This is a genomic window from Nocardia sp. NPDC058058 (assembly GCF_042885355.1).
GTDB lineage: Bacteria > Actinomycetota > Actinomycetes > Mycobacteriales > Mycobacteriaceae > Nocardia.
This window is the reverse complement of the sequence record NZ_JBHVSA010000004.1, coordinates 1511217-1614013: the sequence shown is the minus strand read 5'-3', so window position 1 is coordinate 1614013 and position 102797 is coordinate 1511217. Positions and strand designations below refer to the sequence as shown.

The 102797-nt window shown below is 66.7% G+C and carries 96 protein-coding genes and 1 other RNA gene; 45 read left to right on the top strand and 52 right to left on the bottom strand.

The genetic code is table 11. The features are described 5' to 3' along the window. Positions 1 to 442: 442 nt before the first annotated feature. The 4 genes from ACFVUS_RS38425 to ACFVUS_RS38410 form a co-directional block, all read right to left on the bottom strand. Complete coding sequence (locus tag ACFVUS_RS38425) at positions 443 to 1033, bottom strand: hypothetical protein (RefSeq protein ID WP_387778380.1); 591 nt, start codon at positions 1031 to 1033, stop codon at positions 443 to 445. A gap of 44 nt (positions 1034 to 1077) precedes the next feature. After that, positions 1078 to 1920 (bottom strand): ParA family protein, encoded by an 843-nt coding sequence (locus tag ACFVUS_RS38420; protein WP_387778618.1) that lies wholly within the window; start codon positions 1918 to 1920, stop codon positions 1078 to 1080. 292 nt (positions 1921 to 2212) lie between these two features. Continuing rightward, on the bottom strand, positions 2213 to 3160 hold the full coding sequence (locus ACFVUS_RS38415) for a hypothetical protein (protein ID WP_387778377.1): 948 nt from the start codon (positions 3158 to 3160) through the stop codon (positions 2213 to 2215). A gap of 115 nt (positions 3161 to 3275) precedes the next feature. Next, on the bottom strand, positions 3276 to 4148 hold the full coding sequence (locus tag ACFVUS_RS38410) for an alpha/beta fold hydrolase (protein WP_387778374.1): 873 nt from the start codon (positions 4146 to 4148) through the stop codon (positions 3276 to 3278). 210 nt (positions 4149 to 4358) lie between these two features. On the opposite strand from ACFVUS_RS38410, the gene ACFVUS_RS38405 reads away from it, so the two are divergent. Next, positions 4359 to 4982 carry a hypothetical protein gene (locus ACFVUS_RS38405; RefSeq protein ID WP_387778371.1) on the top strand — a complete coding sequence of 208 codons (624 nt, stop codon included), beginning with the start codon at positions 4359 to 4361 and terminating at the stop codon, positions 4980 to 4982. A gap of 16 nt (positions 4983 to 4998) precedes the next feature. Here ACFVUS_RS38405 and tuf read toward each other — a convergent pair whose 3' ends face one another. The 3 genes from tuf to ACFVUS_RS38390 form a co-directional block, all read right to left on the bottom strand. Further along, complete coding sequence (tuf, locus tag ACFVUS_RS38400; protein ID WP_387778368.1) at positions 4999 to 6195, bottom strand: elongation factor Tu; 1197 nt, start codon at positions 6193 to 6195, stop codon at positions 4999 to 5001. A 163-nt stretch (positions 6196 to 6358) separates the two neighbouring features. After that, positions 6359 to 6916 carry an RNA 2'-phosphotransferase gene (locus ACFVUS_RS38395; RefSeq protein ID WP_387778365.1) on the bottom strand — a complete coding sequence of 186 codons (558 nt, stop codon included), beginning with the start codon at positions 6914 to 6916 and terminating at the stop codon, positions 6359 to 6361. A gap of 44 nt (positions 6917 to 6960) precedes the next feature. Then, a complete protein-coding gene (locus ACFVUS_RS38390; protein ID WP_387778362.1) occupies positions 6961 to 7566 on the bottom strand; it encodes a GNAT family N-acetyltransferase in 606 nt (201 codons plus the stop codon). A 91-nt stretch (positions 7567 to 7657) separates the two neighbouring features. Here ACFVUS_RS38390 and ACFVUS_RS38385 point away from each other — a divergent pair, with 91 nt between their 5' ends. The 6 genes from ACFVUS_RS38385 to ACFVUS_RS38360 all read left to right on the top strand — a co-directional run bounded on the left by ACFVUS_RS38385 (position 7658) and on the right by ACFVUS_RS38360 (position 12584). Next, positions 7658 to 8437 (top strand): TetR/AcrR family transcriptional regulator, encoded by a 780-nt coding sequence (locus tag ACFVUS_RS38385; RefSeq protein WP_387778615.1) that lies wholly within the window; start codon positions 7658 to 7660, stop codon positions 8435 to 8437. A 189-nt stretch (positions 8438 to 8626) separates the two neighbouring features. Beyond that, on the top strand, positions 8627 to 10132 hold the full coding sequence (locus tag ACFVUS_RS38380) for a leucyl aminopeptidase (RefSeq protein WP_387778359.1): 1506 nt from the start codon (positions 8627 to 8629) through the stop codon (positions 10130 to 10132). A 123-nt stretch (positions 10133 to 10255) separates the two neighbouring features. Next, positions 10256 to 10594, top strand: coding sequence for a WXG100 family type VII secretion target (locus ACFVUS_RS38375; protein WP_387778356.1), 339 nt, complete (start codon positions 10256 to 10258; stop codon positions 10592 to 10594). After that, on the top strand, positions 10587 to 10874 hold the full coding sequence (locus ACFVUS_RS38370; RefSeq protein WP_387778353.1) for a WXG100 family type VII secretion target: 288 nt from the start codon (positions 10587 to 10589) through the stop codon (positions 10872 to 10874). Before ACFVUS_RS38375 ends, ACFVUS_RS38370 begins: the two co-directional genes overlap by 8 nt. A gap of 61 nt (positions 10875 to 10935) precedes the next feature. Continuing rightward, positions 10936 to 12330: a toxin glutamine deamidase domain-containing protein gene (locus ACFVUS_RS38365; protein WP_387778351.1), complete on the top strand. Its 1395-nt coding sequence runs from the start codon at positions 10936 to 10938 to the stop codon at positions 12328 to 12330. Beyond that, positions 12330 to 12584 (top strand): YrhB domain-containing protein, encoded by a 255-nt coding sequence (locus ACFVUS_RS38360; RefSeq protein ID WP_387778349.1) that lies wholly within the window; start codon positions 12330 to 12332, stop codon positions 12582 to 12584. Before ACFVUS_RS38365 ends, ACFVUS_RS38360 begins: the two co-directional genes overlap by 1 nt. Positions 12585 to 12618: 34 nt before the next feature. Here the strand turns inward: ACFVUS_RS38360 and ACFVUS_RS38355 are convergent, their stop codons facing one another. Then, positions 12619 to 12945 (bottom strand): oxidoreductase, encoded by a 327-nt coding sequence (locus tag ACFVUS_RS38355; RefSeq protein ID WP_387778347.1) that lies wholly within the window; start codon positions 12943 to 12945, stop codon positions 12619 to 12621. 391 nt (positions 12946 to 13336) lie between these two features. On the opposite strand from ACFVUS_RS38355, the gene sucB reads away from it, so the two are divergent. The 6 genes from sucB (at position 13337) to ACFVUS_RS38325 (ending at position 20850) form a co-directional block, all read left to right on the top strand. Continuing rightward, a complete protein-coding gene (gene sucB / locus ACFVUS_RS38350; protein WP_387778345.1) occupies positions 13337 to 15082 on the top strand; it encodes a 2-oxoglutarate dehydrogenase, E2 component, dihydrolipoamide succinyltransferase in 1746 nt (581 codons plus the stop codon). An 8-nt stretch (positions 15083 to 15090) separates the two neighbouring features. After that, entirely contained in the window at positions 15091 to 15990 is a 900-nt protein-coding gene (locus ACFVUS_RS38345) for a TIGR01777 family oxidoreductase (RefSeq protein WP_387778343.1), read from the top strand. Between the two features lie 98 nt (positions 15991 to 16088). Continuing rightward, positions 16089 to 16601 (top strand): GNAT family N-acetyltransferase, encoded by a 513-nt coding sequence (locus ACFVUS_RS38340; protein WP_387778612.1) that lies wholly within the window; start codon positions 16089 to 16091, stop codon positions 16599 to 16601. Beyond that, complete coding sequence (lipB, locus tag ACFVUS_RS38335) at positions 16598 to 17359, top strand: lipoyl(octanoyl) transferase LipB (RefSeq protein ID WP_387778340.1); 762 nt, start codon at positions 16598 to 16600, stop codon at positions 17357 to 17359. The genes ACFVUS_RS38340 and lipB overlap by 4 nt, the downstream gene beginning before the upstream one ends. A gap of 22 nt (positions 17360 to 17381) precedes the next feature. Then, positions 17382 to 18458, top strand: coding sequence for a lipoyl synthase (gene lipA, locus ACFVUS_RS38330; protein WP_387778337.1), 1077 nt, complete (start codon positions 17382 to 17384; stop codon positions 18456 to 18458). 199 nt (positions 18459 to 18657) lie between these two features. Further along, complete coding sequence (locus ACFVUS_RS38325; RefSeq protein WP_387778334.1) at positions 18658 to 20850, top strand: elongation factor G-like protein EF-G2; 2193 nt, start codon at positions 18658 to 18660, stop codon at positions 20848 to 20850. Here the strand turns inward: ACFVUS_RS38325 and ACFVUS_RS38320 are convergent. Continuing rightward, positions 20847 to 22673, bottom strand: a complete 1827-nt coding sequence (locus tag ACFVUS_RS38320) for a TerD family protein (protein WP_387778609.1) — start codon at positions 22671 to 22673, stop codon at positions 20847 to 20849. The two genes, ACFVUS_RS38325 and ACFVUS_RS38320, sit on opposite strands and share 4 nt — an antisense overlap. 445 nt (positions 22674 to 23118) lie before the next feature. On the opposite strand from ACFVUS_RS38320, the gene ACFVUS_RS38315 reads away from it, so the two are divergent. Both ACFVUS_RS38315 and ACFVUS_RS38310 read left to right on the top strand, forming a co-directional pair. After that, positions 23119 to 23865, top strand: coding sequence for a DUF4191 domain-containing protein (locus tag ACFVUS_RS38315; RefSeq protein WP_364650561.1), 747 nt, complete (start codon positions 23119 to 23121; stop codon positions 23863 to 23865). Positions 23866 to 24084: 219 nt separating this feature from the next. After that, a complete protein-coding gene (locus tag ACFVUS_RS38310; protein WP_387778330.1) occupies positions 24085 to 24951 on the top strand; it encodes an alpha/beta fold hydrolase in 867 nt (288 codons plus the stop codon). Between the two features lie 127 nt (positions 24952 to 25078). On the opposite strand, the gene ACFVUS_RS38305 is transcribed toward ACFVUS_RS38310, so the two are convergent. The 5 genes from ACFVUS_RS38305 to ACFVUS_RS38285 form a co-directional block, all read right to left on the bottom strand. After that, on the bottom strand, positions 25079 to 25366 hold the full coding sequence (locus tag ACFVUS_RS38305; protein ID WP_387778327.1) for a DUF6510 family protein: 288 nt from the start codon (positions 25364 to 25366) through the stop codon (positions 25079 to 25081). Positions 25367 to 25368: 2 nt separating this feature from the next. After that, a complete protein-coding gene (locus ACFVUS_RS38300) occupies positions 25369 to 26148 on the bottom strand; it encodes a ferredoxin reductase (protein ID WP_387778324.1) in 780 nt (259 codons plus the stop codon). A 14-nt stretch (positions 26149 to 26162) separates the two neighbouring features. Further along, positions 26163 to 26762: a sulfite oxidase-like oxidoreductase gene (locus ACFVUS_RS38295; protein ID WP_387778322.1), complete on the bottom strand. Its 600-nt coding sequence runs from the start codon at positions 26760 to 26762 to the stop codon at positions 26163 to 26165. Between the two features lie 101 nt (positions 26763 to 26863). Further along, complete coding sequence (locus ACFVUS_RS38290) at positions 26864 to 27763, bottom strand: alpha/beta hydrolase (protein ID WP_387778320.1); 900 nt, start codon at positions 27761 to 27763, stop codon at positions 26864 to 26866. 215 nt (positions 27764 to 27978) lie between these two features. Beyond that, positions 27979 to 28512: an RDD family protein gene (locus ACFVUS_RS38285; protein WP_387778317.1), complete on the bottom strand. Its 534-nt coding sequence runs from the start codon at positions 28510 to 28512 to the stop codon at positions 27979 to 27981. Between the two features lie 436 nt (positions 28513 to 28948). Here ACFVUS_RS38285 and glnA point away from each other — a divergent pair, with 436 nt between their 5' ends. From glnA to ACFVUS_RS38270, 3 genes are all read left to right on the top strand, one after another. Continuing rightward, positions 28949 to 30385: a type I glutamate--ammonia ligase gene (gene glnA, locus ACFVUS_RS38280; RefSeq protein WP_387778314.1), complete on the top strand. Its 1437-nt coding sequence runs from the start codon at positions 28949 to 28951 to the stop codon at positions 30383 to 30385. A 224-nt stretch (positions 30386 to 30609) separates the two neighbouring features. Beyond that, positions 30610 to 31077, top strand: coding sequence for an SRPBCC family protein (locus tag ACFVUS_RS38275; protein ID WP_387778311.1), 468 nt, complete (start codon positions 30610 to 30612; stop codon positions 31075 to 31077). 210 nt (positions 31078 to 31287) lie between these two features. Next, a complete protein-coding gene (locus ACFVUS_RS38270) occupies positions 31288 to 32199 on the top strand; it encodes a tyrosine-protein phosphatase (RefSeq protein ID WP_387778308.1) in 912 nt (303 codons plus the stop codon). Here the strand turns inward: ACFVUS_RS38270 and kstD are convergent. The 9 genes from kstD to ACFVUS_RS38225 all read right to left on the bottom strand — a co-directional run bounded on the left by kstD (position 32192) and on the right by ACFVUS_RS38225 (position 43304). Beyond that, entirely contained in the window at positions 32192 to 33859 is a 1668-nt protein-coding gene (gene kstD, locus ACFVUS_RS38265) for a 3-oxosteroid 1-dehydrogenase (protein WP_387778305.1), read from the bottom strand. The two genes, ACFVUS_RS38270 and kstD, sit on opposite strands and share 8 nt — an antisense overlap. An 81-nt stretch (positions 33860 to 33940) precedes the next feature. Next, positions 33941 to 34534 carry a TetR/AcrR family transcriptional regulator gene (locus tag ACFVUS_RS38260; RefSeq protein WP_387778302.1) on the bottom strand — a complete coding sequence of 198 codons (594 nt, stop codon included), beginning with the start codon at positions 34532 to 34534 and terminating at the stop codon, positions 33941 to 33943. Positions 34535 to 34637: 103 nt separating this feature from the next. After that, on the bottom strand, positions 34638 to 35519 hold the full coding sequence (locus ACFVUS_RS38255; RefSeq protein WP_387778299.1) for a LysR family transcriptional regulator: 882 nt from the start codon (positions 35517 to 35519) through the stop codon (positions 34638 to 34640). Further along, positions 35516 to 36286 carry a TetR/AcrR family transcriptional regulator gene (locus ACFVUS_RS38250; protein WP_387778296.1) on the bottom strand — a complete coding sequence of 257 codons (771 nt, stop codon included), beginning with the start codon at positions 36284 to 36286 and terminating at the stop codon, positions 35516 to 35518. Before ACFVUS_RS38250 ends, ACFVUS_RS38255 begins: the two co-directional genes overlap by 4 nt. 196 nt (positions 36287 to 36482) lie before the next feature. After that, positions 36483 to 36950 (bottom strand): hypothetical protein, encoded by a 468-nt coding sequence (locus ACFVUS_RS38245; RefSeq protein ID WP_387778293.1) that lies wholly within the window; start codon positions 36948 to 36950, stop codon positions 36483 to 36485. Positions 36951 to 37305: 355 nt separating this feature from the next. Further along, positions 37306 to 39189 carry a hypothetical protein gene (locus ACFVUS_RS38240; RefSeq protein ID WP_387778290.1) on the bottom strand — a complete coding sequence of 628 codons (1884 nt, stop codon included), beginning with the start codon at positions 39187 to 39189 and terminating at the stop codon, positions 37306 to 37308. Next, positions 39186 to 40955, bottom strand: coding sequence for a hypothetical protein (locus tag ACFVUS_RS38235; protein WP_387778287.1), 1770 nt, complete (start codon positions 40953 to 40955; stop codon positions 39186 to 39188). Before ACFVUS_RS38235 ends, ACFVUS_RS38240 begins: the two co-directional genes overlap by 4 nt. A 148-nt stretch (positions 40956 to 41103) precedes the next feature. Beyond that, positions 41104 to 42666: a flavin-containing monooxygenase gene (locus tag ACFVUS_RS38230; protein WP_387778284.1), complete on the bottom strand. Its 1563-nt coding sequence runs from the start codon at positions 42664 to 42666 to the stop codon at positions 41104 to 41106. Continuing rightward, a complete protein-coding gene (locus ACFVUS_RS38225; RefSeq protein WP_387778281.1) occupies positions 42663 to 43304 on the bottom strand; it encodes an SRPBCC family protein in 642 nt (213 codons plus the stop codon). Before ACFVUS_RS38225 ends, ACFVUS_RS38230 begins: the two co-directional genes overlap by 4 nt. Before the next feature lie 175 nt (positions 43305 to 43479). On the opposite strand from ACFVUS_RS38225, the gene ACFVUS_RS38220 reads away from it, so the two are divergent. The 3 genes from ACFVUS_RS38220 (at position 43480) to ACFVUS_RS38210 (ending at position 46609) form a co-directional block, all read left to right on the top strand. After that, the gene (locus ACFVUS_RS38220; RefSeq protein WP_387778278.1) at positions 43480 to 44148 is read left to right on the top strand and encodes a TetR/AcrR family transcriptional regulator; all 669 of its coding nucleotides are present in this window, start codon (positions 43480 to 43482) and stop codon (positions 44146 to 44148) included. Between the two features lie 51 nt (positions 44149 to 44199). Further along, positions 44200 to 45594 (top strand): ABC1 kinase family protein, encoded by a 1395-nt coding sequence (locus tag ACFVUS_RS38215; protein ID WP_387778276.1) that lies wholly within the window; start codon positions 44200 to 44202, stop codon positions 45592 to 45594. A 100-nt stretch (positions 45595 to 45694) separates the two neighbouring features. Continuing rightward, a complete protein-coding gene (locus ACFVUS_RS38210) occupies positions 45695 to 46609 on the top strand; it encodes an oxygenase MpaB family protein (protein WP_387778273.1) in 915 nt (304 codons plus the stop codon). Here the strand turns inward: ACFVUS_RS38210 and ACFVUS_RS38205 are convergent, their stop codons facing one another. Beyond that, positions 46610 to 48571: a WD40 repeat domain-containing serine/threonine protein kinase gene (locus ACFVUS_RS38205; protein WP_387778270.1), complete on the bottom strand. Its 1962-nt coding sequence runs from the start codon at positions 48569 to 48571 to the stop codon at positions 46610 to 46612. It abuts the gene before it with no gap. Between the two features lie 163 nt (positions 48572 to 48734). Here ACFVUS_RS38205 and ACFVUS_RS38200 point away from each other — a divergent pair, with 163 nt between their 5' ends. The 3 genes from ACFVUS_RS38200 (at position 48735) to ACFVUS_RS38190 (ending at position 52779) form a co-directional block, all read left to right on the top strand. Next, a complete protein-coding gene (locus tag ACFVUS_RS38200; protein WP_387778267.1) occupies positions 48735 to 50387 on the top strand; it encodes a CocE/NonD family hydrolase in 1653 nt (550 codons plus the stop codon). Further along, a complete protein-coding gene (locus tag ACFVUS_RS38195) occupies positions 50384 to 51790 on the top strand; it encodes a M20/M25/M40 family metallo-hydrolase (protein ID WP_387778264.1) in 1407 nt (468 codons plus the stop codon). Before ACFVUS_RS38200 ends, ACFVUS_RS38195 begins: the two co-directional genes overlap by 4 nt. A gap of 149 nt (positions 51791 to 51939) precedes the next feature. After that, positions 51940 to 52779 (top strand): alpha/beta hydrolase, encoded by an 840-nt coding sequence (locus ACFVUS_RS38190; protein WP_387778261.1) that lies wholly within the window; start codon positions 51940 to 51942, stop codon positions 52777 to 52779. A 4-nt stretch (positions 52780 to 52783) separates the two neighbouring features. Here the strand turns inward: ACFVUS_RS38190 and ACFVUS_RS38185 are convergent, their stop codons facing one another. Continuing rightward, positions 52784 to 54229 (bottom strand): metallopeptidase, encoded by a 1446-nt coding sequence (locus tag ACFVUS_RS38185; protein WP_387778258.1) that lies wholly within the window; start codon positions 54227 to 54229, stop codon positions 52784 to 52786. A gap of 102 nt (positions 54230 to 54331) precedes the next feature. Continuing rightward, on the bottom strand, positions 54332 to 55387 hold the full coding sequence (locus tag ACFVUS_RS38180; RefSeq protein WP_387778256.1) for an endonuclease/exonuclease/phosphatase family protein: 1056 nt from the start codon (positions 55385 to 55387) through the stop codon (positions 54332 to 54334). Between the two features lie 147 nt (positions 55388 to 55534). Here ACFVUS_RS38180 and ACFVUS_RS38175 point away from each other — a divergent pair, with 147 nt between their 5' ends. From ACFVUS_RS38175 to ACFVUS_RS38165, 3 genes are read left to right on the top strand one after another with little or no spacing between them, the layout of a single operon-like run. Then, positions 55535 to 56359 (top strand): class I SAM-dependent methyltransferase, encoded by an 825-nt coding sequence (locus ACFVUS_RS38175; protein ID WP_387778253.1) that lies wholly within the window; start codon positions 55535 to 55537, stop codon positions 56357 to 56359. A 4-nt stretch (positions 56360 to 56363) separates the two neighbouring features. Next, the gene (locus tag ACFVUS_RS38170; protein WP_387778250.1) at positions 56364 to 56696 is read left to right on the top strand and encodes a glyoxalase superfamily protein; all 333 of its coding nucleotides are present in this window, start codon (positions 56364 to 56366) and stop codon (positions 56694 to 56696) included. 58 nt (positions 56697 to 56754) lie between these two features. After that, entirely contained in the window at positions 56755 to 58134 is a 1380-nt protein-coding gene (locus ACFVUS_RS38165) for a hypothetical protein (RefSeq protein ID WP_387778248.1), read from the top strand. Positions 58135 to 58184: 50 nt separating this feature from the next. Here the strand turns inward: ACFVUS_RS38165 and ACFVUS_RS38160 are convergent, their stop codons facing one another. The 5 genes from ACFVUS_RS38160 to ACFVUS_RS38140 form a co-directional block, all read right to left on the bottom strand. Next, positions 58185 to 58532, bottom strand: coding sequence for a hypothetical protein (locus ACFVUS_RS38160; RefSeq protein WP_387778245.1), 348 nt, complete (start codon positions 58530 to 58532; stop codon positions 58185 to 58187). 117 nt (positions 58533 to 58649) lie between these two features. After that, positions 58650 to 59138 (bottom strand): hypothetical protein, encoded by a 489-nt coding sequence (locus ACFVUS_RS38155; protein WP_387778242.1) that lies wholly within the window; start codon positions 59136 to 59138, stop codon positions 58650 to 58652. 82 nt (positions 59139 to 59220) lie between these two features. Next, positions 59221 to 62217, bottom strand: coding sequence for a bifunctional [glutamine synthetase] adenylyltransferase/[glutamine synthetase]-adenylyl-L-tyrosine phosphorylase (locus ACFVUS_RS38150; protein ID WP_387778239.1), 2997 nt, complete (start codon positions 62215 to 62217; stop codon positions 59221 to 59223). A gap of 294 nt (positions 62218 to 62511) precedes the next feature. After that, positions 62512 to 63852, bottom strand: a complete 1341-nt coding sequence (locus ACFVUS_RS38145; protein ID WP_375968301.1) for a glutamine synthetase family protein — start codon at positions 63850 to 63852, stop codon at positions 62512 to 62514. A 54-nt stretch (positions 63853 to 63906) separates the two neighbouring features. Continuing rightward, positions 63907 to 65418, bottom strand: a complete 1512-nt coding sequence (locus ACFVUS_RS38140) for an alpha/beta hydrolase (protein WP_387778606.1) — start codon at positions 65416 to 65418, stop codon at positions 63907 to 63909. 260 nt (positions 65419 to 65678) lie between these two features. Here ACFVUS_RS38140 and panB point away from each other — a divergent pair, with 260 nt between their 5' ends. The 7 genes from panB (at position 65679) to ACFVUS_RS38105 (ending at position 71542) form a co-directional block, all read left to right on the top strand. Next, positions 65679 to 66530, top strand: coding sequence for a 3-methyl-2-oxobutanoate hydroxymethyltransferase (panB, locus tag ACFVUS_RS38135; protein WP_387778236.1), 852 nt, complete (start codon positions 65679 to 65681; stop codon positions 66528 to 66530). Positions 66531 to 66753: 223 nt separating this feature from the next. Further along, entirely contained in the window at positions 66754 to 67233 is a 480-nt protein-coding gene (locus ACFVUS_RS38130; RefSeq protein ID WP_387778233.1) for a hypothetical protein, read from the top strand. Next, complete coding sequence (gene pip, locus ACFVUS_RS38125; RefSeq protein ID WP_387778230.1) at positions 67233 to 68189, top strand: prolyl aminopeptidase; 957 nt, start codon at positions 67233 to 67235, stop codon at positions 68187 to 68189. Before ACFVUS_RS38130 ends, pip begins: the two co-directional genes overlap by 1 nt. Further along, on the top strand, positions 68190 to 69140 hold the full coding sequence (locus tag ACFVUS_RS38120; protein ID WP_387778227.1) for a CHAD domain-containing protein: 951 nt from the start codon (positions 68190 to 68192) through the stop codon (positions 69138 to 69140). 302 nt (positions 69141 to 69442) lie between these two features. After that, entirely contained in the window at positions 69443 to 69940 is a 498-nt protein-coding gene (locus tag ACFVUS_RS38115; protein WP_387778224.1) for a pyridoxamine 5'-phosphate oxidase family protein, read from the top strand. 52 nt (positions 69941 to 69992) lie between these two features. After that, positions 69993 to 70400 carry a YciI family protein gene (locus ACFVUS_RS38110; RefSeq protein ID WP_387778221.1) on the top strand — a complete coding sequence of 136 codons (408 nt, stop codon included), beginning with the start codon at positions 69993 to 69995 and terminating at the stop codon, positions 70398 to 70400. Next, on the top strand, positions 70397 to 71542 hold the full coding sequence (locus ACFVUS_RS38105) for an RNA polymerase sigma factor (RefSeq protein WP_387778218.1): 1146 nt from the start codon (positions 70397 to 70399) through the stop codon (positions 71540 to 71542). The genes ACFVUS_RS38110 and ACFVUS_RS38105 overlap by 4 nt, the downstream gene beginning before the upstream one ends. A 102-nt stretch (positions 71543 to 71644) precedes the next feature. Here ACFVUS_RS38105 and ACFVUS_RS38100 read toward each other — a convergent pair whose 3' ends face one another. The 4 genes from ACFVUS_RS38100 to rnpB form a co-directional block, all read right to left on the bottom strand. Then, complete coding sequence (locus tag ACFVUS_RS38100; RefSeq protein ID WP_387778215.1) at positions 71645 to 73114, bottom strand: RNB domain-containing ribonuclease; 1470 nt, start codon at positions 73112 to 73114, stop codon at positions 71645 to 71647. Between the two features lie 15 nt (positions 73115 to 73129). Beyond that, the gene (locus tag ACFVUS_RS38095; RefSeq protein WP_375968311.1) at positions 73130 to 73339 is read right to left on the bottom strand and encodes a hypothetical protein; all 210 of its coding nucleotides are present in this window, start codon (positions 73337 to 73339) and stop codon (positions 73130 to 73132) included. A gap of 523 nt (positions 73340 to 73862) precedes the next feature. Further along, the gene (locus ACFVUS_RS38090; RefSeq protein ID WP_387778211.1) at positions 73863 to 74654 is read right to left on the bottom strand and encodes a slipin family protein; all 792 of its coding nucleotides are present in this window, start codon (positions 74652 to 74654) and stop codon (positions 73863 to 73865) included. 93 nt (positions 74655 to 74747) lie between these two features. Next, positions 74748 to 75171, bottom strand: an RNA gene (rnpB, locus tag ACFVUS_RS38085) — RNase P RNA component class A. A 30-nt stretch (positions 75172 to 75201) separates the two neighbouring features. Here rnpB and ACFVUS_RS38080 point away from each other — a divergent pair. After that, on the top strand, positions 75202 to 76089 hold the full coding sequence (locus ACFVUS_RS38080) for an alpha/beta hydrolase (protein ID WP_387778208.1): 888 nt from the start codon (positions 75202 to 75204) through the stop codon (positions 76087 to 76089). Between the two features lie 13 nt (positions 76090 to 76102). Here ACFVUS_RS38080 and ACFVUS_RS38075 read toward each other — a convergent pair whose 3' ends face one another. Both ACFVUS_RS38075 and ACFVUS_RS38070 read right to left on the bottom strand, forming a co-directional pair. Beyond that, positions 76103 to 77275 (bottom strand): bifunctional RNase H/acid phosphatase, encoded by a 1173-nt coding sequence (locus tag ACFVUS_RS38075; protein ID WP_387778205.1) that lies wholly within the window; start codon positions 77273 to 77275, stop codon positions 76103 to 76105. Between the two features lie 340 nt (positions 77276 to 77615). Beyond that, entirely contained in the window at positions 77616 to 78353 is a 738-nt protein-coding gene (locus tag ACFVUS_RS38070) for a zinc ribbon domain-containing protein (RefSeq protein ID WP_387778202.1), read from the bottom strand. Positions 78354 to 78520: 167 nt separating this feature from the next. Here ACFVUS_RS38070 and ACFVUS_RS38065 point away from each other — a divergent pair, with 167 nt between their 5' ends. Then, on the top strand, positions 78521 to 78964 hold the full coding sequence (locus tag ACFVUS_RS38065) for an OsmC family protein (RefSeq protein WP_387778199.1): 444 nt from the start codon (positions 78521 to 78523) through the stop codon (positions 78962 to 78964). Between the two features lie 78 nt (positions 78965 to 79042). Here the strand turns inward: ACFVUS_RS38065 and ACFVUS_RS38060 are convergent, their stop codons facing one another. Both ACFVUS_RS38060 and cobC read right to left on the bottom strand, forming a co-directional pair. Then, the gene (locus tag ACFVUS_RS38060; protein ID WP_387778196.1) at positions 79043 to 80173 is read right to left on the bottom strand and encodes a Nif3-like dinuclear metal center hexameric protein; all 1131 of its coding nucleotides are present in this window, start codon (positions 80171 to 80173) and stop codon (positions 79043 to 79045) included. A 31-nt stretch (positions 80174 to 80204) separates the two neighbouring features. Continuing rightward, a complete protein-coding gene (cobC, locus tag ACFVUS_RS38055; RefSeq protein WP_387778603.1) occupies positions 80205 to 81260 on the bottom strand; it encodes an Rv2231c family pyridoxal phosphate-dependent protein CobC in 1056 nt (351 codons plus the stop codon). Positions 81261 to 81848: 588 nt separating this feature from the next. On the opposite strand from cobC, the gene ACFVUS_RS38050 reads away from it, so the two are divergent. From ACFVUS_RS38050 to sigJ, 4 genes are all read left to right on the top strand, one after another. Beyond that, positions 81849 to 82340 (top strand): low molecular weight protein-tyrosine-phosphatase, encoded by a 492-nt coding sequence (locus tag ACFVUS_RS38050; RefSeq protein ID WP_387778193.1) that lies wholly within the window; start codon positions 81849 to 81851, stop codon positions 82338 to 82340. After that, positions 82337 to 83281, top strand: coding sequence for an SURF1 family protein (locus ACFVUS_RS38045; RefSeq protein ID WP_387778190.1), 945 nt, complete (start codon positions 82337 to 82339; stop codon positions 83279 to 83281). Before ACFVUS_RS38050 ends, ACFVUS_RS38045 begins: the two co-directional genes overlap by 4 nt. A 114-nt stretch (positions 83282 to 83395) precedes the next feature. Next, the gene (locus tag ACFVUS_RS38040) at positions 83396 to 84334 is read left to right on the top strand and encodes a cobalamin biosynthesis protein (protein ID WP_387778187.1); all 939 of its coding nucleotides are present in this window, start codon (positions 83396 to 83398) and stop codon (positions 84332 to 84334) included. 368 nt (positions 84335 to 84702) lie between these two features. Continuing rightward, positions 84703 to 85656 (top strand): RNA polymerase sigma factor SigJ, encoded by a 954-nt coding sequence (gene sigJ, locus ACFVUS_RS38035; RefSeq protein ID WP_387778184.1) that lies wholly within the window; start codon positions 84703 to 84705, stop codon positions 85654 to 85656. A gap of 50 nt (positions 85657 to 85706) precedes the next feature. Here the strand turns inward: sigJ and ald are convergent, their stop codons facing one another. Further along, positions 85707 to 86807 (bottom strand): alanine dehydrogenase, encoded by a 1101-nt coding sequence (gene ald, locus ACFVUS_RS38030; RefSeq protein ID WP_387778182.1) that lies wholly within the window; start codon positions 86805 to 86807, stop codon positions 85707 to 85709. A gap of 57 nt (positions 86808 to 86864) precedes the next feature. After that, positions 86865 to 87644: an MBL fold metallo-hydrolase gene (locus ACFVUS_RS38025; protein ID WP_387778179.1), complete on the bottom strand. Its 780-nt coding sequence runs from the start codon at positions 87642 to 87644 to the stop codon at positions 86865 to 86867. 71 nt (positions 87645 to 87715) lie between these two features. Between ACFVUS_RS38025 and ACFVUS_RS38020 the strand changes: the two genes are divergently transcribed. The 4 genes from ACFVUS_RS38020 (at position 87716) to ACFVUS_RS38005 (ending at position 90266) form a co-directional block, all read left to right on the top strand. Further along, entirely contained in the window at positions 87716 to 88678 is a 963-nt protein-coding gene (locus ACFVUS_RS38020; RefSeq protein WP_387778176.1) for a GlxA family transcriptional regulator, read from the top strand. Beyond that, the gene (locus tag ACFVUS_RS38015; protein WP_364638095.1) at positions 88675 to 89190 is read left to right on the top strand and encodes a gamma carbonic anhydrase family protein; all 516 of its coding nucleotides are present in this window, start codon (positions 88675 to 88677) and stop codon (positions 89188 to 89190) included. The genes ACFVUS_RS38020 and ACFVUS_RS38015 overlap by 4 nt, the downstream gene beginning before the upstream one ends. A gap of 142 nt (positions 89191 to 89332) precedes the next feature. Then, on the top strand, positions 89333 to 89506 hold the full coding sequence (locus tag ACFVUS_RS38010) for a hypothetical protein (protein ID WP_364638098.1): 174 nt from the start codon (positions 89333 to 89335) through the stop codon (positions 89504 to 89506). Positions 89507 to 89633: 127 nt separating this feature from the next. Next, positions 89634 to 90266, top strand: a complete 633-nt coding sequence (locus ACFVUS_RS38005) for a TetR/AcrR family transcriptional regulator (protein ID WP_387778172.1) — start codon at positions 89634 to 89636, stop codon at positions 90264 to 90266. A 2-nt stretch (positions 90267 to 90268) separates the two neighbouring features. Here ACFVUS_RS38005 and ACFVUS_RS38000 read toward each other — a convergent pair whose 3' ends face one another. Genes ACFVUS_RS38000 through ACFVUS_RS37990 form a run of 3 tightly spaced genes read right to left on the bottom strand, consistent with a single transcriptional unit; the run spans position 90269 to position 92912 of the window. Next, positions 90269 to 91609 (bottom strand): acyltransferase family protein, encoded by a 1341-nt coding sequence (locus ACFVUS_RS38000; RefSeq protein WP_387778169.1) that lies wholly within the window; start codon positions 91607 to 91609, stop codon positions 90269 to 90271. Next, on the bottom strand, positions 91606 to 92505 hold the full coding sequence (locus tag ACFVUS_RS37995) for an SGNH/GDSL hydrolase family protein (RefSeq protein WP_387778166.1): 900 nt from the start codon (positions 92503 to 92505) through the stop codon (positions 91606 to 91608). Before ACFVUS_RS37995 ends, ACFVUS_RS38000 begins: the two co-directional genes overlap by 4 nt. An 11-nt stretch (positions 92506 to 92516) precedes the next feature. Next, complete coding sequence (locus ACFVUS_RS37990) at positions 92517 to 92912, bottom strand: hypothetical protein (protein WP_387778163.1); 396 nt, start codon at positions 92910 to 92912, stop codon at positions 92517 to 92519. A 186-nt stretch (positions 92913 to 93098) separates the two neighbouring features. Between ACFVUS_RS37990 and ACFVUS_RS37985 the strand changes: the two genes are divergently transcribed. Next, entirely contained in the window at positions 93099 to 93806 is a 708-nt protein-coding gene (locus ACFVUS_RS37985) for a vancomycin high temperature exclusion protein (protein ID WP_387778160.1), read from the top strand. On the opposite strand, the gene ACFVUS_RS37980 is transcribed toward ACFVUS_RS37985, so the two are convergent. The 8 genes from ACFVUS_RS37980 to ACFVUS_RS37945 all read right to left on the bottom strand — a co-directional run bounded on the left by ACFVUS_RS37980 (position 93803) and on the right by ACFVUS_RS37945 (position 102616). After that, positions 93803 to 94453: a DedA family protein gene (locus ACFVUS_RS37980; RefSeq protein ID WP_387778157.1), complete on the bottom strand. Its 651-nt coding sequence runs from the start codon at positions 94451 to 94453 to the stop codon at positions 93803 to 93805. The genes ACFVUS_RS37985 and ACFVUS_RS37980 overlap by 4 nt on opposite strands. 382 nt (positions 94454 to 94835) lie before the next feature. Beyond that, positions 94836 to 96335 (bottom strand): MFS transporter, encoded by a 1500-nt coding sequence (locus ACFVUS_RS37975; protein WP_387778154.1) that lies wholly within the window; start codon positions 96333 to 96335, stop codon positions 94836 to 94838. A 165-nt stretch (positions 96336 to 96500) separates the two neighbouring features. After that, entirely contained in the window at positions 96501 to 97310 is an 810-nt protein-coding gene (locus ACFVUS_RS37970) for a thioesterase family protein (protein ID WP_387778600.1), read from the bottom strand. Between the two features lie 120 nt (positions 97311 to 97430). Further along, complete coding sequence (locus tag ACFVUS_RS37965; protein ID WP_387778151.1) at positions 97431 to 98246, bottom strand: MerR family transcriptional regulator; 816 nt, start codon at positions 98244 to 98246, stop codon at positions 97431 to 97433. A gap of 12 nt (positions 98247 to 98258) precedes the next feature. After that, positions 98259 to 99812, bottom strand: a complete 1554-nt coding sequence (locus tag ACFVUS_RS37960; protein WP_387778148.1) for a flavin-containing monooxygenase — start codon at positions 99810 to 99812, stop codon at positions 98259 to 98261. Then, the gene (locus tag ACFVUS_RS37955; RefSeq protein WP_387778145.1) at positions 99809 to 100729 is read right to left on the bottom strand and encodes a ferritin-like domain-containing protein; all 921 of its coding nucleotides are present in this window, start codon (positions 100727 to 100729) and stop codon (positions 99809 to 99811) included. Before ACFVUS_RS37955 ends, ACFVUS_RS37960 begins: the two co-directional genes overlap by 4 nt. Before the next feature lies 1 nt (position 100730). After that, positions 100731 to 101618: an SDR family NAD(P)-dependent oxidoreductase gene (locus tag ACFVUS_RS37950; protein WP_387778142.1), complete on the bottom strand. Its 888-nt coding sequence runs from the start codon at positions 101616 to 101618 to the stop codon at positions 100731 to 100733. 2 nt (positions 101619 to 101620) lie between these two features. Then, positions 101621 to 102616 carry an alpha/beta hydrolase gene (locus ACFVUS_RS37945; RefSeq protein WP_387778139.1) on the bottom strand — a complete coding sequence of 332 codons (996 nt, stop codon included), beginning with the start codon at positions 102614 to 102616 and terminating at the stop codon, positions 101621 to 101623. Between the last annotated feature and the right edge of the window lie 181 nt (positions 102617 to 102797).

Genomic DNA, 102797 nt, shown 5'->3' with positions numbered 1-102797 from the left:
CCCATCCTTGCGGATGTAATTGGAAGAATTAACCAGAGTCCGAAAACCTTGGCAAAATCAAACGCCAGCAAAAGTATTTGCTGACTAAATGTCCGGCCCACTCACACGGGGGTGTGGAAGGCCGGAACCAATAAAATATTGGCACTGACATTCATCGACACACTATTGAGTTCTCAAAGAACACACGCACACAAGATCTCACCACTCGGTAGAGCAGGGATTTCATTGAGGCAACTTTTACAGCTTAGCCCACCCGCCGCAGCAGAACCAAATCCGCTGGTCGGACCGAACTAGTGTGATTGTCAGGCGCTCCTCGTACAACCTCGTTTCCCAGGCCCTTGGGGCTCCGGGTCGGTGTCCGTGTCGCTCTGACTCGAATAAAGTTACGTATCGCTACGAACAAAGTCAAATCGGCTTCTGACCTGCAGGTTTCCCGAAGTGTTCATGATGCGGGGGGTTGTTCGTTCGCTTCCTCCTCGCGGATCTCCTCGACTTCGGCGAGCAGATCGTTCGCGAGCGCCACGCAGTGATAGCGGGTGTAGGGGGATTGGCGGCGCATGAGGGTCTCGGTCAACTGCGCGGCGAGCTGATCGAAGTCGTGGTCCCGGAGAAGAGCGTCGAAATCGATGTCGTCTTCCAGGAGCGCGGCCAGGTCGAGGTTCCAGGACCAGACGCGGGCGGTGCGGTAGTCCGGGCAACGGGTCCACACACCCGCGGACTCCAGGGTCAGGCGCTCATCGGACCAGCCGTCGGGGGCATCGATATTGATGGTGATCTCCACGGCGATGCCACCCACCTGTTGAAGCTCGGTGACATAGAGGGTCTCCAGTCCCCCGCAGTTCAGGGTGAGCAGACGGCGGCGGCCTTTGGCCTTCTCGGTCGTCGGGAGCGCGGAGACATTCCAGAGCTCGGGCTGGGTGGCGGCCGGATTCGCGATCGACGCGTGGATGTACGAGGCGACCACGCCGCGGATCTCGGGATAGACCGGATGGCTGCTCAGCTCCACGAAGCGCGGATCCTGTTCTTGCGACACCGGATAGGAATACCAGCAGGGGCGACGCCGGCGGATACCTATGGTCAGCGACCCCAGGCGAGTTTGATTCTGGTGGTGGCCAGGAAGTCGGCGGTCAGTTCGCGCAGGGCAAGGAACTGGCCGCCCTGGCCGTACTTCTGACGCAGGGTGCCGAAGTCGGTGAACTCGGCGGCCGCGGCGATCTGGTTGGACTCGGGGATGCGGGTGGGGAAAAGGCGCGGGAGGGTTGGGTTCTCGCGCAGGGTCTCCAGGATGCGCTGATGGACCGTGGACGAGCGGCGGTATTTGGTGATCACCACCCCCAGTTCCGTGATCGGGGCGGACCACGCCGTGGAGAGATGACGCAGGTGCGATTGCAGCGGCGGAATGCTGTAGGTCGACATGACGTCGGGGATGGTGGGGATGAGATAGCCGTCGGCGATGCGCAGGCCGTTCTGGGTGATCGGGCCCAGGTTGGGCGGGCAGTCGATCAGGACGAAGTCGTAGCCGGAGAGCACGCCGGTCAGGGCCGCGGCCAGGACGGTGGTCGGGTCCACCGTGGTGAGGCGGGCCATATCGTCTTGCAGGGCGATCAGCTTCGGAGAGGACGCGAGCAGGTCCACCGAGGTGACGGCCTGCATGGGTGATACCTCGTGCTGGACCAGGTCGGCGGCGTCGCGCGGGCGGCGGCCGGCCAGTGCGTCGGTGAAGACGGCGGCGAGGGTGTGGTCGCCGGAATCCAGTTCGGCGGAGCGTTTTTCACCGACCATCATGGTGGTCAGGTTGCGTTGCGGGTCCAGGTCGATGAGCAGTACGCGCTTGCCGAACTCGGCGGACAGGATCTCGGCCAGGGCAGCGGTGGTGGTGGTTTTGCCAACCCCGCCTTTGAGATTGAAGGTGGCGACCACGTACGGGCGGGCCTGGCCGGGGACGGCCTTGGTCTCCCAAATACGTTGCGGGCGATCGAAGTGCAGTGAACGGTTCGGGGATTTGAGCCAGTCCCAGCCGAAACCCTCGGCCGCGAACGACTGCGGACGCGCAGCATCGTCCGGAACCACATCGCCACGCAACTCCACCAAACCAGCACCCTTCATCACAGCGACCGCCGGGGCGGTCGGGCATCACACTAGTTACTCGAGGTGCGCCGAGGGGGCGCGACACGAGAAGCGGTGTGCGGACGAACTCGCCCGGGGCGCTGGTTCATATGCCGATGAGCTCCGGGTGCAGACCCGGCAGCGGCGGTAGCGGTGTGCCGCGCCGTCGCAGGGTGATGATCAGCTCTTCGATGCGGCGGGCGGCGCGGAACCAATTGTCCAGGCGGTTACGGGATTCCGTGCCCGGCACCGCGGTCGGGTCACAGCAGTAGGGCAGGAAGGCCAGGTCGGAGGGGTCGGTGAGCGCGGTCGGCTGGGAATTCGTAGCGGCCGGACCGACCGAGGCGCGCCAGGCCTGTGTGGCCGCCTCGACGGTGTCGAAGGCGTCGGCGCGCAGCAGTTCGGCGGGTTCGGCGGCGTACTGGTCGGGCCACGCCGTGAAGTTCGAAATGCCCTGTTGGAGGCCTTCGTTGGGGTTGGTGACGGCCAGGTCAAAGAGGTAGACGTGCCGATCGGCGCCACCCGGATACTCGTAGCCCGCGATGAATCCGGTTCGGGTTCCGTCGGTGATGCTGAGCCGCTGGATATCGCCGGTTGCCTGCACCCGGCAGGTGAGCGGGAGCCAGGGCGGCTCGCAGTGGCCGGTGGTGGCGTCCAGCAGATCTTGAACCGGATCGATCAGGAAGCCGACGGGAGCTATCGCGAGCAGGCCGTGCAGCAACCACCAGGTGGATTGCTGGTCCGGATCGGTTTGTGCCGCAGGATCGCTCGCGCAGGCGACGACCGTCGTGACCAGTTCGGTGAACCACGAGTCGAAGTGCGGTGCGGCCGTGTGGGTGTTGCACACTCGGTGCAGTTGTTCGCCGAGTAGAGCGGCGGTCGCCTGCTCCAGCTCACGGGGGCGTTTGGCGAACAGCAGGGTGCGGCGCTGCCGGAGCACATTCCGAATCGACGGATCGAACCAGGACGGGTACGCCGCCGCGCGTTCGCGGCGGCGGGCGCGGGCCGCTATCTTCGCTCGGCGCTTGGACTTTCGAGTTCTCGAAGTGGGCATGCTTCGAGCTAAACAGGCAGGTGGGCGCGGGTCACGCGCGATGAAAGCTTCGCGCACCAACACGCCGAAATCAGTGGCGTGTTGGATGACGCGCGGGAGCCAATCGGACAAATCTCTACTCAGACAATGACTTCCGCAGGGCGGCGGCGAAGCCGTCCGGATCACCCTGCTGGCCGTACTCGCCACCGAGGAATCCGGCGTGATTGCTGGGATAGACCGTCGGCTCCACACCGATGAGCTCGGCCACACCGAGACCGCCGCGGTAGGCGAACTCGCCCTCGGATTCGATGCCGACCGCGATCACGATGCGAGTGGACGCCGCGCGCAGGGCATCGAAATCATGCTCGTAGTGGGTGCAGGAGATCAGGTTCTGGCCGAGCAGCGCGTCATTGCGGGTGCCGTCATCCTCGGTGGGAAGCCCGAACGTGGCGGGATCGACGGGCTGATCGCCGAAATCGGCCGGAATCTCGCCCTTCAGGCCGACGATGGCGATGAACTGCGCCATCGCGGGGCCGAAACCCTTCTCCTGGTACGTCTTCGAGATGGCCGTCGTGGCGGCGAGCGCCTGCTCGCGCTCCGGCAGCACCTGGGCGGCCGGGGGCTCATGCGCCACGAGTACGCGGACCTGCTCCGGATGCTTGGCCACCAGCGCAAGGGAATTCACCGCGCCGCCGCTGCTGCCGAACAGATCGACCGGTGCGCCGCCGAGGGCGTCGATCACCCGGTGCAGATCGTCGGCATGCTGATCGGGGGTGGATTCGCTGCTCGGATCGGTCTTGGTGCTGCGGCCGGTGCCACGCGGGTCGTAGGTGACGACGGTGCGATCGGGGAAACGGGCTGCGAGGCTGCCGAATCCGGAGGCGTCCATGGGCGACCCGACCACCATCAGCACGGGCTGATCCCCGGCGGAACCGGTCTCCGGCTGCCGCACGTCATAGGTGATCACGGCGCCGGGGGCTTCCACCGTGTAGGTCTTGGTCTCGGACATCGGATGCTCCTTCTAGGTCGGTTGCTTGGTAGACGGGGCAGGCGAGCAGAACTAATCGGTCGGCCGAGATGGACTCGCGACGCATGGTTGGTCCGCGGCCGCCGATCACCTGGCAAACTTCCGGCGAGTCCGTGGTGGCGAATCGGCGGCGTGGTGCTTTCATGGGGCGGTTTAGGTAAGCGGTACAGCACAATCCGAGGAGATCCGATTATGCGTGGAAGCCGTTCTACTCGTCGTATTGCCGCCACGGCCGTGGCGGCTGCGGCATTTGTCGGAATCGCGAGTGCGCCCGCCACGGGTGCGCCCGCGTTTGACTGGACCGTGGCCATTCAGGGGTTGCAGGCCACCGCGGTCGGGAATCCGGTTGCCGAGCAAGCTGTCAGCAGGCTGATCGCTTCGGGGCAGCGGGCCGGGGACGTGGCGTTGCCCGCGCAGCCGTTCCAGATTCCGGCGCAGTCCGATATCGGGCGCGGGGACGGGCCGGGGGTGTGCGGGTCCGGGATCGCGCTGGGCACCGACGGGTTCCGGTTCGGGTTCTTCGGCGGGCCGGGGACGATCTCGCCGGATCAGACCGGGGCCAAGCTCGAGGTGATGTGGTTCAACCTGTCCAACGGGCGCAGCGGCACCAATCTGCTCATCGAACATCAGGATGTGCCGGTGGACACCACGATTCGCTCCGCGGTCCTGGATCCCGGACCGGGCATGGTGGTGGCCGCGGTGTACGGCAGCGTGTGGCATCGCTGGTCGGTACCGGTCAGCGATGGCAATCCCGATGGGTTCGCGTATCAGAAGGCCACGATCTCGGTGCCCTCGTTCGGAGCCGTCTACAACTGAGGCGCGCGGGTGCGGGTTATTTGATGATCTTGGTGATTTGGCCCGCACCCACCGTCCGGCCGCCCTCGCGGATGGCGAATTTCAGGCCCAGTTCCATGGCGATGGGCTGGATGAGCACCACCGCCATGGCGACGTTGTCACCGGGCAGCACCATCTCGACATCCTTGGGCAACGTCACCACGCCCGTGACATCCGTTGTGCGGAAATAGAATTGGGGACGATAGTTGTCGAAGAACGGGGTGTGACGACCGCCCTCCTCCTTCGACAGAATGTAGGCCTGACCCTCGAATTCGGTATGGGGAGTGACCGATCCGGGCTTGATGACGCATTGCCCGCGCTCCACATCCTCGCGCTTGATACCGCGCAGCAGCAGGCCGACGTTCTCCCCCGCGCGGCCCTCGTCGAGCAGCTTGCGGAACATCTCGATGCCGGTGACCGTGGTTTTCGTTGTCCTGGGCCGGATTCCGACGATCTCCACATCGGAGTTCACCTTCAGCACCCCGCGTTCGATGCGGCCGGTGCACACCGTGCCGCGACCGGTGATGGTGAAGACGTCCTCGATCGGCATCAGGAACGGCTTGTCCACCTCGCGGACGGGGGTGTCGATCCAGCTGTCCACCGCGTCGAGCAGATCGGTGATGCCGCTCCCCCATTCACCGTCCGGATGCTCCAGCGCCTGATACGCCGAGATGCGCACCACCGGGGTGCTGTCACCATCGAAGTCGTATTCGCTGAGAAGTTCACCGACCTCCAACTCGACCAGTTCGAGAATCTCCTCATCCTCGACCATGTCGCACTTGTTCAGTGCCACAACCATTTTCGGCACGCCAACCTGGCGGGCGAGAATGACGTGCTCCTTGGTCTGGGGCATCGGGCCGTCGGTCGCGGCGACCACCAGGATCGCACCGTCCATCTGCGCGGCGCCGGTGATCATGTTCTTCACATAGTCGGCGTGGCCGGGGCAGTCCACATGCGCGTAGTGCCGGTTCTCGGTCTGATACTCCACGTGCGCAATGGAAATCGTGATCCCGCGCTGACGTTCCTCCGGAGCCTTGTCGATGGCGTCGAACGGGGTGAACGGATTCAGATCCGGATATCTGCTGTGCAGCACTTTGGTTATCGCGGCGGTGAGCGTCGTCTTGCCATGGTCGATATGGCCGATGGTGCCGACATTCACATGCGGCTTGGTGCGCTGGAACTTCGCCTTCGCCACGGAGACCTCCTGTGCGATCCGAGGCGGGCACTCCAGGTCGTGGACACCGCGCGGTATGCCCGACTGCGGTGTCATATCCAGGGTATTTGCCGCGACGAGGCGGCGGGTTCGGATCCGGGTCAATCGGACGTCGATGCCGATTGACGGCTCTCGACCTGTCCGATTACCGAGGTGTGGGCAGCAATTCGAGATACTGCGGCGGCACCGCGTCCACCAGCCACACGCCATTGCCAGTGACGAAGAATTCGTGACCGGCGGCCCGCATGGCGACGGTATCGACCCGCAGCACCGCCGGACGGCCATGTCTGCCACCGACATTCACCGCGGTGGCGATATCGGCGGACAGGTGCACGGCATGCCGCCGCATGGGCAGCAGACCCTCGGCCATGATCAGGCCGAGGGTGCGTTCGGCGGTGCCGTGATAGAGGATTTCCGGCGGATCGGCGGGCGTGTACCCGAGATCGACCTCGATCGAATGGCCCTGGCGGGCGCGAATCGAGGTGCCGGAAGCGTCGAATTCGAAGCGCTTCTTATTGTTCTGCTCGACCACCAGATCGAGCTGGGCGCGGGTGAAACCGCGACTGTGGGCGGCGGCCTGGCTCAGCAGGTCCTGAACCCGCACCCACCCTGCCTCGTCCGGTCGCAAGCCGATGGCATCCGGGTTATGCCGGAGCCAGCTCGACAGGCGCTTGGACAGGCGGACCATTTCTTTCTCGTTCATGTTCGGCCCACCGTCGCGCATCGGCGGGCCGGACGCAACCGAATTCAGCTCTGAAACCACATGGGACGCAAGGTCGGGCCGTTATCGGGCAGCTCGATCCGATCACCGATGCGAGCGAAACCGCAGCGCTCGTACAGGCGCTGCGAACGCTCCGTGCTCGCTTCCAGATAGGCCGGGGTGGTGGCCGATTTCACGCGGTCGGTGATGATGGCCGCGCCCGCGCCCTTACCCCGGAACTCCGGGAGGGTCACGATGACCTGGAGATACTGATGCGGGAACTCGCGGGGATGCCGGGCGGCCAGGGCCGTGGTGACCGCGGTGATGCGCTCGAACGGACGGCCCGGCACCTGCCCGGCCAGGGCGCGCAGTTCCGCGGCCTCGGTTTCGAAGCGGTCCGCGGAGGTGACCGTCTGCCAGATCGACACCGCCCAGATATCCGAACCCGAACCCGCGAGCCAGACCTGGTCCTCCTGCAGGGCATTGGTGATCATCTCCGGAGCGCGTTCATTGCGGAAGTACTCGACGGCCTCGGGGCTGTCCTCCAGCACCCAGGCGGTGACCGCCTCATCGAGGGCGGCGCGGGCGAAGACGCGTGCCACCTCGGTCGCCTCGGACAGTTCGGCGCGACGGACCTGCGGCTGGTTCTGCATGCTTTTCCTCCTCGGTGTGAACGGTGTTCCGATTTCCAAAGTAGGGGTCGATGCGTGGTGTTACGACCAATTCGTCACACTTGGTGGTGTGATGAAATGCGCGGTGTGCGGTGACGAGGTTCCGCAGCGGGAGCGCGGACGGCGGCGGCAGTACTGCTCGCGGTCCTGTCAGGCGCGCGCGTATCGGGGGCGCAAGTTCGCCGCACCGGCACCGCGCAAGGTTCGGCCGGAGCGGCTCACGAATGTCGGAATCGTGCGGGCCGCAATCGAATTGGCGGACCGGGACGGGATCGACGGACTGACCATGCGGCGGCTGGCGACCGAGCTCGGGGTGGCTACGACCGGGCTGTATCGGCACTTCGCCGATCGGGACGCGTTGCTCGCCGAAATGGCCGAATACGTGATCGGAGCGCGGCCCGCACCCGCCGCCGCACCGGGATGGCGGGCTCGGCTCACCGCCGAGGCGGTCGCGGAATGGCAGCTCTACCGGCTGCATCCGTGGATGCTGCCGGTACTCGCGCAGACTCGGCCGCCACTCGGGCTCGCACTGCTGGACACCCTGGAGCGGTCGTTCGCGGCGCTGGATCTGCCGGGGATGAATCGGGACATCATGCTGTCGATCTATCTGTCGCTGTCGGGGCTGGTGCAGGGATTGGCGCTGCTGCCCGGATCGGAGCGAACGCCCGTGGGGGTGAGTGCGGAGCATCCGATGCAACTCGTCACGCCCGAGACGCATCCGACGCTGGTGCGCTATCTCGCCGACGACGCGGACGGGCTCGATACGGACTTCGATCGGTTGCTCGCGGACGGCATCGAATTGCTGCTCGACGGTGTCGAGGCGCGGTATTTCCGAGGCACGGCAGCGGTATGACACGAGCGACTGGGAAGTTCGCGCACGCAATCTCGGCCGGCGGGCGTGTTCCGGCACACGATCCGCTCGAGCCGAAGCGTCCGATGCCGCGCGCATAAGCGCTCGACCGGGGCGTATCACGTTCACCGGGAGCGAATACGGGGCGCGCCGGGCGGGTGAGCGCGACAGTCGCGCAGTAGCCTGGGGCGCATGACAGCTGTTGCAGATCGTTCGCTCGGGCCGGAATTGGTGCGCACCGAGAGCATCGGCGCGGCCGATGCTCTGGTCATCGGACTGACGTCGTCGGAGGACGGGCCGGTCATCGCGCCCGCGGACGCGTTCGAGGATGTACTGGATGCCGATACGCGTGCGGCGCTGCTGAGTTCGCTGCGGGCGGTCGGGGCCAAGGGCAAATCCGAGGAGATCACCCGGGTGCCCGCGCCGAGTGGGCTGGACGTGGATTTCGTGCTCGCGGTCGGGCTGGGCGCGGCGGAGAAGATCGATGCCGAACAGGTGCGCAAGTCCGCGGGTGCGGCGGCGCGGGCCTTGACCGGGGTCGGGACCGCGGTCACCGTGCTGTCCGGCGTGGATTTGGGTGCGGCTGCCGAGGGGTTCTATCTCGGGGCGTACCAGTTCACCGCGTTCCGGTCGGCCAAGAGCGCGCCGAAGGCCGATGACCAGCCGGTGCGGCGGATCGAATTGCTGGTGCCCGACGCGGGATTCGGGGAAGAGGAGCTGTTCCGGTCGCAGGCGATCGCCGAAGCCGTTGCCACCGCACGGGATTTCGTGAATACGCCGCCGAACGAGTTGTTCCCGGCCGAATTCGCCAATCGCGCAGCGGAATTGGCTACCGCAGCGGGGTTGCAGGTGGAGATTCTCGATGAGAACGAGCTGGCGGCCAAGGGGTACGGCGGGATCATCGGGGTCGGCAAGGGGTCGTCGCGGCCGCCTCGGTTGATTCGAATCACCTATGCGGGTGGCGATCAGCGGGTCGCGTTGATCGGCAAGGGGATCACCTTCGATACCGGCGGCATTTCGATCAAGCCCGCGCAGAGCATGGAGAATATGACCTCCGATATGGGCGGGGCGGCGGCGGTCATCGCCACCACACTGCTCGCGGCTCGGCTGAGTCTGCCGATCACGGTTACCGCGACGGTGCCGATGGCGGAGAATATGCCGTCGGCCACGGCGCAGCGGCCCGGTGATGTGCTGGTGCAGTACGGCGGGACCACCGTCGAGGTGATCAATACCGATGCCGAGGGGCGGCTCATTCTCGCCGACGCGATTGTGCGTGCGGGAGAGGATGATCCGGATTACATCATCGATGTCGCGACCTTGACGGGGGCGCAGATGGTGGCGCTGGGCACCCGGACGCCGGGTGTCATGGGGACCGATGAGTTCCGGGATCGGGTGGCTCGGATCTCTCAGTCGGTGGGTGAAAACGGTTGGGCCATGCCGCTTCCCGCCGAGCTGCGCGGAGATATCAACTCCAAGATCGCGGATCTGGCGAATGTCGCTCCGCATCGGTGGGGTGGAATGCTTTCCGCCGCACTGTTTCTCAAGGAATTCGTACCCGAGGGTGTGCAGTGGGCGCATCTCGATGTCGCGGGGCCCGCGTACAACACCGGTGGGGTGTTCGGGTACACGGGTAAGGGCGGAACGGGTGTGCCGGTGCGCACGCTGATCGCCACGCTCGAGGCGATTGCTTCCGAGTAACTGAAGTTCGGCAGGGCTGCTATCCGCAGCCCTGCCGCGGAGTGAAAACTCCGACAATCTGGCTATTCACATGCGCGGCGGAATATTGCCCACTTGTCGCCCGCAACAGCTAATCTCGTGTGCGTGGGCATTGGGGTGGATGTCGATCCGGTCGAACTGCGTGCTGCGGCCGATGCGTTGGAGGGGTCCGCGCGGGAGCTGAGCGAGCGCGTCGACGCGCATATGCGTGCGGTGCGGGAGTTCATCGGCGGGGAATGGGTTGGGGCGGCGGCCGGGTCGCATGAAGGACCGTGGGCCGAATGGGAGCGTGGCGCTCGGCGGATCATCGATTCGTTCCAGGCGGATGCGGGGCTGCTACGACAAGCGGCCGGGGAGTTCGAGGCACACGATCGGGCGTGGGCATCGGCGGTCGACTCGGCAGGGGCGAGTCTGGATCTGCCCGCGGCGGTGAGCCGTGGGTGACTATCGAGTGGATCTCGATGGGCTGCAACGGCTCATAGACGCTACGACCGCGCTGGAAACATCGATCGAACAGCAGGTCCGGGCGATCGAAGAGCGTGTCGACGCGCTGCATGTGACCTGGGTCGGTGAGGCGGCCGCCGGGCATCGTGCGGCACATGACGCGCGGTTGGCCGGGGTCGCTGAAATGCGAACGGCCCTGGGCGAATTGCGCAGCAGGCTGAATAGCGCCCGGAACACTTATCGCGCGGTCGGTGAAACCAACCTCGGAATGTGGCCGTGAACGCGACGCGCGTCGAGCTCGGCGGCGAAGCGTCTCATGAGCAGCAGGTCGCGAGGTTGCCATGAGCGCGCCTACGGTCCCACTGATCCTCTGCCGAGTCACCGAATACCATTCCGCGGCAGAGGTGTTCGGCACGATCGCGCAAGACGCGGCCACCACTCACATGGCACTGCTCGGCGTTCTCAATGCGGGCGCGGGTATGGCCGGCAGTGACAGCATCGGCCAATCGTGGGCCGCAGCGTACGACGAAGCCGCAGGACTCGCCCTCGCCACCTCCGAACGCCTGATCACCGCATCGTCGACCACCGCCGACCTCATAACCACCGGCGCGTACAACCACGAAACAGGCGAAGCCGCCGCGAATTTCAACGACCTGACTCCCCCACCCGCTCCCCCGGCTTGGCCGATCCCCTGCGTAGTTCCCCAAGCCCTGCCGGCCGCAGGCGACGGCATCCCCGAACCCTTCGGCTGGTCCTTCATCAAAGACCTCGTAGGAGCGGCCTGGCCCAACGGCCACCAGGACAAACTCCGGGCCGCCCAAACCGCCTGGTTCACAACAGCCGCCGACCTCCGCACCCTCGCCCTCCGCATCCCCGACGCGATAGCCCTCCTGAACAACCAACAATCCCCTGAAATCCCCATCACCATCGCCACCTGCGCCACCCATCAATCCGACCTGCACACCCTCGCCGACATCTGCCAAACCCTCGCCGAAGCCTGCGGCTCCTACGCCCAGCACCTCGACGAAGCCCACCACCAAATCCTCGAAGAACTAAAAGAATTCGCCGTCGAAACCGCCTTCGCCGAAACCCTCTTCGCTGCGGCCGTCCCCGTAACCGCAGGTCTCTCCGAATTCGGCAACATCGCCGTGGCCGCCCGCCTCGCCTTCAAGGCTCGCCGCGTCGCGTCAATTATCAGCGAACTGGCAACTCGCGCAGCGGCAATCACCGCGAAGACGATGAGGCCCCTCGTCGGCCGGATACGCCCGCTACTCGCGAAAATAGCGAAGTGGGTCGATGAGGCGAAAGTTACGCTGCTGAGGTTTCCGCCCGCAGGCAGCAGCGCACCGGCAGACGAACTACTGGCACTGATTCGCACCGTGAACCCGGGCAGCGGCACGATGAATTGCGTGAACTGTGTGATCACGACCGATCGTGTGCTGGATGGACTCGAACTGTCCGCACCGGTACACGGTCCGGCGGCAATCTCGGTGCTGGAGGAACATTTCGGCGCGAAATTCGCGGCGACCACCGGTCGCGCCGAGATCGAGCAAATTCTGTCCGATGCAGGTGGCGGCGCGCGCGGCGTGGTGTTTGCATCGAGGGGCCCGGGCCAGGTAGGTCATGTCTTCAATGTCATCAACGAGCAGGGAACCGTGCGGTTCCTCGACGGGCAGAGCGGAGCCGAAGCCGTTTTCGACGGCTTTCAGTCCTTCTACGTATTGAGGTACAGGTGATGAACGTGACGCTGGAAGCCGCAAGGGCGCTGGCCGAGCGAAAGCTCGCGGAATTGGCAGCCGGCAATGCGCTGGGAGAGGTTCGAATCGTCGACAACGCGATCGTCGAAACCGATTCCGATTGGTATTTCCCCTACGACGCGGTCGCATTCCTCGATCGCGGCGAGATTTCCGCCGCCCTGGCTGGCAATGTCCCCGTTCGAGTCGAAAAGAGCAGTGGGGAAGTCAGTCTCGCGTCGCCGCCGAATTGGTAGCGCCTATCGCCTCGGGCGACTCGGAGACCGCGGATCAGTAGTCGCGCCGGGCGCGTTGTTGTTCTATGCGGCGGCGGGCGTCGTGGTCTCGCATGCGTTGGGGGTAGCCGGTTTTGCGGACGTCGTAGACGGGGATCTTCAGGGTGGTGGAGAGGCGGTGGGCGCCTCGTTCGCCTACTACTCGGCGGGTCCATTCGCCGTCGTGGGCTACCAGGACGGCGGTTACGTCGGTGACCGTGGTGCGGGGTTCTATGAAGGCTTCTACGCCGTGGTGTGACCGGGTCCAGGTGATGAGGTGGGTCAGGTCGGACGGGGTTGTGGTCTTCGAGGAGCTTCGGGATAGGAAATCCAGGAAACTCATGGCGTTGCCTCCTTCCCGGACGGGTGGGGCACCGCCGGTAATTCGATATTGCCAGCGGTGGGAATGGGTGGACAGGGGGTGGCGGGGGTTCGAAGGCGCTGCTCAGGGACTTCTTGGGTGGCGTTCAGGAGCGGGCGGCTATTACCCCTGCTGGAATGGCGTTCGGGGGCCTCACCATCGGGTTTGCGACGCCGCGAGGTTCGGGGAAGGGCCGCCCTGTGACACGTTGCACGCGGCGGAGTGCAAGGATGGCAGCTGGAACAAGAACCAACATGGATCTCCGGATGCCACAGAATGATCGGTGGCGGTTGGACCTACATCGCGACCCGCGATGAAAGCCCGCCGGAGACAAACTGTTTAACCCGACGAGCAGTCAGAGGAGTCAACGGACATGGCCTTCTCCGTCCAGATGCCAGCTCTTGGTGAGAGCGTCACCGAGGGCACTGTGACCAGGTGGCTGAAGCAGGAAGGGGACACGGTCGAGGTCGACGAGCCGTTGCTCGAGGTATCGACCGACAAGGTCGACACCGAGATCCCGTCTCCCACCGCCGGCGTACTGGTCAAGATCGTGGCGCAGGAAGACGATGTGGTCGAGGTCGGTGGCGAACTCGGCGTGATCGGTGACGCGGGCGAGGCTCCGGCCCCCGCCGCCGCCCCGGCTCCGGCCGAAGCACCTGCCCCGGCCCCCGCACCGGAACCCACCCCGCAGCCCGTGGCCGCCGCACCGGCGCCCGCTGCCGCAGCCCCCGCACCCGCCGCCGAAGCCGCTTCCGGCACGCCGGTGAAGATGCCCGAACTCGGCGAGTCCGTGACCGAGGGCACCGTCACCCGCTGGCTCAAGCAGGTCGGCGATTCGGTCGCGGTCGATGAGCCTTTGCTCGAGGTCTCCACCGATAAGGTCGACACCGAGATCCCTTCGCCCGTCGCCGGCACGCTGCTGGAGATCACCGCGCAGGAAGACGATGTCGTCAATGTCGGCGGTCAGCTCGGCGTAATCGGAAGTGGCGCACCGGCTGCCGCTCCCGCACCCGCCCCGGCGGCACCCGCTCCGGCGCCTGCCCCGGCCGCTCCGGCCCCGGCTCCCGCGGCCGCCGCACCGGCTCCCGCGCCCGCCCCGGCTCCGGCGGCTCCGGCCCCGAAGCCCGCCCCGGTTCCGGCCGCGGCGACCCCGGCGGACGAGCCCTCCACCAATGGCGGCGGCCCCTACGTGACCCCGCTGGTCCGTAAGCTCGCCACCGAGAACGGCGTCGACCTCGCCACCCTCACCGGTTCCGGTGTCGGCGGCCGCATCCGCAAGCAGGATGTGCTCGCCGCCGCCGAGGCCAAGAAGGCTCCGGCTCCCGCCGCTGCCGCACCGGCCGCGGCTGCTCCGGCCGCCGCGCCCGCCGCCGCTGCCCCGAAGCCGAACCTGTCGCACCTGCCCGGCACGGTCCAGAAGGCCAGCCGCATCCGCAAGATCACCGCGGCCAAGACCCGTGAGTCGCTGCAAACCACAGCGCAGCTCACCCAGGTGCACGAGGTCGACCTCACCAAGGTCGTCGCGCTGCGCACCAAGGCCAAGGAAGCGTTCAAGGCGCGCGAGGGCGTGAACATCACGTTCCTGCCGTTCTTCGCGAAGGCGGCGATCGAGGCGCTCGGGGTGCACCCGAACGTCAACGCCTCCTACAACGAGGAGACCAACGAGATCACCTACCACTCGGTGGTCAACCTGGGTATCGCCGTGGACACCGAACAGGGCCTGCTGTCCCCGGTCATCCACAACGCCAACGACCTGTCGCTGGCGGGCCTGGCTCGCGCCATCGCCGATATCGCCAACCGGGCGCGCAATGGCGGCCTCAAGCCGGACGAGCTCGCGGGCGGCACCTTCACCGTCACGAATATCGGTTCGCAGGGCGCGCTGTTCGACACCCCGATCCTGCTCCCGCCGCAGGCGGCGATGCTGGGCACGGGTGCGATCGTCAAGCGCCCCATGGTGATCAGCGATAGCGGTAGCGAATTCATCGGCATCCGCTCGATGGCCTACCTGCCGCTGACCTACGATCACCGGCTCATCGACGGCGCCGACGCGGGCCGCTTCCTCACCACCATCCGGCACCGGCTGGAAGAGGCGGCCTTCGAGGGCGACCTCGGCCTGTAAGGGTTGGTATGAAAGTCGTGGTCGCCGGTTCCTCCGGATTGATCGGGACGGCGCTCGTCGCGGCTCTGCGCCGCGACGGGCACCAGGTGGTTCGCCTGGTGCGCCGTCCCGCCCACGCTCGCGATGAATTCCAGTGGGATCCAACGCGAGCCGACCTCGACGATCGTGCGCTGCGCGATGCCGACGCCGTGGTGAATCTCTGCGGCGCGGGCATCGGGCGGCGTCGCTGGAACGGCAGTTACAAGCAGGAACTGCGGGACAGTCGCATCGTCCCGACCGACGTGCTGGCCTCCGCTGCCGCCGCCGCGGGGGTGCCGACGCTCGTGAACGCGAGCGGGGTGCACTACTACGGCGGCAGCAGCGGCGACCGCGTCATGACCGAAAGTTCGCCCGCCGGAACGGGATTCCTGGCCGGACTGTGTCGGGACTGGGAAGCCGCCACCACACCCGCCGTCGACGCGGGGGTGCGCACCGTATTGCTGCGCAGTGCGGTCGTGCTCGCCAAACAGGGCGGCATGTTCGCAATGCTCTATCCCCTTTACTCTTTGGGGCTGGGCGGACGGTTGGGCAGTGGGCGGCAATACGTTCCGTGGATCTCGCTGGACGATGAGATCGGCGCGATCATGTTCGCGCTCACCAACGATTCACTCCACGGTCCCGTGAATATGGTCGGACCCGGCCCGGTGACCAATGCGGAATTCACCCGCGCGATCGGGCGCGCGCTGCATCGGCCCACGCCATTGATGGTGCCCGCCTTCGCATTACGGGCGGTGGTCGGTGAACTCGCCGATGAGGGAATCCTGCACGGTCCCAGGGCGATTCCCACCGCGTTGGAAGAAGCGGGATATCCCTTTCAGCATCACACCATCGGCGCGGCGCTGGCCGCCACCGTCGGCCACCGCTCCTGATTCGAGCGCGCTGCGACGGGCGCGATACAGATCACACGGGGTGCGCGGATAGCGTGTTCCGGGTGAGCAATGAGACCTCTCAGCCGGTAGCCACCGAACTGCTGGTGCGGGATGCGCGGGAAAGCGATCTGCCGGAGATCCTGGCGATCCACAACAACGCCATCGCCGAGACCACCGCCATCTGGGATACCGAACCGGCCGACCTCGCCGAGCGGCAGGCCTGGTTCGACGCTCGGACCGCCGCCGGATGCCCGATCCTGGTCGCCGAGATCGACGGCGCGGTGGCCGGGTACGCCAGCTACGGGCAGTTCCGGCCCAAGTCGGGTTACCGCTTCTCCGTGGAGAATTCGGTGTATGTCGCCGATCGTTTCCACCGGCGGGGAGTCGCGAGAACTCTCATGACCGAACTGCTGGAGCGGGCGCGGCGCGGTGACGTGCACGTCATGATCGCCGCCATCGAGACCTCCAACCAGGTCTCCATCACGCTGCACGAGAAGTTCGGCTTCGCGATCGTCGGGCAGATGCCTCAGGTCGGCCAGAAGTTCGGCCGCTGGATGGACCTGACGCTGATGCAGATCATCCTCGACGATGGCGTAGCGTCGCAGAGGTGAGCGACAGCAAGACGGTCACCGCCCCGGCACACCGTGGGGCATCCGCCCGGTTCGACAGCACACCCCTGCTGGTCCAGGAACTGGGTCTGATCGAGTACACGCGGGCGTGGGAGTTGCAGCGCGGCATTGCCGCCGAGCGCGCCGACGGCATCGGCCAGGATCGGCTGCTGCTGCTCGAGCATCCCTTCGTCTTCACCGCCGGACGGCGCACCGAAGCCCAGGATCTGCCCATGGACGGCAGCCCGGTGGTGGAGGTCGATCGCGGCGGGAAAATCACCTGGCACGGGCCGGGGCAATTGGTCGGCTATCCGATCATCCGGCTCGCCGAACCGGTCGACGTGGTCAAGTACGTGCGCCGGCTGGAGGAAGCCCTCATCCATGTCTGCGCGCAGCTCGGGCTGGAAACCGGTCGGGTGGAAGGACGTTCGGGCGTCTGGCTGCCCGCCTCGGAGTTCCTGCCCGAACGCAAGGTCGCGGCCATCGGCGTGCGGGTGCAGCGCGGGGTGACCCTGCACGGGGTCTCGCTCAACTGCAATTCCAGCCTGGACGGCTTCAATGCCATCGTGCCGTGCGGTATCCGCGATGCCGGGGTCACCACGCTGACCCGCGAGCTCGGCCGCGAGGTCACCGTCGCCGAGGTGAGCCCGCTGGTCGCCGAGGCCATCGCACGCGCCCTGAACGGCGATCTGCCCATCACCGAACACCATCTGCCCAGGACCGCCGCCGTCACCGCACCGGTGGCCGCCAAGGCCGAATGATCACGAGCGTAGGGTGAGTTGAGTGACCTCCGTCGATACCCCGACATCGAACACCCCCGATCCCGCCGCACCCCGGCCGGGCTCGACCGCCGCCTCCGCACCCGCCGGACGCAAACTGCTGCGCATCGAGGCGCGTAACGCCGAGACCCCGATCGAGCGCAAACCCAAGTGGATTCGCACCAAGGCGACCATGGGCCCGGAGTACACCGAGCTCAAGGGTCTGGTGAAACGCGAAGGGCTGCACACGGTTTGCGAGGAAGCGGGCTGCCCCAACATCTTCGAATGCTGGGAGGACCGCGAGGCCACCTTCCTCATCGGCGGTGAACAGTGCACGCGGCGCTGCGACTTCTGCCAGATCGACACCGGCAAACCCGCCGCACTCGATCGCGACGAGCCCCGGCGCGTGGCCGAATCGGTGCAGGCCATGGGACTGCGGTACTCGACCATCACGGGCGTGGCCCGCGATGATCTGGAGGACGGCGGGGCGTGGCTGTACGCCGAGACCGTGCGCGCGATCAAGAAGCTGAATCCGCATACCGGTGTCGAACTGCTGATCCCGGATTTCAACGCGGTGCCCGAACAGCTGGCGGAGGTCTTCTCCACCCGGCCCGAGGTGCTCGCGCACAATCTCGAGACGGTGCCACGCATCTTCAAGCGGATTCGCCCGGCGTTCCGGTACGAGCGCTCGCTCGCGGTGCTGACCGCCGCTCGCGAGGCCGGGCTCGTCACCAAGTCGAATCTGATCCTCGGTATGGGCGAGACGCCCGAAGAGGTCACCCAGGCCATGCGCGATCTGCATGAGGCCGGGTGCGACATTCTGACCATCACCCAGTACCTGCGGCCGTCGCCGCGGCATCATCCGGTCGATCGCTGGGTGAAGCCCGAGGAGTTCGTACAGCACTCCGATATGGCCAATGAGATCGGTTTCGCCGGTGTGATGGCGGGTCCGCTGGTGCGGTCCTCGTACCGCGCGGGTCGGCTCTACGCGCAGGCGATGGAGCATCACGGGCGCGAAATCGCCCCGGAGATGGCGCATCTCGCGCAAGGCGGCGCGGCCTCGCAGGAGGCCACCAGCGTGCTCGCGCGCTTCGGTTCCTAATAGCTCCTCGTCATAGTTCCCCCGTCATCCCGGCATGCTTTTGGCCGGGATCCACACGCCGCAGTGCATGCTCCGATGGTGTGGATCCCGGCCAAAAACGCGCCGGGATGACGGGGCGATTCCGCCGGAATCGTGGACGCGGGCGGGCTGCCGGTGGGAAGCTCGAAGTACCGCAGCAATCGACCCCGGAGCGAGCCTTATGGTCGAGCGAACCGCGTCGGCAGGCGCGAATGGCAAGGTAGTCACGGCCGAACGGCCCGACGATATCCGCAATGTGGTGCTGGTCGGCCACAGCGGATCGGGCAAAACGACGCTGGTGGAGGCCCTCGCGGTCGCCACGGGCGCGGTGCCCCGAGCCGGGCGGGTGGAGGACGGCACCTGCGTCTCGGACTACGACGATATCGAGCAGCGACAACATCGCTCGGTGCAATTGTCGGTGGTGCCGATGGGCTGGGACGGGACGAAGATCAACCTACTCGACACCCCCGGCTACCAGGATTTCGTCGGGGAACTCAGGGCCGGTCTGCGAGCAGCGGACGCGGCCCTTTTCGTGCTCTCGGCCGCCGCCGGGGTGGAGGGCGTGAGCGGAACGACGCTGGCGCTGTGGGAGGAATGCGCGAGCGTCGGCATGCCGCGCGCCATCGTGCTCACCCACTTGGATACCGCGCGAGCCGATTTCGAGGATATGACCGCGACCTGCGGGCAGATACTCGGCGGCGGGCGGGCGGAATCGATACTGCCGCTGCATCTTCCGGTGTACGGGGCCAAGGGTGCGGATGGGCATCGGCCGGTGACCGGGTTGATCGATCTGCTGACGCAGCATGTGTACGACTACTCCGCGGGCGCGCACACCGAAACACCCGCCTCCGATGAGCAACTGGAGTTGCTGGAGCAGGCGCGCAATCGGCTCATCGAGGGCATCATCGCCGAGTCCGAGGACGAGACGCTCATGGAGCGGTATATCGGTGGCGAGGAGATTGACCTGGCCACGCTGGTGCCGGATCTCGAAAAGGCGGTCGCGCGAGGCAGTTTCCATCCGGTGCTGATCGCCGCGCCACCGCCGGAGGGCGCGAAGCAGGGGCTGGGGACGGTGGAGATCCTGGATCTCATCACGCGTGGATTCCCCACTCCCGCAGAGCATCCCGTGTCCGCGCTGTGCGGTGGCAAGCCCACGCCGCTGGTGTGCGATCCCAAAGCGCCGCTGGCCGCCGAGGTGATTCGCACCGCCTCGGATCCCTATGTGGGGCGAATGTCGTTGGTGCGGGTGTTCTCCGGGACGCTGCGGGCCGATGACACCGTGCACGTGTGGGGTCATCGGATCGGCGCGGAAGCCGAGGATCACGATTCCGATGAGCGCATCGGCGCGGTGTCGATTCCGTTCGGGAAGCAGCAGCGGCCGCTGGGTCAGGGCATCGCGGGCGACATCGTCTGCGTGACCAAGCTGTCCCGCGCCGAGACCGGGGATACCCTGTCCGCCAAGGATTCCCCGCTGCTCATCGAACCGTGGTCGATGCCGGATCCGCTGCTGCCGGTGGCGGTGAACGCGCACAGCAAGGCCGATGAGGACAAGCTCTCGATCGGGCTGTCGCGGCTGGTGGCCGAGGATCCGACGGTGCGGCTGGAACAGAATCCGCATACCCATCAGCTGGTGCTGTGGTGTCTCGGTGAGGCGCATCGGGATGTGGCGCTGGAACGGTTGCGTGCCCGGTTCGGGGTCAATGTCGATGTCATCGAGCATCGGGTGGCATTGCGGGAAACGTTCGCCAGCACCGCTTCCGGTAAGGGCAGGCATGTCAAACAGTCGGGCGGGCATGGGCAGTACGCCATCTGCGAGATCGAGGTTGCTCCCCTGCCCGGCGGCTCGGGTATCGAATTCGTCGACAAGGTGGTGGGCGGCGTGGTGCCGCGCCAGTTCATCCCCTCGGTGGAGAAGGGCGTTCGCGCTCAAGCCGCCCGCGGCGTCGCGGCGGGATATCCGCTGATCGATGTGCGAATCACGCTGTACGACGGCAAAGCCCATTCGGTCGACTCCTCCGACGCGGCCTTCCAAATGGCAGGCGGCCTGGCCCTGCGCGAAGCCGCGAGCGCGGCTCGGATGAATCTGCTCGAACCCATCGCCGAAGTCCGGGTGATCGTCGCCGACGAATACGTCGGCCCCATCCTCGTCGACCTCTCCGGACGCCGCGGCCGAGTTCTCGGCACCGAACCGGTCACTTTGGGCCGCACCGAGATTCGAGCCGAAGTCCCCGAACTCGAACTCTCCCGCTACGCGGTCGACCTACGGTCCCTGGCACATGGAGCGGCGAGTTTCACCCGCAACTACGCCCGGCACGAACCGATGCCCAGCCAACTGGCCGACACGATTCGCGATAAGGCCAAATCGGCGGGTTAGGCGACCGTGATGCCGTAGCGGGTCGCCAACGCCGCGAGGTCGGTGGCGTACCCCTGCCCCACCGCCCGCAATCGCCAGGTCTCGCCGCGCTGATACACCTCGGCGAGTAGCAGGGTTCGCTCCTCGGTGGCGGCGTCGAGGGTGGCGCGGGCGATCACGGCCTGGTCGCCGCCCGGCGCGGCCTCGATCTCGATGGCTCCCACATCGCCGAAGGTGATGCCCGCGCCGTCGATGGCAGCGGCGATGGCGATCCGGCGGCAGTGCTCGGGGAGATGATCCAGTGAGATGGTCAGCGATTGCTCGCTGGGTCCCTCCACCGCCAACTCCGCGCCCGGGGCGGATCGCTGGTTGTAGAACACGAAATCCGCGTCACCGGTGACCATTTCGTCATCGGTGAGCAGGAAGGCGACCAGATCCACCTCCCAGCCGCCATTCTGTTTCCACGACGCGCGCAGGGTCCATTCGCCGCCGCATTCGTCGACCGGAAGATCCATCACCTGGCCCCGGGCCAGGGACAGCGCCTCGACCGCTGGCGGTTCGGACGCGATCGGTTCGGATCGGGCGGGCAGGCCGGGTTCGGCGTCCGGCCGGGGTTGATTCGGGTGCACTGCGGATTCCTGTTGGGCGGCTGTGGATTCCCCGGCGGTCAGCCATTCGGGGCCGTGGATCGGCAGGCCAACACCCACCGCTCTGCCGTATCGGCGGTCGGATGCGGCGTCGGACAATGCCAGCACATCGGTGACACTCGCCGAGAGATTCACCGCGACGGAGGCTCCTCGTGCGGTGAGATCGGCCGTCGCGGCGGCGCGCTGAGCGTGGGTGCCGCCGAGCACGAGAAACCGGCGGCCCGATAGCGGTCCCGAAGAGCGTTGCCGGGCCGCCGATTTCGCGGTCCCGGCGGATGCGCCCTCGGCGGAACCCGACGTGCCCTCAGTTGTGCCGGTCGCACCTTTGGCCGTGCCGGGTGCGATATCGGTGAGCAGTGCAAGAAACGCCGATTCGGTGAGCAGGGCGGTGCCGAATTCGACGGCATCGCGCACCTTGCGGCTCTCCGATCGCGACTCGTTTGTCACCAGCACGCTGGTGCGGCGGCTGAGCGAAGTGGTGACATCCAGACCGGCGGCTTCTGCGCGGGCGGCCAAAGCCGAACGCTCCATGCGGGTTTCGCCGGTGATGGCGATCTTCATGCCCTGCACCAGGCGGCCGTGTTCCTGGAACCGGCCGGGATAGGCGAAGGGGCACAGTGCCTTCGGGCCGGTGCGGGTTTTCGGCCAGCGCTGCGAGGATCGACGCTGATCGAGTTGCGGCGGCATGAGCGGGGGCGAGACACCGAATCGCCGGGCGTCGGACATCAATCCGTGCAGGACGCCCGCCAATACCCGGGTGTCGTCGAGCGCGTCGTGCGCGCGGGTTTGCCGCACACCGTAGTGCGCGGCGAGCGTGCCGAGTTTGAAATTCGCGGTGGGCGGCGCGAGTCGGCGTGCGAAGGCGAGCGTGCACAACTGCCGTTCGACCGGCAGTGTCGCTCCGGCGCGGGTGAATTCCTCGCTCAGGAAGCCGTAATCGAACGAGGCGTTGTGCGCGACCATGACGCGGCCGGTGAGCAATTCCGCGAGTCTCGGCCGGATTGCCTCGAATGTCGGTGCGCCGTGCAGCTTTTCCCGGGTCAACCCGTGAATCTCCACCGGGCCGGGATCGCAGCCCGGGTTCACCAGGGTGTGGAATTCATGTTCCACCCGGCCGTCGTCGCCGAGCGTCAGCGCCGCCACCGACAGCACCCGATGCTCGGCCGCGCGCAACCCGGAGGTTTCGACATCGACCAGGGTGAACGAACCGAATCCAGGATTGGCATGCAGTGTGATCGGACTGCCCTCTCGGCTCGAATTGAACTCTCGCAGTGTGGAATCCGACGCGCACCCGCAGCTGTTACGGCCGATACGGCGCGTCGCGGAATCAGACCGTGCAGTCGGGCTCAATCAGGCGCGGCCGCGCCGTGGCTCGGCACCGGCTCCTCGGCGACGGCGTGCGACTGCTCCCGCTCATCGGAGCCCAGCCGGGGGAGGGCCGCGCACCGGTGACTCGGTTCGACCAGCGATCGACGCAAAGCAGTTCCGCGAGAGCCCCGATCGGGACGAGTGGCCGGGGAGACCACGGAATCGCCGGAATTTCGGCTCCCCCGGCACTGCGAATACTGAGACTCAGGTCACATGGCCGCGCCCGAATGGTCCCGTCGCGAACCGGGCGGTACCGGGACACTATCCTGGACGCATGGCAGCAGGTAAGGGCGGCAATAACCCGTCGAAGGAAGCGAAGGCCGCGGCTAAGGCGGCGCGCAAGCAGGCGTCGAAGGAACGCCGCCAGCAGCTGTGGCAGGCGTTCCAGATGCAGCGCAAGGAAGACAAACTGCTGCTGCCGCTGATGATCGGCGCGTTCGTCGGCGTGACGGTGCTGTTCCTGGTGGTCGGGTTGATCTTCGGTTTGCAGTGGTTCCTGCTGCCGATCGGATTGCTGCTCGGTGCGCTGGCCGCGTTCATCCTGTTCGGTCGGCGGGTGCAGAAGAACGTGTACGCCAAGGCCGAGGGACAGGCCGGAGCGGCGGCATGGGTGCTCGACAATCTGCAGGGCAAGTGGCGGGTGACGCCGGGCGTCGCGGCGACCACTCAGCTCGACGCGGTGCACCGTGTGGTCGGACTGCCGGGCGTGGTGCTGGTCGCCGAGGGCTCACCGCAGCGGGTGAAGTCGCTGCTCGCGCAGGAGAAGAAGAAGGTTTCGCGACTGGTCGGCGATACGCCGATCTACGACGTGGTCATCGGCAACGAGGGTGATCAGGTGCCGCTCAAGGAATTGCAGCGGTATCTCACCAAGCTGCCGCGCAATATCGACGCCAAGCGCATGGACCTCATCGAGGGCCGACTGTCGGCGCTCGCCACCCGTGGCGGACCGGCGCTGCCGAAGGGTCCGCTGCCCGCGGGCGCGAAGATGCGTGGCGTGCAGCGCAGTATTCGCCGCCGCTAAGGTCGACCGAACTTCGAGGCCCCACATCCTTCGGGATGTGGGGCCTCGCTCATTTTCCGGCGAAGAGTCCCCCGGCGACGAGACTTCCGGCGACGAAGTCCCCCGGCGAGGGAAGCTCCGGCGAAAAAGTTTGGGCGCGTGGGAATGATCCGTGGATCACTAACCTTCTAACTATCGATAGCCGGTTATACAGATCGGCGCGAGCGTTAGGACACAGCGATGACCACGGTGCGACACCACACCCGCGAGATCCAGGGCCAGCAGGTCTTCTACCGGGAAGCGGGCGATCCAGCGAACCCGACACTGGTACTGCTGCACGGGTTTCCCACCAGCTCCGCCATGTTCGGGACGCTGCTGCGTGAGCTGAGCGACCGGTACCACCTGATCGCGCCCGATCACATCGGATTCGGGCAGTCGTCGATGCCACAGGTGGACGAATTCGAGTACAGCTTCGAGAAGCTCACCGAGATCACCCTGGAACTGCTCGATACGCTCGGCGTCGAGCGGTTCGCGCTGTACATCCAGGATTACGGCGCGCCCATCGGGCTGCGCATCGCCTCGCGCAATCCGGAGCGGGTCACCGCGTTGATCGCACAGAGCGGCAACGCGTATCTCGAAGGCTTCACCCCGTTCTGGGAGCTGCTGTTCGCGCACGCCGAGGACCGGGTCACGCATGAGGCGGCCGCGCGCGAGCTGCTCACGGCCGAGGCCACCAAATGGCAGTACACGCATGGAGTTCCGGCCGACCGGCTGGCATCGATCAGCCCCGATACCTGGACCCTGGATCAGTCCTATCTGGATCGCCCGGGCAACAAGGAGATTCAGCTCCAGCTCTTCGTCGACTACAAGGTCAATCTGGACAGCTACCCGGCCTTCCAGAAGTATTTCGCCGAGCACCGCCCGCCCACCCTGATCACCTGGGGTGCGAACGATGAGATCTTCGGAGCCGACGGCGCTCGCGCCTACCTGCGCGATCTCCCCGACGCCGAACTCCACCTCCTCGACGCCGGACACTTCGCCCTGGAATCCCACGGCCCCGAAATCACCTCGCTCATCCGCGATTTCCTGGGCCGCACCCTGTCCTGACCAAGATCACGGGTTCTGGTGGCGGCATGTCGCGAGGGTGCCTCGCCACCACTCCCCCCTCACCGAGTGGGCGGTGCGTCGCGATCGACCTTTGCCCGCGGACGGGCGGCCCCTCGGGAGTTGGGAGCTATTGCTCGGGGATCGGGAGGCAGAGGGCCGCGCCCTCCCCCAGGTCGAGCCAGCGGCCGGCGGGGGTGGTGGTGATGCGCAGGACCACCGCCGAGCAGTGCGAGCAGCGGGCGACGGTGCCGGGGCAGCAGAAGTAGACCAGGGCTCTGGCCACCGGCTCCACCACTCCGCATGCGCCGCAGCGGCATCCGCAGGAGGTGAGGTCGGCGGCGAAGATCTCCGAGAGCAGTCCGGCGAGGACGTTGCCGTCGAGATAACCGTTCGGGGAGGTGAACTGGGGCGACATGGCTACCTTCCCGTCGGTCCGAAGCGTTCGGTTCTGATCAGCGCCGGATCGTGACCGGCGGAAACCAGTGCGGCGGCGGCGAATTCGACGAATGGAGTCGGGCCGCAGACATAGCAGGTGACATCCGGCGCGGGCGGCAGCGAATGCTTCGCGATCTCCTCCGCCGTCAACCGTCCCGGTGCGCGTGGGTCGCCCGGCGGCGCACTGCGGCTATAGGCGAGGAAGACATCGATATCGCCCAGCGCCTCGAATCCCATTGCAGAGGTGGATAATTCGGCCGGGTTGAGACGTATTCCACTGGAATCCAGGCCGAAAAGCTCATCGCGGTAGTAGACATCTTCCGGGGTACGCAGGGCATAGATCAGCCGGAAAGGGTTGGGCGAGATTGCCTTTCGGCGAGCCCGGAGTATTGCTGCCAGGGGAACGATGCCGGAGCCGCCCGCGATGAGCGTGGCCGGGCCACCGGTACCGGGGTTCCAGGTGAACCAGCCGCCGACAGGACCGCGGGTTTCGATCTGCGCGCCGATCGGGAAATCGTCGACGAGGTAGGTGGAGACTTCACCGTCGGGGACGCGCTGGATGGTCAGCTCGATATCGTCGCCGTCAGCCGGTGCGGCGAGCGAGTACGTGCGCTCGGCGTGGTAGCCGTCGGGAGCCGTGAGACGGACGTCCACATGCTGGCCGGGGAGGTGACCGGGCCAGCCGGGGATGCGCAGGGCGAGGGTGCGGGCGGACGGGGTTTCGAAGCGGGATGCGGTGAGTTCCGCTGGCTGCCAGCGCATTTCGGCGCGGACCCTCAGTCGCCCTGGTAGCGCTGTTCGCGCCACGGGTCGCCGTAGCTGTGATAACCCGCGGTTTCCCAGAAGCCGGGCTCGTCGTAGTCGAGCAGGCGGATCGACTTGACCCATTTCGCGGATTTCCAGAAATACAGGTGCGGGACCAGCAGCCGCGCGGGGCCGCCGTGTTCGGGGTCGAGGTCCTGACCGCCGAAGCTGTGCACGATCCAGGCCTTGCCGTCCAGCAGATCCTCCAGCGGGAGGTTGGTGGTGTAGCCGCCGTAGCTGGTGATGGCCGCGAATTCCGCTTGGGTTTCGACATTTTCGAGCAGGGTGTCGAGGGAGACGCCCTGCCAGGTGGTGTCGAGTTTGGACCACCGTGTCACGCAATGGATGTCGACGTGCGGCTTGGTCTGCGGCAGTGACATGAATTGCGGCCAGCTCCAGGCGTATTGGCGGCCGGTCTCATTGGTGACGGTGAATTGCCAGCGGTTCAGGTCGACGCGCGGGGTGGGGCCCGCGGACAGCACCGGGAAATCCTCGGTCAGGTATTGGCCGGGCGGCAGCCGGTCGGTCTTGGGCCGGGGGCGGCCCTGGAAGCCTGGCGAAAAGACATTCATGTGATCCCTCCGGCGGTACGGGGTACATGGCCGCGTCTGCCTCGCGGCATCTGAAAAGAGTACGCCCACCCAACCGGCAACCCGACGTTTCGGGCGCGAGATCAGCGCACGTGCGACCCCAGGAACCGCACGACATCGGGAGTGATGGTGCTCCAGTATTCGTCGTTGTGCGCGCCCGGCGTCACCAGCGCGACCTCCAGGCGCGCCCGGCCCATGAACTGGCGGCAGCCGTCGATGAAGCGGTCGCGGTCCCCCACCCACACGCCTGTGGGCGACGGGCCGAGTTTGGCGATGTTCTGCAACGGGTCCAGCGCGGACCATTCCTCGGCGGTGGCGAACGCGTTGCGCTTGCTCATCTCGTTCCAGGAGGTGATCAGCCCCGGGGAGATTGCGGCAATGGCATTGGCGGGCCGACCGCGTTCGGCGCGACGGCGACCGTAGACCAGAGCGCCGAACCCACCCATCGACGTGCCCGTGCAGGCGAACGGTTCGGTATTGAGCCCGCGCGCGCCCAGCCAGCCGGGCGCTTCGTCGAGCAGCATGCTCATCGGATCGTCACCGGAGAAGTGCTGATGCCAGTAATTGTCGCCGCCGTCGATGGCCATGAATCCGAAGGCGGGCACCAGGCGGGCCGCCACGGCCGCGGCGAGCACCCCGCCGATATCGCCGATGGCGGCGGTGCGGGCGGTGCCGTGCAGGCCGTGCAGCAGCAACGACATGGGCAGGCCCTCGGTGGGCACGCCCGGCGGCAGGATGGTGATGACATCCACCTGCCGTCCGCGCGCGGCCGAGTACACGCGGTCGGTGCGGACGATGGGTTCGATGCCGAAGATGGTTTGCGGACCGTGCGGCAGGGCATTCTGCACACTGTCGCCGTCGGGTGCGGCGTTGACGCCCGCGCTCACCGCGGCACCGGTGGCCGCCAAGCCCAGCAGACCGGTGGTCGCGAGCAGCGACCGCCGGCTGAAACTCCGCGCGGCAGCCCGGTAGCCCGTACCCATCGATCCTCCATCAGCACATCAACAGCTATCCGCCGTTTCGCTAGCTCGTGGAGTGCGCCCCGGCGGACCGCCTGCGACCATACCGATCGAAGGCAACACGGGGTGAACAATGGGCCACGGCCGGACGGACATTTACATGGCAAAGCCATGATGTACCTGGATGTATGAGTTATTCGTGAGGATTCGGATCCCGCCGAATCGAATGGACGCGCTGTTCAGCGGCTGTAGGTGAGTGCCGTGCCAGTGGCCCGATCGTGCATGCCGCGGCCGTCGCCGTCGGTGAAGAGCGCGGGCACCACGAATATCAGGATCGCTTGCCGGGCGAGTGCTCGAACGAATCCGACCGGTCCGTCGATATCAATGCGGCTGACCCGGATTCGCAGGAAATACTGTCCGGGCGTGAAGCCGAACAGCGTCACCGTGGCAATCCCCAGCACGAACCACACCCCGAGATTGGGCGTGGCGAGCGAATTGATGATCACCTCGAAATGCGACGGCGGTGTCTTGCCGGGATTGGCGCTGACGAATTTCGCGATCAGCGCATCGGCATTGGGGCGGACCAGAATCGCGGTCAAGCCGAGCGAGATGAACCAGTCCAGGATCAGCGCCGGAATGCGCCGCGTCATCGGAGCGAGCGCTCCCACACCGGTTTTCGGCAGGCCCAGTTCCTTGCCCTGGTAGTCACCGGACGAGCTGTCCCCGGAATCGGCGTTCGGTCCGGAGAGCCAGGAGCCGGTGATGCGTGCCATGGGTCCACCTTATTCGCCGCCGCTCCCCCGGCGTCCGCACCCCTGCCTCGCACGAGATGCGCGAACGCCGAATCGGTGCGAAGCTACCTCGCACACGCCGAGGACCGGACGGCGTGCGGGGTAACCGGACGGCTGCCGCGAGCGGTGAGGATTCTCACGGCCGGCGCGCGCGACACGGTAATACCCCTATCTTTTCGGAGTCTTGTCGGCGTTGCGGCCGAGGTAGATGACAGGATATCGGTGCTGGTCGAACGCCACTCGGCGACCGACGCGTGCCCTCCGAAGTCTCGGGGACACCGCCGAACCCCCGGCCAGCTGTACGTGTAACACTGGCGAAACACAGCCTTGATTGCGGGGAAACACGGCGTCCATAGCGTCTGGTCGCGACGAACCCATGCAGTTGAACTGGCTGGGAACCGATCCGTAAGGAGTACAAGTGGCGTTCAGCACGGCCGACGAGGTCATCAAGTTCCTCAAGGAGGAGGAGGTCGAATACGTCGACGTACGGTTCACCGACCTCCCCGGAGTGCAGCAGCACTTCTCGATCCCGGCGAAGGCTTTCACGGCCGATCTGGCTGAAGAGGGCCTCGCGTTCGACGGTTCGTCCGTCCGCGGCTTCCAGTCGATCGACGAGTCGGACATGCTGCTGCTGCCCGATTTCAGCACCGCTCGGATCGATCCGTTCCGTGCCGCGAAGACCCTGAACCTGAACTTCTTCGTGCACGACCCGTTCACCCGTGAGGCGTACTCCCGCGACCCGCGCAACATCGCGCGTAAGGCCGAAGAGTTCCTGCGCTCGACCGGTATCGCCGACACCTGCTACATCGGTGCCGAGGCCGAGTTCTACATCTTCGACTCGATCCGTTACGACTCGGCCATGAACGGTTCGTTCTACGAGATCGATTCGATCTCGGGTTCCTGGAACACCGGCGCCGAGTACAACTCGGACGGCACCCCGAACCGTGGCTACAAGGTTCGCAACAAGGGTGGTTACTTCCCGGTCGCGCCGTACGACCACTACGTGGATCTGCGCGACAAGATCTCGACCAACCTGCAGAACGCGGGCTTCGAGCTGGAGCGCGGCCACCACGAGGTCGGCACCGCCGGTCAGGCCGAGATCAACTACCGCTTCAACTCGCTGCTGGGCGCCGCTGACGACCTGCAGCTGTTCAAGTACATCGTGAAGAACACCGTGTGGCAGGAAGGCAAGACCGCCACCTTCATGCCGAAGCCCCTGTTCGGTGACAACGGCTCGGGCATGCACGCCCACATGTCGCTGTGGAAGGACGGCAAGCCGCTGTTCCACGACGAGGCCGGTTACGCGGGTCTGTCGGATCTGGCGCGTCACTACATCGGCGGCATCCTGCACCACGCCCCGTCGCTGCTGGCGTTCACCAACCCGACGATCAACTCGTACCACCGTCTGGTGCCGGGCTACGAGGCCCCCATCAACCTGGTGTACTCGCAGCGCAACCGCTCGGCCGCCGTGCGTATCCCGATCACCGGTTCGAACCCGAAGGCCAAGCGCATCGAGTTCCGCGCGCCGGACTCCTCGGGTAACCCGTACCTGGCGTTCGCGGCCATGCTGATGGCCGGCATCGACGGCATCAAGCGCAAGATCGAGCCGTTGGCTCCGGTCGACAAGGACCTCTACGAGCTCCCGCCGGAGGAGGCCAAGAACATCCCGCAGGCCCCCACCTCCCTCGCGTCGGTCATCGACCGCCTCGAGGAAGACCACGACTACCTCACCGAGGGCGGCGTGTTCACCGAGGACCTGATCGAGACCTGGATCGACATCAAGCGCACCCAGGAAATCGCCCCGGTGAACCTGCGCCCGCACCCCTACGAGTTCGAACTCTACTTCGACGTCTAAATCGTCACCGTAGCAACAGAATTCACGGAGCCCCCCTCGCCTCGGCGAGGGGGGCTCCGCCCGTTTCCCCGAAAGAGCATGAGTCATGACACGCAAACAGCGGTCGATGCGGGAGCGGAATTCAGGCGAATTGAGGTAGGCCTTCGTGGGTCTCGAACGGGATACCCGGTGGCGGGGATTGCTGGCTAGAATCTGTTCTAGTTCGGGAGATGAAGGGTGAGGTCATGGCGGTTTCGGTTGTTGATGCGGGGCCATTTCAGGTGAGTCGGTCGGTGGAGGTGGGGGTGCCGGCGGGGGAATTGTTCGCGATGGTGGCGGATCCGCGGCGGCATCATGAGGTGGATGGGTCGGGGACGGTGGGGGACAACATTCGGGTGCCGGAGCGGATGGAGGTGGGGGCTCGGTTTTCGACGAAGATGCGGATGTATGGGGTGCCGTATCGGATGACGTGTGTGGTGACGGCGTTCACGCCCGATGAGCTGATCGAGTGGCGGCATCCGTTCGGGCATTTGTGGCGGTGGGAGTTTCGCGCGCTTTCGCCGACCCGGACGTTGGTGACCGAGACGTTCGATCATCGGGGGACGCCGGTGAAGAATCGGGTGAAGTATTACGAGGCAACGGGTTTCGTGCGGGGGAATATCGCGGGGATCGAGGCGACGTTGCAGGGGTTGCAGAATCGGTACGGGAGCTGATGCGATACGCCGCATAGGACCGACCACCGTCCCGGCATGTGACTGATCGAAATATGTATCGGTAGAATAGATCTCGGACATTCGTTGTACTAGCTGCCGTTATCTCGCTGCACCAGAGCGAGTCTCGGTGACAGGTGCGCGAGTCCTTGTGGGTGGGTGTTGTGCACCGAATCGACTGGGCGCTGGTAAGCCGCGTTTAGCGTCGCGCAGATGAAATTCTTTGATATTGCTCGAAGTCGACGGTCCGCTTTTTCGGTCGCGGTTGTTCCGCTCGCGGTGGCCATGCTGACCGCGGGGCTGGGTGGGGTGGCGGATGCCGCGCCTGCCGCCGCCGGTGGGCCGGTCAAGATCGAGTTGCAGGGGGCGGTGAATGTTCGGGATCTGGGGGGATATCGGACCTATGACGGGGCGAAGGTCAAGAGCGGGAAGGTTATTCGGTCGGATGCACTGGGGAAGCTGACCGATGCGGATGTGCAGAAACTGGGGGCGCTGCATTTGCAGACCGTGATCGATTTGCGGACCGCCGGGGAGGTGCAGGCGCTGGGCGCGGATCGGCTGCCCGCCGGAGTTCCGTTGGTGGCGCGGGCAATCGACGACACCGGGATGTTCGGCAAGATGTATCAGGCGATCGGATCGAAGGATCCGGTGCAGCAGGAGGCGCTGCTCGGGGGCGGGAAGGCCGAGCAGATCATGGGCGATGTGTACCGGAGCTTCCTGACACCGGATTCGCTGTCCAAGTTTGGGCAGAGCGTGCGGGATCTGGCGAACACCGGCAATGCCACGCTGTTCCACTGCACCGCCGGTAAGGATCGAACGGGCTGGCTGTCCTATGTGACGCTGCGGGCCGTGGGCGTACCGGAGGCCACCGCCCGGCAGGACTATCTGCTGTCGAATCAGTATCGGGCCGCGGCGGATGCCGCATTGCGCGCGCAGCTGAAGCAGGGCGGGATCATGCAGAACCCGGATCTGCTGATCCCGCTGCAGGAAGTGCGTGAGGACTACCTGAATATCGCCGTATCCCAGGTGGATTCGCAGTTCGGCGACTTCGGGAAGTTCCTCACGCAGGGCCTCGGACTCGATGCCGGGACCATCCTGAAACTGCGGAAGAACCTGGTCAGCTGACGCGGGCGGCGTCCAGGGCGGCCAGATAGCCGAACACGATGGCGGGCCCGATGGTCGCGCCGGGACCGGCATAGGTGTGCGCCATGACGGGCGCACTGGCATTGCCCGCGGCGTAGAGCCCTTCGATCACCGAACCGTCGTCCCGCAGCACGCGGGCGGCGGTATCGGTGACCAGACCGCCCTTGGTGCCGAGATCGCCGGGGACCAGTTTCGCGGCATAGAACGGACCCTGTTGCAGCGCACCGAGATTCGGATTGGGCCGGTTGCGCGGGTCACCGTAGTAGCGATCGTAGGCACTCTCACCCCGGCCGAAATCCTCGTCACGGCCGGTGTGGGCGAAGGTATTGAACCGGGCCACCGTCGATTGCAGCGTCGCCGCGGAAATCCCCAGCTTCTCGGCCAATTCCGGCAGCGAATCGGCGCGGGTGAGCGCACCGGATTTGAACCACCGGCCGGGCAGCGGCTGGCGCGGAGGCAACCCCGCGAAGAGGTATCGATTGCGATACCGCTGGTCGAAAATCAGCCAGGCGGGCAGGTTTTCACCCGGTCCGGGCCCGAGACCGTTCTCGCCGCCGTACATGCGATGGGTGGCTTCCACGTAGGGCAGCGATTCGTTCATGAAGCGTTCGGCGCGATCGTTCACGATCAAACTGCCGGGCAGGTTGCGCTCGGCGAGGCAGAACCAGGGCTGGCGCGGCAATCGGATGGACGGTCCCCACCACGAGTCATCCATGAATCGCACTGCGGCGCCGAGGGATTGGCCCGCCCGAATCCCATCACCGGTATTGCCCTGCGCGCCGACCGTCCATTCGGTGCCGATGGGATCGCGCTGGTATTGCTTGCGCATGGATTCGTTGTGGTCGAATCCGCCCGCCGCGATCACCACGCCGCGACGCGCGCTGATCACGTGTTCGACACCATCGCGTAGGACCACCACACCGGTGACGCGACCGTCGTCGACCTGGAGCTCGAGCACCGGACTATTCAGTCGCAGTGGCACATTCACCGCGTTCAAACCCTCCCGCAGCATGGCGCTGAGCGCCTGCCCGCGCGCCAGCAGATGCTGCCGCAGCAGCTGCCCCTTGGCCCAGCGCGCCCCGATGCGCAGCACCCGGAAGGGCGCGCGCGGGTTGCGCAGCCCGAGGTGGAACTGCCGGAAGTCGGCCTGGGTGGCGACGAAATTCTTCGCCGCGGCGGCGTAATCCGGTTCCAGCGTGGCCAGATCGTCGCCGAGCCCCTTGGCGTCGTACGGCTTCGGTTCGACCGAGCGCCCGTGCGCCCTCCCGCCGGGAGCTTCCGGGTAGTAGTCGGAATAGCCCGGCACCCACTGCAATTCGAGCGCCGAATGCTCGATGAGGAACTCCAGGGCTTCCGGTCCGCGATCGATATAGGTGTCGATGCGTTCGGCCTCGCCGTATTCCCCGGTGATGGATTTCAGATAGGTGCGGGCGGATTCGATATCGTCCGCCGGAGCCTGTCGCCGGAGTACGGAGTTCCCCGGTATCCACACTCCCCCGCCGGAGCGGGCGGTGGAGCCGCCCCAGTGTGCGGCCTTCTCCAGAATTATCGCCGATAGCCCGTGGTGGGCGGCGGTGAGTGCGGCGGCCATTCCGGCCGCGCCGGACCCGACGACCACCAGGTCGAAAGCTTCAGTACGCATGGTTGTACCCCAAGGGAGAAATGGTGAGTCTGCCTGTCGGCAGCTGGATTTCGGCCGTCCGGCCGGAAAGTCGGCTCGCGCTCAGTGCGCGGTGCGCCACCGTTCGCCGATGACGGCGTTCAGCGCGCCTTCGACGCATACCGGCAGCGAGGCTCCCGGATGATCGGTGCTGCGCAGCCATTGCAGATACCCGAATTCGGCGGCCGCGAGCATGAGATGCACCAGCAGCCCCGGTGTGCTGTCCACCTGCGGATCGCGCGACATGCGCTGGGCGACCAGCTCCACCAGCCGGGCGCGATGTTCGGGCGTGATGAGCGCGACCCGGTCGAGCAGATGCGGCGCGGTGGCGAACGCGGATCGCCACTGTTCCAGCTCGGCCGTCGCGAGTGTGGAGGATCGCGCCAGAATCGACTGTGCCAGTGCGATATCGGCACTTTCCGCCGCGTCGCGTTCCTCGAGCAGCACGGTGATACCCGCGCCGCCCTCGCGCACCGGTTCGAGCAGCAGATCCTCTTTACTGCGCACGTGCCGGAAGTATGTGCTGGGTGAGATGCCCGCCGCCGCGGCGATCTGCTCGGTGGTCACCTCGTCGAATCCCTTGTCCGCGAACAGTTCGAAGGCCGCGCGCTGTATCTCGGCTCGAATCTGCCTGCGTTGCCGTTCACGTAGTGACATCGGCGTTCCTCCAAGTCATGCGCGGTTGCGGGATAGACCACCGCGTTCGACCGCACCGTGACAGTATCTTGTTTCATGACAGAGACTGTCAAGAAGGAACTTGCTACCGCGCCAGGCTCGCCAGCTCCCGGACCCGCGGGTTGTCGGTGTCATTGCGCCACAGCAGCACCACGTGCACATCGGGCATTCCGGTGAACGGTACGAACACCACATCGGGATGCACGAAGTGCAGTGCCATGGCGGCCGTGGTCACGAAGACCCCCGCGCCGTGCGCCACCGCGCCCAGCATTTCGGGTTCGGTGATGGCGGTGATGCCGCGCCGGATGGGCCTGCCCGACGGGGTGACCTCCGGCGGCCAGAAGCTGCGCGCCAGTTCCGGCGGCACCGAGGGCGGTCCGATGATGGTGAGTTCGGCGAGATGCTCCATATCCAGCGAAGGCGCGGCGGCGAGCGGATGTTTGCGGGCAATGGCCAATCGTCGTGGGAAGACCCCGATTTCGGGTCCGACGGTGAGGTCGGGCTGTTCCACCGGCAGCAGACAGGTCTGAATGTCGACCTCGCCGCGGCGCAGCGGACCGTACACATCGCTCCAGGACAATTGGGTGAGCGTCACCTCGCAGTCGGGGTAGCGCTCGCGCAGTCGCAGCAGCGGACCGTCCAGCGTGCTGAAATACGGCCCGAGGAAGCCGATGCGCAATCCGTCCGCGGCCGCACGGGTGCCGACCACGGCACGGCGCAGATCGTCGAAGGCGGGCCGGACATCACGAAGTAACCGCTCCCCCAAGGGATTCAGCTCCACCCGCCGGCTGGTGCGCTCCACCAACCGCCGTCCCACCCGACGCTCGAGCGAGCGCAGCAGCTGGCTCACACGGGGCTGGGACAGTCCCATCCGCTCGGCGGTGCGGCCGAAATGCAGTTCCTCCGCGAGGACCACGAAGGCTTCCAGTTCGAGCGGGTCGATGCGCCCGAATTCCACGCCGGTCATCCCGCCCACCCCGGCAGCCGGGTCGCGAGCCCGTCCAGAATGCGTTCCAACCCGTACCGAAATTTGGTCTCGCGGACCGCGCCGATACCCGATTCCGCCCGCGCCACAATGGATTCCCCGATGCGCCGGTGCGCGGAGGTGATCCGTTCCAGGGTCGGCAGCAGTTGATCGACGAGCTGCTGTTCATCCGCACCGCTGCGCGCGACGGTGGTGAGCCAGGCCGCCTCGCTCAGGCAGATGCCGACCACGTAACCCATGACGGTGCTGATGGCGGTATCGGTTTCGTTGCGCGGGAATTCGGCGGCGTCGAACACTCGGAGCAGAAATTCGTTGAGCCGCAGCACATTCGGCCCCAGATAGGCGAGTCCGACCCCGGGCAGCGCCTCCGCGATCCACGGATGCCGCAGGATCACCTCGCGCATGCTCTCCGCGCAGGTGGTGACCGCATCCCGCCATTGCCCGGCCGTCGCGAGTTCCGGAATGGCGATCTCGCCGTAGACGGCGTCGACGGCGAGTTCGATCAACTGATCCCGCGTGGCCACGTGCCGGTAGATCGAGGTCGCGCCCGCGTTCAATCGCGCACCCAGGGTGCGCATGCTCAGCGCCGCCATACCTTCGGCGTCCAGCAGCGTAATCGCCTCGGACACAATCAATTCCCGATTCAGTGCCGGTCGGGGCCGCCGCTGCGGGCGGGTCCACACCGACAGGCCCGGATGCGATGCGGAGATGATGTTCTCCTGCTGCGGTATCTCCGCTCGACGATCCACCGCACCTCCGTTCCGGCCCGCGGTCGCGCCCGAAGGCGACGAAAACCGCACGCGGATGAGAGTAGCGCACACTGTGCGCATCTGCGAACGATCAACGCAAACGCGCAGCGGCCGCCGGCGCGAGCAGTACCGGACAGCGCCGGCGATACCCGGATGAGTTGAATCGACAAGCAGGCGAACGTGCCTGGTGAACGCGCTAGCCGAGCCCTCGGCGGGCGATCGGCCCGAGCGCGCTGAGATCGAGGTCGCTATTGGCCTCGGTCCAGCCGGAGGCGCGGAGTTCGGTGGGTGAACCGATCCCGAGGGCATCGTGCAGTCCGATGACGGCCGATCGGGCCAGATCGGCCAAACGACTCGGCGGGATGGGCCACAGCAGCGTCTGCCGCCAGTTCTCGATTTCGTGTTTCGGTACCGGCGCGGTCCAGCCCAGCTCGCGCAACCGCAGCGCGGCGGTCTCCGTAATCGGTTCGGCGAGATAGTAATTGCCGGTGAGCTCGGCGGAAAGCCGGATGTCGAACTGCTGGAACTGAACGTATCGATTTCCGGTCGCGGCAATGACGAGGGTGGCGCGCGAGGGTAATTCGGAGAGTATGCGCGCGAGGGCATTCGCGAACACGTCCCAGTCGGTTATCGCCTTCTGGTCGTGCTGCGCCCGGGTGCCCATCCTGGCCGATCATACGCCGTCAGAACCTTCGGTACACCGAATAATCATGGCGCACTTGCGCTACCGCCGCGCGATCCCTCCACCGAGCACACCCAGCGGTGAGCAGGCGATCGCGCGGGCGGTGCGTTCATCCGGCGTAAAACTCTGCCGTGCAATGAATTCGCGCAGCTGAGCTCGTATAACACCCAACAAGGCCGCTGATCGCGTCATTGGCAAAGCGTGTACCGAGCTCATCGTGCTCCCGTTCTCTCCGTTTGTCCCGGAAAGAACACTCTTCCAAACAAAAGCCCAGGTGGCCGTTAATCTCTCGTGAAAATCAGCGCACGAACCATTCGGAAACCGCGTAGCTCACCGGTCAGGGCTGGGTGAGGAAGTTGGCGATGAGAGTGCTTGCCATCTCCGGCATTCCGTTGTTCTGCCGTTCCGCGGCGGTGACCACGTCATAGTGCCGGTAGCCGGGGATGAGCTTGGCGTTCGCGGGCAGCAGGCCCGCGTAACCCGCGTTCTGCAGTGGCGAATCACCGGCGAGGATGGTGAGATTCTTCCGCCCGGCCGGGGTGCTCTGCCAGCGGTCACCGTGCAGCAGGAAGTTCAGGATGCCGCCGGTGCGGTTCTGCAACTGTCGCAGCTCCCCGTCCCGTCCGATGCCGAGCGCGAAGACCATATCGGTGATGATGCGCAGCGGGGTGTACTCCTCGTAGAAGTCGGTGGGCTGCCAGCCCGGATTCATCGCGTGTGCGAACTGGCCGAAATCGGTGACCTCGTGATCGCGGTCGGTCGGATTACCGCGCACCGGATCGATGCCGTCGATGGTGGCGGCGGGCACCTGGTCGTAGTTCTTCCAGCCGCACAGTTGATTTCGATCGGCCGGGGTGTAGTTCTGCCCGTAGCCGACCCGCATCGGAATGATGAACAGGGTGGGTCCGAGCACCGGCACCGAGGCCAGCCCGTTCGGCACCGGATAGGTCTTGCCGACCACCGGGCAGTCATAGAAGCCGAGCCCGGCCTGCATGACGTACTCCGCCGAGTTCTGGTCGAAGAGCATGCCCAGCGCGGCCGCGTTGGTGAGCCGGAAATCGCGCGGCAGGTTGGCCCCGGTGAACAGGTCGAGGTAGTCCTTGCCGTACATCAGCCGCATCCACGGTTCGGTGCGCAGATCACCCGGCACCAGCGTCTTCAGATCGCTTTCGGCGTCGGGATGCTGATCGGCCGCCATGGCCGCGAGCTGATAGGTGTTCATGATCTCGCTGGCCGCGATGACCGGCAGCTGACCCACACCCAGGCCGTTCTTCATCAGGAAGTCGATCGCAGTGCGCGCCGCGCCGCCGACCGTGGACAGGAAGGCGTCCAGCGGCGGCACCCCCGACAGCCCCGCCGGATCGGTCATGGCGAAACCGTCCTCGGGCACGCTGCCGCCGCCGCACAGGCTGTAGCCCGAATCGTCGGTGGTGGCCGGATTCTGATCGAAATCCCACGCCATCATGGGACCGACCATGAACGCGCCCAGCGAATGTCCGCCGCAGAAGCTCTTATGCCGATCCCCCGCGTCGGGCAGCAGGTATTCGATCACCACGCGCCAGTCGTCCAGCGACAGCGCCAGCCCATATTCACCGAGGTAGTTCAGATCCTGCGAGCTCTGGTAGCGATAACTACGGCCATCGACCGATTGCCCGTTGAAGTAGTAGTTCGCGGCGACGCGGTAGTCCCCCGCCCGCTGCGCGGCCTCCCAGCCGGTGTGGTCCTCGGCGCAGTTGGCCCGGCGATCCATCGAGACGTATTCGACGAACTTCCCGGTCGCGGCCGCCTTGCGAACCACCTGCACCGCTTGGGTATTCAGGTTCGCCGCGCCGGAGAACAGGCCCGGCTGCATGGTGAGCACCGCGTCCGCGTCGGAGGATTTGGCGGGTCCGTTCTTGGACCGATACCGCACGAACGAAATCCAGTCGCACGCTTCGGGATGCGCCATCGTGGAGTACGGGCTCGGATAGTGCAGCCGGACGTAGGTGGCCTCGACATCGTCGCCGAGTCCCGGATCACCGGTGACCGGACTGACCGTCGCCTGATCCGGTCCGCCCGGTAGTGCCGGTTGCGCAACCGATTCCGGCATGGCGAAGCCGGTGAAGACCAGTATCGCGGTGACCGCCAGGGGAACTCCCATGGACAGCAGCAGTCTGATCCGAGTGGTGAGCGACATGCCCGCCCGCCTTCCGAGGTACGTGGTGGTGAATTCGCTTGTCATCGAATGCTCTTCACGAAATCGGCCAGTGTCTGCGCGCTGGCGTCGGGCTTCCCGTCGTTCTGCACCCGGGCCGCGCCGATGGTGTCGACGTGGCTGTAACCGGGCAGCGTGACCACCTGCGCGGTGGGCGGCGGCGGCACCACCACGCCCGCACCCTGCTGCACGAAACCGTCACCGGCGTAGGCGATATAGCTGGGCTTGGTGCGCGCCATGTTGTGGTAGCGCAGATTCGTCATATCGCCGCCGCGCGCACCGCCGTAGCCCGCGCCGATATCGATGAAGAGCCGGGCCGGGGTGTAGGTCTCCCAGTACGCGTACGGCGCGCCGGTGCCGAGTTGCCTTGCGGCGTCCCGGATATCGGATGCCTCATGATTCGGCGAGGTGTACGGCACATCGCGCACATCGTCGTAATTCCGCCAGGTGTAGAGCACCGTCGGATCGGTCGGCCGCACCCGCGTCTGCGGACCGGCGACGGCGCGCAGGAATCCGCCGAGCAGCGGAACCTGGGTGACCGAACCGGGTACCGGGAACACCTTGTCCGACACCGGACCTCCGGCCAGCGCACCGACGCCCTGCTGGAACAGCGCGAAATTGCCGGAGTTGTTATCGATGAACTCACCGAGCAACGCGGTATTGGTGAACCGGTAGTCGCGAATATTGCCCGAACCGTCCGCGCCATTGGTGACGAACCCGGACAGCGATCCGGAGAACATGTAGTCCAGCGTCGCGTCGATATCCAGATCGTGCGGAAGATGCTTCAGCAGTTGACTTTCCGCGTCGGGTTCCAGATGCGCGGCGAGCCCGGCCAGCCGGTAGATCATGAAGGTCCGCGCCCCGACGATCGGCACCGAGACCAGTGCGCGCGGCAGCAGGCCCACATTCGCGGCGGCCTTCACCACATCATTGGTCGGCCCGACAATGGCATTGGTGAGATCGTGCAGGAACGGCGTGTTCTGAATGGCCACCGGATCCGAGGTGATCATGGTGTCCTGCGCGGCGAACGCGGCGCACTGGTTGTAACCCGCGTCGCGGGTGGTGGCCGGGTTCCCGTCGAAATCCCAGTCCGAGAAGAATCCGGTGACCAGCCCGCCGAGGGAGATACCGGTGCAGACGTATTTGCGCTGGCGCACAGCCTGATCCGGAATCTCGTTCAGCATGATCTCGTACTGATCCCGGATGACGCGTTCCATGCCCATACCGTCGAGCACGGCCAGATCCGGCGAATCCTTGAATCCTGGGAACACCTTGCCGTCGATCGGCTTGTGATTGAAGTAGTAATCGACCGCGTCCAGGTAATTGCCGGTGCGCAGCGCGTAATCGAAACCCTCGTTCTCGTCGAGGCAGGCGCTGCGCCGCGCGAGCGCCCAGAATTCGATGTTCTGACCCGAAGCCTTCGCCGCGACAACGGTATTGGCGGCGACGCTGTCGGAATTCACCGCACCGCCCATCGCGCCCGGCTGCTGCACGATCACATGGTCGGCGTCGGCGGAAGCCGCGGGTCCGCCGACCGGCCGGTAGCGCAGATAGCCCGCCCGATCGCAGGCCGCCGGATGGGCCGGGGCGCCGGCGGGCAGCGGCAGGAAGTAGCTGACGCTGGAGATGATCACCCCGTCCCGAACTCCCAGCACCTGCTCCTGGCGATCGGTCGCGATGCCGATCGGTTCCGGTTCATCGGCCCCGGCGCCACCCATCGGCAGCACCGCGGTCGCCGCCGCGACGGCGACCGCCAGCACGGCCGATCGCCGCAAATTGTCGAGCGCAGACACGCACCGGCCCCTTTCGAATATCCCAATGGCACGACGACCGGCGCGGTGAACCGCTCGACCACATCGTCGACGCACAGCACATCACCGGCGCCTACGAGCGCACCATTGACATTTCCGAGAAAGCGGACGACGCCGTTAGTGCATATGCTCAGCCGCGCGCGAGCTCCACATCGGGGACGTCGGTGGCCTCGTCGAATACGGCGGCGGGTCGATAGCTGTAATCGTCGCGGTCGAATCGGGTGGCCTTGCGATAGGTTTTCAACAGCGACCAGGGCCGAATGTATGGCGATTTGCCCTGCGAGTTGACGAAATAGCTGTTCGAGCCCTCGCACCGGGTTTCCAGGTAATACGACAGGTTCCGGCCGCTGCGCAGCATGTCGGCATGGAATCGCCGTTGCGCCTCGGGGCGGACCTCCACCACGGTCGCACCGCGCCGCCGGGTCTCATCGATGACGGTGGCGATATGGCGCATGGCGTTCTCCACGAAATAGTGGAATGCCGTACCGGTCCAGGAGTACGGGCCGATCATGATGAACCGGTTCGGCACCTTCGCGACCGAGGTGCTGTAGTACGCCTCCAGCCCCTCGGTGTTGTAGAAGACGCCGAGGTCGAATCCGTCGCGGCCGATGACGGTTCCGGGTTTGTAGCTCTCCGGATCGGAGAACACCTCGTACCCGGTGGCCAGCACGAGTGCGTCGATCTCCCGTTCCACCCCGTCGGCACCGCGGATACCGGTCGGGGTGATCTCACTGATGCCCGCGGTGATGAGATCCACGTTCTCGCGATTGAGCGTGGGCAGATAGTCGCCGCCCGCGCCGCCGCGAATGCACACGATGCCGAAGCCGGGCCGCAGCACCTCGCGGGTTCCCTTGTCCCGCACCTTGATTCGCAACCAGCCGGAATAGGCATTGCGGCCCACGGCATCGACCAGCCGGGCTCCGCCCTTCCAGAGCGGCGCGGGCGTGTAGATCGCGATCCGCAGCGCCGAATCGATGACGGTCTGGGCGATGCCGTTGGCGACCGCCGAACCGCCGGGCAGTGCGAGCAGGCGCTGCATCCACGGCCGCAGCACGAAGTCCGGCTTGGGCAGATACACCTGCGGGGTCCGCTGATAGATGTCCAGGCGCTCGACCTGCGCGGCCAGTTTGGGCGCGATCTGCATGGTGCTGGCCCCGACGCCGATGATGCCGACGCGCTTGCCGGTGAAGTCGTACTCGTGATCCCAGCTCGCCGGATGCATGGAAACGCCCGTGTACGAGGCCAGTCCGGGGATGTCCGGGGTGGTCTTGGGGTTGATGTACGCACCGACCGCGCTGATCACGAACCGCGCGGTGAGCACCTCCCCGGATTCGGTGTGCAGCTGCCACATTCCGTTCGCGTCATCCCATTCCTCGCGAATGACGCTGGTGTGGAAGCGCATTCGACGCGGCAGGTCGTACTCCGCGGCGACCTGTTCCAGGTATTCCAGAATCTGATCGCGTTTGGCGAAGAGCCGATCCCAGTCGGGTTTGCGCGCGAAGGAGAACTGGTAGGTGGTGCTCGGGATATCGCAGCCCGCGTCCGGATAGCTGTGGCTGTACCAGGTGCCGCCCAGCCCGCCCACGCGGTCGATGATCAGGAAATCATCGATGCCGATCTCCTGGAGCTTGACCCCCGCGCAGATGCCGCCGATGCCCGCGCCGATGACGATTACCTCGTATTGCGGTGTCATTTCACGCCTTTCCCGGTCCGGCGGCCGGGCACCGCAGCGGACTTGCCATTGGTGCCGACGACTCGCGGTGGCGGCGGCAGGGTGCGCGCGACCTGCTGCACCCGCCGGTTGAACAGCGGTCCGATGCCCCCGATGCGATAGGCGGTGCGCCACAGCGGCGGCGCCCAGGTGGAGAAGCGCAGCGGCAGCCGCGGGGTGACCGCGACCGTCCAGACCAATTTGGATCGGTCGTTGCCGATATCGGTGAAGGTCATATCCTCGGCGTACTGGTCTACCAGCAGATACTGCATCCAGTTACCGCTCACCACACCGAAGGTGATGCGCCGGTCGGGCTCGTGCCGCCAGAACTTCTCGCGTTCCACCCACAGGAACCGCAGCGGTTCGAACACCGATCCCATATCCCGCACCACGCCGACCCCGCGCAGTGGCGAGTCGTACCGCACGCCCAGGCGCGGGAACGGCAGCCAACTCCAGGCGCGATCGTCGTCGATGGCGGTCCACACCGCGCGCACCGGAGCGTTGAATTCGCGCTCGATGGTGAAAACCAGTGCGGCGGTGTCGAAGACCGAATCGTCGACGGGTTGCCGGGCGGCGTGCTGGGTGTGCAGGAACGAGGTGATACCGGGTGATCGCGTCATGGAGCGACTCCTTTGTCGTACAACATTCAGCCTCGGGCGAATGCGGTTCTGACCTGCACTCAATTATCGGACAGGCTCGTCATCAAAATAAACTGTCTCAGACAGAATCGCAAGAGTCGATCCCCCGGACGGTTGCCGGGCGTCATCAGCGGGACGGGCGCATACGATGTGCTCGATGACCGAACCAGCCAAGCGCGGACCCGGACGCCCCCGCGATGAGCAGAACACCGAGCGGCGCCGGCGCGAGCTGATCGCGGCCGCCTACCGCGTGTTCACCACCAAGGGCTACGCGGCGGCCTCAACGGCCGATATCACCGCCGAGGTGGGCATCGGTTACGGCACCTTCTACCGCTATTTCGACAGCAAGCGCGCGATCCTGGACGAGGTCGTCGACTACGGCCTGGATCGGCTGCTCACCGAAATCGCCGGGGACGTCTTCGAACCCGCGCTGCTGGACCGCGAGTTCACCGTCGAGGAATTGATCCAGACCTGGTCCGGCGCGGTCGAGCGGATGTGCCATATCGCCGAATCGGATCCGGCGCTGATGAACGCGATGCTGTTCGAGCTACCCGGCATCGACGACGAGCTGAACACCAGAATCCTCGGCTTGGGCGGCATCCTCGCCGCGACCGTCGACCGATTCCTTTCCCGCGCGGTCGATTCCGGGGTCATCCGAGATGACGTGGATACCGGCGAGGTGTCCTGGATGCTGCTGGCCCTGACCATTCCCCCGGTCATGCGCACGCTCCAGGGCCGCGGCGGATCGGATCGGCGCGCCTATATCGATGCCGCGATCGCGGTACTCACCCCGGGCCTGCGGGCACTACAGCCGGATACGGATTAGTCGACACCGGCGTCTGTTAATCTCGCAGCTCTCGCCGGAATGAGGTCGCCGATGCCGAACGATATCCCCGTCTCCCGCGCGCGACGCGGCGCCGAACTGGGCAAACTCGTTGCGGGCCAAGCGGTTCGAGGCGCGAGCGTGCGATTGTCCATGGTCCGCGATACCGAGGAACAGCGCATCGCCCGCACCGAGCGCGCACTCGTCGAGGCGGCCGAGGACATCGTCACGGTGCTGGGCAGTATGAAGGGCCTGGCGATGAAGGCCGGGCAATTGCTGTCCATGTTCGATCCGCTGGCGGCCTTCGGCGACCGCGCGATATCGCCGCGCCAGCGCGAACGCTTCCAGCGCAAGCTGGCCGCGCTCTACGACCAGAGCACGCAGTTGCCGTTCGAGCAGATGCGCAAGGTCATCGAGGCCGATTACGGCCGCCCGATCGATGCGGTGTTCGCCGAGTTCGACCGGGAGCCGATCGGCGCGGCATCGATCGGCCAGGTCTATCGCGCCCGGCTCATCGACGGCCGCGCGGTCGCGGTCAAGGTGCAGTACCCCGGCATCGATATCGCCATCCGGGCCGATCTGAAGAACCTCGCCCTGGTGATGCGCCTGCTGCGCGGCGTCGCACCCGCGGTCGCGGATCACACGCTGGTGCGTGAACTCGCGACCCATATCGCCGCCGAGATCGACTACCGCGCCGAGGCCGACCATCATCTGACCATCGCGCGAATCTTCCAGGGCCACCCGTTCATTCACATCCCGGCCGTCGAGGCCGACCTGTGCACCGCCCGGGTGCTGGTCACCGAAATGGTCGAGGGTCTGCGCTTCGACGAGATCACCGCGCTGCCCGAGGGCGAGCGGGATCGGGTCGGCGAGATTCTGATGCGCTTCTATATCGGCTCGATGGTGCGCGAACGCCGTTTCACCGGCGATCCGCATCCCGGCAATATCCTGCTCACCGCCGACGGCAAGGTCGCATTCCTGGATTTCGGCCTGTTCAAGCAGATGGATGCGACGGCGGTGGAATTCGAACTCGACTGCGCCCGTGCGGCATCGGAGTACCGCGGCGCGGACCTGCGCACACTGCTGGTGGATTACGGTGTGCTGGAAGAGAATTCACCGGTCACGCCGGAGGAGTGCCTGCGGTTGATGTACGAGGTGTCCGGCTGGCTGCTGACCGATGCCGAGACCCGCGTCGGCGCGGACGCGGCATCGGACGCCCTGCTGGCGGTCATCGATCCGCGCCGCGGCTATTTCGACAACCTGCGCCGCGAATACGCCCCGGCCGAACACGCCCTCGCGCGCCGGGCCGAGTACGGCACCCTGGCCCTGCTCGGCAAATTGCGCGCCACCGGCAATTGGCATCGCATCGCGCGGGAGTGGTCGCACGGCGACGCGGCCCGCACCGAACTGGGCGTGCTCGAACAGCGGTGGCTGCGCGCACGAGCGTGACGGTTGCCACTCGGCCGACAAGATGAGAAGATTCGAACGTAACTCTCTCATCCTGTCGGAGTGTGGCGCTGCGGCAGGACCGTGATCAAAGGAGATCACCATGACCGCCGCCGTCGCGCCGATCGATCATGACTCCCGAGCACCCCGGCCCGAACGCCGTCCGTTCGAACCCGGCAGTCAGATGTGGGAGCAGACCGGGCTCATCACGTTCTCGCTCACCGCGGGTTCGGCCTTCCTGCTGCAGACCATGGAACCGACCATCGCGGCGGTGGTGGACGAACATTCGAGCTTCCGCACCGATCCGGCCGGACGCGCCTTCCGCAGCATCGCCTCGGTCATGATGTGGATCTACGGCGGCGATGAGGCACTGGCCGAAGCGGACCGGCTGCGCACCATGCACGCGAGCCTCAATACCGTTGACGCGCACGGCATCAAGCATCAGGCGCTGTCCTCGGGACCGTGGGCCTGGGTGCTGCACACCGCCATCTTCGCCTTCACCGAGGGCAACAAGTATTTCTCCAACGACAAGCTCACCGAGGCCGACAAGGAGGCCTACTACCGCGAGGTCGTGCAGCTCATGCGTAATTTCTCGGTGGCCCCCAAGGAGATTCCGGCGACCTTCGCCGAATGGGAGCCGTGGTTCCGCGATCAGGTCGAAAACCACCTGGTGGCAACGAATGTCGCGGAAGACTATCTGCGGGTGATTCAGAAGATCGCCCCGCCCAAGCAGATTCCCGCACCGCTGCGCCCGCTGTGGCGCACCGCCACCAAGCCGGTCGGCCGATTGCAGTACTTCTTCACCGTCGGCACCACGCCCGAGGTCATTCGCGAAAAGCTGGGCCTGACCTGGACTTCCAGCGATGAGCGCACGCTGCGCGCACTGGGCTGGGTGATCGGCCGCGCCGTCCCGGCACTGCCCGAGCGGGTGCGCTACTTCCCCATCGCGTACGAGGCCCGCCGCCTGGAACGCGACCGCGCCCGGCTGCGCAGGATCATCGATCTGCGGCCGATGTAGTCAGCGCAGTTCGGCGATATCGCGCAGGTGCACCCGATCCCCCTGTGCCACGGCGAGGGTGGCGCCGTCGGGGGCGAACACCACCGGCGGCGACAGCTCCGCACCCAACTGTCCGCGGGTGCCGATATCCCAGATGCGCACCCGCGTGCGGGTGCGCACCGCCAGCAGCGTTCCGTCGACGCTGAAGGTCACCGACCGCACCGGACCGGTCTCGGTATCGAGCGGGAAGCGAATCGATTGGCCGGTGCTCCGGCTCCAGCACACCACCCGATCGTGATTGGCGATCGCGAATCGACTGCCGTCGGCGCCGAACGCGGCCTCGACCTCGGTCCCGGTCAGCTCCATCGGCAACAGCAGTTCGACGCGATATCCGTCGTCGGCGCAATCCCAGAGCCGGGCCACCCGATCGCTGACGGTGAGCAGCGTGCGACTGTCCGAGGTGAACAGCACCCGGCGGACCAGTTCGCCGGGATGCGCCAGCACCGCGCGCTGCGCCCCGATCGCCGAACCGCGCGGCGCGGCCCCGCGGTGATAGTCGCGCAGCAGCACCTCCTCCCGGCGGGCGATGGCGAAGGCGGCGCCGTCCGGGCTGAAGGCCAGCGAGCTGTAGCCAAGGCCGAACCCGGGGCACATCTCCAACTTCCCGAATCCATTGCGCTCGGGCGTATCCCAGAGCAGTACCGACTGCGGGTTGGTGGCGGCCAGTACGGCGGCATCGGGGCCGAAGACGGGTGTGGACGGCAGCGCGGTGTACACGTCATCGCAGAGCCGCTGTCCGCTCTCGACGTCCCACAGCCGTGCGTTGCGGCCGCTCGCGGCGGCCAGCAGGCTGCCGTCCGGACTGAAGGCCACCGCGTGCACCGCGATATTCACCGCCAGCGGAGCGCCGATCTGCTTGCCGCCGCGGGCATCCCAGAGCCGGACCGTCTGATCGTCCCCGGCGGTGACCACCCGCGCACCCCAGGGGTCGAACGCGATGACGCGCACCGCGCCGGTATGGCCGATCAGATCGACCGGCGCGCGCACGGGCGGCGGGTTCGACAGCGGTGTCGACCGGGCCGGTGCTTCCACGGCCACCGGGCGCGGCGAATCCCCCTGCGGCGGTGCGGCGATCATCGATTCGGGCCACAGCGGTTCGCGAATCGCGGCCAGCGCCGCCTCTGCCAGTTCACCGCATGAGCGGTACCGCGCACCGGGTGATTTGGCCATCGCCGTGGCGATCACCTCGTCCAGCGCCGGTGGCGCGTCCGGGCGGCTCGCGGACACCCGGGGCGGCGGAGTGTTCAAGTGCGCGTTGACAATCGCGAACACGGTGCGCAGCGGAAACGGCACCGCACCGCTCAGCAGGTGAAAGAGCGTGCAGCCCAGGGCGTATACATCGCAGCGGTGATCCACCGGTCCGCCGCCGAGTTGTTCGGGTGCGGCGTAGGCGAAGGTGGCCCGCACCGAACCGGTCGCGGTGGTGCTCTCCCCCAGCCCGCGCGCGATGCCGAAATCGGTGATCTGCACGTGCTGCTGTCCGGTGTGCTCGCTGATCAACAGGTTGGCGGGCTTGACATCTCGATGCAGTACGCCCTTGCCGTGCGCGTAATCCAGTGCGGCGGCGGCCTGCCGGACGATCTCCACCGCCCGTGCGATCGGCAGCCGACCGGATCCGGCCAGCCGCGCGGCATCCGACCCGGAGACGAAATCCATGGCGATCCACGGGGTTTCGCCATCGGTGCCGCAGTCGTGCACCCGCACGATATTCGGATGCTGGAGCGCGGCGGTGAGCCGGGCCTCGCGTTCGAACCGGGCCAGCGCCTTGGGATCGCTACTGCCGACATGCGCGGGCAGCACCTTGACCGCGACATCGATCTGCAACCGCGGATGTCGCATCCGGTAGACCGTGCCCATCCCGCCCGATCCGGCTTGCTCCAGCACCGTATAACCCGCGAATACCGATCCCGGCTCGAGCACCACCGGTGACCCGCCTTTCCACCCCCGTACGAGCGCCCGTGTTTCGGACGTCGCCCGCACGATTATGTCCGAGGGATCGGGTACGCACCCGCCGATCGCCGCCGTGCACCCTGTTTCCGGGGGCTGGTCTGCGGCGACGTCAGGCACCAAGGTCACTATGGTGATCATGCGGATGGTGTTGTGGCGTGCCCTGCTCGGGCTGCTACTGGTGTTGGGAGTGCTGGCGGTGCCGGGTCGGGCGGCTGCCGACCTGGGGTACGTGTGGAAGCAGGAGTACATCACCGCGGCCGATGGCACGCGTTTGCACGCGGATATCCTGCGGCCGACCGGGATCGCCGATGACGCGAAAACGCCGGTGATCATGACCGTGAGTCCGTATCGATCGCACCTGGCATATCTGACCTCACCGCTGCTCAAGGGCGGGCCGTCAACCGAGAACCTGCCCGTGGCCGCCATGCTGGCCGCCGGGTACACCTATGTGATCGTGGATCTGCGCGGCTTCGGCGGCTCCAACGGCTGCCCGGATTTCGGCGGGCCGGGTGAGCGATCCGATGTGAAGACCGCGGTGGAGTGGGCGGCCGGACAGCCCTGGTCGACCGGCAAGGTCGGGCTGATGGGGATCTCCTATGAGGCGTGGACCGGGTTGATGGGGCTGGCCGAGAAGCCCGCCGGGCTGGCGGCGGTGGCGGCGTTCGAACCGGTCGTCGATCCCAATTCGTACCTGTACATGCAGGGCATCGCGTGGAAGTTCTCCGGGAAGCCGATCACCGAAACCGGGGTCCGGCCGGGCGATTTCGCGGGTCTCGAACACCTGCTGATCGCCTCGACGCCGGGCAGCTGGGCGGATTCGCCGGAGTACCAGGCGAATGCGGTCAGCATCGATCCGGCGTGCTACCGCAGTTACGCCGACCAGATCATGAATCATGATGCGTCCTCGGCGTTCTGGCAGGACCGGGATCTGGTGGCGAAGCTCAAGGGCAACACCATTCCGCTGTTCCTGGGGCAGGGGTTCATCGATTACAACACCAAACCCGATCGCGTCTTCCAGCTCTGGAACGAGCTCGGGCCCGGAGAGCACAAGGCCTGGTTCGGGCAGTGGGGGCATCGCACCTGCGATGAGAAGTGCGGCACACCGCAATTCACCTCCGAACTGATCGGATTCTTCGATCGGCTGGTGGCGGGCAAGGACGCACCGGTGCCCGGCCCGCGCATCACCGTGGGACAGTTCGACGGGAAGTGGCGATCCGAAACGCAGTGGCCCCCGGCCGATATGCGGCAGGTGCCGGTGGATCTGCGCACCGGCGCGTACACCGATCGCGGCCTGATTCCCGGACCCGATCGCGAAATCTGGTCGGTGAGTCAGCCTTTGGCGCAGGATCAGCAGCTCTCGGGTACGGTCACCGCCACCCTCGGTGTGGACGGGCCGCCGCAGGCGAGCGTGACACTGGAAATGTACGACGTGGACCCGAACGGCCGCGGCATCGTCATCACCCGGGGCATCGCACCCGCCACCCCGACCACGCAGCTGCGGCTGCTGGCCCAGGACTGGCCGATCGCGGCCGGGCATCGCATCGCCTTCCGCATCACCGATGTGCTCGATGACATCTGGGCGCATCCCGCATCGCTCGCCAAGGTCACCGTCACCGCCGCGCGCGTACAGCTTCCGCTGCTCAGCGCGGTGCGCACCCCGGATCTGACCGGCGGCATCTCCGAGGGCATCCCGAAGTGGAGCAATGAGAAGGCCCTCATGGTGCCCGCCGACGCGCTGAACAATGCGACAGTGAATATCGACTTCCCGCCCAGGACAGGAGACCGATGACGCAGACCGCATCCGCCGCCCCGGCCGTCGACGACGCCACCGCCGAACGACTCGGTGCGGCACTGCGCTGCGTCACCATCTCGCATGAGGATTCCGCCGCGACCGATCTCGGCGAATTCGACCGGCTCACAGCCCATCTCGAAGCATGCTTCCCATTGGTGCACGCGCATCTGGAATGCGAGACCTTCGGCCACGGCCGCCTGTACCGCTGGGCGGGCAGCGCCGCCACGGAGGGCTCGGCGTCCGGCTCGGGCGGTATGACACCGCGCCCCGACGAACCGGTCGCGGCGATCCTGCTCGCGCATATGGATGTCGTCCCGGTCGACGATGAGCGGGGCTGGACCCATCCCCCATTCGCGGGCATCGTGGATGACGAATTCATCTGGGGCCGCGGGGCCATCGACGACAAGAGCCGGGTGCTCGCGATCCTGGAAGCGGTCGAGGCGGCGCTCGCGGACGGGGTACGGCCCGCGCGGACCGTGTATCTGGCCTTCGGACATGACGAAGAGGTATTCGGCAATACCGGGGCCGGGCGGATGGCGCAGCGGCTGCGGGCCGCCGGGGTCCGCGCGGACCTGCTGCTCGACGAGGGCGGTGTGATCACCACCGGTGTCGCGGACGGTATCGATCTCCCCGTCGCCACGATCATGGTGGGCGAGAAGGGTTTCGCGACCATTCGCCTGTCGGTGACCGCGACCGGCGGGCATTCCTCCATGCCTGGCAGACAGACCGCCGTCGGGCAGCTGGCCCGGGCGGTGGCGCGGATTCAGGATCACCCGTTCCCATTACGGCTGACCCCGGTCACCGTCGACATGCTCACGCGGCTGCGGGGTTTCATGTCCGAACCGCGGCGCACCCTGCTCGGCCTGATCGGCGTGGCCGGACCCGCGATCGCACGCGTGCTGGCGGCCGGGCCGACCACCGAGGCGCTGGTGCGCACCACCACCGCGCCGACCATGATCCACGGCGGCGTGACACCCAATGTGCTGCCGCAGCGGGCCGAGGCGTTCGTGAATTTCCGTATCCTGCCCGGTGATTCGGTGGCCGGGGTGGTCGCGCACTGCCGCCGGGTCGTTCGCGACAAGGGTGTCGACATCGAATTGATGGGTCACGCGTCCGAACCCTCGGTGAATCCGGCGGCGGGTCCGGCCTTCGATCTCATCGCCGAATTGACCCGCGCGGTGGTGCCCGGCGTCGCGGTCACCGTCGGCCTGGTGCCCGGGGCGACCGACTCCCGCTACTACGACGATCTCGCCGCCACCCGCTGCAATTTCGCGCCCATCATCCTCACCGCACAGGATCTGGAACGCATCCACGGCACCGATGAGCGCATCTCCCGCGCCAATTACGCGCGCCTGATCACCTTCAACCGGCTGCTGATCGACCGCCTCGCCCGGCTCTGAACCCGCGCACGCTAATTTCGGGGCGTGACGCCGCGGGCGCGGCGGCGGTGCGCGAGAATGGCTCGGCCGGGAGGCGACAAACCGGGCGAAGCGCCCGGAATGTGCGCGGTCGCCCCGGCGTGCGGATATCCGACCGAGAGGGAGCGACGATGACCCGAAACGAGACCGGCGAATTCCAGGGCAGTGCGGGGCGGGTGTACTGGCAGGCCTGGCTGCCCGACTCCGAGCCCCGGGCCGTGGCCGTGATCGTGCACGGGTACGCCGAGCATTCGGGCCGCTACGCCCACGTGGCGGCGCGCTTGAACGAGGCCGGGATCGCCGCCTACGCGCTCGATCACATCGGGCACGGGCGCTCGGCGGGCGGGAAGGCGAATGTCGTCTCCCTCGACGGCGCGGCCGACAATGTCAAGGCGCTGCTGGATATCGCCGTGAAGGAACATCCGGGACTGCCGAAGTTCGTCATCGGGCACAGCATGGGCGGGCTCACCGTCGCCTACCTGGCCACCCGTGCGCCCCTGGACGTGACCGGCGTGGTGCTGTCCGGTCCGGCGATCGTGGTCGACGCGGGTAACGCCGTGCAGCGGCTGCTCGCGCCGGTCGTCTCCAAGCTGGTGCCGAATCTGCCCGTGCTGAAACTGGATTCGAAGCTGGTGAGCCGCGACCCGGAGGTGGTGCGCGCCTACGACACCGATCCGCTGGTCTATCACGGCGGGGTGCCCGCCCGCACCGGCTCCGAAATGCTGCGCGCCGGAACGTATGTGCTGGCGAATCTGGACAAGCTCACCGTTCCGGTGCTGGTGCAGCACGGTACCGCCGACGGGCTGGCCTCGCCCGAGGGCGCGGACCTGATCGAGCGCGATGCCGCATCGAAGGACAAGACCGTCATTCGCTATGACGGTCTCTTCCACGAGATCTACAACGAGCCCGAACAGGACAAGGTCCTCACCGATCTGGTGAATTGGCTGAACCAGCACATAGATCCGGCCTAGGCGACTACTTGTAGGTGCTCAGGCAGGCGTTGTCGCCATCCAGTACGCCGGTGCGGAAGGCTTCCAACCGCACGAAACCGCTGGGCACCACATTGCCGTTGACGTCCGAGGCGGCGAGGCCATCCGAGAGCAGTCCGGAGATGGCCTCGTCGAGATCTCCCGCCGACAGCCGGATGTCACCGCCCGGTTGACTGATCTTGGTGCTGAACGCCCCGGACAGGCAGGCGGTGCGCAGACCGGCGGTCTCGGCACCCGTGAGCCCGAGCTTCCGATCCTGTTGCAGCGCAAGCATATAGCGCGAGATGAAGACGATGAACCCGTTGTAGTCGCCCGCCACCATGGCCGAGAGCACCGCGCTGTCACCATCACCGCGCGCGCGTTTGGCCAGCGCCGCCACGTCCACGCCGATCGCATTGCCGGCCGGGCAGTACGAAACCGGTTTGGTCACCGTCACATTCGCGCACGATTTGCTCACCCCGGTGTAGTCGTAGACCGGCTGCCGGATGACCGGATCATTGGTGGCGAGGGTCTGGGCGATCATATCCAGCGATGAACGATCCACCGGCAGTTGCTGATTCGCCTCATTGGGGGTGGTGTAACTGGTCGGCAGGGTGCCGCGCCGGGCCGCGAGTTCCTTGCGGGTGATGGTCTTACACGATTGCGCCCCATCGGTATAGCCCATCTGCACCGCGGTGACGCGTTCGAAGGCCGAACCGTGCTCATCCTTGCTCGCACCGGGTTCGCGATCCCGCACGGCGATGGTCGCGCCGAGCACGCCATTGAGTCCGTCGGTGGTGTTGAGCGTGAAATGCCGCGAATTCCCTTCCGCGACAGCGCGCAGGAACACACCGGCGAAACAGTCCGCCTGCTGTTCCCGGATCACCGACGCGGTGAAGAAGCCGTTCAGTTTGGCCTGCGCCTGCACCGAATGCCCGTACTCGTGTGCCAGCACCATAACCACCGACATGGCGCCGAATTTCTTCACCAGTTCCGGCAGCAGCGTGCCGCGATCCCAGCCGACGGTCTGATCGACCGTGCAGTACGCGGCATTCACCTCTTGAAAGGTGCTGGCGCGGCAGAATTGCACGGCCTGGCTGCGCGGGGCGGTGGAATCCCAGGAGATGAATTTGTTCACCGGGGTGAAGGCGCCCGGAAATGTCTTGGCGTACTGGGCCGTCCAGTACTCCTGGAGATCGGCGAGCGTATTGAGCGCCAGCTTGTCGATACTGCCGCCGTCACCGTTCTCGGCGGTGAGCGTGGTGTCCGGCACCCCGCTGCGCGGACCGTTCGGCCCGGTCGCCGACACCGCCCCGCTGAGCTCGAAGGGATTGTCCACCGGGGCCGTAATATTGTGCGGCTCACTGTTTTTCACGACGGTACAGCCGCCGATCACCAGTCCCGCCGCCAGCAATCCGATGCCGAGCCCCAACCGCAGCCGTGTATTCCGCATAACGCCTCCCGAGTACCGCTCCGGGCCCAGCCGCGGTCCCGGCACCCGGAAAGCGGCCGGACTCGGCCGCGCCACGCCTCCGGGTTGCTCTCGTTGTATCGCTCAGAGGCGCAGGCGCGCAACGACGGCGCGATGATCGGATCGGGGAATTGTGAGTGAACGAATCTGCGTGGCATGCCCACCCGCGACCAGCACCCGGTCCAGACCCAGCAGCGGACCCCAGGACCGGTCGTCCGGCCAGGTCGGCATGGCACCGACACCGAGCAGCTCACCGGCGTCGGCGTACCTGCCGCGCAAGAGATCCCGGAACGGGGCGTGATCGAAGGTGGCGTTGAAATCGCCGCCGACGATCACCTGCCCGGGCTGCTGATCGAGCAGATCGCGAATCGTGCGCAGCTCATTGCTCCAGGCGTCGAAGTTCAGGTTCGGCGGGACCGGATGGAACTGGAACACCGCCACCGGACCGCGCTCGGGATGAATCATGGTGGCGCGCACATTGTTCAGCAGGAAGCCGGACAGCTTGCTGCCGGCCTCCAGCGGGTAGCGGGTGAAGATTCCCGAACCCGCGCCGCCCGCGGCCGCCTCGACATGACGATAGGGCAGCAGCTCGGCCAGACCCGCGGTGTCCAGTCGGGCGAGTGCCTCGGGGGTGAGCTCCTCGAGGGTCAGCACTTCGATCCCGTTGTCCCGCACGGCCTTGACCACCGCATCGGTATCGGCATTGCCGAACAGCAGATTCGACTGCATCACGGCCACATCCACGCCCGGCTGCGCGGTGCCGTCCGGCCACAGCATCGGCAGCTGCGACCACAGCGCGGCGGCGGTCACGAGCGTGGCGACCAGCGCGCCGCGCCAGGCACGCGCGAGCAGCAGGATCACCAGCGCGAGCACCGCGAAGAGCATGAGATACGGGGCGAAGGACGCGGCGAGCACGAGCGGCTCGGCGGTGATCGTGTTGTAGTGCAGCCCCACACCGATCACCCCGGCGAACAGCGCGAGCCAGCCCAGCACCACGGCCGTCCAGCCGAACCAGCCCCGGCGGCGTTTCGAGAACAGGATCGACCGGACCCGTCCGCGACGCTCGGCCGCCGGACCGCCGCGTTCCCCCTCCCGCGGTAGCACCACCGTGACTTCGTCCGCGTGCTGATATTCGACCACTGCTCCCCCATCCGGCGCGCCCCGCGCGCCATTCCCCCACCAAAGGCCAATCGCAGACCACCCTACTGCACGTTCGAGGGCCGCTGACCTGCGCGCGACCCGCGCGCAAAATGGCAGGCGCCGGGCGGGGCGGGCGTGGCACAGTCAATGGACGTGACCGATTACCGTACTTTCAATCGCGACAATTGGGACGAACGTGCACCGCTGCACGCCGCATCCACCGATTACGCCTTCGCCGAATTCCAGGCCGATCCCAGCTTCCTGAGCGAGGTGGTGCGCTTCGATCTGCCCCGGCTCGGCGATATCCGCGGACTGCGCGGCGTCCATCTGCAATGCCATATCGGCACCGATACGCTCTCGCTCGCCCGGCTCGGGGCCGATATGACCGGGCTCGACTTCTCTCCCGCCTCGCTGGCCCAGGCGCGAAAACTGGCCGAGGACACCGGAACCGCCATCGAATTCGTGGAATCCGATGTGTACGAGGCGATTCCGGCGCTCGGCGCGGAGCGGTTCGATCTGGTGTACACCGGAATCGGCGCGCTGTGCTGGCTGCCCGATGTGCGGCGCTGGGCCGAGACCGTGGCCGGATTGCTGCGACCGGGCGGGCGACTGTTCATTCGCGAGGGGCATCCGGTGCTGTGGTCCATCGACGAAACCCAGGATCGGCTGGTGATCGGGTATCCGTATTTCGAGACCGGCGAGCCCATGGTCTTCGATGACGGGAGCACCTATGTCGAGACCACCGGGAAGATCACCAAAACCGTTACGCACGAATGGAATCACGGCCTCGGCGAGATCATCGGGGCACTGCTGGCCGCCGGATTGACCCTCACCGCCGTGACCGAACACGACAGCGTGCCGTGGGAAGCACTGCCCGGCAAGATGATTCACGATAAGCACGGCGAATGGCGGCTGATCGAGCATCGCGAGCGACTGCCGCTGTCCTACACCCTGCAAGCGCGAAAGGACTGAGCCCGTGCACGAAGAGGTGATCCCGGTGCTGCGCGTGGCCGATGCCGCCGCCGCGCTGCCCTGGTACGAGCGACTCGGCTTCACCAAACAGTGGGAGCACCGCTTCGAACCGCATTTCCCGGCCTTCGTCGAGGTCGCGCGCGGAGATATGCGAATCTTCCTGTCCGAGCACACCGGTGACGCCCGACCCGACACACTCCTGTATCTGCGACTGCGGGATGTGGACGGCATCGCCGCGGAATTCGGTGTCACCCCGGAGGATCAGCCCTGGGCACGCGAGATAGAACTCCGCGATCCCGACGGCAACCGCCTGCGCATCGGCACGCCCTTCGACTAGACCGCGGAACCATCCGCCCGCGCGCCGCGTCCAAGTCGGTGAGCGAAGGGGGGATCCGATGGACCCGGACAAGCTGCGCCACAACGCACAGCAGGCCCAGCGGGGTGCGCAACGCGAACAGGGGCGAATCTCGCAGGGCGGGGTGGACCCCGACTACATTCAGCGACTCGAACACTTCCCGGGGGTCTCGCACGCGGAAATCTACGCGCACGCGCAAGCCATGGACCCGGGCAGCATGCAGGCGCAGGCCGCCATCTGGGTGGATATCGCCGACAACCTCACCGGCGCGATCACCGGGCTGCACAGCACGGTGCAATCGGCGCTGGCGGATGGCATCCGCGGCCATATCGGCGACGCCGCGGCCAACGGTGCACGCGAATTCGTGCAATGGGCAACCGATATCGCCGAAATCGCACACAGCACCGGCCACCGCATGCTCGCCGCCGCCTACGGCGCCGAAGCCGTCCGCCGCACCGTCCCCCCACCCTCGGCCGCCGACACCGACCCCCTCACGCCCTACCTGTCCGCCGTCATCGGCACCACCCCCGGCGCCCACGCGCGCGCGGACGCCCGCGACGAGCTCTATCAAATCGCCCTCGCCGCAATGGAAGCCAACTACATCCCGACCTACCCACCCGCCGGATCGGGCGTACCCGCCTTCACCACACCGGATATCGGCACCGGCGGGAACCCACCGGCCGGGTTCGAATCAGCGCCCTCGGGCATGAACTCCTCGCGCGGCGGCACACTCCCCCGCACCGAGCCGATCGGCGCGATCCACCGGGCCGATCCCAGCCGAGTCGACCTCCCCGTGCATCCCGAGCACGCCGCGCACTCCGGCGACCCGAATCGAGCGGCGGCACAGCGCAACAACGGGCAGCCCCACCGTGACGACCACCTCGACGCGCCCTCCGACGAGGACACCTCCCCGGCATCGGCCACGCGGGCGACCGATATCCCGGACTCCGATCGAACCGCCGACCCGAACACCGTCCCGGCCGGAACGCCCGGCAGCGGGAATCCACTCTCCCCGGTCGCCCCGAACCGCTCGATCACCACGCCCGGCGCACCATTCGAATTCCCCACCACCACACGCGAATTCCCGACACCGCGCCGGCCGACCGGACTCACGCCCGATCCGGGCCACAGCTACCCCGGCCCACCGCTGCCCGGAACCCGCTCCGCGCCGGCACCTTCCGCCGCGCCGACCGGCCCCACCGCCGCGCCGATGGGCCTGCTGCCCGGCACGCATCCCGCATCGGGCCGCGCCGCCTCGGATACGGACGCCACCCGCCGCACCCCCGACTGGCTCATCCGCAACCGTCAGCAGGAACTCCTGGGCACCGCGCCGCCCACCGTTCCCGCCGTGCTCGGGGCCGAAATCATCGCGGCCAGAACCGATATCGAACACCCGGGCACCTCACCGGAAACAATCTGAGCCCGGATCCAGCGGATCCGGGCTCAGGTCGACAGGAAAGCACAGGGGAACTATGCGGTGCGGGTGCACCCGCTGCCGGTGTCGGCGCCGTTACCGACCACCTCGACGCGGATGTACTTGCGGGTATTGAACCCGCCCGGGTCGGTCTGGACGGCCGTAATGTTCTGTCCGCCAACCCTTCGCGGCGTCCAGGTGGTGGTCACGGTGCCATTGTCCGCGTGGTAGTCGCCGTATCCGGGGATCTGCGACTCGTCGTTGTAGAAGGTCACCGCGCCCTGCTGGTACGGGGCCGTCGACACATTGGCGACCACGGTGTACGCGCAACCCGCCAAAAGTCCGGCGGCTCCGGCGTTCACGCTCACACCGGTCACCTCGGCTCCGGCTACCGGTGCGTTCATCAAGCCTGTTACCGCCGCGAATGCAATTGCGGCGGTTCCGATTCGAATGGTGTTCGCGATCATGGATTTCCTCCCGGTGCCGAGCGCCCAACCCCACCGCACCGGAAAATACCACGATCAGCGAGGTGCGGGGACCTCGATGGTGAGTTCGGCCGGGGTGGGGTTGGTGCTCACCTGGGCGGTGACCCGGCCCGAACCGGGCAGCGAGACGGTGGCCGCGTTCCAGCCGTAGTGGCCGTCGTGCACGGTGGTGCGGGTCTCGGTGGTGCTCGCGCCGGTGTCGAGATTGCGCAGGGTGACCGTCGTGGTGACCTGGCAGTCGTTATTGGCGGGCGAGGCGGACAGCGATCCGAGCGGATTGTTCGTGGCGTCGGGGGTGAAGTTGATCGTCACCCGCGACGAGCTGTCGATGAAATCGGCGAACTCCCCGGCCTGCTGGCCCTGGCTCGCGGACAGTTCGGCCTTCACCGTGCCCGCGCAGCCCGGACCCACATCGGCGTGCGCGGGTTCGAACGACACCGGATCCGCGGACGCGGGTGCGGTGGATACGGCCAGTGCGACCAGCGGCGGGACCGATACCGCCATAACCTTCAGAACGCCTCGCATTTCGACTCCTGCCCTAGCGGATCAGTCGTGCATGACCGGCACGGCCGAATTCGGCCGGTTACTGCACCGTACCCGGCCGGGATCAGCCGCCGAACACGCGCTCCACGACTGTTTTCGCGCGGCGGGTGACGCGCATGTAGTGATCGAGGAATTCGCTGCCGTCGTCATTGGGCCAGCCCGCGACCCGGGCCACCGCCGACAGCAGCGGACCGGGGCCGGGAAGTTGGTCGGCGGGCTTGCCGCGCACCAGCACCAGCGCGTTGCGGGCCTTGGTGGCGGTCAGCCAGGATTCCCGCAGCAGCGCCACATCTTCCTGATCCACCAGATCGGCGGCTTCGATCGCGTCCAGGCATTGCAGCGTGGAGGTGTTGTGCAGGCCCGGGACATCGTGGGCGTGCTGCAATTGCAGCAATTGCACGGTCCACTCGATATCGGCCAGACCGCCGCGACCGAGTTTGGTGTGGGTGGCCGGGTTCGCACCGCGCGGCAGGCGTTCGGCATCCACCCGCGCCTTGATGCGGCGAATCTCGCGCACACCCTCGGGGGACATGCCGCCGCTGGGATAGCGCACCGGGTCCACGGTGTGCAGGAAGCGCACACCCAGTTCCGGATCACCGGCCACCTGCCGAGCCCGCAGCAGCGCCTGCACTTCCCACGGCTGCGCCCACTGTTTGTAGTAGGCGGCGTAGGCGGCCAAAGTTCGCACCAGAGCGCCGTTTCGGCCCTCCGGGCGCAGACCCGCGTCCACCTGCAAGGGCGGATCGGTGCTCGGCGCGCCGAGCAATCGCTGCACCTGTTCGGCCACCCCGATCGCCCATTTCACCGCGACCGTCTCGTCCACACCGGGACGCGGATCGCAGACGAACAGCACATCGGCGTCCGAGCCGTAGCCGAGTTCCATACCGCCCAGCCGGCCCATCCCGATGACGGCGAAATCGGCGGGCTGCGGGCCGCTCGCGCGAATCACGGCCTGTAGCGCGGCTTCCAGGGTCGCGATCCACACCGAGGACAGCGCCTCGCACACCTTCGGCACATCGAGCATGCCCAGCACATCGGCGGAGGCGATGCGCGCCAGTTCATGCCGCCGCAGCGAGCGCGCGGTGGCGACGGCGCGCTTGGGGTCCTCGTAACGCTTTGCGCCGGAAAGGATTCCGCGGGCGACATCACCGGTGGCGGGGGCCAGCAGCAGCGGCCCGTTCGGGCCGTCCGCGTACATGCGAATCGTTTCGGGCGCGTTGATCAGCAGATCCGGCAGATACGCCGAAGAGCCGAGCACGATCATCAGGCGCTGCGCGATAGCGCCCTCATCGCGTAGTTCGCGCAGGAACCAGATCTCATTGTCCAGGCCCTCGGACACCCGGCGGTACGCCAGCAGTCCGGCATCGGGATTCGGTGTCTCGCCGAGCCATTCGAGCAGGGTCGGCAGCAGCAGCGCTTGAATCCGGCCCTTGCGCCCGACCTCACCGGTGAGCGCCTTCAGATGTCCGAGCGCGTTCTCCGGGGCCGCGTAACCCAGCGCCGCCAACTGCCGCACGGCCGCTTGCGGACTCAACCGCAGCGAGTCCGCGTCCAGGCGCGCGACCGATTCCAGCAGCGGGCGATAGAAGAGCTTGGCGTGCAGGCGGCGCACCCGCACCGCATTGCGGCGAATCTCGCTGGTGAGCACGCCGACCGCGTCCTGCCTGCCGTCGGGGCGCATATGCGCGGCACGCGCGAGCCAGCGCATGCCCTCCTCGTCCTCGGGCGCGGGCAGGGTGTGCGTGCGCTTGAGGCGCTGCAATTGCAGGCGATGCTCGAGCAGGCGCAGGAATTCGTAGGAGGCGGTCAGGTTCGCGGCGTCATCGCGGCCGATATAGCCGCGCGCGGCGAGCGCGCCGAGCGATTCCACGGTGCCCTGGGTGTGCAGCGCCTCATCGGCCTTACCGTGCACCAATTGCAGCAGCTGCACGGCGAATTCGACATCGCGCAGACTGCCGTGCCCGAGTTTGAGTTCGCGTTCACGCAGATCCGCGGGCACCAGATCCTCGACGCGGCGGCGCATGGCCTGCACATCGGTGACGAAATCGGGTCGTTCCGAGGCCGCCCACACCATCGGCATGAGCGCTTCGCGATACTGCTGCCCGAGTTCGAGATCGCCGGTGGCGGGCCGCATTTTGAGCAGCGCCTGGAATTCCCAGGTGCGCGCCCAGCGCTTGTAATACGCGAGATGCGATTCCAGGGTGCGCACCAGCGCACCCGCCTTGCCCTCGGGTCGCAGCGCGGCGTCCACATCGAAGAACGCGGCGCTGCCGACGGTCATCATTTCGGCGGCGAGCCGGGTGGAGGTGGTGTCGGCGGGTTCGGCGACGAAGATGACATCCACGTCCGAGACGTAATTCAGTTCCCGCGCACCGCATTTGCCCATGGCGATGACGGCCAGCCGGGCGGGCACCTCGCGATCGACGCAGACCCGGGCGACGGCCACCGACAGCGCCGCGGTCAGCGCGGCATCGGCGAGATCGGTGAGATGCCAGCCGACCTGCTGATACGGCAGCACCGGTTCGTTCTCCACGGTGGCCGCGAGATCGATGGCGGCCAGCAGCATGAGTTCATCGCGATACCGCTTGCGCAGCAGCGCAACCGCGTCCGGCCCGGAGATCCCGGCGCGGAACAGCATGGGTCCGGCATTGGGTCCGGTCTCCGGCGTCGCGCGCACGGCGTCGAGCAGCGAGGTGAGCACCTCATCGCGCGAAGGCAATTCGGGTCGCAGCAGCAATCGCCAGGATTCGGCATCGGCCACCAGATGATCGCCGAACGCGCTCGACGACCCGATCAGCGCGAACAGCCGCCCGCGCAGCGAGGTATTGGCCCGCAACGCCGAATCCAGCGCGCCCCAATCGCTTCCGAGTTGCTCCCGCAACCGCATCAGCGTCAGCAGCGCCAGATCGGCATCGGGGGAACGGGACAGCGCCCACAGGAGCGGCACGCTCTCGACGTTGTCCCACGCCAACTCTCGCAACGAATCGGCCGCCGACGGCTCCAATAAACCGAGCCGTCCGACGCCGGGGACAGCGGAACGAGTCGTCGGTGGCCGGACCATGTCGTTCAAATTACATGTCACATTCCGTCAGCGGACGACCGAACCCTCCGATACCGGACAATGTGGCCGAGCCGAGTCCGGGACGCAACAGGATGAGGCCGAAACCCGGCGTCGACCACAGAGCCCTCGCCATCCCGCCCAGACCGCCCTCGTCATCCCGGCCAGACCGCCCTCGTCATCCCGGCCAGACCGCCCTCTTCATCCCGGCATGTTTTTGGCCGGGATCCACACCCCAAGCTGATGCGCTGCCCGTGTGGATCCCGGCCAAAGCGCGCCGGGATGACGGGGTTGCGGTTACAGCCCGAGGTATTCCTTCAACTCGTAGGGGGTCACCTGGTTGCGGTAGCCGGCCCATTCGCGGCGCTTGTTGCGCAGGAAGAAGTCGAAGACGTGCTCGCCCAATGTCTCGGCGACCAGTTCGGACTTCTCCATGTTCTTGAGCGCCTCGTCCAGGCTGGCGGGCAGTTCGCGGAAGCCCATGGCGCGACGCTCGGCGGCGGTCAGCGACCACACGTCGTCCTCGGCCTCGGGCGGCAGGGTGTAGCCCTTCTCGATACCGCGCAGACCGGCGGCCAGGATCACCGCGAAGGCCAGGTACGGGTTGCAGGCGCTGTCCGGGCTGCGCACCTCGACGCGGCGCGAGGAGGACTTGTTCGGCGTGTACATCGGAACGCGAACCAGCGCAGAGCGATTCGACCGGCCCCAGGACGCGGCGGTCGGCGCTTCGCCACCGTGGATGAGTCGCTTGTACGAGTTCACCCACTGGTTGGTGACGGCGCTGATCTCGTGCGCGTGCTCGAGAATGCCCGCGATGAAGGCGCGCGCGGTCTCGGACAGGTTGATCGGGTCGTCCGGATCGTGGAAGGCGTTCTGCTCACCCTCGAACAGGCTCATATGGGTGTGCATGGCCGAACCCGGGTGGTCGGCGAACGGCTTGGGCATGAACGTGGCGCGCACGCCCTCGTCGATGGCCACTTCCTTGATCAGGTAGCGGAAGGTCATGACGTTATCGGCCATGGACAGCGCGTCCGCGTAGCGCAGGTCGATCTCCTGCTGCCCGGGCGCGCCCTCGTGATGGCTGAACTCGACCGAGATGCCCATGGACTCCAGCGAGTCGATGGCATGGCGGCGGAAGTTGGGAGCCTCGTCGTGCACGGCCTGATCGAAGAAGCCGCCCTGATCCACCGGGATCGGGGTGGAACCGTCATGCGGTCCGGGCTTGAGCAGGAAGAATTCGATCTCCGGATGCACATAGCAGCTGAAGCCGAGGTCGGCGGCCTTGTTCAACTGCCGGCGCAGCACGTGCCGCGGATCCGCCCAGGACGGCGAACCGTCCGGCATGGCGATATCGCAGAACATGCGCGCCGAATGCTGATGCCCCTTCGAGGTGGACCACGGCAGCACCTGGAAGGTGGACGGGTCCGGCTTGGCCACCATGTCGGCCTCGGACACCCGGGCAAACCCTTCGATGGCCGAACCGTCGAAGCCGATGCCCTCCTCGAAAGCGCCCTCCAGCTCGGCGGGCGCGATGGCTACGGACTTGAGATAGCCCAGCACATCGGTGAACCAGAGTCGCACGAAGCGAATATCGCGCTCTTCGAGCGTGCGGAGGACGAATTCCTTCTGACGGTCCATGACCGCAGCGTAGGCACCCGGAGTTAAATCCGTGTTACATAGCGACTGCGAACCTCAGCATGTAAGACCCGGCGCGGGTGTGGTCAGGTCCACCAGGTACGCGATCACCGGGTCGTCGACGCATTGCACGCCCGAGAGCGACACCGTGTGCCGGTCCCCGTTGAACGTGATCAGACTGCCTTTGAGCTGGTCAGCCAGGTCGACACCGGCCTGGTAGGGGGTGGCGGGATCGTTGGTGGTGGAGATCACGACGGTCTTGGGCAGGTTCGGAATCGAAATGCGGTGCGGGGTGCTGGTGTTGGGCACCGGCCAGATCGCGCACAGCTCCAGCGGCGCGGCATCGCTGCCGTGTGCGTCATCGAGGAAGGGCGCGCCCTTGCGGTACTCGGCATCCTGTTTGGCGGCGACGGCGCGATCGGTGATCGGCGGATCGTCCACGCAGCGAATCGAGTTGAAGGCGTCCGAACTGTTGTCGTAGGTGCCGTCCTCGGCGCGACCGTCGTACATATCGGCCAGTTTCAGCAGCGTGTCGCCGGTTCCGGTGGAAAGTTCACGCAGGCCCTTGGTGAGCGCGGGCCAGAACCGGTTGGTGTACAGCGCCTGCTGGGTACCGGTGATGGCATCGCCGTAGTGCAGGCCGCGCGGATCGTCGGTGGGAACGGGCTTGTCCCACAACGGGTTCACCAGGGCGCGATAGCGGGCCACGAATTGGGCCGGATCGGTGCCGAGCGGGCAGTCCGGTTTGGTGGCGCAGTCCGCGGCGAATTTGGTGAAGGTGTTCTGGAAGCTGGTGGCCTGGAGCACCGATTCCTTGACCGGATCCTGCGAGGGGTCCAGCGCGCCGTCCAGGACGAGCGCGCGCACCTTGTCGGGGAACTTCTCGGCGTAGGCGTAGCCCAGGCGGGTGCCATAGGAGTACCCGACATAGCTGAGCTTGGCATCGCCGAGCGCGCCGCGGATCACGTCCATGTCCTGCACGACCTCGCGGGTGCCGACGTGCGCGAGGAAGTCCTTACCGGTGCGTGCGACGCATTTGTCCGCGTACTGCTTGTTCTCGGTCTCGGCGGCCGCGATGCCCGCGGGCGAATTGTCCTTGGGCGCTTCGGCGCGCTCGTCGTCGTTCTCTTTGGAGGTGAGGCATTTGATGGCGGGCTGCGAGGAGCCGATACCGCGCGGGTCGAATCCGACGCGATCGAAGCGCTCGGCCAGCTGGCTGCCGTCGGCGATATTCACCATGGATATCCCGGGCACGCCCGGTCCGCCCGGGTTGAACAGCAGCGACCCGATCTTGTTGCCCGTGGCCTTGATTCGCGAGACGGCGATCTTCGCGGTGGCCCCGTCGGGATTCTCGTAGTCGACCGGCACGGTGATTCGGGCGCATTCGGCCCCCGACGGCATATCGCCCTCGCCGTATTCGGTGCAGCTACCCCAGTTGACCTGCTGGTTGTAGTACTGCCCCATACCGGCCGGCGCGACCGCCGTGGGATTCCCATCCACCACGGTCGAACAGCCCGCGGCGGTCATGACCAACGCCGCCGCTATCAAAACGACCCGGTTGGTTCGCATCAGACCCATCCCCCGATCGTGCCATCCCGCTGTACGCACCCTCGAATCCCTTCGGTCACCGCGCCGTCTGCCTTACTGGATCGCGTCCGCGGCACGCACCCGCAACAACGCGAGAGCATCGCAAAGAGTTCGGAGCCGCGAGCGCCCACGAGTGTGAGGAATTACATCCGGGTGCGGAGCGGTCGGGGTGGCAGACTTAGAGCGTCATTTGAACCCGGGGACCCGCATGGGCCTCGAGGAGCGACGAAAGAGGGACGACGATGTCCGTATCCGATGCGGAAACCCCCGCCTACGGTGCCGCACCCGCCAAGACCGCCAAGCGCAAGACGCGTGTGCAGCATCTGCAGCAGATGAAGAGCGAGGGTGAGCGCTGGTCAATGCTCACCGCGTACGACTATTCGACGGCCCGGCTGTTCGAAGAGGCCGGGATTCCGGTGCTGTTGGTCGGCGATTCCGCGGCCAATGTGGTGTACGGGTATGACACCACGGTCGCGATCTCGGTCGACGAGTTGATTCCGCTGGTGCGCGGTGTGGTGCGCGGTGCACCGCACGCGCTGGTGGTGGCGGATCTGCCGTTCGGCAGTTACGAGTCCTCGCCGGAGCAGGCGCTGGCCACGGCCGTCCGGTTCATGAAGGAGGGCGGCGCGCACGCGGTGAAGCTGGAGGGTGGCGAGCGCATGGCCGACACCATCCACAAGATCACCGCCGCCGGTATCCCCGTGATGGCGCATATCGGATTCACCCCGCAGAGCGTCAACACCCTCGGCGGATTCCGGGTGCAGGGGCGCGGTGACGGGGCCGAACAGCTCATCGCCGATGCCATCGCGGTACAGGAGGCCGGGGCGTTCTCGGTCGTGATGGAGATGGTTCCGGCCGAGCTGGCCGGGCAGGTCACCCGCAAGCTGACCATTCCGACGGTCGGCATCGGCGCCGGCTCCGAATGCGACGCGCAGGTGCTGGTGTGGCAGGACATGGTGGGTTACACCAGCGGCAAGACCGCGAAATTCGTCAAGCAATTCGCCGATGTGGGTGGTCAGTTGCGCAGTGCCGCAGCCACTTACGCGGATGAGGTGCGGCGCGGGGTGTTCCCCGGACCGGAGCACAGCTACTGAGTTCCGAACTCGGGTCCTGATGTGTGGAACGCCCTCACCGGATAGCCGGTGAGGGCGTTCACTTATACCGCGACGGGCGGTGACCGCCTTGCCACGGATGGGCATAGCCGCGTCGAATAGCCGATTGCTATTTATTCGCGAATCCGCACCGTCTTCACAAACCGCCTTCACATTTTGGTGGCAGAGTGGGTGGCAACGAGCACGTCCGACCAAAGGGAACTTCATGTCGCATCGCCGTTGGATCAGTAGCCGCCGAGTTCGGCGGGTACCGCTACTTGTCGGCACGGCCGCCGTCCTCGCCTTGACCGCCGCCTGCGGTGGCGGCACCACCTCGGGATCGTCACAGCCGCAGGGCTCTTCCTCACCGCTGACGAGCAGCAATGGCAAGCCCGCGCCGTCCGGCAGCAGCAGCCCGACCACCTCCGGCTCGCAGGTCACCGTGTCCGATGAGGCCGGAAAGCAGTTGTGCGACATGCTGCGTCCGCAGCTCTCGGATTGGCGGGTACAGGGTCCGACGCTGGGCAAGATCTCGTTGAACGCGAGCGTGCACGAGTGGGCGCTGCGCAATGGCGGCATCAATCTGCAGGTGCTCGGCGATAAGGATGTCGTCGACCGGGTCACCACCAAGAACTGCTCCGACGTTCGCGACCAAGCGATTTCGGCGCTGGAGATCCCGAACCTGGCCGCCGGACTGGCGGGCTGATGCGCACTCTCTATCCACCGATCGAGCCGTACGAGCGGGGCATGCTCGACGTCGGCGACGATCAGCGGGTGTATTGGGAGGTCAGCGGCAATCCCGACGGTAAGCCGGTGGTGTTCCTGCACGGCGGGCCGGGCGGCGGCACCGCGCCCTATCACCGGCAGTTCTTCGATCCGGCGGCGTACCGCATCGTGCTGTTCGATCAGCGCGGCTGCGGGCAGTCGACACCGCATATCGCGGACGGTGCGAGCCTCGAGGCCAACACCACCTGGCATCTGGTGGCCGATATCGAGGCGCTGCGAACGCATTTGGGTATCGAGCGGTGGCAGGTGTTCGGCGGGTCCTGGGGTTCGACGCTGGCGCTGGCGTACGCGCAATCGCATCCGGAGCGGGTCACCGAGTTGATCCTGCGTGGGATATTCCTGTTGCGCCGCAAGGAAATCGATTGGTATTACAATGGCGCTGCGGGGTTCGTCTACCCCGATGAGTGGGAGAAGTTCCTGGCGCCGGTTCCGGTCGCCGAACGCGGTAGCGATCTGATCGAGGTCTATCACCGGCTGCTGCACTCCCCCGACGAGAAGCTCGCCACCGACGCGGCCGTCGCGTGGTCCACCTGGGAGGGCGCCACGAGTTCGCTGCTGCCCCAACCGGATCGGGTTGCCGAAACCGCCGATCCGCGCTTCGCGCTGGCGTTCGCGCGGATCGAGAACCACTACTTCCACAATCGCGGCTTCCTGGACGACGGGCGGCTGCTGCGCGATATCGATCGCATCGCGCATATTCCCGGCGTCATCGTGCAGGGCAGGCATGACATCGTCTGCCCCGCGGTCAGTGCGTGGGATCTGCATCAGGCGTGGGCGAATTCGGAACTGCACATGGTTCCCGACGCCGGGCACGCCGCCTCCGAACCCGGCATCACCCATCATCTGGTCGAGGCCACGGACAAATACAGGACGTAAATGAACAGCACAGCCGGTCCCGCCCTGGTCGACGCCCTGACCGCCGATGTGGACCGGCTGCGTGCGGCCGAACCCGAAGTGCGCCGGGATCTTCCAGATTCGGTGCACAAGATGCGGGTGGCCACCCGGCGATTGCGCAGCCTGCTGCGCTCGTATCGAGGCGCCTTCACCCGCAAGTCGGGCAGCGAGCTCAGCACCGAATTGCGCTGGCTCGCAGGGCTACTCGGGGTGGCGCGGGACGCGGAAGTCCGCGGCGAGCGATTCGCCGCGCTGCTCGGCGAGAACGGCGGACTGTTCGACGAGACGGTCGAGGACTCGCCGAAGCCGAAACCGGGCCGCGGCAAAAAGGCGGTGCCGGACGAGAAGCCCGCATCGAGTGAGAAGTCAACGCCCCGAGTCGATTTCGGGGCACAGCTGGTAGCCGAGGAGCGGGCCCGCTATGCGGCGGCTCATGCCGAGGCGGTAGCTGCCTTCGACACCCCCCGCTACCACACCCTGCTCGACAGCCTCGCCGCGATGCTGACCGACCCACCCCTGCGCTCCGCGAAGGCGGACGCCCCCGCTCCCGAGGTATTCACCGAGGTCCTCCGCCACGACTTCCGCGACCTCCGCCGCCTGGTCCGCACCGAACCGGAAGGCTCCGAAGCCGACCGCATCGAACGCCTGCACGATATCCGCAAGGCCGCCAAGCGTTTACGCTATTCCGCCGAAGCCGCCACCGCCGTCCTCGGCGACCCCGCCACCCAACTCGGCCGCCGAGCCAAACAACTGCAAACCGTCCTAGGCGACCACCGCGATGCCATCGAAGCCCTGGAAACCCTCCACGCCCACAGCGCCGCCGCCGACGAACCCGGCTACCAACGCATGTGCGACGCCGAGGAAGCCGCAGCCGCCAAAGCCCTGGAGGACTACCCGGCAGCCATCGAATTCCTACGCCACCACGCCCTCTGACCCGCTCCCCACACCACCCGTACGACCAAACCGATCGCTCCGGGTGTCAGAGCGTTCAAACCCAGTCGTCGAGCCAGTCCCAGTTCTCGTGCTGATCCCGGAGTCGGCGTAGACCTTGGCTGACGCACTGGCCGAGGGAGGCGTTCCATCAGGATTTCCAGGTCGGCGGCTTCGGTCCACATGGTCGGGATCGTAGTTTCAAAGTTTTTTCGGTGGGGATGTCGAGAACTGTCGGGTGGCTCCGTCCCAGGGGTACGAGCAGCGGACGCGGGCTCGACGACTACGACGAAGGAGTGCGGGACATGGACGCGAAGGAAATCGCCGAGGTGCTGGGGCGGGCGAACAGCGTGGAGCTGTTGCGGCGGGATGTGTTGCGGATGGCGTATGTGGCCAAGGATGGCACGCCGCGGAATGTGCCTGTCGCGTTCGCCTGGAACGGGGCGGAGCTGGTGGTGTGCACCTCGAAGAACGCGCCGAAGTTGCATTCGTTGCGGGTGAATCCGGGGGTGGCGTTGACCATCGACACCGAGGTGCATCCGCCGAAGATTCTGCTCATTCGGGGGACGGTTGAGCTCGATGAGGTCGAGGGGATTCCGGCGGAGTACCTCGAGATGAACGGGAGTTATGAGATGACGGCCGAGCAGCGGGTGGAGTGGGAGGCGGAGGTGCGATCGCTGTATGACGGGATGGTGCGGATCGTCATCACGCCCACCTGGGCGAAGCTGATCGACTTCGAGGAAACCCTGCCCTCCGCGGTGGAGGAGCTGATGCGCGAACGGAACGAGCGTCAGCACGCCTGAGCCGATCCAGCAGACCAGAATCAGTTTCGACGAACCCTAGGGAGAACACATCATGGCCAAGTACCTGCTGCTCAAGCATTACCGGGGCGCGCCCGCATCGGTGAACGATGTACCGATGGACCGGTGGACGCCGGAGGAAGTCACCGCGCACGTGCAATACATGGCGGATTTCGGCAAGCGTCTCGAGGAGACCGGCGAATTCGTCGAACATCAGGCGCTGTCACCGCTGGGCACCTTCGTCCGCTCCGATGGGGAGGGCCGCCCGCCCGTCACCGATGGACCGTTCGCGGAGACGAAGGATCTGATCGCCGGGTGGACGATCATCGATGTCGAAACCTATGAGCGGGCACTGGAATTGGCCGCGGAGCTGTCGGCGGCCCCCGGCGCGGGCGGTAAGCCGATCCGGGAGTGGCTGGAGGTGCGGCCGTTCTTCACCGGGCTGCCCACGGTGACCGAGTGAACGAGGCCCTGCTGCGCGAACTCGTCCCGGCGGTGATCGGCATCCTCGTCCGGCGCGGAGCCGATTTCGCCGCGGCCGAGGATGCGGTGCAGGAGGCGCTGATTCGAGCGTTGGAGACCTGGCCGGATGATCCACCGCGCGATGCCAAGGGCTGGCTGGTCGCGGTGGCCTGGCGCAAATTCCTCGATGCCGCCCGCTCCGAAACATCGCGGCGCGGTAGGGAACTCGCCGTGGAAGAGGAGCCCGAGGCCGGTCCGGTACCCGGCACCGACGACTCGCTATGGCTGTACTTCCTGTGCGCGCACCCGTCGCTGTCCCCCAGCTCGGCCGTCGCGTTGACCTTGCGCGCGGCCGGTGGTCTGACGACCAAGCAGATCGCGACCGCCTACCTCGTCCCCGAAGCGACTATGGCGCAACGGATCAGCCGCGCCAAGAAGCGCATCGCCGGACAGTCGCTGAACCAGCCCGGCGACCTCGCGACGGTGCTGCGCGTGCTGTACCTGGTCTTCAACGAGGGCTACAGCGGCGATATCGACCTGGCGGCCGAGGCGATCCGCCTCACCCGCCAGCTCGCCGCCGCCACCGACGCGCCCGAGGTCGCGGGCCTACTCGCCCTGATGCTGCTGCATCACGCCCGCCGCGCCTCCCGCACCGGCCCGGCCGGTGACCTGATCCCGCTCGCGCAACAGGACCGAACACGATGGGACACAACCCTTATCGCCGAGGGCGTCGATATCCTGCAAACCGCCCTGGCCCGCGACCTCCTGGGCGAATACCAGGCCCAGGCCGCGATAGCCGCCCTGCACGCGGACGCCCCGAGCACCGAGGAAACGGACTGGGTCCAGATCGTCGAATGGTACGACGAACTACTCGCATTGACCGACAGCCCGGTGGTCCGGCTCAATCGCGCGGTCGCGATCGGCGAAGCGGACGGCGCACCGGCCGGTCTGGCCGCCCTGGCCGACCTCGACCCGAACCTCCCCCGCCACACCGCGGTTCGTGCCTACCTCAATGAACGAGCGGGCAACCTCGAACAGGCCGCCGCCCTCTACGTCGAAGCCTCCCACGCCGCCACCAACCTCCCCGAACGCGACCACCTCACCCGCGAAGCCGCCCGCATACACCGCTCCCTACACCCCTGAACCCGACGGAACGCGGCACCAGCCCGATCGATGCGTGGCGACGTGAACGAATTGCTCGAGGCCAGGGGCGGTGCCGCAGACGCCGGGCGCGAAGGGCGGCGACTACTTCTGCTCCGGGGCCGCCGGTTCCAGCGGTTCCGACTCGGTGGCGTAGGTGAAAGTGACTGTGCGCGTTGCCGGGTCGGCTACCGTGAGGCGGACGGTGACGTGTTGGCCTTCGGGCGGCGCGCCCGCGCATTTGGCGAGCACGGGTGGGTCGGCGACGAAGATCTCGGCGGGGCGAGTTCCGTTGGCCTCACGCAGGACCACCGCGTCGAAGTCGGTGCCGACTCGCGGCGCGAGCAGTGTGGATTCGGTGAGGTCGATGCAGGCACGTTCCAGCTTGCCCGCTACCGCGTCGGCGCGCCGCATGGATTCGGCCGCCGCACCCAGGCCGTCTCGAACCCATTGCGGGACTTCGGTTCCCGCGCAACGGGCAAGGCAGATCTCGGTGCTGTATCGGTCCGAGAGTCGGCGCAGCGGCGCGGTCACATGTGCGTAGGGCGCGCCGATCGCACTGTGCTGTACGGTCTCCGGGGGCTGACCGTTCAGCTGGGTGTAGGACGCGCCACGCAACAGACCGGTGGCCTCGGACATGAGGACAAGTGCCGCTGGGGTATTGGGATCGAGCCCCGCCAGCATGCGCCCGACCGATTCCTCCTCGGGCCATGGCACGCCGACCGCCGTGGCCGTGCGGCGCATGGATTCCAGGGTGGACGCGGCGGGCGGCGGCATGGTGCGAAGCAGGCCGAGGTGATCGTCCCCGGCGCCCTTCAGCATGATCAGCGCGGCGCACATGCCGGTGAGCAGCGAAACCTGCTCATTCCAATCATCCGCGTTCGTACGCGGTTCGATGACCAGCTGCCAATGATCCGGGCCGGTTGCGGGTACCACGCTCTGGGCGGGCAGGCGCAGACTGATCGCGCCACGATTCAGCCCGGCCTCGATGCGGAGGCGGCCGAAGTCGGGAAGGGCGGCGATGGAGGGGTGCAGTTCGCCCGCGTCGGCGGCGGCCTGCACGGTGGCGTAGTCGAGGCGGGCGCGGGAGCGCACCAGTGCGCGCGTCACCGAATACCGTTGCGGCTCAGCATGCTCATCGCAGTCGATGATCCAAAGCGCGGCGGCGCGATCCTGATCGGGCAGCAGACTGGCCCGGCCTTCGGACAGCACCTGCGGATGCAGCGGCACGGTGCCGTCGGGCAGATAGAAGGTTTCTCCGCGAGCCAGCGAGACCCTAGCCAGTGGCCCGTCGGGGCGAACGAACGCCGCCACATCGGCTATCGCGTAGTAGAGCCGGAACCCTCCGGCGGGAGTGCGCTCGAGCGCGAGCGCCTGATCCAAATCCATGGCGCCGGGCGGATCGATGGTGACGAGTTCGATATCGCGGCGATCGACCCGGGCGCCCGCGAACGCGTCGACCGCGTCGCGAGCTTCCGAGACGGCCTCGGACGGGTAGTCCGAGGCCAATCCGAATTCGGTTCGTACGGCGCCGAAATCGACCGGCGCCGACAGAATCCGCTGATGCAGTTCCACTGAGCCGCGCTGACCCTACTGCAGGGCCAGCATGGTGCCGTTCAACTGATCGAACGGGCCGTACACGGTGAAGACCACGCGACCGTTGGGGAACTGAGTCGAGAGCGCCGCCGCCGAATCGAGCGATTCACCGAAGGACGCGGCAGAGGGATGCGGCAGGCCCGCGATCGCCTGCCCGATGTGCGAATTCGCCACCCAGGCGGTATCCGCCGGGGTGAGATCCACCTGAACTCCGCCGGGAAGCGGAGTCACCGCGAATGCGGAGGCCGATCCGGCGCCGAGGACAACCGAAACGGAAGCGGCAGCGGCGAGGAGGGCACCGGCTGCCAATTTGCGAGCAATTCGCATATAGACGAGACCTGCTTTCCGAAGTTCGATGTTGAGACCCTTTGTCCGTTGCAGGCCGCAACGGAACTTTCCAACGCGCAACACTTTATGACGTCGATCACGTTCGATGCCAGTTCCGGGCCGATAACCCAGTCGACACGCCGAGCCGCGCCGAAACACGCCATGCACGCGCCGTCATTCTCGCCCAACTCGGCGGATCTCGCACAGCTCTTGCGAAGCGGTGTATCTCACCTCGTCGTGAGGTTTGAACAGTGCCGGGCACGGTGTTGTCCGGCTGTTTGCGCGCTATCTGTCGCGCAGGCCGTTCGGCAGCGTCGCGGAGAGCAGCTTGAACAGATAGGCGATAGCGAAAAGTACTAACACGGCCAGCGGCTGGATCAGCATCGAGGTGGACATGGGCTCAACCTTCTTCTTTATCTTTCTCATTGCGGAGGGTCCCGCTCTCGAGGAAGCGCAGCAGCTCGACCGGGAAAGGCAGGACGAGCGTCGAGTTCTTCTCGGCCGCAACCTGAACCACCGTTTCCAGCAGTCGCAATTGCAATGCGGCCGGGGCAGTGGACATGCGGGCGGCGGCCTCGGTGAGCATGGTGGAGGCCTGCAATTCGCCTTCGGCGGAGATGATGCGGGCGCGGCGTTCCCGTTCGGCCTCGGCTTGGCGGGACATGGAGCGCTTCATCGAATCCGGTAGTGCCACATCCTTGATCTCCACGCGATCGATGTGCACGCCCCAGCCCAGGGCCGGATTGTCGATCATCATCTCCAGGCCCTTGTTCATCTCCTCGCGATTGGAGAGCAGATCATCGAGTTCGCTCTTACCGATGATCGAACGCAGCGAGGTCTGCGCGACCTGCGCGATCGCGAACAGATAGTCCTGCACCTCGATAATGGCGCGCGCCGGATCGATGACCCGGAAATAGACGACCGCGTCCACCCGGACCGTCACATTGTCGCGGGTGATGCCCTCCTGCGCGGGCACCGGCATGGTGATCACCTGCGTGGAGATCTTGCGCATCTTGTCCACGCCGGGCAGCAGCAGGCGCAGGCCGGGTTCTCGTACCGCGCGCACCCGGCCCAGCCGGAATACCACGCCCTTTTCGTACTGTGCCACCACGCGGACGCCCGAGGCGACCACCCACACTCCGATGAAGAACAGCACTGCGATTGTGGCCGCCAGGCCATACAGCACGCCCATGGTGTTTCGCCCCCGCGAATTTCCAACTGTGCCACGGGTATCCGGCCGCGGCCCACCCTCAATCATGGCACCGCGAGATCGCCCCCGAAAGGGCGGACGAGTCGGTATATAAGCCGGATCCTGTCCCCGGTGCGAACACCGGGTGGCGACCATCCATCTGGACACACCGTTGCCGGGTGCCTCGAGCAGTCAACCCGCGAACTCGGGCGAGCAGCCCTCGAACGTCCGCGCAGCCGCACTCTCGCGAATGCGACCTTCGACCTTGCTCCGGGCGGGGTTTACCTAGCCGTGCCGGTCACCCGGCGCGCTGGTGCGCTCTTACCGCACCGTTTCACCCTTACCGGCGTCCGCTCTCGCGAGCGGAGCGCCGGCGGTTTGTTTTCTGTGGCACTGTCCCGCGGGTCACCCCGGGTTGCCGTTAACAACCGCCCTGCTCTGTGGAGTCCGGACTTTCCTCGACGACGGGCGGCGGCATTCGCATGCCCGTTCCCATCGCCGCGGCCGCCCAACCGACTCGTCCGCGGCCACCAAGGTACCGTAATGGGCCATGGAGCGTGTCGAGGTGGGGTTCCCTTCCGGTGGTGAGCAGTGTGCGGGATGGCTGTATCTGCCGGATGGGCCGATACGGCCACGTCCCCTGGTAGTCATGGGGCACGGGCTCGGAGCCGATCGGGAAATGGGATTGGATCGCTACGCGCGGCGTTTCGCCGCGGCGGGAATCGCGGTGCTGGCGTTCGATTATCGGCATTTCGGGGGTAGCGGGGGTGAGCCGCGCAATGTCATCAATATCGCGCGGCAGCGCGAGGACTGGCATGCGGCCATTGCCTACGCGCGCACCGTTCGCGGTATCGACGCGACGCGAATCGCATTGTGGGGCAGTTCGTTCGGTGGCGGGCATGTGCTTTCCGTGGCGCCGGACGATCACTATCTCGCGGCCGTGGTCGCGCAGTGCCCATTCACCAGCGGATGGTCTTCGGCCATGGCGAAGGGACCGATAAGTCTGGTGAAGATCGGGACGCTGGCATTGACGGACATCATTGTCAGCCCGGTGATCCGGCGGCCAATTTCGGCGCGGCTGGCGGGCAAGAAGCATTCGGCGGCATTGATGAGCGCGGCGGACGTCCCGGACGGATACGGGCGGCTCGCTGAGGAATCCACGCAGTATCGGCCGAAAGTGCCCGCGCGCATCGGCATGTCGACGCTGTTCGATTCACCCGCCCGGCGCGCCAAGGACATCAAGGCGCCGGTTTTCTACGCCATCTGCGATAACGACAGCGTGGCGCCCGCCAAACCGACGCTGCGCGCGGCCGAGCGCACCAAGCACGCCGTCGTGAAGCAGTATCCGATCGGCCATTTCGATATCTACTTCGACGAGTGGTTCGAGAAGGCCGTGCACGACCAACTCGAATTCCTCACCGCCACACTGCGTCCCTAGCAGTTAGAAGTCCCTAGAGATATGAGGTGTCGTTGGCCAGCCGGACCGACGAACCGCCGTCGGGATAGAACTCCGCGATGGACAACGACGCCAAATCCAGGTGCAGGCGATACAGCAGCGACGGGCCAACGCCGAGTGCGAGTTGCAACAGCATCTTGATCGGCGTGACATGGCTCACCACAAGCACATTCGCACCGGGATACAGCGCGACCAGATCGCGCCGCACCGATTCGACGCGCTCGCGCACCTGATCGAAACTCTCACCGCCGGGCGGGGCGACAGAGGGATCCCCGAGCCACCGCGCGTGCAATTCCGGATCGTGATCGCGGGCTTCGACGAACGTAAGCCCCTCCCACGCACCGAAATCCGTCTCGATCAAGCCGTCGAGCACCCGCACCGGCAACCCGAGCGCCTTCCCGGCCGCCTCCGCTGTCTCGCGCGCCCGCCCCAGCGGCGAACACACGATCGCCGCGATATTCCCCTTACCCGCAAGCATTTTCGCCGCATTGGCGGCCTGCTGCCGCCCCAATTCCGTCAGCGGCGGATTTCCTCGCCCCGAATACCGCCGCTCCACCGACAATTCCGTCTGCCCATGCCGCAGCAGCAATAGCCGAGTGGGCCGCCCGACAGCTCCGGTCCACCCCGGCGCGGGAGCCGCAGCCGCCTGCGCCACCGGGGTGGCAGTTCCTGTCGGACCGGAAGGTATTGCCGCCCCGGCGTTCGCGGGAGTCGATTCCGTCACCGGCTGATTCAGTGCGTTGCGCACCTCGCCGACGACCTCCGCGTCATCCATGGCCTCATTGGCGAGCTGATCGGCGTGCGAATTCTCCTTGCGCGGAATCCACGCGAAACTCACCCGGTCGAAGCCCGCGACCAGCCGCCGAGCCCGATCGGCCAGCGGAATCATGGCCTCGTGCTTGACCTTCCACCGCCCGGACATCTGCTCGACGACGAGCTTGGAGTCCATGCGCACCGAAACCTCACGTGCACCCAACTCGGCAGCGGCCTCGAGCCCGGCGATCAAGCCCCGATACTCGGCGACGTTGTTGGTCGCGACCCCGAGGAATTCCTTCCGCTCGGCGAGCACGGCCTCGCGCCCGGCATCCCAGACCACAGCCCCGTACCCGGCGGGCCCGGGATTCCCCCGCGAGCCACCGTCGGCCTCGACAACAACCTTGTCCGTCACCGCTACTCACCCTCCAAAGGTGCCTGGCCATCACCCGCCGAAGCGAATGCCATCGCCTACCGCTCGAATCGCGATCATCGCAATTCCGCCGAGCGATCACCCAGGCCCGCAAGCCCGGCTCGATTCCGACTGCGCCACATCCTGCCAGCCGACTCCCCGGCTCCGACGACGCCACCCAGGCCACCGCCGAACACTGGCGCGCGAGACCACATTTCGCGGGTTGCCAAAGCTCACCCGCGAAATCGGCCAGGCCGTGTTCGAGCGCACCTCGGACGGGCCTGCCCGACCGTACTGAGCCACCCCTCGGGTGCTGCCTGCACCAGCTTCGGGCAGTGGGTCGCTACAGCCCGGAGTGCTTGGTGCGCACCAGGATCGCGTTGCATTCGGGGCAGCGCACGACCACATCGGGGGCGGTTTTGGCGATGCGGGAGATTTCGCCGCGGTCGAGTTCGATGCGGCAGGCGCCGCAGCGGCGGGCCTGGAGCAGGGCCGCGCCGATACCGCCGGTGGCGCGCTGCTTCTCGTAGACGGCGAGCAGGTCGGCGGGGAAGCCACCGGACAGCGCGCTGCGGTCGGAGTCACAGCGCTGCTGGGCGACGTTCAGGTCGGCGACGGCGTCATCGCGGCGGCGTTCGGCATCGACCAGATCGGCTTCGGCCTGGTCGAGGTTGGCGCCGGCGTGGGCGTGATCGGCGGCGGCGGCCTCGCGGCGCTCCATCACGTCGATCTCGTCATCCTCGAGCACCTTGCGGCGGCGCTCCAGGCTGGTGAGCTCGTGCTGCAGCTCCGAAAGCTGTTTCGCGCCGACCGAACCGGAGGTCAGCATGCCGCGGTCGCGGTCCTCCCGCTTGCGGACGGCGTCGATCTCGCCTTCCAGCTTGCGGATATCGCGGTCCAGATCGTCGATGAGGATTTCCACCTTCACCGACGCGTCCTTGCGGGCCGTCCGCTCGGCCTCCAGCCGCTGCACCTCCTGCTCCTCGGGCAACACCTTGCGGCGGTGCTCGATCCGGGTCAGTTCGGCGTCGACGGCGGCGAGGTCGAGCAGCTTGGACTGGATCGAAGGTTCGGCATTCAACGCGGAAGGTCTCCTGGACGCTATGGACGGTTCAAGACTCCCACCGTACCCGTCCGCGCCACCCGGATTGTCCAACCCCACCGCAACCTGGACATTTGATCGCGACAGGCCGGGGCGCGCGGAAAATCGACGGGCGCGCCACCGGGGCGATATGCCAGGGTCGATACATGGGCGAACACCGCTATGAGGTCGAGGTCACGTGGTCCGGCGCGACCACCGGATACCGCGACTACACGCGCAATCACGAACTGCTCGCGGAGGGGCGGCCCGCGATTCCCGCGACCTCCGACCCGAAATTCCGGGGCGACAAGACGCGCTGGAATCCGGAACAACTGCTGGTCGCGTCGCTATCGGACTGCCACATGCTCTGGTACCTGCACCTGTGCGCGGAGGCGGGCGTAGTCGTCACCGGGTATCACGACACCGCGGTCGGCGTGATGGACGATGAGCGCTTCCAACTCGTCACCCTGCGCCCCCGCGTCACCGTGCGAGACGCCGGGATGATCGACGCCGCACAGCAGCTGCACGGGGAGGCGCATAAGCGGTGCTTCATCGCGAACTCGGTGAATTTCCCTGTGGCACACGAGCCCACGATCGTCACCGAAGGCTGAAGCCCTGAACTTTTCGTGCGATCGAGCACCTGATTCGACGGGTTTCCCGCAGCACGTGCCAACGATTGCACGAAAACTTCAGCAGTCGGCCGCGCCGACCGTCCACGGGTCGGTGCGGATTGCGGAGACGCGGGTCTCGACGGCGGGGAGAGCCGCCTGCACAACGCCTTCCGCCTGTGCGCACCAAGGGAATTCGGTGGCCCAGTGGGCGGCGTCGATGAGGGCTGGACCGCCCGCGCGCAGGTGTTCGTCGGCGGGATGGTGGCGCAGGTCGGAGGTGACGTAGGCGTCGACGCCGAGGCGGGCGACGGTGTTCAGGAAGGAGTCGCCCGCGCCGCCGCAGACGGCGACCGTGCGGATCAGGCGGTCCGGGTCACCGGCGGCGCGGACGCCCCAGGTGGTGGCGGGCAAACCCGCGCGGACGCGAGCGGTGAACTCACGCAACGTTTCCGGGGCCGCGAGTTCACCGATGCGGCCGATACCGCGCGTGGAGGGCAGCTTGGCGCGCTCGGTGACGTGGTAGGCGGGCTCTTCGTACGGATGCGCGGCGCGCAGGGCCGCGAGGACGGCGGCGCGGCGCGATGGCGGGGCGACCACCTCGATGCGGTCCTCATCCTGACTGTGCAGTTCGCCGATCGCGCCGACGGCGGGGTTCGCGCCCTCGACCGGGCGGAACTGGCTGGTGCCCGCCGACCGCCAGGCGCTGTCACGGTAGTTTCCGGTTCCGCCCGCGCCCGCGATGAACATGGCTTCGAGCACCTGTTCGGTATGCGTACGCGGGACGATGATTTCCCATTCATCCAGGGCGGTAAGCGGTTTCGGCTCCAACGGGCCAGTGACGGTCAAGCCGATGGCGTGCGCCAGCGCGTCCGAGACGCCCGGATCGGCGGAATCGGCATTGGTGTGCGCGGTGAACAGCGCGCAGCCCGAGCGGATGAGCCGATGCAGCAGTGCGCCTTTCGGGGTGTCCGCCGCGACGGTGTCGACACCGCGCAGCAGTAGCGGGTGGTGCACCACCAAAGCCTGTGCGCCCCAGTCGATCGCCTCGTCGACCACGGCGGCGGTGGCGTCCACCGCGAACAGCACCCGCGATACCGCGTCGCCGGGATCACCGGCGACCAGGCCCACCGAATCCCACGACTCGGCCAGACCGGGCGGATACGCCGCGTCCAGCGCCGCCATCACCTCGGCCAATCGCACCGCCGCCATTACCGAACCTCCTCCGACACAGTTGTTTTCACTAAAGCCCGAGCTCGGCGATGGCGTCGATCAATACATCCACCTCCGCCGCGGGCCGCACCGCCAACCGCAGAAATCCCGACTCCAGCCCCGGGAAGGTATCCCCGCGCCGCACCGCGATCCCCTTACCCGCCAGCCGCTTGCGCAAAAGCTCCGCGTCCGGCACCCGGATCAACAGGAACGGCCCGCGCGCCGGTTCACACACCTCGATGCCGAGCGCCCGCAACCGGGGAATCATCGCATCCCGATGCGCCGCAATGGATTCGGCCAACCGCTGTGACTCCGCCACCGCCTCCGGCGTGCACGTGGCGGCGATGGCCTCCAACTGCAACGTCCCCAACGGCCAATGCGCCCGCCCGTGATTCAACCGCGCCAGCACCTCCGGATCCCCCAGGAAATACCCGCAACGCAGCCCCGCCAGCGCCCACGTCTTGGTCAGACTCCGCAACACCACCACATCCGAATACCGCTCCGCCGCAAGCGATTCCGTCTCCCCGACCACGGCATCCGCAAAAGCCTCATCGACAACCACAACCCGCCCCGGCCGCCGCAGCGCCAGCAGACTCTCCCGCGAATGCAACACCGAAGTCGGATTCGTCGGATTACCCACAACAACCAGGTCCGCCGCCTCCAGCACCGACACTCCGCGCGCCCCGGACACCGGCTCGTCAGCCCTATCACCGACCGCGCCGACCGCAGATCCAGGCGCATTCGCTTGCCCCACAACCAATTCCAAGCTGTAGGGCGGCTCCAACACCACGCGTGCCACCGGAACCCCGGCCTCCCGCAGTGCGAGTTCGGGTTCGGTGAAGGACGGATGAATCACCGCCGCCAGCCTCGACCCCAGCCGAGGCAGCATCGCGAACCCCTCCGCCGCCCCCGCCAACAGCAGCACCTCATCAGCCCGCCGCCCATGCCGAGCCGCCACCGCCTCTCGAACGGCCCGCTCCTCCCCCGCATCCGGATACCGCCCCAGCTCCCCCAACCGTCCGGCCAGCCGCTCCCGCAACCACTCCGGCGGCCCACTCCCCTGCACATTCACCGCGAAATCAACCATCCCCACCCGAGTCTCGACATCCCCGTGATGCCGCAACTTCGCGTAGTCGGCATCATCGAGGCCACTCACGCCACTCACATCGCTCAATTCGCGGCCCGTCGACATGTCGACCACACGAGCCGCCCGGCCCGCGCGATGCTCGGGACACGTGACACAACGTCCGAAAAGTTCTCGGGCACGCGGCCCAGGTCAGCGACTACCTCGTGCCCACGTGCGGGAGAGGACCAAGCGCTTGATTCCACACCCGAAGCGCTTCGCGGCGCGTGACCCGCGTCGGCAACTGCCGCACCACCGGTCGGCAGGTTCGTCCGCCAATCGCTCCCTTCGGCGGCGAGATCGCCGGACGGCACGGACTTCATCCGATCGTTCGCCTCGGCGGCTGACGTCTTGCCAGGTGCGACAGTCCACCGCGCATCGCTCGGTGCGGCGAGTGCGGCATTGCCGGGCGGCATCGTGGTCGGCGCATGGGTTCGGGAGCCGTGGGCGCTGGTTTCGGAGCGGGCCGGGGCGGCTGGGATGCGGTGTGAGGTGGTGTGCTTGGGCACAGCGAACACCCTACGTGGCCGGGCTCGAGGGGTTCGGGACAGAATGGCTGTCGTGGGCGACCTGCATGTGACCTTCATCTGCACCGGCAATATCTGCCGGTCTCCGATGGCCGAGAAGATGTTCGCGGCGCATTTGGAACGGGCCGGGCTGGCCGATCGGGTGCGCGTGAGCAGTGCCGGGACCGGGAGCTGGCATATCGGGGATGAGGCGGATCCGCGGACCGATGCCGAGTTGCGGAGTCACGGGTATCCGGTGGGGCATAGCGCGGCGGTGATCGGGGACGATCATCTGGACGCGGATCTGCTGGTCGCGCTGGATACCGGGCATGAGCGGGCGCTGGCGCGGATGGGGGTGCCGTCGGAGCGGCGTCGGCTGCTGCGGAGTTTCGACCCGGACGCCGGAGGGCCGAGCGTGCCGGATCCGTATTACGGGGATCAATCCGATTTCGCGCTGGTGCGCGAGCAGATCGAGGCCGCGGTGCCGGGACTGCTCGACTGGGTGCGGTTACAGCTCGGCGAAGGCGATCGCGCATGAGTTCTGGCAATTCCATGCTTCGTCGGCTCACATTTCTCTTGCGGCCGAGCTGGGTGATTCTCGCGGTGGTGGTGGCGGGGTTCGCGTACCTGTGTTTCTCGGTGCTCGCGCCGTGGCAGCTGGGCAAGAACACCTCGACCTCGGAGCGCAATACCCGCATCGCGGATTCGGTGCACGCCGATCCGGTCGATGTGAGCAGCATGTTCGGCGGCTCCGATAGGAACACCGAATGGCGCAGGGTGACCGCCCAGGGCAGTTACGTTCCGGATTCCACGGTGCTGGTCCGATTGCGCCATCTCGACTCGGCTCCCGCGTTCTCGGTGCTGACCGCGTTCACCCTCGACGACGGTCGCACCGTGCTGGTGGATCGCGGTCTGGTCGCCGCCGTGAACGGCTCCCGCCCGCCCGTGGTCGCCACCCCGCCGACCGGACCGCAGCGTCTCGAGGCCCGGGTCCGCGCCTCCGAGGGCATCGTCGACACCAAGCCCCCGCTGACCGAGGACGGCTACCGCCAGGTCTATTCCATTGACACCGAACAGGATTCGACGGTCCTGAACCTGCCGCTCACCCCCATCCCCACCGATGGCCGCGGCGGCTACCTGCAACTCGACGAGAATCAGCCCGGCGCGTTCAGCCCCGTCCCGCTCCCGCAATTGGACGCCGGCCCGTACCTCTCCTACGGCCTGCAATGGCTGGCCTTCGGCATCATGGCTCCCCTCGGCCTCGGCTATTTCATCTACGCCGAAATCCGAGCCCGCCGCCGCGAACGCGCCGAATCCACGGCTGCCGCACCGCCGTCGAGCGCCGCACCAGCCCCGGCCGACGCGGACGCGGATTCCACCACCTCGGTAGCAGCGCCGACATCGTCCAGTCCCAAATCTCCGAAACCTCCGACCAACGAAGCCCGCCTCGCCGACCGCTACGGCAACACCCGCCGCTGACCCGCACCGAGTGGCACAGCCACGGGCCCGGTGATTCCGAACCACGCGAGGGTTCATCTGGCCGCGAGCGGAGGGGGTGAACGGGGTCTGCGCGAGGGTGGCTAACCTCGGCTGGTGCGTTCCGGGAGTATTGCCGCAGCTGGGTTGTTGATCGGCTTCGCCACGGATCGGGTGTTCGGCGATCCGCGCCGCGGCCACCCGGTCGCCGGATTCGGCACCACCGCGATGCGGCTGGAGCAGGTCACCTATCGGGATCAGCGGCTGGCCGGGATCGTGCACGAGATCGTATTGGTCGGCGGCACCGTGAGTTTGGGGATCATCGCCCAGCGGGTTACTCGTCGGCGAGGTGTCGCGCAAACCGCGCTGGTCGCCGCCGCCACCTGGACCGTGCTCGGTGGAACGACGCTGGCCAAGACAGGGCGGCAGATGGCCGACCTGCTCGAGTCCGGCGATATCGAGGGCGCACGAAAGCTGTTGCCGTCGCTGTGCGGCCGCGATCCCGAACTGCTGGACGCCGATGGGTTGGCCCGCGCGGCGCTGGAGTCGATCGCGGAGAACACCTCGGATGCGACTGTGGCACCGCTGTTCTGGGGCGCGATCGCAGGAGTGCCGGGACTGCTGGGGTATCGGGCGGTCAACACCCTCGACGCCATGGTCGGATATCGAAACGAGCGCTACAACCGATTCGGCTGGGCCGCGGCGCGCACCGACGATATCGCGAATCTCGGCCCGGCCCGCGTCGCCGGAGTGATCACAACGGTGCTCGCCCCGGTGATCGGCGGCCGCCCCGCCGATGCCTGGCGCGCCTGGCGGCGAGACGCGGGCAAGCACCCGAGCCCCAATGCCGGTGTGGCGGAAGCCTCCATGGCAGGCGCACTCGGCGTCCAACTCGGCGGACTCACCCGATACCGGCACGGCACCGAAATGCGCCCGACCCTCGGCGACGGCCCGGCCCCACGCGTAGCCGACCTCCGCCGCGCCGTCCGCCTCTCCGAAGCGGTACAGCTCGCCACGGCCCTCATCGCCGCGACCGTCGCTTACACGCGCCGCTGAGAATTCATGCGCCCATCAGACCACGGTGGCGTGCTGAGGATCGCGAATCATTCAGCGATCCACGCCGTTGGTACACGCCCCACGCGCAAGTCGTACCGCGCCCGCAGGTGGCGATCCCACTGCCACAACGTCCGAAACCGGTGCGTGGGAAGGCTCCCCGGCCGGTGAGCGCCTGAACCTTCGGGGGTTCGACATCGGCCACTCACACCACTGCGGTCGTTGCCGGAGGTCCGCGAAGGTGCGGTCGCGGTCTCGGGTGAGGGTGCGGCCTGGCTCGGAGCTGGGGAATGTCACAGTGTGGGGAGTTGGTTCGTCTGGTTGGTGAGGGTCGTCCGGAGGGACGCGTGGTTAGGAATGGTGAGGCGGCAATGAGCGACGGACAGCACGGGGTACCCGATCAGGCCGAGTTGGCGCGGCGGTTCGAGGAGCATCGGAGCTATTTGCGGCGGGTCGCCTACAGCACGCTGGGGAGTCTCAGCGATGCCGATGATGTGGTGCAGGACGCGTGGCTGCGGTTGCAGCGGTATTACGAGACGAATGACGGTGCGGAGATCGAGAATCTGCGCGCGTGGCTGACCACCGTGACGGGGCGGTTGGCGCTGGATCATCTGGGATCGGCGCGGGCGCGGCGCGAACAGTATGTCGGCGAATGGCTGCCGGAGCCGGAGATCACCAGCTGGGTGGATGATCCGGCCGATCGAGTCTCGCAGGATGAGCGGGTCACCACCGCACTGCTGGTGGTGCTGGAATCGCTGTCCCCGGCCGAGCGCACCGCGTTCGTCCTACAGGATGTGTTCGGGATGACCGGCCCGGAGGTCGCCGAGGTGGTGGGCCGGACCCCGGCGGCGGTGCGGCAGTTGGCTTCTCGCGCGCGCAAGCATGTGGAGTCCGGCACCCCGCGCTTCCCGGCCGATCCGGCCGAGCACGAGAAGGTGGTGTCGGCGTTCTCGGTGGCGTGGCGCTCGGGTGATCTGAGTGCGCTACTGGGCGTGCTGGATTCGAATGTCACCTTCACCGCCGACGGCGGCGGCAAGGTCAACGCGTTCCGGCATCCGCTGCACGGCGCGTCCAAGGTGGCCGAGACGCTGGTGGGCTTCCTGCGGTACGCGACCGAGGTCGGTGGCGGCTGGGGTCGTTCGGTCATGGTCAACGGCCGTCCCGGCCTGGTGGTGTTCGATGGCAAGAACACCGGCGTGTTCTCCTTCACCATCGACGACGGCCGCATCACCAATATCGATGTGATGCGCAATCCGGATAAGCTGCGCAACCTCCCCGAGGACGGCGAGCCGGACTGGGTGCTGAACACCAACGCCTCCGAGTAATCCGGAAAACGGTGGGACTGCAATCGAATTCGATTGCAGTCCCACTCGGTTCAGTTCCCGACCGGATGCAGGCCGTGCGCGGCCGCGACTTCGGGTGAGTACAGCTCCCCCGCGTCGGCGGTAAGTCCCTGCGCCAGGCCGTGATCGGCGTCGCAGGCGGCGCGCCAGCCCCGATCCGCGATGGCGTGCACATACGGCAGCGTGGCGTTGGTGAGCGCCACCGTGGAGGTGTGCGGTACCGCACCGGGCATATTCGCCACGCAGTAGAACAGCGAATTCGCCACCGGGAAGGTGGGTTTCGCATGGGTGGTGGGATGTGAGCTCTGGAAGCAGCCGCCCTGGTCGATGGCGATATCCACCAGTACCGACCCCGGGCGCATGAGCGCGACGAGACTGTCCGGCACCAGCTTCGGCGCGCGAGCGCCCGGCACCAGCACCGCGCCGATCACCAGATCCGCTGCCGGAACGGCTTTTTCGACCTCGGCCGCATTGGATCCGATGGTGGTGACGCGTCCGGCGAAACGCGCGTCGAGTTCCCGCAATCGCGCGATATTGGTGTCCAGCACCGTGACTCGCGCCCCCATGCCGACCGCGACGCTCGCGGCATTGACCCCGGCGACCCCGCCGCCGAGCACCACCACATCGGCGGGCCGCACGCCCGGAACCCCGCCCAGCAGCACCCCTTCCCCGCCCTGCGGTGACATCAGCTGATACGCCCCGACCTGGGTGCCGAGCTTGCCCGCGACCTCACTCATGGGTGCGAGCAGGGGCAGCGATCCGTCCGCGGCGCGCACCGTCTCGTAGGCGATGGCGGTGATCCCGGAGCTCAGGATCGCCTCGGTGCATTCCCGCGACGCCGCCAGATGCAGGAACGTGAACAGCGTCTGCCCGCGCCGCATGCGCGAATACTCCTGGGCGATCGGTTCTTTCACCTTCAGGATGAGATCGGCCGCGGCCCAGATCTCATCGGCGGTGGGCAGGGTGCGCGCACCGACCCCGAGGTAGTCGGCGTCCGGAAAACCGGAGCCGATGCCGGCCCCGGTTTCGATAAGCACCTCGTGTCCGCCGCGCACCAGCTCCCCGGCTCCGGCCGGGGTGAGCGCCACCCGGAATTCCTGCTCCTTGACTTCCTTCGGTACCCCGATTCGCATACCGCCATCGTGTCGCACGTACGGCCTCACCTGCGTGAACGCCACGGAGCGAATCGGTCAGCGGGTCGCGAGGGTGAGGGTTTCACCCGGGGTGGGGATGCGCAGCTGATCGGCGCGGCCCGCGTACTCGAAATTGCGGGCGAGGTAATCCAGGGATTCGGAGAAGTGCCCCCAGCCCTCACCGTGCACGGGCACGATGACCGCGTCGCCGAGCGCCTTCGCCGCGCGCACCGCGCTGCGCCCGTTGAGCGTGACATCGCTGTCCCCGTAGCGTTCCACATTGGCCGCGCCGACGAACAGGATCGCCGCGTCGATCCGCCCGATGCGATCGGCGATCTGCTGCACCAATTCGACCGAGGCGTTATCGCCGGAGACGTAGACGGTCGGCAGTCCCTCGCCCTGGAGGATGAATCCGGTGACGACCCCGGAGAACGCTTCCGCGCCTTCGGGCCCGTGCAGGGCGGGCACCCCCGTCACCGTGACGTCGCCGATGCGCACCGATTCCCAATTCGCCAGTCCCTGAACGCCTTCCAGGCGTCCGGCGGCATCGTTGGTGGACAGCACCCGCGCCACGGTGCCGAGGAATTCGCGCCCGGAGTTGTCCAGGTTGTCGGCGTGCTGATCGTGTGAGAGCAGCACCACGTCCACCGGCCCGACCTGCTCGGCGGAGACGGCGGGACCGGTGAGCTTGTGCAGGGTGATCGGCCCGGGGTAATCGCCGGGCGCGTCGAACGTGGGATCGGTCAGCCAGGTGAGATTGCCATAGCGCAACCGCACGGTGGGTCCGCCGATGTGCAGGATGTCGATGGTGGCGGTGGTTTCGATCGTGTTCGTCATGAGAATGAGCTTGCTCCGGGCCGATCCACCGCAACAGTGGCCCGAAGGCCGGTTATCGATAAGATCGGGCCATGCGTTCCGTAGCGGTGCTGGCGTTCGAGGGCATCAGCCCGTTCCACCTGTCGGTGCCGACCCTGGTGTTCGGCCGGGCCGGTGTGGGCGGTGCGGCGTGCTACCGGGTGGACGTATGCGCCGAACAACCCGGAATCCTGTCCACCCCAGCGGGTTTCGACATCATCGTGCAGCACGGCCTGGACACCCTGGAGCGCGCGGAGACGATCGTCATTCCGAGCTGGGAACGCGATCGGCAGCTCACCGAACCGACGCGCGCGGCACTGCGCCGGGCGCACGCCAACGGTTCCCGCATCGTCGGACTGTGTCTGGGCGCGTGGGCCATCGCGGCCAGCGGCCTGGCCGACGGGCGCGAGATCACCACGCACTGGTCCGCCGCCGACGATTTGGCCCGCGCCTATCCGGCCGTGCGGGTGCGCGCCGACAGCCTGTGGTCCGATCACGGCGATCTGATCACCTCCGCCGGGGTGGCCGCGGCCCTGGACTGCTGCCTGCATGTGGTGCGCAGTGATCTGGGCAGCCGGCACGCCACCGAACTCGCCCGCGCCCTGGTGCTGGCCCCGCACCGCAGTGGCTCCCAGGCCCAGTTCATTCCGGTGGCCGTGCCCGAGGCCATGGACGACGATCCGCTCGAACACGCCATGGTCTGGGCGCGAACACATCTCGACGAACCCGTGGATCTGGACACCTGGGCCCGCACCGCGCTCATGTCGCGCCGCACCTTCACCCGCCGCTTCCGCGAGCGCACCGGTTCCAGCCCGCAGCAGTGGTTGCTGCAACAGCGCCTGGACCGTGCTCGCCTGTTGCTGGAATCCACCGACGACACCATGGACCGCATCGCCGCGGAGTCGGGTCTGGGCACCGCGGTCAATCTCCGCCATCATTTCCATCGCCAGTTGGGCACCAGCCCGGCGACCCACCGGACACAGTTCCGGCGCACCGCCGTAAGTTCTCGATCATGAAGATTCAGCTCGGCGATAACGCGCCCCAGATCGACGAGAGCGCGTGGATCGCGCCCAATGCCACCGTGATCGGCCGGGTGAAGCTGGAAGCCGATGTGAGCGTGTGGTACTCGGCCGTGCTGCGCGGCGACCTGGAGGACATCTCCGTCGGCAAGGGTTCGAATATCCAGGACGGTTCGGTGCTGCATGCCGATCCCGGCTTCCCGTGCACGGTCGGAGCGGGGGTTTCGGTGGGGCACAATGCGATTCTGCACGGCTGCACCGTGGGTGACGATGTGCTGGTCGGGATGGGTGCGACCGTGCTCAACGGCGCGGTGATCGGCGCGGGCAGCCTGATCGCGGCGAACGCGCTGATTCCCGAGGGCGCGCAGATCCCGCCCGGCTCGCTGGTGGCGGGTGTGCCCGGCAAGGTGCGCCGCGAATTGGGCGAGGCCGAGCTGGATCGCATTCGGCTGAATGCGGCCGTGTACCTGCACAACACGAGCCTGCACCGCAACGGTCAAGAGGTGTGACCGGAGGGGGTGTGTGATACCCCCCACACTGAACAAGCGACCATATGGCCCGCTGTTAGCATTCGTCGAAGCGTTCCCGGCGGCCCGGGCTGTGCCGCCGCTTGCCGGGTGCGTGCTGTGCGCTAGCAGGAGGTTTCATACGGTGTTGTACGAGCAGAACGGTATACACCGACGGCCGATCAGCGTGGCCGATATCGCGGCCCAGCCGGGGGGCATCGAGGCATTGCAGCGGCGGGTCCACGAATTGCGTTCCAATGGAATCGATTTCGCCGCCAATGCGATCGAGCGCGAGATGAGCGCACTGAACGTCCAGTAACTGGACAGTAGGTTCACGGCGAGCGTCCGGTACCCGTACCGCGATGCGATAATGCGGGTTGATCTTTCCCGCCACAGCCGTGGTCCCCGCAATGTCGCGGATGCCAACCGAATCGACTGGAGACTCGATGCCGTCCGTGCCCGCCATCCTGCAACGCATTCTGGAAAAGCCGCGGGCAGAAGGCGAACAGCTGCTGGAGAGCGCGCTCTCGGCCTTCCTGGATTTCGGTATCAAGCGAACCAGCATGGGAGAGATAGCCCGTCGCGCCGGGATCAGTCCGGCGACGCTGTACCGCCGCTTCGAATCCAAGAACGATCTGGTGGAGGCGGTGAGCGTGCGCGAGGCGCAGCAGTTCATCGCCGAGATCGATCAGCGGGTCCGCGAGGTCTCGCACAATGGCCAGGCCGGTGAGGAACAGCTGGTCGAGATCTTCGTCGCCTTCATCACCAATCTGGCCAATAACAAACTGCTGCAACGCCTGCTGCGCACCGAACCCGATGTGATCCTGCCCCGGCTCACCACCGAGGCCGGTCCGGTGCTGGCGGTCGGTCGCACCTATCTGGCCGAGAAGTTGCGCGCGCTACAGGAATCGGGCAGCGTCCCGGATTTCGACGCCGATCTGGTCGCCGAAGTCCTTGCCCGCCTGGGGCAGTCGCTGGCGCTCACCCCCGACGGGCTCATCCCGCTCGGCGATGAGCGCGCCGCACGCGAATTCGCGCGGCGCACCATCCTGCCGATGATCGGCGTGCAACCGGCCTGAGATCACCCGGCCCGCACCGGTTTCGCGGTGGACCTGCCCGCGAACCGGCGCATGATCGGCACATCCACCAGGTGGTAGAGCAGCGCGCCCAGCGCGAGCGACACCACCAGGCTCAGCAGCGAGAATCCGGCCCAGCCGAGAATGCCGAATTGCCTGCCGCCGATGAGATATCGGGTGATCACCACCATCACCGGCAACTGCACGAGGTAGAACGCGAAGGTGATGTTCCCCAGCCACACCAGCCGGGGATGTGAGGTGATGCCCTTGATGCCGTGCATATCCCGCGCGCCGAGGGTGGCGACCACCGCCGTCATGGGCGCGAGCATGAGCGCGGACATCTTGTAATTGACCGGCACCACCCAGGTCGCGACGTACGAGAGCGCCAGCACCAGCAGCGGCACCGTCAATTTCGTAGTGCGCCAGCGGCCTTCGAGCACCATGCGCGCGGCCAGCACACCCAGGTAGAACTCCGGCAGGCGCGAGGCCGGGAAGGTGTAGCTCAGCCAGTACGACGGTGAGACCGGGATATCGGGCTGGGCGAACCAGGCGGGTGAGGAGTGCAGTTCGTAGTACGGCGAGGTGTCACCCGGAACCAGCCGGGGCACAAAGATATTCGCGATGCCCTTGGGCCCGTCCGCCCACAGGTAGAACGCGGTGTGCAGCGCCAGCACGAACAGCACCAGCAGGCCCATCGCCAGCAGCAGCCGCCGCGACGGAATCCGCCGGATCAGCGGTAGCGCCAGCGGGAAACTCAGATAGAACAGCACCTCGGCCGCCAGCGACCAGGACGGCACATTGAGCCCGCCGACCATGGTCCATTTGGGCACCCAGGTGTGGATGAGCAGCAGATTCGGCGCCCACACCACCAGCCGGTGCAGCGGAACCCCCGCCGCCACAATGAATGCCGCCGCACCCAGCAGATGCGTGGGATAGATCTTCAGCACGCGCCGCCGGTAGAAGCCGCGCACCGAATTCCCGGGCCGGAACGACCAGTAGATGATGAATCCGGACAGCACGAAGAAGAACGTGACGCCCGCCGCGCCCAACTGCATCGGAAACCACTGGTGGATGGTCCGGAACAGCTCGGACTTCTGGAACGGATACACCGGCAGGAAGACCAGCGCGTGCACCGCGAACACCGCGCAGGCCGCCCACCAGCGCGCCCCGGTCAACGACGGCAGCGCGGGCCGCTCCCGATTCGCCCGGGCCGCAACGCTTTCCGGTGCACCTCCGGACGTCGCGGCCGATGCGGCGACCGCCCGCGTCGCGATGGCGGAGTGCGGAGCGGACGTCCCCGGGACAACCGCGTCATCCGCGTCGGCGAGTTCGGGTGTGGTGGTCATCGGCCGTACCTCTCGTAGACCGCGTTCGCGACGACCGCGTCACCGTGGGCGGAGGGGTGGAAGGGCAGGCCTTCGATATCGGTGCGATAGTCCAGCACGCCGTTCAACCACGGGTCGGCCGAACACAATCCGTGGCCCAGGGTCGGCGTGCGGGTATCGAGGAAGTCGATCCCCAGCAGGGCGGCCGCCTCGCGCTGCGCCCGGTCGATGCGATCGAGGTATTCGATGGCGGCCTGTCCGCGCGGCTGGATGAACGGTGCCACGCCGAAGAGGTTGATGCACAACGTGTTCTGGCCGGACGGGAACAACTCCGGATAGCCGACCAGCACGATGCGCGCGTTCGGCGCGTAGTACTTGATGTAGGTGACCACATTGCTGATGCGCTGCGCGAAGACCGCGCCCGAGACACCGCGATAGTCGGTCATCCGCCCCTGTTCGGCCGCCTCCGGACCGCAACCGTCGACCAGGTTGAGAATGCACTTCTGCAGCGACCACCACATGATCATGTCCGTATCGCCCCAGCGGTCATTGAGCCCGATCTGCATCGTCACCAGTTTGGTGCGCGGCCCGAAAGCCCCTGCCTTATCGGCCTTTTGGGCTTCCATGGCGAGGGTGTAGCCGGGTGGTGTGTCGATCGAGGCCCCCGGACAGGATGCGTCCAAATAGTCGGCGGGCCGCATGAGCCCGACCAGCTGCTGCGGCCACGAGGTATCGCTGTGCACGCATTCGGCCTCCTCGGAGAGGAAGTCCCATTTATTGGCCGTGTACGAATCACCCAGTACCACAAGCTCTTTGCCCTCGGGCGCGGGATCGGCCGATGCGAACCCGGTCCCGGTGACGACGGCCGTGACCGTCATGGCGACGGCGCACAGCCAGCGCCCACTACTGCCGAACAATTCCAGCTCCCTCAGTATCCGGCGCGCGGTTCGAACCCGGGCACGGCCAGGGTCGGCGGCGCGGGCTTCTCGACGGTTTGAGCGGGCAGCTGCTGCACCGGTTTCGGCGCGGGCGCAACGGGTTCGGGCGCGGGCGGCTGCGCGGGCACCACGGGTTGCGCGACCGGCGCTTCGGTCGGCGCGGGTGCGGGCACGGTGGTGCTCGCGGGTGCCGCGGTGCTCGCGGGTGCGGCGCTGATCACCGGCGCGGCACTGGTCACCGGGGCCACGGCGGTCGAGGTTTCCCCGGCCGATTCGCCCGAGTCGGCGCTGCCGCCGCACGCGACCGCCCCGCCGATCACTGTGCACGCACCGATCACGGCCGCGATCGCGCGGAGGGTTGATCGGACTGGGGCATGAGACTTCATGGCAGACCCTCGAATCATGAACTGAAGTGTTCGCTATTCACTTGCGCGGAAGTGTACAAACCTCCCGGCGCCACCCCACCCCGATTCGCACAAACCCCCGCGCCCCCAGTTCCGTGGGCATCGGCAGCGCCGCTACCAGGCGGAAGGAGATTCCGTCACCCCGCGGAATTCGGGCAAACTGACGGCATGAAGGTCCGCGACGCGCCCCGCGCCACCCGAGCCGCACTATCGAGGTGGCTGCCTCCGCGGCGCGTCGCGAAGCTTCTGGCCGCCGCCGTCACCGCTGCCATCCTGGTCGGAGCGGGTTCGATCGCGTGGATCCGTCTCACCACCCGCAACCTGCAATACGACGTCGCGACCGCCCCGCCCGCGGATATCGCCATCGTGTTCGGCGCACAGGTCTATCGCACCGGCAAACCGTCGCCGTACCTCGCGGCGCGACTGGACCTGGGCCGCCGACTCCTGGCAGCCGGCAAGGTCAAGGCGATCCTGGTCAGCGGCGACAACGGCGCTGCCAGCCATCACGAATCCGAGGCCATGCGCGCCTATCTGGTCGAGCGCGGCGTTCCGGCCGCCAAGATCGCGCTCGACGGCGCCGGTTTCACCACCTACGACTCCTGCGTCCGCGCACACGATGTGTTCGGCGTGCGCAGCGCCATCGCGGTCACCCAGGACTTCAGCGTCCCCCGCACCCTCGCGCTGTGCCGCGCGGCCGGCATCGACGCGGTCGCGGTCGCCGATACCGCCCGGACCCATGACGATGTCTATCGGAAGTGTTGGCTTCGTGACCAATTGGCCGCCACCAAGGCGGTGTACTCGATCCTTTTCCGCCCAGAGCCCAGGTCTTCGGGCCAACCGGAGACCACGGTGCGCGATGCCATGGCCGCGCCCTAATTCTGTTCGATGGTCTCCGGCTCGCAGGCCTCGGACACCGCATCCGCGGCATTCCGGTGTTGCCGCCACTTCCAGTAGCCGAACGCGAGCAGTGCCAGTACCGGGATGATGATCGCGAGGCCGGAGTCGATTTCCCTGGCGATCACCGTAAACGATTGGCCCACCAGATAGCCCGCCATGACCAGGGCCGCTCCCCACAGCAGCGCGCCCGCGAAACTGGCGGCGAGGAAGCGTGCGTACGGCATCGCGGACATGCCGACCAATTGCGGGAGCATGGTCCGGAAGAAGGCGCTGAAACGGCCCAGGACGATTGCCCAGCCGCCGCGCCGTTGCAGGAAATCTCCCGTCCTGTCGAAATTCTTGCGATAGCGGCGCAGGATCTCCCATTCCAATACCCGCGCGCCATAGATCTTTCCGATGATGAATCCGATACTCGCGCCGACCACCGCCGACAGCACCACCAATGCCAGCGTGACGCCCAGATTCAAATGTCCCTGACTCGCGGCCACCCCGGCCAGAATGGCGGCGGTATCGCCGGGCACCAGCAGCCCGAATACCATCGCCTCCTCGGCGAATACCAGCAGCCCGACCACCAGGTAGGTCCACACCGGCGAGAATCCGAGTATTCGCTGCACGAGCGAGTCCATACCACGACGCTATCGGTCCGCCCGCGCCGATTCGGTAGGACACTCCTCCGCCACTGAAAGACGCCGGTAGCGGATCCCTACTTCCCCTACCGGCGTCCTCTTGTCAGCGGCTGACGCCGCGGCAAGTCAGATGTTGCCCACCGTTGCGGCGGCGCTACCCGTTGCACCGGCGGCAATGGCGCTACCGGAGCAAAGCCCCGCGAACAGAAGTGCCAGAAGCATTACGAAACCTTTCGAGCAGTGCGTGAATTTCGGAGTGTCTGATGAGGACTCTCGAAAAGTACTGCCCCGCAAGCGAACATCCGATACCCTGAGCGATTCTCCCGGTAACCTCCATGACGATCCCCAGTAATCTCTCAGGCCCCGGTTCGTCGATTCTGTGCTAGGTCGAGAACGGCGAACCCGCACCCTCGGCGCGAGTGCCGCTCTTGCGGCCGGTCGCGGCGAGCGGCAGCGCGATATCCTCGAGCGAGCGGCCTTCCGCGTCCACCGCCAGCGCCCGGGCCACCAGCCCGCCCGTGATCATGACCGCGGCGCCCAGCAGATAACCGATGGCCAGGCGGCCCGGATAGGAACCGTCGCCGATCAGCGCACCGTAGATGACCGGGCCGAGCGCGCCGAAACACTGTGCGATGGCGAAGAATACGGCGATCGCCTTGGCGCGCACCTCGAGCGGGAAGATCTCGCTCACGGTGAGGTAGGCGGCGCTCGCGCCGGCCGAGGCGAAGAAGAAGATGACGCACCAGCAGATGGTCTGGGTGATGGCATTGAGGACGTCGGCGTAGAACAGTCCCGCCGAAATGGCCAGCAGCACACCCGAGAGCAGATAGGTGCCCGAGATCATGGTGCGTCTGCCGATGGTGTCGAAGAGGTGGCCGATGGTCAACGGCCCCAATAGATTTCCCACCGCGAAAGCGATCAGGTAGATCGGGGTGGATTCGGACGGGACACCGTAGAACTTGCCGAGCACCAGCGTGTAGGTGAAGAAGATCGAGTTGTACAGGAATGACTGGCTGATCATCAGTGTGGCCCCGAGAATGGCGCGCCGCGGATATTCACTGAACAGCACCCGGGTGAGCGCGACGAAACCGATCTGGGTCGCCGGTTTCACCTCCATCGCCTTCGATTCATCCACCGCCGGAAGCGTTTTCCCCGCGGCCTCGACCTCGTGCTCGATTTCGGCGATGGATTTCTCCGCCGCTTCCGCCCGGCCGTGCATGATCTGCCAGCGCGGGCTTTCCGGCAGATGCCGGCGCACCAGCAGAATCACCAATCCGAGCACCGGGCCGATCAGGAAGCCCAGCCGCCAGCCCAGCGACAGGCTCATATGATTGAGCAGAATGTAGGTGCCGATGGTGCCGATAATCGCTCCGGCCCAATAGGTTCCATTGACGGCGATATCGACTCGTCCGCGATATCGCGCCGGAATCAGTTCGTCGATGGCGGAGTTGATCGCCGCGTACTCACCACCGATGCCCATACCGGCGATGAACCGCGTGATGTACAGGAACGCCACCCAGCCCGCCCCGTTGCCCAGGGTGAGGGCAGTGAGCCCGCTGCCGATCAGATAGATCGCCAGGGTCACCATGAACAGATTGCGCCGCCCCAGCCGATCGGACAGATGCCCGAACAGCAACGCCCCCACCACTTCTCCGGCGAGGTACACCGTCGCGATCAGGCCGACCGCCGCCGAGGACATATTCAGCGTCTCGGGTTTGGTCAGCGTATCGGCGACCGCGCTGGCGACGGTGATCTCCAGCCCGTCCAGCACCCACGCCACGCCGAGCGCCACCACCAGCCGGGTGTGAAATCTGGACCACGGCAACCGGTCTATCCGCGCCGGTACCAGTGTCCGCACCACCCCGTCCGCCACCTGAGCCATCCCGACCTCCAAGTCCAGACCCCGCAGAATCCCGACTACCCGGCCCAGGCCAGCGCAAACACCACACTGTCAATGACCGCACACCCGGGTGATCAGTAGCAGGCCAGACCTTACCGGCGGGATCGCCGACAACCCGGCAATCCCGCTGCGGCGGGTGCGAACCGGTCAGTCCCGGGCGCGCACCTCGAGGATTTGCAGGGCGCGGCCGATCGGCCCATGTTCGTCGTGCAGCACGGTGGAGCACATGCCCACGCCGTCCGGTCCGATGGAGGTGGCGACCGACAGTCCGATCCACTCGCTCACCGGGAGACGGAACAGATCCACGGTGAGATCGGTGTTGAGGAAGGTGTACTTCGCCGGATCGAGTTGCGCGCCAATACCATTGGCGAGATCGGCGACCGCGAACACGGTGCCCAGCGGCGTCACCGGCTCACCGTCGACGACCGCGCTGTGCGAGCGCACCCAAACATGGCGCGCCCCACCGGAATCCGGCAGTGCGCGAATATCGACGGTCCGCACATAGCCCACATCCCAGCCCACCGGAATGTCCCAGCCGATCTGCGCGGACGGTGGAATCGGCGGTAGCGGGGCGTCTGCGGTCAGCGCGACGCTCGCGGTATCGGTGGTCGCGATGCGCCAGGCGCTCGCTTTGGCCACCACCCGCCGGGTGCCGTCGGGCAGCAGCGCCGCGAGCTCGGCGGCGACCAGTTCGATGCGCTTACCGGGCCGCTCCACCCAGGCCCGCACATCGATCTCCGCGACCGGAATCGGCCCGAGAATCTCCATGGTCAGGCGGGTGACCCGCATGCCCTCGCGGGGCGCGCACCGCTCCACCGCCCGAGCCAGCAGCGCCGAGGGCGGCGCACCGTGCTGCATGGTGTGCGCCCACACGCTCACCGTCGATTCGGTGGCCAGATAGCGCTCGTACCCGTCCTCGACCGGCCCGACCGGCAGGAAGTACGCGGGCGTTGCCACCGGTTCGCCCGTCGCCGCCGCATCGGTCCGGGTCGTCTCGCTCACTTGGCTCACCGAGCCAAACTACCAACCCGTTCGATTCGCTAATCACCCCGCCGCCCGGGTACGGAATCCGCGAATTCAGTCCGGCGGCTTGGGCGTGCCGCGCTGTTCGGCCGCGGTCTCGAGGTACGCGCCGAGTTCGGATTGCAGGACCCGGTCCAGGGCTTGGGCGAGGCTGGTTTGCACTGCCGTAACGCCCAATTCGCGGAGATGGTTGAGCATTTTGGTGAGCGCGGCGACCTCGGAGTCGGTGTCGGGCAGCCAGCCCGGACCGTGGTCGGCGACGATCTGATCCTTCGCCGAGACGACCATGAGGCGGGCGATGTTCTCCACCCGTTCGACCACCGCGGCGTAGACGTCGATCAGCCCGGTGAGGCCGTAGCCGTAGCCGTGCAGCGCGGCGAAGGTCGCCAGCAATTCGGGCTGGGTGAATTCGATGGTCTCTTCGTGCAGGCGGGCCAGCCCCACCTCGGCGAGGCGGTCCAGTTCTTCGGCGGTGACGGGCGCGGTATCGCCCTCACCCAGGAAGCTGTCCATCAGTTCGCGCGGAACTTCCAGTGGCTCTTCGGTTTTGCCCCAGGTGGCGGTGACGGCCTGCTGGAGTCCGAGCACTTCGGACAGATCCTTGCCGGTCTCCCAGCTGGTGATGAAATCGCCGATATGCGCGGTGGTGAACCCGCGTTGCAGCAGCGCGTCGATGATCTTGAGCCGTGCCAGGTGCGAATCGTCGTAGATCAGGGCGCGGCCCGCTCGCCGCGTGGGCGTGGTGAGCAGGCCGCGTTCCTGATAGGCGCGCACATTGCGGCTGGTGGTCCCGGCGGCGCGGGCGAGATCATCGATGCGGTAGTCCGCCATCCTGGTCTCGCCCTCCCCGTTTCCCGATAGCCGGTCCATGTCGTGTCGACATTAGCCGAGCGAGACGGCGATTCCACGGTCGGCACCCGGGGCACGCGCGGCGTCCCGGGGCGTGAGGACGTAATCGCCGAGTTCGACGCGCGCGAGCTGGCGCACGTACTGGGTGCCGAAGCCCGGGTACATGGTGGCGTTGAAGCCGTCCTCGGTGAGATACCAGCTGCTGCAACCGGAATTCCAGGTGGTGGATTCCAGCCGCCGCTGAATCCGCGCGTTGTACGCGTCCTGTCGATCGCGGCGCACCTCGAGCATGCGCAGATCGCGGTCGAGCAGCAGACCGATGGCATCGCTCAGATACTCGATCTGCGCCTCCATGTAGACCAGCGCCGAATTGTGCCCGGGCCCGGAGTTGGGTCCGAAGGTCAGGAACAGATTCGGATAGCCCTCGACCGCCACGCTCTTGAAAGCGTATGCGCCCCTGCTCCATTCGTCGCCGAGCACGCGACCGTCCCGGCCGGTGATCGGAATCGGCGCACCCGCCTTGGAGATATCGAATCCGGTGGCGAAGACGATGGCGTCGAATTGATGCTCGATACCCTCGGCGGTGCGAATCCCCCGCGGGGACAGCTGCGCGATGGGCCAGGTGACCAGCTTGCAGTTGTCCTTCTGCAGGGCCGGGTAGTAGTCATTGCTGATCAGCAGCCGCTTGCAGCCCGCCCGGAAATCCGGGGTGAGCTGACGCCGCATCCACGGATCGCTCACCTGAGATCGCAAGTGCAGCAGTGCGACCCGCTCCACCACCCGGGTCAGCGGGGTATTCCACACCACGCCCAGCGCCACCGATTCATGCCCCCAGAACCAGGCGTCGCGCGCCAGCTTCTGGGTGATCGGGGCCTGCCGGTACAGCTGCCTGGTCACCGCATTGGTGCGCCGGTTCACCCGCGGCAGCACCCAGCCGGGCGTGCGCTGGAAGACCTTCACCGAGGCGGCCTTGTCGACCAGCTCCGGAATGATCTGCACCGCACTGGCTCCGGTACCGACGACGGCGACCTTCTTACCGGTGAAGTCGTAGTCGTGATCCCAGCGCGCGCTGTGGATCTTGTGACCCTCATAGTCGTCGATGCCCGGGATATTCGGCAGGCTGGCATTGGAGAGCGGACCCGAGGCCACGACCACGCTGCGCGCCTTCACCTTTCGCCGCCCCTTGGTGAACGACAGTTCCCACAGCCCGGTCATCTCGTCGAAGTCCAGACCGGTGACGGTGTGCTCGAACCGAATACTCGGCCCGATACCGAACTCCGCCACCATGGATTCGATGTACCCGAGGATCTCACCGCTGCCGGAGTAGGTGTGCGACCAATCCGGGTTGGGCGCGAACGCGTACGAGTACAGGCGCGACGGAATATCGCACGCCGCACCGGGATAGGTGTTGTCCCGCCAGGTGCCGCCCACCCGGGTATCGCGCTCGAAGATCGCGAAATCCGTGATCCCCTTCTGCCGCAGCCGAATAGCCGCGCCGATCCCCGCGAATCCGGCCCCGATGATCGCCACATCCAGTGGCTTGCTCGCCGCGGCTGTGCGCACAGGACGCTCGCTACGCTCGCTCATGCGACGGGCTCGTAGGTGAGTTCCTTGGACCAGGTCGGCTGCGGCCCGAGGAAGCGTTCGGGAATGCGCGAGGTCACCTTGACCATCGCATCGGCGAACAGGTGGTACGGGTGGTCCCGGTTGATCACCCAGTTGGCATGCATTTTGACGATTCGGTACATGGGCACGCGATTGGCGATCGGCGCGCGTTCCCCGACCGAACGGAAGCGGCGCATGGCGGCGTACAGCTTCTCCTCATCGACGCCCATCTCGACGATATTGTCGCGCATCTTGTTCAGCAGCGGCACATAGCTGAGCACGCCGACGATGAAGGACGGTTTGGCCCAGCCGCCCACCAGATCGATGGCGAGCTTGCGCGCGGTGGAATGCCCGAGCAATTCCATCACCGCGTAATCGGTTGCCAGATGCCGGGATTCGTCGGCATTGATCTTCTTGAAGACCTCCTGCGCGACCGGATCGCTGATCTCATCGGTGATGAACTTGATCAGCGCGCCGTCCAGGGCGACCTCGAGCATGGGAATCACGGTGCCCAGGAACGAGAGCGACATATCGTCGGCATGCTTGTCCAGGAAGTCGATCACCAGCTTGACATTGATATTCGGCTCGGGAATCTCATCCCCGTCGAGCATGCCCCACCGGCGCATCAGCGCCAGTTCGGCATTGGCGTGCCGCTGCTCCTCGGCGTGGAAGTACTTGTAGATCTGCTTGAGCGTCTCGGTCGGGGCCTTCTGCGCCATGGCGGCGAAGCCGCGCGCGCCGACATTCTCGATCCACATGAGATCGGCCATGAACGGCTTGAGTTTGGCGTGCAGCTCGGGCTCGATGAGTTCGGCTCCCGGTGCGTCCCATTCGATATCGGCCAGCGCCCACTGCTTGGACGCGATCTTGCCGAGCATATTGTCGAAGTCGAAAGGCATGTCAGACTCCTGTCTTGACGGGTGCGGCGACCGAATCGTTCTGCGGTAGAACACGGTTCAGTACGCCGAGGGCATGGGTGTATACGGCCGGGAAGGTGCGCTTGAGCAGCCAGACGGCGTGCGCGTCCAGCTGCGGCAGCACATAGAGGCGGCCGTGATCGTGGGCGTCGAGGGTGGTGCGCGCGACGCGTTCGGGTGAGAACCCGGTCCAGCGCATCAGCTCGTCCGCGAGTCGTGAAGAGGCCGAACCGATTCGGCCGTCCCGCACCACATTGGTCTTGACGAAGGTCGGGCACAGCACGGTGACCGCGATACCGCTGCCGGAGAGTTCGGCGGCCAAGGTCTCGGACAGGGACATCACCCCGGCCTTGGATACGTTGTAGACGGCCATCCCCGGCGCGGCGGCGAAGCCCGCGGCGGAGGCGACATTGATGATGCCGCCGTGCCCGGCGGTGCGCAGCAGCGGTGCGAACACCTCGCAGCCGTGCACCACACCCCAAAGGTTGATGCCGAGCGCCCATTCCCAATCGTCGAATCCGATGCCGCCCACCGGCTTTCCACCAATGCCGACACCGGCGTTATTGATCACCAGGGTGGGTGGTCCGCCGAACACGAGTTGGGCGTGCGCGGCCAGGCTTTCCACATCCTCGCGCCGGGAGACATCGCAGAACACCGCGTGCGCGGCCCGGCCGTGCGTGCGGCGAATCAGTTCGACCGTCTCATCCGCGCGATCCTTGTCGATATCGGCGCAGAGCACTTCCCCACCGCGCGAAGCGATTTCGAGTGCGAAGGCGCGACCGATACCGCTGCCCGCGCCGGTGACCACGGCCTTGGCATCGTGCGTGCGGCGCGGCCCGAAGACCGGCAGCACACCGTCGAGAATTCCCATGATCAGCTCGCTTTCGCCTGGAGTCGCGCCTGTTCCAGCGCCGCGTGGATGAACTGCCGGGTGCGCCGCAGCGCATCCGCCGCCTCGGGCACCAGCAGCGGCAGCGCCTGGAAGACGTGAATGCGACCGGGCCAGAGTTCGAGTTCGCACGGCACCCCGGCGGCCGTGGCCATATCGTGCAGATGCCGCGCGTCATCGGCGAGCATCTCCCCCGCGCTGGACTGCACCAGCAGCGGCGGCAGTTTCGCACCGTCCGGGATGGTCAACCGCAGGCGTGGCGAATCCTGCTGCTGCCCTTCGGTATAGAGCTCGATCAGGCGGCGGCCCACCGGTGCCGGTGCCATGGGATCCGCGAGCTTGCGATCCCGCACCTCGGCGAGGGTCAGCGTGAGATCCATGACCGGGGAGTACATGAAAACCCCCGCGGGCTGGGCGATATCGCCGCGCAGATTCTGTAGCAGCAGATCCAGCGCCAGATGTCCGCCCGCGGAATCCCCGCCGATCACCAGATCCTCTGCGCGGTAACCATTGTCGAGCAGCCACCGGTATCCGGCCTCGACATCGTCGGCCGCGGCCGGAAACCGGTGTTCGGGCGCGAGCCGGTAGTCGATCAGAAAGACCGGCAGCCCGGTGATTTTCGACAGTCGCGAGGCCAGTCCGCGATGCGTGCGCGCCGAGCACACCACATAGCCGCTGCCGTGAATGTAATAGATGGCCTTATCGCCCTGGGCGACTCCGGCCGCGCGCACCCATTCGCCGCGCACCGCGCCCGATCGCACCGGGGTGACCCGGGTGCCCGGCAATACCGGCCCGAAGGCCGCCATCACCCCGGCGATCAGTCCGCGGCCCGCCGCGATGCCCACCCGATTGGGTGGCAGCAGTCCATTGATCCGTCGCAGGCCGACCACCGACGCCGATGCCGCCAGCCGCGCTTGTCGCGAGGCCGCCACGGGTACCACCGCCGATCCGAAGGTCGCCATTGACCCTGTTCTCGTCATAGCGCAAGAATCATCCACCAATGCGCCAGTTGTCAATGGCACATTCAAAACAGGCTTTTATCGACTTGGAAACAACCAGGTCAGAGGACTACGCCTTCGTCATCCCGGCATGCTTTTGGCCGGGATCTATCTCGACTCGTGTGGATCCCGGCCACATGCGCGGCGGGATGTCGGTGGCGCG

Excerpts from the sequence above, each read along its gene's own strand:
- ACFVUS_RS38415 (WP_387778377.1), bottom strand. The coding sequence starts at position 3,160 with ATGCCCACTTCGAGAACTCGAAAGTCCAAGCGCCGAGCGAAGATAGCG.
- ACFVUS_RS38410 (WP_387778374.1), bottom strand. The coding sequence starts at position 4,148 with ATGTCCGAGACCAAGACCTACACGGTGGAAGCCCCCGGCGCCGTGATC.
- ACFVUS_RS38405 (WP_387778371.1), top strand. The coding sequence starts at position 4,359 with ATGCGTGGAAGCCGTTCTACTCGTCGTATTGCCGCCACGGCCGTGGCG.
- ACFVUS_RS38395 (WP_387778365.1), bottom strand. The coding sequence starts at position 6,916 with ATGAACGAGAAAGAAATGGTCCGCCTGTCCAAGCGCCTGTCGAGCTGG.
- ACFVUS_RS38390 (WP_387778362.1), bottom strand. The coding sequence starts at position 7,566 with ATGCAGAACCAGCCGCAGGTCCGTCGCGCCGAACTGTCCGAGGCGACC.
- ACFVUS_RS38385 (WP_387778615.1), top strand. The coding sequence starts at position 7,658 with ATGAAATGCGCGGTGTGCGGTGACGAGGTTCCGCAGCGGGAGCGCGGA.
- ACFVUS_RS38380 (WP_387778359.1), top strand. The coding sequence starts at position 8,627 with ATGACAGCTGTTGCAGATCGTTCGCTCGGGCCGGAATTGGTGCGCACC.
- ACFVUS_RS38365 (WP_387778351.1), top strand. The coding sequence starts at position 10,936 with ATGAGCGCGCCTACGGTCCCACTGATCCTCTGCCGAGTCACCGAATAC.
- ACFVUS_RS38360 (WP_387778349.1), top strand. The coding sequence starts at position 12,330 with ATGAACGTGACGCTGGAAGCCGCAAGGGCGCTGGCCGAGCGAAAGCTC.
- ACFVUS_RS38355 (WP_387778347.1), bottom strand. The coding sequence starts at position 12,945 with ATGAGTTTCCTGGATTTCCTATCCCGAAGCTCCTCGAAGACCACAACC.
- sucB (WP_387778345.1), top strand. The coding sequence starts at position 13,337 with ATGGCCTTCTCCGTCCAGATGCCAGCTCTTGGTGAGAGCGTCACCGAG.
- ACFVUS_RS38345 (WP_387778343.1), top strand. The coding sequence starts at position 15,091 with ATGAAAGTCGTGGTCGCCGGTTCCTCCGGATTGATCGGGACGGCGCTC.
- ACFVUS_RS38325 (WP_387778334.1), top strand. The coding sequence starts at position 18,658 with ATGGTCGAGCGAACCGCGTCGGCAGGCGCGAATGGCAAGGTAGTCACG.
- ACFVUS_RS38315 (WP_364650561.1), top strand. The coding sequence starts at position 23,119 with ATGGCAGCAGGTAAGGGCGGCAATAACCCGTCGAAGGAAGCGAAGGCC.
- ACFVUS_RS38310 (WP_387778330.1), top strand. The coding sequence starts at position 24,085 with ATGACCACGGTGCGACACCACACCCGCGAGATCCAGGGCCAGCAGGTC.
- ACFVUS_RS38305 (WP_387778327.1), bottom strand. The coding sequence starts at position 25,366 with ATGTCGCCCCAGTTCACCTCCCCGAACGGTTATCTCGACGGCAACGTC.
- ACFVUS_RS38300 (WP_387778324.1), bottom strand. The coding sequence starts at position 26,148 with ATGCGCTGGCAGCCAGCGGAACTCACCGCATCCCGCTTCGAAACCCCG.
- ACFVUS_RS38295 (WP_387778322.1), bottom strand. The coding sequence starts at position 26,762 with ATGAATGTCTTTTCGCCAGGCTTCCAGGGCCGCCCCCGGCCCAAGACC.
- ACFVUS_RS38290 (WP_387778320.1), bottom strand. The coding sequence starts at position 27,763 with ATGGGTACGGGCTACCGGGCTGCCGCGCGGAGTTTCAGCCGGCGGTCG.
- ACFVUS_RS38285 (WP_387778317.1), bottom strand. The coding sequence starts at position 28,512 with ATGGCACGCATCACCGGCTCCTGGCTCTCCGGACCGAACGCCGATTCC.
- ACFVUS_RS38275 (WP_387778311.1), top strand. The coding sequence starts at position 30,610 with ATGGCGGTTTCGGTTGTTGATGCGGGGCCATTTCAGGTGAGTCGGTCG.
- ACFVUS_RS38270 (WP_387778308.1), top strand. The coding sequence starts at position 31,288 with ATGAAATTCTTTGATATTGCTCGAAGTCGACGGTCCGCTTTTTCGGTC.
- kstD (WP_387778305.1), bottom strand. The coding sequence starts at position 33,859 with ATGCGTACTGAAGCTTTCGACCTGGTGGTCGTCGGGTCCGGCGCGGCC.
- ACFVUS_RS38260 (WP_387778302.1), bottom strand. The coding sequence starts at position 34,534 with ATGTCACTACGTGAACGGCAACGCAGGCAGATTCGAGCCGAGATACAG.
- ACFVUS_RS38255 (WP_387778299.1), bottom strand. The coding sequence starts at position 35,519 with ATGACCGGCGTGGAATTCGGGCGCATCGACCCGCTCGAACTGGAAGCC.
- ACFVUS_RS38245 (WP_387778293.1), bottom strand. The coding sequence starts at position 36,950 with ATGGGCACCCGGGCGCAGCACGACCAGAAGGCGATAACCGACTGGGAC.
- ACFVUS_RS38240 (WP_387778290.1), bottom strand. The coding sequence starts at position 39,189 with ATGACAAGCGAATTCACCACCACGTACCTCGGAAGGCGGGCGGGCATG.
- ACFVUS_RS38230 (WP_387778284.1), bottom strand. The coding sequence starts at position 42,666 with ATGACACCGCAATACGAGGTAATCGTCATCGGCGCGGGCATCGGCGGC.
- ACFVUS_RS38225 (WP_387778281.1), bottom strand. The coding sequence starts at position 43,304 with ATGACGCGATCACCCGGTATCACCTCGTTCCTGCACACCCAGCACGCC.
- ACFVUS_RS38220 (WP_387778278.1), top strand. The coding sequence starts at position 43,480 with ATGACCGAACCAGCCAAGCGCGGACCCGGACGCCCCCGCGATGAGCAG.
- ACFVUS_RS38215 (WP_387778276.1), top strand. The coding sequence starts at position 44,200 with ATGCCGAACGATATCCCCGTCTCCCGCGCGCGACGCGGCGCCGAACTG.
- ACFVUS_RS38210 (WP_387778273.1), top strand. The coding sequence starts at position 45,695 with ATGACCGCCGCCGTCGCGCCGATCGATCATGACTCCCGAGCACCCCGG.
- ACFVUS_RS38200 (WP_387778267.1), top strand. The coding sequence starts at position 48,735 with ATGCGGATGGTGTTGTGGCGTGCCCTGCTCGGGCTGCTACTGGTGTTG.
- ACFVUS_RS38195 (WP_387778264.1), top strand. The coding sequence starts at position 50,384 with ATGACGCAGACCGCATCCGCCGCCCCGGCCGTCGACGACGCCACCGCC.
- ACFVUS_RS38190 (WP_387778261.1), top strand. The coding sequence starts at position 51,940 with ATGACCCGAAACGAGACCGGCGAATTCCAGGGCAGTGCGGGGCGGGTG.
- ACFVUS_RS38185 (WP_387778258.1), bottom strand. The coding sequence starts at position 54,229 with ATGCGGAATACACGGCTGCGGTTGGGGCTCGGCATCGGATTGCTGGCG.
- ACFVUS_RS38175 (WP_387778253.1), top strand. The coding sequence starts at position 55,535 with ATGGACGTGACCGATTACCGTACTTTCAATCGCGACAATTGGGACGAA.
- ACFVUS_RS38165 (WP_387778248.1), top strand. The coding sequence starts at position 56,755 with ATGGACCCGGACAAGCTGCGCCACAACGCACAGCAGGCCCAGCGGGGT.
- ACFVUS_RS38160 (WP_387778245.1), bottom strand. The coding sequence starts at position 58,532 with ATGAACGCACCGGTAGCCGGAGCCGAGGTGACCGGTGTGAGCGTGAAC.
- ACFVUS_RS38155 (WP_387778242.1), bottom strand. The coding sequence starts at position 59,138 with ATGCGAGGCGTTCTGAAGGTTATGGCGGTATCGGTCCCGCCGCTGGTC.
- ACFVUS_RS38150 (WP_387778239.1), bottom strand. The coding sequence starts at position 62,217 with ATGGTCCGGCCACCGACGACTCGTTCCGCTGTCCCCGGCGTCGGACGG.
- ACFVUS_RS38145 (WP_375968301.1), bottom strand. The coding sequence starts at position 63,852 with ATGGACCGTCAGAAGGAATTCGTCCTCCGCACGCTCGAAGAGCGCGAT.
- ACFVUS_RS38140 (WP_387778606.1), bottom strand. The coding sequence starts at position 65,418 with ATGCGAACCAACCGGGTCGTTTTGATAGCGGCGGCGTTGGTCATGACC.
- panB (WP_387778236.1), top strand. The coding sequence starts at position 65,679 with ATGTCCGTATCCGATGCGGAAACCCCCGCCTACGGTGCCGCACCCGCC.
- ACFVUS_RS38130 (WP_387778233.1), top strand. The coding sequence starts at position 66,754 with ATGTCGCATCGCCGTTGGATCAGTAGCCGCCGAGTTCGGCGGGTACCG.
- pip (WP_387778230.1), top strand. The coding sequence starts at position 67,233 with ATGCGCACTCTCTATCCACCGATCGAGCCGTACGAGCGGGGCATGCTC.
- ACFVUS_RS38120 (WP_387778227.1), top strand. The coding sequence starts at position 68,190 with ATGAACAGCACAGCCGGTCCCGCCCTGGTCGACGCCCTGACCGCCGAT.
- ACFVUS_RS38115 (WP_387778224.1), top strand. The coding sequence starts at position 69,443 with ATGGACGCGAAGGAAATCGCCGAGGTGCTGGGGCGGGCGAACAGCGTG.
- ACFVUS_RS38110 (WP_387778221.1), top strand. The coding sequence starts at position 69,993 with ATGGCCAAGTACCTGCTGCTCAAGCATTACCGGGGCGCGCCCGCATCG.
- ACFVUS_RS38090 (WP_387778211.1), bottom strand. The coding sequence starts at position 74,654 with ATGGGCGTGCTGTATGGCCTGGCGGCCACAATCGCAGTGCTGTTCTTC.
- ACFVUS_RS38080 (WP_387778208.1), top strand. The coding sequence starts at position 75,202 with ATGGAGCGTGTCGAGGTGGGGTTCCCTTCCGGTGGTGAGCAGTGTGCG.
- ACFVUS_RS38065 (WP_387778199.1), top strand. The coding sequence starts at position 78,521 with ATGGGCGAACACCGCTATGAGGTCGAGGTCACGTGGTCCGGCGCGACC.
- ACFVUS_RS38060 (WP_387778196.1), bottom strand. The coding sequence starts at position 80,173 with ATGGCGGCGGTGCGATTGGCCGAGGTGATGGCGGCGCTGGACGCGGCG.
- cobC (WP_387778603.1), bottom strand. The coding sequence starts at position 81,260 with ATGGTTGATTTCGCGGTGAATGTGCAGGGGAGTGGGCCGCCGGAGTGG.
- ACFVUS_RS38050 (WP_387778193.1), top strand. The coding sequence starts at position 81,849 with ATGGCTGTCGTGGGCGACCTGCATGTGACCTTCATCTGCACCGGCAAT.
- ACFVUS_RS38045 (WP_387778190.1), top strand. The coding sequence starts at position 82,337 with ATGAGTTCTGGCAATTCCATGCTTCGTCGGCTCACATTTCTCTTGCGG.
- sigJ (WP_387778184.1), top strand. The coding sequence starts at position 84,703 with ATGAGCGACGGACAGCACGGGGTACCCGATCAGGCCGAGTTGGCGCGG.
- ald (WP_387778182.1), bottom strand. The coding sequence starts at position 86,807 with ATGCGAATCGGGGTACCGAAGGAAGTCAAGGAGCAGGAATTCCGGGTG.
- ACFVUS_RS38025 (WP_387778179.1), bottom strand. The coding sequence starts at position 87,644 with ATGACGAACACGATCGAAACCACCGCCACCATCGACATCCTGCACATC.
- ACFVUS_RS38020 (WP_387778176.1), top strand. The coding sequence starts at position 87,716 with ATGCGTTCCGTAGCGGTGCTGGCGTTCGAGGGCATCAGCCCGTTCCAC.
- ACFVUS_RS38015 (WP_364638095.1), top strand. The coding sequence starts at position 88,675 with ATGAAGATTCAGCTCGGCGATAACGCGCCCCAGATCGACGAGAGCGCG.
- ACFVUS_RS38005 (WP_387778172.1), top strand. The coding sequence starts at position 89,634 with ATGCCGTCCGTGCCCGCCATCCTGCAACGCATTCTGGAAAAGCCGCGG.
- ACFVUS_RS38000 (WP_387778169.1), bottom strand. The coding sequence starts at position 91,609 with ATGACCACCACACCCGAACTCGCCGACGCGGATGACGCGGTTGTCCCG.
- ACFVUS_RS37990 (WP_387778163.1), bottom strand. The coding sequence starts at position 92,912 with ATGAAGTCTCATGCCCCAGTCCGATCAACCCTCCGCGCGATCGCGGCC.
- ACFVUS_RS37985 (WP_387778160.1), top strand. The coding sequence starts at position 93,099 with ATGAAGGTCCGCGACGCGCCCCGCGCCACCCGAGCCGCACTATCGAGG.
- ACFVUS_RS37980 (WP_387778157.1), bottom strand. The coding sequence starts at position 94,453 with ATGGACTCGCTCGTGCAGCGAATACTCGGATTCTCGCCGGTGTGGACC.
- ACFVUS_RS37975 (WP_387778154.1), bottom strand. The coding sequence starts at position 96,335 with ATGGCTCAGGTGGCGGACGGGGTGGTGCGGACACTGGTACCGGCGCGG.
- ACFVUS_RS37965 (WP_387778151.1), bottom strand. The coding sequence starts at position 98,246 with ATGGACCGGCTATCGGGAAACGGGGAGGGCGAGACCAGGATGGCGGAC.
- ACFVUS_RS37960 (WP_387778148.1), bottom strand. The coding sequence starts at position 99,812 with ATGAGCGAGCGTAGCGAGCGTCCTGTGCGCACAGCCGCGGCGAGCAAG.
- ACFVUS_RS37955 (WP_387778145.1), bottom strand. The coding sequence starts at position 100,729 with ATGCCTTTCGACTTCGACAATATGCTCGGCAAGATCGCGTCCAAGCAG.
- ACFVUS_RS37950 (WP_387778142.1), bottom strand. The coding sequence starts at position 101,618 with ATGGGAATTCTCGACGGTGTGCTGCCGGTCTTCGGGCCGCGCCGCACG.
- ACFVUS_RS37945 (WP_387778139.1), bottom strand. The coding sequence starts at position 102,616 with ATGACGAGAACAGGGTCAATGGCGACCTTCGGATCGGCGGTGGTACCC.